A 115343-nucleotide genomic window follows, 5' to 3' on the forward strand; every position below is an offset into this window, starting at 1 on the left:
ATTTTTAATCAGAAATACAAAATAACAATTTTGTGAAAACTAACTACTTAAAATAGCAATAAAAGAATAACTTACCTCATTCCACCAGCAGAACTATACTTTTGTATGGCATCTGTAAAGATTTTTTGGCGTTCTTTCAGACTTTCTAAGCGAGTTTGTTCAGCATCAGAAAATTCTATTTGAATTTGGTCTCCATTTTCATCAACAATTACTTTTCCTTCTTCTTGCATTAGAGATTTTTTAGCCTCCAAACGCTGAATTTCTTGTGTTGTCATGGCATCTAACTGGCGATAAACAGAAAGTAAAACACGCATCTGAATACTGCTTCGCTGAATCATATCACTATAATTAAACTGATTCAGATTGTTCTGATAAACAAAACTAAGGTTTTCCATAGCACGAGTAGAAATATCTTCTGCTAAGGCAATGGCTTTGTCATCAGCTTCTGCCATGTGGTACAACTGCACAAAATATGGTTCATAATAGCTATATGGAACATTCATTACTGGAAGAAGTTCAAAGGCTTTATCAAGCGTTTCTATTGCTTTTTCCTTCTCCCCACGCTCAAAGTATTCTTGTGCCAAACGGAAATATACTTGACGGAACTGCGCTCCAAACTTTTTATATTCGTCGTCGTAATAGCCTTCTGTTTGCATTCCTCTAAATTGGAACATCTCCACAGCTTTTTTCATTTCCTCAAAATTGACTTCTCCTAAATCGCCATTATCTTGTCCTTGAATTGGCATAAGGCGATAAACCATTCCATCCATTTGAAGATAATCTCTCAAATTGAAATTGATAGTATTTGCAGAAGTCTGATTGAAGTAAATCGGACGCTCCCATTTGTTAGTTGCAATTAAATCTAATAATAAAAGGTCATTTTTATAAATGTTGTTTCCTTTAATATCAAACTCCATCACATCGACAATACGGTTTTCTTTTCCTTTAGGAATAAATCCTTTTGACAGTACGTCTTGCTTATTGATAGCTAACGCAAACTTTTTAGAAAGAAGTTTTCCTGTACTACTTCCATCTTGTAACTGTACCATCACACGAGGGTCTTCTTTTTTAAGAAGTTGTATGTAAGTCTCTAAATTGACAGGCTGATTAATATTTTTATCTGGAGAACCATCTCTATTTCCAATATACATCAAGTAATCATTCTTACCTTGAATATAGTCTTCTCTTTCCAAAGAAATCGGAATTGGTGGCGAATCATTTACTTGGCTTGTCATTTGGTCTGCATACCAATCTGTTGCAAAATAACTCAAAACGGCTACTCTAACATCAGTACGGAAGCCTTCTACATCCTGTACGTACCAAAGTGGGAAAGTATCATTGTCTCCACCTGTAAACAAGATAGCATTAGGCTCACAAGCAGCTAACGTGTTTCTGGCTTGGTCAACTGAAAGATAACGCCCAGTACGGTTATGGTTATCCCAACCTTTCACAGCCATAATAGTAGGCACAATAAAGGCAACACCCAAAGCAATTCCAGAAGCAGCTACTCCAGAAATACGTTTTTGTAGGAAGTGTGCTAAAGTCAACATTCCCAAACCTATCCAAACAGAAAAGGCATAGAACGAACCCACATATACATAATCACGTTCACGAGGTTCAACAGGAGGCGAATTGAGATAAAGCACCAAACCTAATCCCATTATGAAGAAAATAAGGAAGGTAATCCACCAACCTTTTTGGTCTTTAGTAGCTTGGAAAATAAAACCTATAATTCCTAAAAGAAGTGGCAACATATAAAAGTTATCTCTTGCTTTGTTAGTAGCTAAATCTTCAGGGAGTTCTTTTCCTAAATCTTCAAACGGAGTAAGCCATCCAGCTTCTTTGTCATCGCTTTGTCTTCCAGCAAAATTCCACATAAAGTACCTAAAATACATGTGTCCAAACTGGTAAGTAAAAAGGAAGTTGAGGTTATCGCCAAAAGTAGGGCGTTCTCCTTGTTGAAGATTTAACCATTGCTGATAAAGCTGTGGGTGATTACTTGATTGGCTATATACACGAGGCAGAAGCATATTACCTTTAGAATCATAAGTAACTTCAAACTTATGGTCATAGACTTCGTATTTTTTTTCTCCTTTACGATATAAAGCTGCTCCAATTTCTTGTCCTGTGCGCTCGGAAGCAAATGTTCTTCCATATACCAAAGGACGGTCGCCATACTGTTCACGCTTTAGATAAGAAACAAATGTCATTACATCTTCTGGGTTGTTCTCGTCAATCGGAGGATTAGCATTCGAACGAATCAATATAAGAGAATACGTACTGTACCCTATCATAATGAATGCAAAAGAAAGTAAGGCTGTATTTAATTCTACATTTCTCTTTTTAATAGAATAAAAAATTCCCCAAACAAGTGCTGCAATAAAAGCAAGACTAAAAAATAAAGCCCCAGAACCAAATGGAAGACCAAATGAATTTACAAATGCAATTTCGAATTTTGCTGCAATACTTGGAAGCCCTGGAATTACGCCATACGTAATCAAAACAACAATTCCTGTTCCTGCTAAGAAAGTCAGAAGCCAACCCAAACGACTTTCTTCTTTGTATTTTTTGAAATAATATACATACGCCAATGCAGGAAGAGCAAGTAAGTTAAGAAGGTGAACTCCGATAGAAAGACCAACCAAATAAGCAATAAAAATCAGCCAACGATTTGAATCTCTCTCATCATCAATGCGTTCCCATTTAAAAATTGCCCATACTACAATCGCAGTAAAAAAAGATGACATTCCATACACCTCTGCTTCAACAGCTGAAAACCAAAATGAATCTGAAAAAGTATAAGCCAATGCACCAACAGCACCACTTCCCAAAATCATAATTTTTTGAGCTAGTGTATAATCATTTTCTTGTGCATCTAAGCCTTTTTGTAAGTCAGCTTCCGATTTGGAATCCATAACTTTTTGCAAAGTAGGGCGCACAATACGACGAGCAAGCATTGTTATTGTCCAAAATAAGAACAAAATAGAAAAACTACTACTGAGAGCAGAAAGCATATTTATCCAATAGCCTACTTGTTCTACATCTCCAAAGGCAAGGAAGGAAAACATACGTCCGACTAAAAGGAAGAAAGGCGCACCTGGAGGGTGAGGAGCCATTAGTTTATAAGAAACAGCTATAAATTCTCCACAATCCCAAAAACTAGCCGTATTTTCAAGTGTGAGGACATAAACTGTAGTAGCAATCAAAAAGATTAGCCAACCTACAATCGTGTTGAGACGATTAAAACCCATATTTTTTTCAGTAAATAGTAATCAATTACCAGTAATCAGTTAAAAAACCAATTCTGATATATCAATCAGTATATTTTTATTAAAAATTTCTTTTCAAGACACGAAAATAGGAAAACTTTAGCAACTACTATATATTCAATAGATTAAATTATAGTAATTTAGAAAAACCAAGAAAAAACTACTGTTTTTTAAGCCTTTTGAAAATGCTTCTCTACAAACTGATTTATCTTCTCACCCAAGACTTTATTTAATCCTTCATAGGATTCGTGTGTCCAACCTGCCACGTGGGGAGTCAAAATCACATTTTGCATAGCATTTATTTCTTCAAATTGCTTTTTTTGTAACTCTGTAAAGGTATGTAGCTTTTCATTTTCTAAAACATCTAACCCTGCTCCTCTAATCTTTCCATTTTTCAAGTATTTTAAAATAGCTTCCATTTTGGCAACACTTCCTCTTGAAGTATTGAAGAAAAAAATAGGGTTAGCAAACCTTTCAAAGAACTGCTCATCAGCAAAATGAAGATTGCCATTTTCTCCACCTATTTCATCATCTAATGGAATATGAATTGAGACGATTTGCGCCTTTTCTTGTAACTCTTCTAAAGAAACTTGTTTTGCAAAGCTGTCTTGCTTTTTATCTCTTTTGTCATACACTAATACCTCACAACCTAAAGCATTTAGTTTTTGAGATAATAATTTTCCGACATTTCCATAGCCTACAATTCCTACTGTTTTTCCACTTAGCTCTATCCCTCTGTTAGCTTCTCTTTTCCACTGAAAGTTACTCAATTCATTTTGGGCTTTCTTAAAATTATTCAATACTGATAACATCATTCCTAGTGTATGTTCAGCAACAGCATTACGATTTCCTTCTGGGGCAGTAAGTAATTGTATTTTTTTTTGAGCAAGTAATTTTTTGTCTATTCCATCTGTTCCAGAACCGACACGAGCTACAAAAAGTAGGTGTTTGGTTTTTTGTATGAATTTTTTATCAATAGCGAAGCGACTTCTTAGGATTAATCCATCAAAATCTTGCATTTGATTTATAATATCATTATCTTTCCAATCATAAGCATAAGTATATTCTATATTTTTATTCAAAAAATGAAATTTGAATGATTCATGCAATTCATCAATAATAATTACTTTTAGTATTTTTTTCATAAATAATTAGACTTTACAGTTAATAATGGTGTTATATTTGGGAATATAAAATTGGACTTTAATCTCAATGATGACAAATGCAACTTTTTAAAAAGTCTTGCCGTTTCTTAAATAAAGAAAGAAAACTTAAAGTTATTTTTAAATAAATTAAATAAAAACTTGATTTTGTTCTACTTTTCAATTCATCAACTATCCCCTTTTAATTTCTATCATTATGAACTCTACACAAGAACAACCTAATAATAATACAAAAAAAGGAAGTATCCGTATTTTTATTGATAAAATAATGGCTAATTATGCTCAAGGAGACGAGCTAGTTTGTAAGGTTATAGAATCTCGTTTGCTCTTGAACGGCATACATCCAACAGAATATAGCAACGATACGCCAGACAATTCTCAAATTTTGCTCAAGCTAAGTCATATTGAAAAAGAATTAGCAAAAGTATTTGCATAGCAACAGTTTAATTTTCTTTTAACTTTCCCACCACTTCGAATTTGTCAAATACATTTTCGTTGTGAGGAGCATCATTTTTTAATTCTTCTGTAAGGTCTTGCCCAGCCCAATGTTCATAATGCTTTCCTTTTTGCCAAAGCCTAGAACTAGAAACATCGTAGATTAGATTATTGTAGGCACACCAAATTTCCTTACGGTCTTGTCCGTTGCGTAGAGCGAGTTGAGATTTTGTATAAAAAGGTAGAGTTTCTTTCTTCATAGCAACAAATTTGAGAAATAATTCTTATTTTGACTAAGAATTAATTTTTTATTAGAAATGGTTACAATCGCTCTTGTTTGGGAAATAGCATTAACAACTTCTTTACTTGCACTGCTTCTGATGCTGCAAGATTGGAGTAAATTTTGGCTTTTCAAAAAATATAAAGAAACATCGGAACGAAAAAAAGACGAACGAGCAGCCGAAAAACTCTTAGATGATTTGCCTACAGGCGTAGTAAGATATAGAGAAAGCAAGATACCACAGAAATAAAAGTAATTAACAAACTTCCTAAAACTTCTCAAAATTTATAGTTCTGCTATTGTACGTAAAATTATTGTACGTATTTTTGAAGTGTGAAAGAACGCATCGTAATCATACCGACCTATAACGAAATCGAAAATATCGAAGCTATTATTCGTGCCGTATTTTCGTTAGAACTTCCGTTTCACGTCCTCATTATTGACGACGGTTCGCCTGACGGAACAGCTTTGAAAGTTAAAGAACTTCAAAAAGAATTTACTAATTCTCTACACCTTGAGGAACGTAAAGGCAAACTGGGCTTAGGCACAGCCTATATTCACGGCTTCAAATGGGCATTGAGAAATGAGTATCAATATGTTTTTGAAATGGATGCCGATTTTTCGCATAATCCAAAGGATTTAGTTAGGCTTTATAATTCTTGTGCGACAGAAAATGAAGAGGGTATCAGAAATGATGTAGCTATTGGTTCTCGTTATGTACAGGGGGTAAATGTTGTGAACTGGCCTATGAGTCGTGTTTTGATGTCGTATTTTGCTAGTATTTATGTTCGGATAGTAACAGGAATGCCTATTCACGATGCAACGGCAGGTTTTAAATGTTATCGTAGGGAAGTTTTAGAAACGATAAATTTGGATTCTATCAAATTTGTAGGCTACGCCTTTCAGATAGAAATGAAATTTACAGCGTGGAAATACGGCTTTCATGTAGGTGAAGTCCCTATTATTTTTACTGACCGAACCAAGGGAACATCTAAGATGTCGTCTGGAATTTTTAAAGAAGCCTTTTTTGGAGTGATTCAGATGAAAATTAATAGTTTTTTTAAGAAGTATAGGAGATAAAAATAGGTTTAGTTTTTAAACCACAGAGTTGAAGAGAACACAGAGAAATACTACAATTCAATGAAATTATTTTAATACTCTTTCTCAAACGCTCCATTTTTCAATACTCTGACTTTTATTTTATTGACTTTAGCTTCATTTGAAAGCAGTTTTATTCTTGAGTTGTAATTGGTATCATCAAAAATGAGATAATTCGTTTTGATAGTTGCCATTTCGGATAACGTGTAAATAGGGTTATTACTTATCCATACGATTTCTATATCATCTAGCTTTGGAACAAATTTGGTTTCTTTATCTAGTCTTTTGTTCCACCAAAGTATGGTCTTATTGTTCCAAGTGATTATTTTTCCTCCAGCCCAATCTCTTATCTGTACAATTTCATTACTTGGGTTTTCTGAATAGACAGAATCCATATTTATAAGCTCGTTTTGGGTTTTTCCATTCGAAAGTAAGTCGCCAGTAAGCCAATAGCTTTGAGCATTTTCGTTATAAAAACTAGCCGAATCTAAAAGTGTAGTGCTTCGCCTGCCGTCTTGCAAACTAAGAGCAAAGCCTTTTCGAATCTGATAAAAAACTAATCGTTTTTGGTTTTCTGCTTCGTGATTCAAATAGAGATTTAGAGCAGAAAAAACAATACACAGAAGTACAGTAGGATAAAAGAAAACTCGTCTTGGCAGAGTGATAAAGCAAAGTAAACCTATCATAATAGCATAAATAAGCATACTTTCAGCAAAACTAAGCCGTATATTTTCTATCACAGAAAGAGGAAGTTTTTCTATCCAAAATATCAGAAAATTTACTCCATAAATGAGAAAAGATAGTGCAATTCCTAAATAAGAACTTATAATAGCAGGAAAAACACTACAACAAACTGTAGCAATAGCTAAACCTAAAATCCCCACAGCAGCAGGAATAACCACAAAACCAGAAAGCCAAAAATAAGTTGGAAACTGATGGAAATAATAGACACAAATAGGAAATGTAGAAATTTGTGCAGCTATTGAAACAGTGAATAATTCCCAAAAATACTTTACAAATTTATTAGGAGGCGTGTAGTATTTAGCCATTCTAGGCTGAATAAGCACAATACCAATAACAGCCAAATAAGAAAGCTGAAAACCCACTTCAAAGAGCATATACGGATTGAAAGTAAGCAAGAGAAAAGCCGAAAAAGCAAGGTTATTATAGACATTCGTTCGCTTGCTAAATGTTGTTGCAATCTGTATAATCCCAAACATCACGGAAGCACGCAGCACTGAAGGCGAAAGTCCTGTCAGGAAAGCATATCCAAACAAAACACTCAAAATTATTCCCAAATAAACATATTTCAATCTTCTGTGATTCTTCAAGAAACGAAATATAAAAGCCATTATCCAACTCAAAATACCGACATGCAAACCAGAAACAGCCAAAACGTGTGTTGCTCCTGCTGACTGATAGGCTTTCTTTACATCATTATCTATTCCATCTCTTATTCCTAAGAAAAGTGCGCTTGCCACGCCATAGCTTTGCTCACCTGGCATAGTTTCCTTCAACACACTATCACAATAGATTCTAAATTCAATGGCTTTCTTACGAAAAATCTTTATAGGATTTTCTAAACTTTGATTTTCAAAATTATTTTCTAAAACCACATCATACGAATTGATAAAATCTTGATGCCAAATATAATGGTATTTTAAGTATTTCTGATAATCGAAAGAAGAGGGATTTTCGGGTGGGTTGGTCTCAATGGGAGAGCCTTTTATCTGTAATTCATCATCAAAGTTATATATTTTATCTGCTCTGTTTATAAAACTGGTATCATTCAAGAACTCATTTTTTTTGAGATATACCAATACTTTTCCTTCAGCAAGTTGCCATGTATTTTCTGTTCTAATTTTTTCTACTTCAAATTCAAACTTATAGGATTTTTCTCGTTCTTGAATTTCTGAAACAATTTTCCCTTGATAGGCTAAAGTGGTTTTAGAATTATTTTTTATATGTAAAGGACGTTCTTTTGGAGAGATATTGGTTACTAAAGTCATTCCAAATCCTATAAAAACACCTAGTAAAGTAAAGAGTTGCAGCCATGAAAAACGTGTTTTCTGATTTCCAGTCAGTAAAAAATGAAGTCCCAAATAGGCTATCGAAAAGGCAGCTAAAAGCCCTAAAGAAAAAGCTAAACTAACTTGTGTTTGTTCACCTATCAAAATACCTATTATGAGAGCCAACACAGGACGTACAAGTGGATACGAATCCCAACGAAAAAGAGACTTATCTCGTGGAGTCATTACATTTTATTTTTTCTCTTGAAAGCTAATTTGTTCCACAAACTTATCGTACTTTTCTTTCTCCTCCCTTGGATAGCGAATTTCGAAAGAGCGAAAACCAGTTTCTGTTTTTTCTGTACGCAGATAATATACTTTTCCATTTTCAAAACCAGAAACGACAAAAAATTTATCATTAATAGGCTTATATTGTACGTCTCTATTTTTTGAAATAAACTGCTGTTCTTCTTCTAAGGTTCGGTTTTGTCCATTGATGCTTCCCCAAACTAAAAGTTCTATTTTTCCTCCGTCGATGTGGAAAATCTGTCCATCTCCACTCTTTGAACTTCCAAAAGGTTCGAAGGCAGCAGGGTAGTCTAAACAGTATTCAAAACGCTCATTACAATACGTATCTTGAGTAGAACAAGAACATATTGTAAGAACAAAGAATAATAAAAAAAGATATGTAAATATATTATTTTTCATCTCTTAAATGTATGGAATATTTTTGATATTTTGAAAATTATTTTTTGGAGTAATTTGTTTGTATTTACTCTCTTTCAATAAAGACGTTGTTTAGCAAAAAATATTTTTCTTGTAAAGTTCATTTTTTCAAAATTGTCAGTAAAATTGCTATTTATATTTCTTGAAAACTCATTCTGATTTTTCGGTTTTGGTTCTTCTCCTCAAAGAACAATGTGTGCGTTTTATTCACCTAATTTTATATAAACTCTTAAACGTATGCGTATTCTATTCATCACTTTTGCTGCTGCATGTATTGCATTTTTCTCTTCTTCTATTTCTCTAAAAGCTCAAGATTGGGGCGATAATGAATCTACAACAGAAGAAACCACTACTGAACTAGAAGTTTCTGTAACTCTTTTTGCTAAAGCTAATTTCGAAGGCAAATCTTTAGAAATTAATGAACTTACCAGTTTTGATAGCCAAACGATACAAGAAGAATTCGGTATGCAACCTATTGCTTCTATTAAAGTAAGTGAAGGCGTAATTGTTCGTGTTTTTATGGCAGACGACTTTGAAGGCGAATCTTTTGACATCACAAGTGATATGAAGGCACTTCCAGCAAAATGGGTAGGCAAAATTCGTTCATTTGAATTAGTGGTTGCTGAGCAAGGTGGTAACGACGAAGGTTGGTAATTCTGATATAAAATAACACTTCATTACGACAAGAAATTGTAAGTAATATAAATTGCAAAAGCCCTCTTCTAACTTTAGAAAAGGGCTTTTTAATTTTAAATTATGCCAATAACGCCCCAGCAATCGTAGCTGTCATCATACAAGCAAGTGTTGCAGCAAGCAGAGCCTTTAATCCTAAACGAGAGAGGTTAGCCTGTTGGTTAGGTGCCATTGCTCCAATGCCTCCTATCTGAATAGCAATAGAACTAAAATTGGAAAATCCACAGAGGGCAAAAGTAGCAATGGTAATAGATTTTGCTGAAATAAGTCCTTTTTCTTGGAGGTCTGCAAGGCTTACATACGCTACAAATTCATTGATAACAGTTTTTTGTCCTAAAAGACTTCCTACTTGCAGTGTGTCGTTCCATTCTACTCCAATTACAAAGGCAGCCAAACGGAAAACTTGTCCTAAAATATACTCCATCGAAAGTTTATTAAAGACACCATCTGTACTTTCTGCAATGATAGCATTTAGCGTTGTCCAATCACCCACTACCTCAAGCATATAATTCAGAAGGGCAATCACTGCAATAAAAGCCAAAAGCATTGCACCAATATTCAATGCAAGTTTTAATCCTTCACCTGCACCAATTGCCAAGGCATCAATCACGTTTGCACCTAGCGTTTCTTTATTTACTTTGAGTTCTGAATCTATAAGTTCTGGTTTTGTTTCTGGGATGAGCATTTTAGCAAATACAATTCCTGCTGGGGCATTCATAATCGATGCACTCAAAAGGCGAGCTGCTACTTCGGCTTGTTTTACTTCGTCTGCTCCTCCTAAAAAGGCAACATAACTTCCCAAAACACTTCCTGCAATGGTTGCCATTCCTCCTGTCATAAGACACATAAGCTCAGAGGTTGTCATTTTAGCAATAAAAGGACGTACTAAAAGAGGTGCTTCTGTTTGCCCTAAGAATATGTTTCCTGCTGCCGAAAGGCTTTCTGCACCTGAAAGTCCCATTGTTTTTGCCATCAGCCAAGCAATTCCATAAGATATTTTTTGAAGAATACCTAAGTAATATAGTCCAGTAGTTACGGCAGAGAAGAAAATTACGGTAGGCAAAACTTGGAATGCGAAGATAAAACCACTTTTTGGAATATCAGCCAAATCCATAAAAAGGAATCTTGCGCCATCGTTAGCAAAACTCAAAAACTTCACAAATCCCTCACTAATTGACTTAAATACAGATGCTACTTGTGGCACTTGCGTAATCAATACTCCAAAAATGACTTGTAACAGAATACCAATACCGACCAGTTTCCAATTTATTGCTTTTCGATTGATAGAAAAGGCATACGCTACACCTAGCAAGACCAACATGCCTAACAATCCTCTCAAATAATCCATAACTCTATAAAAAACTTAAAATGCTATAAAATCAAAACAATTAAATAGCGAAAGTAGAGTAAATTATTCAGAATTAGAAATTTGAATAGGATTAGAAAATAAAAAATTCATAAACTTCTGTTATTTATGAGTTTGAATACACTTATTTAACTCTTGCTAAATTTTACTGTAAAGAAAAATGACAAGCCAAAACTCTAGTTCTGACTTGTCATTCTTTTGATTCCTATTTATCTACGATATACTAAACACTCATTTCCAATTCTTTGTACAAAGGAAAATCTTTCATCCATTCATTTATTTCCTTACGAACCTCTGCAATTACGTTTTCATCATCAGCATTCATCAATACTTTATCAATCAGCTCAACAATGCGCTCCATATCGCTCTCTACCATTCCACGAGTAGTAACGGCAGCCGTACCGACACGCATTCCAGAAGTTACAAACGGCGACTTATCATCAAAAGGCACCATATTTTTATTGATGGTAATATCTGCCAAAACGAGTGTATTTTCAGCCTTTTTACCAGTAATATTTTTATTTCTTAGGTCAATAAGCATTAAATGATTGTCTGTTCCTCCAGAAATAATCTGATAACCTTTTGCTACAAATGCTTTTGCCATAGCTTGTGCATTTTTGGCAACTTGCTGAATATAAGTTTTAAACTCTGGCTTTAGAGCTTCTCCAAAAGCCACTGCCTTAGCTGCAATGACATGCTCTAGTGGACCTCCTTGTGTTCCAGGAAAAACACCTGAATCTAAAAGAGAAGACATCATACGTAACTCACCTTTTGGAGTTTTGATGCCAAACGGATTTTCAAAGTCTTTACCCATCATAATAATTCCACCTCTTGCGCCACGAAGCGTTTTGTGCGTTGTAGAAGTTACGATATGACAATGAGGCAATGGGTTATCTAAAATACCACCAGCAATAAGTCCAGCAGGGTGAGAAATATCAGCTAATAATAAAGCTCCTACACTATCAGCAATCTTACGCAAACGAGCATAATCCCACTCACGAGAGTAGGCAGAAGCACCACAAATAATAAGTTTGGGTTGAACCTCTTTCGCTTTTTCTTCTACTTTGTCCCAATCAATAAGACCAGTTTCTTTTTCTACACCATAAAAATGAGGGTCATAGAGTTTTCCAGAAAAATTGACTGTAGAACCATGTGTAAGGTGTCCTCCATGAGAAAGGTCAAAGCCTAAGATTTTGTCTCCAGCATTCAAAACAGCTAACATAACGGCTGCATTGGCTTGCGCTCCAGAGTGTGGCTGTACATTTGCCCATTCTGCACCAAAGAGTTCTTTCAAACGGTCGATAGCAAGCTGTTCTACTTTATCTACTACTTCACAACCACCATAATAGCGTTTGTTGGGCAGTCCTTCTGCATATTTGTTTGTCAAGACGCTTCCCATCGCTTCCATTACTTGTGGAGAAACAAAGTTTTCAGAAGCAATTAGTTCGATGCCGTGTTCTTGGCGTTGGCGTTCTTGTTCTATTAAATCAAAGATTTGAGTATCTCGTTGCATAATTTCTTATGTTTTTTGAAGTTTGAAGAGCAAAGATTATGTTTCTCAAAAATACGAATATTTTATCTTTATTCGATGTTTAGGATATACAAGTATAATTTTTTACTCTTCTTCTTTCGTCCAAGCCGACGGCATTCCAGAGTTTACCATATTTGAAGTCGCACGACTAATGAGTTGCCCTGTTTGAGCATGATGAATTTCGGCAGAGAAGTTTATCATTGTTTTTCCTTTTCTTACCAACATAGTTTTGGCAATTACTTTATCCCCTACCTTTGCTTGTCCTAAAAAATCAACAGTAAGGTTTACAGACAGATAAATGTGAGGTAGAGCAAGTAAAAAACAAGATGTACCAATAAGGTCATCCATTATAGCAGCATGAATGCCACCATGCAAAATCCCGACAGGGTTTGTCATTTCTTCACGCACTTCATATTCGATTTCTAACTCCCCTTCATTTGCTGAAATAAGTCTCCCATCAAGCCATTGAGAAAAAGGTGGATTCATTGCACCAAGTTTTTTTCCTTCTTGTGCCTTAACCATTGCCAAAATTGGATTCATAGTTTTTTGTATTTAGAATTAAAATAGTTGAGAGTACTGGACATCAATAGATATTGCTGTTCTGTGCGTTACAGAACAGAGAAAAGTGCCATTCGTTGGTATTTTAGTGTAGCGACACCAACAACTTTTTATCTCATGTCCAGTACTCTAAAAATAGTTTTGTTGTTCTTAAAAAATCAGATACAGTAGCGCAAAAGTCAGTATAGAAATGACAATCAAGATATAAAACTGAACTTTTCCACTTTGTAAACTCTTCAAATATTTTCCTGCATAGTTGATTATAAAAACTACGAGATGCGTAACAAAATCAACGATATATTTATCTATCCAAGCTGAAAAATATCCTGCTACAACAATTATTTTTGAAAAACTATCAATCAAACTATCTATTTTTCTATCAAAAACAAATAAAATGGACGCTACTCTTATCCAAATGTTAGCCAACTTGTTTGTTGTAAAAAGTGGTTGTTTTTGTGCTACTATAAGTGCTGTGTTGGTGATAGGTTTCCAAAATAAGAGTATAAAAAATCTATCTTGCTGGTGAAAGTAATTTTTGATTTGAACTAAAGTTTGCACTCGGATTAATTTCTCATTCAACCTCTTAGAAAACCCTAAAAATACCCCTAAAAGGGTAATTAAAGTAGCAAAAACAGGTAGCCATATTTTGATAGTTTGAGGAACTTCTGAAAAAAGTCTTGGAAACCTTGAAAGCCAATAACTTTCGTCTGGGTGAAGTGGGTGGAAAGCAAAAAGAAACCAAAAATTTCCCATAAAAAGTAGTAACAAAGGCAAATACCACGACCATTTTTTTTCTATGGTATCATCTTTATTGTTTTCCTTATCATTAAAAAACAGAAGTTGAAGCTGTCTTCCTCCGTAGAAAGCAGTTAAGAAAGTTGCTAAAAATAAAATTCCTCCTATCAAAAAATTATTTGCTAACGTTTCTTTCAAAATCCATTCTTTCGACAAAAATCCAGAAGTAAGAGGCAAACCAACCAAAGCAGCCAAAGCCATCCCATACATTATAAAAAAGAGAGGAAGTGCTTTATAATTATTTTTTCCCATCTCTGCCATTTCCTTCGTACTATTTTTTTCTATTAGGAAACCTGCTCCTAAAAATAGTGTCGCCTTAAAAAATGCATGAGTAAAAAGGTGCAAAACGGCAGCTTGCCATGCTCCAACACCCACAGCAATCGCCATAAAACCAAGTTGAGAAACTGTAGAAGCAGCTAGCTGTTGCTTCAAATTAGCTGTAAAATAGGCAGCTAAAGCAGAAAAAAGAAGTGAAAAAAGAGCCAACCAAACTAAAATTTGTGAAATGAGCGTTACTTCTTCAAATACAAATTCCGTTCGGACAAGTAGATAAATTCCAGCAGCCACCATCGTAGCAGCGTGCAAAAGTGCAGAGATAGAAGTAGGAGCTTCCATAGCGTCAAAGAGCCACGTAGAAAATGGAAACTGACCTGATTTTACTAAAGCAGCTAGTAAAATTCCTATTGAAATAATGAGTTGTGTATAAAATGGAAGAGTCGTAAAAACTGTTTTAAGTTCTGAAATTGTAAGCGAGTGTTCGAAGAGCAAAGCAATAGTAACTAGAAGTCCTATATCCCCTAAACGATTGAGTAGAAAAGATTTTGTGGAAGCACGAGACGAATTTTCAGTTTTTCCAAAATCTATCAAAAGGTAAGAAGCCAAACCTACCAATTCCCAAAAAACAAAAAACAAAATCAAGTTATCCTGTGCCACTAGGAGTTGCATGGCAAAGACGAAAAGCCCCAATACACCATAGTAAAATCTCTTTTTTTCTTTTATATAAACCAACGAATAAATATGGACGACAAAAACAACAAGGCTAACTAAAAATTGAAAAAATGCTGTAAGCGAATCTATTCTTATCTGAATGTTAATCTGTTTTGAACCTACATTTGCCCACACAAACGAAGTTGAAAGTATTTTTCCTGTAGTAAAAACTTCAAAAAGCTGCATACTTGTCATTCCAAGGGCAAAGAAAGAGCATCCTAACGCTACATATTCTATAATTTTTGTGTAAGTCTGATTTTTACTAGACACAAAAGCTGAACTTACTAAAGTCAGTAAGAAAACAAAAAGTGGAAAAAAGTATATTAAAAAATAGATGAGGTTCATACTGCAAAAGTAATGAAATCTATACTTAAAAATATCAAAACTATGAAAACAAGAATTTTTTGGATTACAAAATATCTAGCCAGTATGCCTAAGCCAAATGCTGATGAACATTTGGAAGAAGATATTATTCATTTTAAAAACCAGAATGTAACTACTTTGGTAAGTTTGCTTACCCAAAATGAAACCTTTGAACTAGAGCTAGAAAAGGAAAAAGAACTTTGTGAGAAGCATTCTATTCATTTTATTTCTTTTCCTTTAAAAGATAGAAGTGTACCGAGTGAAACTCAAACCTCAAAATTGAAAGAACTAGCAAGGGAATTAGCTCAAAAAATTAGTCAGAACCAAAAAGTTATTGTTCATTGTAGAGGAGGCATTGGACGTGCTGGGATGCTTTGTGCTGCCATTTTGATAGAACAAGGAGTTAGAAAAGATAAGGTTATAGAAAAAATAAGTACAGCTAGAGGAGTTTCTATTCCAGACACAGAAGAGCAAAAAAAATGGATAATGGGTTATTAGATAGGATGCCAAAAATCTACACGTTTTAGTTTATTATTAGCAAAGTAGAATATCAGTTGCATGTCTAGTTGTATTCCTTTTGATGTAATCAAAACTACACTACAAGTTGTATATTTTGTATCATCACCATAAATACTAATTTCTGAAGGGTCTTTGCAACTAGATGGAAATAGCCTTTGTATTTGCTCAAAAGTAGTTTGGCTAGTAATCTTATTTTTTCCGTCTAGTGTGATACTCTTAATTTTATCATCAAAGACAATAACTTCAAACTCACAGAAAGATTCTTCTAAATTATCAAAACCTTCATTTCCTTCTTCGTAATACGCAAGATAACTCTCTCCAATATAAATCAATGAATCTGCTGTTGAAGCATCCATTATAGATGGAACAGAAACAATACTGTCTATATCAGCATATAATTTTATCTTATTCATTCCCATTGAAATAGGAATAGAATCATTGATTTGGAGTAATTCAATGTTGGTAAATTGTGCCTTGGTATAAAAACTGATGTTTAAAAAAAGTAGTAATAAATAAAAATTTCTCATTAGATATTTTAATAATTTACTTAACTAAAAACTTTCCTCTCTTTATTACTTCGCTCTCTGTTTGGAGAATCCAATAGTAAATCCCTTGTTCAAGATTTTCATCCAAAACAAAAGGACTTTCAAGGCTATAGTAAGTTTTGACTTCTTCCTTTGAATTGATAAGTTCTAAATAGATTTCTTCTTCGCTTGTTCCTCTCCACTCAAAAGAAATATTCTTGTCATAATTTTCTAAGAAAGTAACAGGAGATATTAAGTTAATAGTGCTACGAGTATTTTGAGCTAATTTATCTTCCAAATTTGGAATAGGTTGGTAGGCTATCAAATTTTCTTTCTCTACAACAGAAGCATTATTTTCTATGTCTTGTTTTTTATCTGTATTTGAGCTTTTTACTAAGACTTCTTTCTCTTTATTTTCAAAAAGAGGAGAATTATCGTTCTTTTCTAGCACATCAGCAGGGTTTATTTCAACCTCTACAAGTGTAGGTGCAGTTACCTCTGCTTGTAAGGCTTTTTCATTTTGTGTATCTATAAGATGAGTAGCTACTACAAAGACACTTGCACCAATAGTAATAGCAAATAAAAAAACAGCAGCCACTTTGTAAATAGAAGGCTGATGGGACTGAGTTATCTTGCGTTCCCAGTCTTTTTGCTTTTCTGTTTTTTCCTCCTTGATTTTTTCAAGTTCTTGGCGAAGTTGATTTCTTCTATAAATACGTTCTTTTTTCATATAATCTACATCATTTTTAGGGTCTAACAATGAAGTAATGTCCTGCTCTTGTTTTTTCTTTAAAAGTTCAATGAGCTTCTTATGCTTATACAACTCTTCTTTCAAAACAGGGTCATTTTCTAGCCTTTTTTTAAATTTTTCTAATTGTTTTGCAGAGAGTTTACCTTTTATATAATTTGAAATAAGTTGTAAACGCTCCAACTCTTGATTGATGTTTCCCATTGTTCATATAAGCAGAGTTTTAAATAGAACTTTATTTGTAGTGATTGGCTGTGATTTATGAATAGTGAATAGCTTATAAAGAAAGTGTTTTTGATATGTAGAGTACTAGACATTAATAGATATTTGCTGTTCTGTTAGGCACAGAACAAGGAAAAAATACCGTTTGTTGGTGTTTTAGCATATTGCTACCAACAACTTTTTATCTCAAGATTAGTATTCTATTTTGCATATTTTTTTATATTTTTTCTATTTCAACTTTATTACAAAATACTTACTTACTTCAAAGAAGCTACTTATTTTCTAAAGATACAAATAATAAAAAAGAATTTAGGTAATTTTTCAGACAAAAAACAATAAAAACCTTATTATATCTTATAAAAACATTTTTTTTCTTTAACTTGATACACTTGACTATAATAGTAGCAATAGTTTTTCCAATCTTATCAAATCTGCATCAAACACTCTAAAATTTCTTCTTCTGTGATAGAAATATCATAGACAGCTTTTCCAATTTCTTCTAGCCCACAAGTCAGAATGAGATTTTGAGCATTTTTCTTATCATGTTTTGCCCATCTTACTATCTCTTGTAGAGTATTTTTTTGCTCAATCGCTTTTCTAAAATCAGTAATTGTATTTTCAAAAATGGAAGAAATATACTCTTTAATATCTTGAAAATCAGTCTGTGAGATAAAATTTTGATTAGGAAATTTGTCTTTACAAAGAAAAGCAGAATAATAACTTTCAGCTATCATGCCTAGAGCAATAGCTTCTCCATGTAAAAATGTAGGCAGTTCACTTTGTTTTTTATTTTCTTCTATAAAATAAGATTCAATAGCGTGTCCAATAGTATGTCCAAAGTTTAAGATTTTTCGTAATCCTTTTTCAGTGGGGTCAGCTTCTGTAACTTTTGCTTTTAATGCAACCGAATGAGCAACAATAGAAGTCCAATTTTGTGTATCAAAGTTACTTTTATTTATTTGAGATAAATTTTGCCACGCTTTTTTATCAGCAATAAGGGTGTGTTTGATGACTTCTGCAAAACCTGAACGAACTTCGTAAGAGGGCAATGTTTTTAAAAATGGAGTATGAATCCAAACTTTAAAAGGAGTTTGAAAAAGTCCGATATGATTTTTCAAGCCATTAAAATCAATTCCTAGTTTTCCTCCCACACTTGCATCTACTTGCGAAAGAAGTGTCGTCGGAATTTGAATAAAATCAATTCCACGTTTATAAGTAGAAGCACAAAAACCTCCCATATCGCCAATTACGCCTCCTCCAAGATTGAGTAAGATACCTTTTCTGTCAAAATGATTTTGAGTAAGTTCTTGCCAAATATGAATACAGGTTTCTAGGGTTTTGTGTGTTTCTCCAGACGGAATTTCTATCAAGGTAGGATTAGGTAAGCTACTTTTAGCTAAACTTTTTTTTAAAATTGGATAACAATCTCGCTTCGTATTTTCATCTACCAAAACAGCAACTTGCCTGTTTTGAAGCAAAGAGGTAATTTTTTCTAAAGGTTCGAATGTGATATAATTAGGCAGCGAAGTAGAAATTTCTGACATTTTTATTTTCTATTCTTGTATAATGAGGTAAACTTAATTTTTAGCATTTTCCAACTCTTCGATACGCTTTTGTAGAGCTTCTTTTTCTGCATTGTGTTTATTAAGCAATTTTTGAAGCATATTTTTTTGTGCTTTTAGAGCATATTCGGAACGCTTTTTTTCTGCATTTCGGCTTTCTTCTATTTTGGTAGTCTGTTCCTTGATTTTGGCTTCATTGTGTTTGAGCTGAGAAATATCTGCCAATACAAGAACATAACGTTCAATCGTACCAGCATTATTGAAAATAGCAACTCCTATTGCTTGTACCCAGATTTCATCTCCCTCACGGTTGAGCATCGTAGTCTCTGCTTTCCAAATTGTTCCTTGTGCCATCGTATTGAAACCTTGTTGGAGTTCGCCTTCTTGGGCAAATATTCCAAAAGCAGAACGTTCTAGGAGTGTAGATTTCGAATAGCCCAATACATCAATAGCAGAATCGTTGATACTTGTAATATTCTTTTTATAGTCTAATTCTAATAAATAAAAACTAGATTCGATAAGCTCGTTTCTATACTGCAATTCTTTCTGTACCCTTCCCATCTCTTCTTGTGTGGCTTGCAACTCTTCCATATTTTGACGCATTTCTTCTTCTTGCGCTCGGAGTTGTTGGGTCATTTGTTCAGATTCTTCTAACAAACGCTGCCCTGTAATATTGCTTTGCAAGATAGAAAGCGTTGCAGCAACAGTTTCGCCAATAGTTTCTAAAAACTCAATCTGATACGGTTCAAATTTTTTAAAGGAGGCAATTTCTATCATTCCATATACTTGCTTATTGAGTAACATCGGTACAATCAAAACAGAACGTGGATTCGCCTTGCCTAGTCCAGAAGTAACGGCTACATATTCTTTTGGGACATCGGTCAGATGCATTGTCTGTCCTTCTTGCCACGCTTGCCCTGTAAGCCCTTCGCCTAGTTGAATTGTTCCTTCCAAAAAACGTTTTTTATCCCACGCATAATATGCCATTAGTTTCAAATACTCGTGCTTTCCATTTAGTTCTTTCAAGAAAAACCCTCCTTGATTAGCTTCTAAATATTTTACTAACGTAGTAATAAGTTCGTCTGTGATTTCTTCAAAAGTTCGATTGCTATTTCGAAGAATATCAGAAACAAGCATTGTTCCTTCGTTTTTCCATCGTCTTTCTTTTGCACTCGCTTCGGTTTCCCTTAGGTTGTTACGCATTTTGAGAAGTGAGTTACCTAAAATATCTTGCTCTGAAAGAGGTATAAATTTAGATTGATACTTTCCTTGTCCTATTTCTTTTGCAAACTCAGAAGTATCTTTTAGCCCAACAATAAGTGTTTGAAGTGCAATTTCCATTTCTCCAATTTCATCTACTCGTTTTAGCTGCTCTTCATCTTTGTATTTTTCAAAACGTGGCAGAATACCTTCACTCAATTTCTTGATGTTTTCCTTCACTACTTTTATCCTTGAAATAATCTTTTGAGCTAACAAAAAGGCAAGAGTAAAACCTAAAATAATGGCAATTATACTTATAAAAATAGTTCGATTTCGCAGTGTAACCGAAGAGTCATTGAGCATGTCTTGGGTTTGCTGACCTGCTACTTTTTTACTTTCTATTAATGCCTCCAAATCTATCTTTATCTGCTCAAAAATACCATTTAGGGTTTGCATCTGCATTTGAAACCTCGTCTCTTGCACTAAAAGATTTTTTTCTACGGCTGTTTTATTATTTAATGAAGAAACAATACGCTGCTCAATGCTATGCATACTGTCCATAGCAATAAAAGTATTGTTCAATATTTCAAAAGCTGTTTCGTCGTCATTTTGCCATCCTTCTGAAAGAGAGATGAGTTTATCCTTTACGGCTGGATAGGTCTTGCTTTGTAGCTTTCGCAAAGAATTTTTGGCAGCATCGTTTTGGCTTTCATTCTGAAAATAGACATAACTCGTAATAAGACGCATAGAGCTATTGGCAAGACTACGAAGTTCCTTTAAGTTTTCTACAGAAGGCTGAACCACTTCTGTATATTCTTCTATTTGAGCAACATTTTGGTTAAGTTGAACAATAAGCATAACTGCCCCCACAATGAAAAGCAGGAGAAGAGCTGAAAACCCTCCAAAGATGCGTTGCCAAATAGTAATACGAAAATTCTTCATTCAGTTGTAGTTTCTGCTTTTTCTTAGAATCAATGACAAAATACGAATTATTTTTTTGAATGGAAAGGAGATATTTTTTATATCCTATGCGACTTTTTTATCAGAAAAACAGAAGTTCATAACAGTTGCACATTTTGATAGATTTTTACTAAGTTGCGATTGAGATAGATGTAATAGTAATTATACAAAACTTATCGTATGTATTCCAATTCCAAAAAGTTTTTTTTCAAGATTAATATTTTGCTTATCATCTGCCTGTTTTGTAGTTGTAAAAGCTCTAAACACGACCCAAATGCTCATAAAGTAGCGAAAGAGTTTGAAACTCAGTATAGCAATGAGCAATATGAGTTTTCTTATACAACTTGGGGTACTTTTGAAACTATGACTAGCTGGGATAGTGTAAAAAAATACATGCCAAAAAAAGATAGGAAGCGTTTTTCCAAGAAAATGTTTTTAACTGGTGCAGACTTTCCTCTAATTAAATTTAGTCCTACAAAACATTATATTTTTGTATATCCAATTACTAAGAAAAATAAGAATCAAGTATTGGAAAGATTAGATACCACAAATAAAGTTTTTGAAAAAATCTACAAACACCCTACAAAAGACTACTTTCATACACTTCTATGCTCACGATAATAGCAGAAAGTTAAAGGATTATGATGCTCAAGTTTTCACTCAAGGTTATCAAAACTCATTTAAGTCTATAAAAGTAGGCAAAGATTACGAAATGGCTACACCAGAAAATCCTTTTGCCCTTGCCAATGAAGCCTTCTCAAAATCTATAGATTCTACAGGAAATTATATTTTACCTCTCATAAAATTAGATTATTATAGCAACAACTACCAAACAGAAAGGGAAAAAGCTAGTTTTACTCAAACATCAGCGACATACCACTCTTTTATTCATCGTTCTGAAAAACTACCTTTATTTTGGAAAGAATGGCGTAATCTAACGTATCTTAAAAAGATAGACAATGATACTTTGCCTTCTTTCTTGGCAGAGAATGAAAAAGCAGTAGATTTTATTATAGAAAAAGCTAGGCAAAATCAAGTAGTGATGTTTAATGAAGCTCATTTTGACCCTCAACATCGTTTATTAGTAACTCATTTGTTAGCAGATTTTTATAAAGAAGAGTTTTGTTTTTTGGCTTTAGAAGGACTTGGAAAACACGATACTACTATAAATGAAAGAGGGTTTGTCATTCAATCTTCTGGTTTTTACACACTAGAACCTGCTATGGCAGATTTGATTCGTCAAGCTCACAAAAGAGGATTTTATATTTTCGGTTATGATGAATACGGAAAAGACAGAGAAAAAAAACAAGCAAAGAATATTTTTGAAAAAACAATAGCTAAAGATAAAGATGCAAAAGTGCTTGTTTTTGCAGGTTTTGGGCATATTAGTGAGAAAAAAGCAAAAACTGAGAAGCAGAGAAACATGATGGCAAAAGAGTTTGAACTTTTATCTGGAATTAACCCTCTGACAATAGACCAAGTGGAGTATATGAATATGTCAGAAAATAATTGGCTTTCGATAGTCGATGCCAGTACTTATAATGGTGGAATTGAAGTTGATATCAAGATCGCTAACTCTTTTTATAAATTTCCTCAAGAGAAAAGAGAGATAAAATATACCTTTTCGGATAGTGTAAAAACAGAACTAGATATTGAAAAGACAACATACAAAGGAAGTCTGAAAGTATATAATTTGGAAGAATGGAAAATTACAAGAAAAGCTGTTCCTTTTCAAGTTATAGCAATCCAAAATGAAAAATCTGTAAACTTATCTCTGAAACCTAATCAAGAGTATTATATAGAAATAGCTGACCCACAAGGCTCAATAATCTTTGAAGAGATTTTGAGGATAGAGTAATAAAGAGAATATTTTGAAATAAAAATGCACAAAACTAATCGCTCTGTGCATTTTGATAAGCTCTGAAATTGATAAAATTAATTTCTACTATAATTTGGAGCTTCACGAGTTATCATTACGTCGTGTGGATGACTTTCTCTCATTCCAGCATTGGTAATCTTGACAAATTGTGCTTTCTGTAAGTCTTCAATAGAAGCTGCACCACAATAGCCCATTCCAGCTTTAAGCCCTCCAACGAGTTGATAAATTACTTCAGCAGCCTTTCCTTTGTAAGCAACTCTACCTGTAATTCCTTCTGGAACGAGTTTCTTAATATCGTCTTCTGTGTCTTGAAAATAACGGTCTTTTGAGCCATCTTCCATTGCTTCAATAGAACCCATTCCACGATAATATTTGAATTTCCTACCTTCATAAATTATCATTTCCCCAGGGGCTTCGTCTGTTCCTGCCAAAAGCGAACCTATCATAATGCTAGATGCTCCTGCTGCAATAGCTTTTACTACATCTCCTGAAAAACGAACACCACCATCTGCAATAATTGGAACTCCTGTTCCTTTCACTGCTTGTGCCGCTTCAAAAACAGCAGAAAGTTGTGGCATTCCTACCCCTGCAATAATACGTGTGGTACAGATACTACCCGGTCCTACACCTACTTTTACTGCATCAGCTCCTGCATCGGCTAGTGCCTTAGCTCCTGCTCCTGTGGCTACATTTCCCACAATCACTTGTAGATTTGGATATGCTGTTTTTACTTTTTTGAGCATTTCGATAACACCTTTTGAGTGTCCGTGTGCTGTATCAATCGTGATAGCATCTACGCCAGACTTTACAAGAGCAGCTACTCTTTCTAGTGTATCGCCTGTAACTCCTACGGCAGCACCTACACGCAAACGTCCTAATTCGTCTTTACAAGCATTGGGTCTGTCGCTATTTTTTAAAATGTCTTTATAAGTGATGAGTCCAACGAGCTTGTAATTATCATCTACGATAAGTAGCTTTTCAATTTTGTTTTCATCTAAAATATCTTCTGCTTGTTCTAAATCTACTCCTTCTTTTGCTGTAATGAGATTTTCAGAAGTCATTATATCTGAAACAGGAAGAGATAAGTCTTTTTGAAAACGCAAATCTCTGTTGGTAAGAATTCCGACAAGTTTTGTATTTTCATCAACTACTGGAATACCACCAATCTTGAACTCTTTCATCAATCTATTTGCATCAGCAAGGGTTTGACTAGGCAGAACAGTTACTGGGTCTATAATCATTCCACTTTCCGAACGTTTTACTTTTCTTACTTGCTCGGCTTGTTTGGTAATACTCATATTTTTATGGATGAAAGCCATTCCACCTTCTTGTGCAATCGCAATCGCCATTTCAGCCTCACTCACTGTATCCATAGCAGCAGAGACAATAGGAACATTGAGTGTTATTTTTTTTGTAAGCCGAGTTTTAGTTTGTGTATTTCTTGGTAGCGTTTCAGAGTAAGCTGGAACAAGCAATACATCGTCATAAGTAAGAGCTTCCATCAGAAATTTAGAAGCATAGGCATCAGATGAATTCTGATTTTGTAGAGTAGGGTGGCTAGTTGTAGCAGCACCGTTTTGGGTGTGTTTCGTTTCAGACATGGCAAATAATGTAATGTTACTATTTGCCATACAAAATTAAGGAATTATTTGGATTTACAAGTACATAGACAGAAAATTCTTTTTTTGTTTTCATTTTGGTAAAATAGCAAAGAAAACCCTTTATTTTGAGTAGCTTGAATAAATAAATTACTTTTTAGTACTTTTGTAGAAGGTTAATATACCTTTCATTAGAGTACTGGACATTCATAGATGTTTGCTGTTCTGTGAGTCACAGAACAGGGAAAAAAACACCGTTCGTTGGTGTTTTAGTGTAGCGACACCAACAACTTTTATATCATGTCCAGTACTCTAACCTTTCATTAATCACTAATCATTAAAAGATTAATCACTAAATAAAATTGCAACTCCCTTCCATCAATCGCCCTTTTTCTAAGAAACGCATAGGCAGTTATCCCTATATAGGAGTGCTGATAAATATTACCTTAGCACTTTTTATTACTGGAATCTTGGGCTTGATTCTGATTTATACCTATCAGTTTTCGGTCAGAACAAAAGAAAATGTAGAAGTAGAGGTCTATTTGCGTAGAGATGTCAATGAAAATCAGCGTTTGAGCATTCAAAAGAAACTCACTGAACTGGAATTTGTCTTGAAAGATAAGGAGGGCAAGCCTCGTATTCGTTTTATGTCTAGCAAAGAAGCTACCGATATGATGCGACAGGAGGCAGGCGTAGAGTTTGAAGAGTTTTTAGTGGGAGAAAATCGTTTGCCAGATGCGTATTACATCAATGTAGAGGAATCATATTACCAAAAAGATAAAATGGCTCTTCTGAAGGCTCAAATTGAAAGTATTGAAGGAGTGTACGAAGTAGATTTCAAAGACAAATACATTGAAGAAATTACAAAAAATCTACAAATGGTTAGTTATATCTTTTTTGCCTTTGCATTAGTTTTTTTTATTGCTGCCGTAATCTTAATTGATAGTGGCGTTCGTTTGGCTCTTTTCTCACAACGTTTTCTCATTCGCAGTATGCAACTGGTTGGGGCTGCTCCATTCTTTATAAAAAAACCCTTTCTTCGTCGTGCTTTATTCCATGGTATAATTGGAAGTATCTGTGCCTATATTTTGGTGCTGATTCTAGCAAAAGGCTTTGCACTTTGGATTCCTGAGCTTAACGCCTTCGATTATATGGGTTCTATAATTGGTCTTGGTATTACACTTCTAGTTTTAGGAATAAGCATAAATACAGTAAGTGCTTATATTGCTGTAAGTAAATACCTTCGTATGCGATTAGATGACTTATATTAAAAATAAAAAGGTTCTGAATCTTAACCTTCAAGAATAGAATTATATAGTTTTTTTCTACTCAAATGAACTAAAAATCATCAGTACGTTGTTGCTATCATCAAATAAGGAACAAACCTTAAACACAAACGTCATGAGATTCAATAGCACAACAAAAAGAACCCACATCACAACCAACTACGAAGGAGCAAAAGCATACAGCATTTCTCCAGCGTTGGAACTATATTCTGCTGTGGTTACTTCTTCACTTAGCAATACATTTTACGAAGCTACAGATGATAGAATAAGCCGTTTGAGAAAACTCATTGCTCAAAACGACCCTCTTTTTGTGGCAAAACTAGCTGTTTATGCTCGTGAGAAAATGTATTTGCGTTCTATCCCTTTGGTTTTGGCAGTAGAACTTGCTAAAGTTCATAAGGGAAATGACTTGGTAAGCCGTTTGGTAAGCCGAATTGTGAAGCGTGCTGATGAGATAACCGAACTCTTGGCATATTACCAAGCTGCAAACAAGAGAAGCGATGTCAAAAAATTAAATCGTCTTTCTAAGCAGTTGCAGAAAGGTTTGGCAATCAGTTTCAATAGGTTTGACGAATACCAATTTGCTAAATACAACAGAGATACAGAAATTAGATTGCGTGATGCACTGTTTTTGGTTCACCCAAAAGCAAAAGACGAAAGTCAGCAAATGCTTTTTAATAAAATTGTAGAAGATACTTTGCAAGTGCCTTATACATGGGAAGTAGAACTCTCAAGATTAGGGCAATCTGAATTCGCCAATGAAATAGACAAGCAAAATGCTCTCAGAGAGAAGTGGCAAGAACTTATCGATAGTGGTAAACTAGGCTACATGGCTCTTTTGAGAAACCTTAGAAATATGCTTCAATCAAATGTGAGTAAAGAACATATCAAAAAAGTAGCTCAAAGGCTTTCTAACCAAAAAGAAGTAGAAAGGTCGAAACAACTTCCTTTCCGTTTCTTGTCAGCATTTAGAGAGTTAGAAAAACAACCTTTTGTGAACGTTCAAATTCTACTTTCTGCACTAGAAGAAGCTGTAAAAATTTCTATTAGAAACTTGAAAGGTTTTGATGAGAACACTTCTGTCTTGATAGCTTGTGACGTTTCAGGTTCTATGCAATTTCCAATCTCGCCAAGAAGCTCTGTTTTGGGCTACGACATTGGGCTTGTTTTGGGAATGCTTTTGCAACACCGTTCAGAGTCTGTAATTAGTGGTCTTTTTGGAGATACTTGGAAAGTTATTAATCTACCAAAAGGAAATATTCTTTCTAATGTGCAAAATTTGCGTAAGCGTGAAGGAGAAGTGGGTTACTCTACAAATGGTTACTTAGTCATCAAAGATATTTTGAAGCGTAAGCAAAAAATAGACAAAGTAATGATTTTTACAGACTGCCAACTTTGGAATAGCAATTACAGTAAAGAAAGCATTTCAGACTACTGGAATCAGTACAAGAAAGAAGTCGCACCAAATGCTAAACTCTACTTGTTTGATTTGCAAGGATACGGCAAAATGCCACTTCAACTTAAAACAAACGATGTTAGCTTAGTGGCTGGTTGGTCGGATAAGGTTTTTGAAGTAATGGAAGCCATCGAAAATGGTCAAGATACTTTGAGCCAAATCCAAGAACTAGAATTTTAGAATAAATACAACTTTGTCAGTCGTTTGCTAAGGCAAACACTGGCAATAGTTGATAAAACATAACTCACTCTTCAGAGTGAGAAAAAATATAATGAGTGCCGTAAAGAAAAGTTACTTCGGTTAGAACGCTTGCCTTATTTCGCAAGAGGACGTGGGTTCAATTCCTACCTTTCCAAAACTGTCATGTTTGGAATGTAGTTCAGTTTCATACTTTTTTTGTCTATTGCCTCATTTTCAAAAAATGCAGCTCATTCTTTAGAGTGAGAGTAAAAATAATGAGTGCCGTAGAAGAGAGTTACTTCTTGGTTGGAACAACTGTTTAGATATACTCAAATAGTCGGGTTCGAGTCCCTTCACCTTAGAATTTTTCTAAGATGTAGTTCATCTACTTTCTTTGCCTGTTGCCTCATTTTCAAAAAATGCAGCTCATTCTTTAGATTGAGAAAATAATATTTCATTTTACCCAGTCTGGAAGACTGGTGTACAAGTAAAAAAGAGTGTCGTAGAAGAGAGTTACTTCGCCTGTAACGCCAGAGGTCGTAGGTTCGAATCCTACCGTTCTACCCATTTTGTAGGATGTGGTCTAGTTGGTCTAAGACGCTGAAAAAAAGTCTCTCCTCGCCTGTAACCTCTTTTTTAAAAGAGAGCAAGAAATAAAATGAGTGTCGTAAAAAAGAGTTCCTTCTTTATAAATCACAAGTAGGCTCGTACACTATTTTCGTCTTAAACGAACAAAGAACGAAATAAACGTACAATCCTCTTTTTGCTTATTACCTCATTTTTACAAAAATATAATAACAAAAAAGTGTCGTAGAATAGACTTACTTCGACTATTAATCGGCGTGTCGTGGGTTCGAATCCCACCTCCCTAGCAAAAAAAATAATCAATCTTGGGGAGTAGCTCAGTCTGGTAGAGCAGCAAACGTGGTCTTTTCGCTTGTTACCTTTTTTGTTATTGTATTATTAAAGTTTAACCGTCAACGAGCTTTAAAGCGTCGTTGAGGAAAAATATAAATGAGTGTCGTAGAAGAGACTTACTTCGATTTGGGTTCGGCAGGTCGCAGGTTCGAATCCTGCCTCTCTACCTATTTAGTATTTTAAAATGTAGAGAGTAGCTCAGTCAGGTTAGAGCAGCAAACGTGGTCTTTTCGCTTGTTACCTCATTTATTTCTATTAAAACAGAAAATAAAAAAGTGTCGTAGAGAAAGGATACTTCTGTACACAGGTTCGAATCCTGTTTCTTTCTAAGCCTTAGAAAGAGTGGCAGAGTGGTTATGCAAGAGCCTTTTAATAAGGTTTGCCTTTTTCGAATATTACCTTTTTTGTTTTTTTGATTGTAAATAAAAGAAGTGTCGTAGAATAGGCTTACTTCGATTACGGCTCGGCAGGTTATGGGTTCGAATCCCATTTTCTTTTTACTAAAAACAGTTTGAAGAAATAGCTCAACTGGATAGAGCAGCAAATGTAGTCTTTTCGCCTGTTACCTTCTTTTTTCAAAAAGTAAAGAGTGTCGTAAAAAAGGGTTACTTCTTATTTCTTACGATTTCACAGGTTCGAATCCTGTCTTTTTCTAAAATTTAGAGAAAGTGGCAGAGTGGCTAAATGCGAGGACTTTCTTCGGAAAGTTTTGTTCCCTTTTTGCTTGTTACCTCTTTTTCAAAATGTAGCTCACTTAGAGTGAGAAGATAAATAAAAAAGAAGTGTCGTAGAGAAAAAATACTTCGTTAAGCGTCTTAAAGTAGCGATATTTTGGGTGACCGAATGTGTGAAGATGAGCCTAGCTCCGTGGCAAAAATCGGAAAATGTACGTAATGGTCTTTTCTGTAAGTCTCTTGTAGATGTCGAATTGCCAGCTCACTGTTTTTCTATTTTGTAGAAAGAAAAGAGCGACGAGTAGTTCAGAGTTTTCTGACTACAAGCATTTTCCTCGCTTGTTACCTTCTTTTTTGTTTTTTTATGCGTTTCAAGATAAGGCGTGCCTTATCTCTACAGAAATTATTATTTTTTAGACATAAATTTCTGACAATCTGCTGTGATTCTTTCTTCAATCCATTGCTTTTGATGAGATGATAGTTCTACCAAAATCGTATCATTGTCTTGATCAAAATCTATCAGAATATCCTTGACAAATTCTTCTCTGATTTCCTCTATTCGCTCTGAATTATCAAAATCTAGTTTTCCAATCTTTGAAATGGCACTTTGTAGCCTGTTTTGAGTAATGTAGTTTCTTAATTCTTCTACCAAAAACTGTAATTCTTCTGTATTGGAGGAAATATTTGGAACAAACGACCATTTTTGCGCTTCATGAAATGCCTTGTTTTCTTCAAATTCTGGATTTTTGATTTTCAAGATAGGGCGATTAGGAAATATTTCTGTATCTAATTCTTGGAGCGGCTTAATTACGATGCCTTCTATCAAATTATTTTTAAAATTTGGCAAATTTAATTGTATTGGAATAGTAGAATTAATACGAATATCAAACTCTAAAGCTTCATTCAGCTTTCCAATAAAAAGATTTTTAGCATATAGTAGTTTGTGTGTTTCAAATAGTCGTATTGCTTTGTCATAATCCAAATAGGTTTTGATGTTTTCAGTTTCAAAGGCAATATCGAAGGCACAAAATTCAATCGTTGGGCTATAATAAATTCCTGTTTGGATAGCTTGCAGACTTTCTACTTTCTCTACTTCAGAATGTGGATATTCTCCACCAAAAAGCTCTCCGTAGATAATATATTTTTCAGCTTCTATCGTTTGCATCAACTCTTCAAAAAAGCTAATAATTTGACTTTCTAGTTTGTTTACAACCAGTTGAAAGCCAAAAAAGTCGTCTTTCCAATCTAAATATTCCTTTCGCTTGCCATAATGAAGCCTTCCATCTTGATAGATAAAAGAAAAATTTGCACCGTGTATTTTTTCTGTTACTATCCACTCTATTTTATCTAATTCTGTGTATTGATACTGATTCAGACCTAGTTTTTTCAAACTGGTAGGTATTTTTTCATAGCTAGAAAACGATGATGCTTCTAAATTTTTCATTATTTAAAAAAATCTATTCAAATACATATAAATTGATAAAAATCAACTTCAAAGAAAGTATAAAAGTTCCAGTAAATTGGCATTAAAAAAGTCTAACTGATTGAAAATCAGTTAGACTTTTTATAGTAAGGCTATGAAGTTGTTTAAGACCTGAAAGTTGGCAAAGTCAATAGAGAAAAAACAAATTATTTATGGTCTGCTCTAGCGAGACTAGCCTAAAGACTAAGGTCAGTACCAACACTTGTATATTCTTAAACAATTTTCATTTTCAGCTTTTAATTAATCACAGTCATACACATAATCTGTATTACTTACAATCGTTCCTGCTTGTGAATAAATAGTAGCTTTACTCGTACGCAAAAGTCCTCTTGCGTCGATAGTGTTTTCTACTTCTCCTAGTAGAGTTCCACTTCCATCTGTTGAAACTGTTTTGATAAGCTGACAGTCTTGATACGTATAAACATCTTTTTGTGTAAGCGCACCACTAGCATCAAAGGTTTCTACCAGCTGTGGGAAACTACCCTCTATACTTAAGAAGTCTGAATAAACTGTATAACCTGTCAATGTTCCTGCTGCATCATAGTTATCTGTACGAGTAAGTCTATTGTTTGCATCATATTCGCTAATAGAATAGCCTGTTAGGTTTCCACTAGCATCATAGCCATTAGCTCTAACTGTTCTGTCATTATTACTATATTCATATTCAACATAATTACTCAAAGTTGCTCCAAACCTGCTTTCATCTTTTATTCTACGTCCTTGTGCATCGTATTGAATATTGGTAACAAAAGTTCCTCCAATAGTACTTGTAGAAATTTGTGAAGGTAGTTTTTTACCATTTACTGTTGTATAAGAATAAGTAACCGTAACATTTCCTCCAGCCGTTGCAGAAGTTGTTCTTTCCACATAACACTCTGGCAAGTTACAAGGATTTCCACCAGTAGAAGCAGCTTCTATGGTTATGCTAGTTGTTGTTTCGCTTGTTCCTGCCGAATTAGAAACTACTAATTTTACTTCTACTACTCCGTCTGTATCAAAAGTAAACTTAGGGTTTTCTTCTGTGGAGTTGAAGCTCGTTCCTGCTGCCGACCATTGAAACGAAGTAGCATTTTGGCTTTCATTGATGAAAGTAACCTCTTCTCCAGCCTTAGGATTTGCTGGTGTGAAGCTAAAGGCTGCTACTGGAGCTGGTGTAGAAGCTGATACTGTTACTGTTTGAGTTGTCTCATCGCTATCACCATCTGCATTTTTAGCCACTAATTTTACCTCAAAACTACCATCTGCATCAAACGTAAAAGTAGGGTTTTCTTCTGTGGAGCTGAAACTCGTTCCTACTGCTGACCACTCGTAAGAAGTAGCATTTTGACTCTCGTTTGTAAAAGTTACTTCCTCTCCTGCTGTTGGGCTACTTGGAGAAAAACTAAACGCTGCTATTGGGTCTGGAGTTGGTTCTGCTGTGATTACGGTAATCGTTTGAGTTGTCTCATTGCTATCTCCGTCTGCATTTTTAGCAACCAATTTTACTTCAAACTCTCCATCTGTATCAAACGTAAATGTAGGATTTTCTTCCGTAGAGCTAAAGCCTGCACGTTCTGACGACCACTCATAAGATGTAGCGTTTTGGCTTTCATTGGTAAAGGTTACTTCCTGCCCAGTCTGTGGGTTAGTAGGGGAAAAGCTAAAGGCTGCTACTGGTGCTGGAGCAGTAACATCGGCAGGAGCAATGCTAATTTCTCTTGTTGTGGTATTGCTTCCTCCTTCACCTGTTGCGACTAAGGTTACCGTAAAGTCACCTTCTTCTGTAAATGTAAAAGTAGGATTCTTTTCTGTTGAACTAAAACTTGTTCCTGCTGCTGACCACTGAAAAGTAGTAGCATCTGTACTGGTATTATTGAAAGTTACAGCTTCATTGACTTTGGGACTTACAGGCGTAAATGTAAAAGAAGCTACTGGCTCTTTTGGTTTTTCTTCATCTTCTTCTTTTTTAGAACAACTAATAAAAATAGAAAGAGCAAGGAAAGAAAATATAATCCCTTTGAGCATAATAAAAAAATGATTGGATTTCATAACGAAAATGATTTGGTAAATTAGAAATTAAAGAGGTAGATAGTTTTCATTGTTCAATATCATAAAAAAGCACATGTCATTTCATACGTAGAAATAAGCTGTTTTGATATAATTTCGTCATTTTTTCCTATAAAATTCTCAAATTCTGTGTATCTTCGATAAAATTTTGATTTTCACTTATTTTTATTCTACTTTTTCTTAGAAAATGACTATTCCTTTTTCTAACCCAATACAATTTGAATGTCCTTCACTTGACGAACTGCCAATGGTTGCAAAAAAAGTTATTGCGGTGGCAAATACCCTCAATAGACGTATTTGGATTTTGGAAGGCGATTTGGGAGCAGGAAAGACTACTTTTACCAAAGCTGTTTGTAAGGAACTAGGAGTAGAAACAACTGTCAGCAGTCCGACATTTGCCCTCATCAATGAATATGAAGGCAAGTATGACAATCAAGAAGAAAAACTAATTTATCATTGCGATTTTTATAGAATAGATAACCCTTCCGAAGTTTTGGAGTTAGGATTAGATGAATATTTTGAAAAAGTAGAAAATCATGGAAATTATTGTTTTATAGAGTGGGCTTCCAAAATAGAGCCTTTTCTACCAGAGGAATATTTACAAATCGATATAGAAATCAACCCAACTACCCATTCACGTACTTTAACCTTGAGTAGCTTATGAGCCAAGATGATGCAATAAAAAAATTAATACAACAGTACGAATATTATCAGCCCCAAGAAATGCTCGCTAAAGTACGTGAGCGCAACCAACAACTCACTATCGGTATTCCAAAAGAAAATAATAAAGATGAGTTTAGGGTAGCTGTTCGTCCAGAAGCTGTTCGGCTATTAGTTGCTAACGGACATCAAGTAGTTATAGAAACGGGTGCAGGCGAAAGGTGTAAATATACCGACCACGAGTATAGTGATGCAGGTGCACAGATAAAGTATTCGGCAGAAGAAGTTTTTCAATCAGAAATTGTCTTGAAAGTTGCTCCTCCCACACTCAAAGAATTGGAGAAAATGCAGAGCAAGAAAACGCTTATCTCTACACTTCATTTAGCCAACGTAACTCCTGAATATCTTCACGCCATCAATCGTAAAAAAATTACGGCAGTTGCTTATGAAATGATTCAAAATAGAGAAGGAGGTTTGCCTGTCGTTCGCTCAATGAGTGAAATTGCAGGTAGTACGGTTATGCTGATTGCAGCAGAGTATTTGAGCAGTGCTAACGAAGGACAAGGAATTATTTTGGGAGGAATTACAGGCGTTGCACCAACAAATGTTGTCGTTTTGGGTTCGGGAACAGTTGGAGAATATGCTGCACGAACAGCTTTAGGCTTAGGAGCAAGCGTAAAAGTATTTGATAGCAGTGTGCCAATGCTTCGTAGAATTAAATATAATCTACTTCAACCCCACCTTTTCACTTCTATTTTTGATTTGGGAACACTCAAAACAGCCTTAGAAGAAGCTGACGTAGTGATAGGAGCAATTCGTCCAGAAAACGGTCGTACGCCTTCTGTCGTTACAGAAGAAATGGTATCACGTATGAAGCCTAACTCTATCATTATTGATGTCAGTATTGATTATGGAGGTTGTATAGAAACATCTGAAACCACTTCACACCATAAACCTATTTATAGAAAGTATGATGTTATTCATTACTGCGTTCCGAATATTCCATCTCGTGTGGCAAGAACAGCAGCTAATGCACTAAGTAATATTTTTGCTCCATTGCTTTTACGTGCTGGCGAACTGGGAAGTATTGAAGAAATGATTTATGCTGATATGGGTTTTGCAAAGGGCGTTTATAGTTATCAAGGAGGCTTGACGAATCAACATCTTAGTAAAAAATTCAATATGCGTTATAAAGATATTAGTCTGATTGCAGCAGCAAAGAAAGGACTTTAATTCAGTTATCAAGACGAAGCTTCGTTTCTATTTCTGTTATTGTAAATTAGAATATTTTTGGGCGAAAATAATTTATTATTAATCACTAGAACATGACAAATCTTATCAAAGCTATAACGGGTCTTTTAATTGTTGTATTGGTGGGTTTGGGTGTGATTTATTTTGTATTAAAACAGGAAAAAAAGGAATTACTAACTCCAAAAGAAACCATTACAGAGACAAATTTTAAAACGGTTTTGGAAGAAGTGGAAGGTTTGGGAAAGCTAGAACTTGTCAAATATAATTTTAAAGATGTTGTAGAACATACACAAAAACACGGTTATAGTTCTGTCTTGGATTCAAAGGTTTTGCTCATCGTCGCAGCCGAAGCTGTGGGTTGTATGGACTTGACACGCATAAAATCGGAAGATATTACAGAAATAGGCGATTCTGTTTATATTCATTTGCCTGCCCCAGAACTTTGTTATTACAAAATAGACCATCAAAAATCTAAAGTATATGATGCCGAATCTTTGCCATTTATGGAAGATGACAACCTTGTAGGAGAAGCCTTTGCAAAAGCTGAAAAACAAATTGAAAAAGCTGCCTTAGAATCTGGAATCCTTGTTCAGACACAAGCGATGGCAAAGACAATGCTCCAACCTCTCTTAGAAAACATCACTAAAAAAACGGTTATCCTAACCTTTGAACCCATTTCTGTATCAGAAGAACAAAACCCAGAAAGTAAAATGAGTATACAACAAAAAAATATCTTGAACAACCCTGTTCAGATACAATCGAAGAGCTTAGAGAAGGAGTAGTTTATCAGTTTTCTAATATACCTATGTTAAACTATGTGGTTTAAAAAATACGTGGAATCTACTATGATTATTTCCTAAATTCATCTAAAAACCCTTCTCTAAAACCCTTATTTCTTTTCAAATAGTCCATCATAAACTCTTTAATTTCTTGTTTTGAAAGCTCATCAAAAATGGCTTCAACTTCTCTTAATAATGAGCTTTGAGGAATTTCTCTCCACATTTTAGAATCACGCAAATAATACAACACAGCTACAACATGTTTGCAAATCCAGCCATCGTAAGGACAAGTACAATTCCAATCTACTACCTCTTCTTCATCTAATTCTACATAAATTTCATAAAAAGTTGTGCCTAATACTGTGGCTGTAAACTCCCCTTTTCCTATGGTTTCTATTTCTTGAATGTAATCTTGTTCGTAGATGTGGAAACCTCTATCTACAAAACGAGTTTCGATATGACTTTCAAAATCGTGTATTTTCATAATCTACTCCGTAATTTCTTTAGTTTCCTCTTCTATTTCCTCATTTTGCTCTTCTTCTAAAAAAGAAATATCTACCCAGTAATGTTCAGGGTTGTCCAAATCTATGTAAATAGGTAGTGTTTCTTTCTCTTCTAATAGTTCGGATGGGTCTTGTGCCAATGGCTCACTTTTGAAAAGCAAAACACTAGAATCTTCGTCTTTTTTCCATTCACACAAAATCACATAAGCAGGCTGGTCTTGCAGTGTAATTTGTGGGTCTTGCACTACGCCTTGCACTATGCCTTCCAAAACGCTTCCATTCTCTAAAAGCCATTTCTTACGGTTGGCTCGTAGCCAAACCAAGCCTCCCCAAATTATCCCTCCTCCGATAAAGGCAATGCCTGTAATGGACAAAAAACTCATCCAAAACCACTCATAGCGCACAATATGTGTGTCATCTGGATTGATAATGTCGTAATAAATTTCTACAACTTCACCCAGTTCATAGCTTGAAAAACGAGACGTTTCGTGCTTGGCGTGTACCATCACTTTTTGGCTATCTAAGGCATAAAAACCAATTACAGGATAAGTTTTTTCTTCTGGAAGAGGTTTTATTTCAATAACTCTACCTAAAGTACGCTCATATTTCGTTTGGCGAATTTGCTCTTTATTCCAACTCTGAACAGCTAACACAAGAAAAACTAACCCTGTCAGAACAAGTGATAAAGCCAAATAAAATGCTGTTCTTTTCATCGATATTTTTTTTCACTTCTATAAAAATGTATATGCAAAATACATAAATTCTGTTCAATTTTTTAGCATTTTGTTCAAGAAAAAACCTAACTCTTTCTCAGAATTAGGTTTTTGCCTCTAAAACACCAACAAGTATAGTTGTGTTTTCTATTTTGTTCTTTTGAAAGCTAAAAATGCCATCCCACAGGAGCTTTTCGAATTTTTGGGGAGAAAGTTGAGATAATAGGGAGCTGTTTTGTTACACTGAAACGTAATAGTTGTATAAAATTTATTTGTACCAGCATCGTAGTTAGAAGCAATCACTTCTCCTGCAAGCTCTTTAAAATTAGCAATAATACCCTTTGCCTCGCCTTCACTGCTCAAAATTCGTAATGTATAAGTATTTCCCTTCGTCATGATGACTGTATAATTTCTAAAATTGTTACAGCCTCTACACGTTCGCTGCACACGATAGCTTTTTGAAAGGCGATACCCATCTTGATTTAGTTTTTGTAATATCTTGACTTGCGCCATAGAATCTAAGTTACATTGTGCAGCAGCATCCGAAGTAGCAAAAAAAGTAAAAGCAAACATGCTACACAGAAAAAGAAATATTTTCATAATGGTTTGTTTATTTAGGATAAGAATTAAATATAAATTTCTAATCAAGAAAGAACTTAACAACTCTTTCTTACAATATTTTAGGCATAAGTCAATTTAGTTCAATTTACTAGCCAAACTCACATAACTGCATCTATTTTTGAAGAGTAAAAGATAAGTAATACGTCTTAAACTGTTGTTGGAGACTAAATATAAACAAATTTTCTTATTCTTAAATTTTCCAAAAACAAACTTTCCTTATAATTCTTCTATAAAGTTTTTGAAGCCTTTGCTCATCTGTGTCTTGACTGTTCCATTGTCATCATAAATCAAAAACACTTCTGCGTTGTCTAGTTTTTCAATCATTTCTAGAGCTTTTTCCCTTCCCAAAACCATACACGCTGTACCCAAGGCATCAGCTGTAATAGCATCATCTGCTAAAGCTGTTGCACTCAAAAGGTTGTGAGAAACAGGATAGCCTGTATTTGGATTTATGGTATGAGGGTATTTTTTTCCATCTCTGATATAAAATTTACGATAATTTCCAGAGGTTACTAAGGATTTGTTGTTGAGCGTAACAATGGCTTGTAGCTTTCTTTCTGTGTTTGGATTATCTTTTGTTTCTTCAATCGGCTTATCAATGCCTATTTTCCAGCCGTTTCCACTTGTTCCTTTTCCATTGGCTCTCACTTCTCCTCCAATCTCTACCATATAATTTTTAATATTTTGCTCTTCCAAAAAAAACGCAATTACATCTACTCCATAGCCCTGTGCAATCGCATTGAAATTGAGTTGAATCTGTGGCTTTGTCTTTTTGAGTATTTTTTCATCAAAGACAATATATTTATCAAAACCTACCAATTCTAATAGAGAATCAATTTTTTCTGTTGGTATTTTTTCTGGCTCTTCTATTTCTCCAAATCCCCATACACGAATCAGAGGCGCAAGCGTTGGGTCAAATGCTCCTTCACTGATTTCAAAAATTTCTCTGCTTCTTTTCAAAACTGGATAAAAAAAGTTGTTTTGAAAAACAATGGCACTATCTATATTTTGCATTCTATTAAAAATAGAAATTTCAGAATTTGGAATGTAGGTCGAAAGACTTTGATTAAATGCTTTGAGTAATGAATCTATTGCCATTTGATAATTTTTCCCACTTTCAGCTTCATATTTTATGGTATAGGTTGTACCCATTGTCTCGCCATAGACTTGGTACATTTTCTTGTCTTCTGTAGTCAGAATATTCCCAACATTTTCTGAACTTCTGCACTTATACACTAAAAACATCAGCACGATAAGCGCACCTCCATAGATTGCATTTCTGAAATAATATTTTTTGTCCATTTTATAATTTTGATTTTGTAATGTTTTATCTTTCTACAAAAGTACAAACTATTGGCAGAGGCTTTTGTATTACAACGAATTTATTATTTTCAAAAAAACATTTGTCCTTTGATTTGTTTTTACTAAAATAGAATTATCCTTTACCTCACTAGAAATTTAATATCACCATGGGAAAAACAGCCGTTATTGCAGGAAGCACTGGACTTATTGGACAAGAGCTTATCAAACACCTTTCAGAAGACAACCGTTACGACAAAATTTTGGCTCTCACACGCAAACCAAAAGCCTCTGACTTACCAAAAGTAGAATATGTAGTCGTAGATTTTGACCACTTATCTATATATAGCAATGAAATTCAAGGCGACGATGCTTTTTGTGCTTTGGGAACAACGATGAAAAAAGCAGGTAGCAAAGAAGCCTTCTATAAAGTGGATTACACCTATATTTGGGAATTTGGAAAAGTAATGGCACAGAATGGAGCAAAATCATTTACCCTTGTTTCTTCAATGGGAGCAGACAAAGATTCATTTTTTTACTATAATGAAGTCAAAGGCAAAATCGAAGAAGCTATTTCTCAATTAGATTTTGAAAAGATAACCATTGCTCGCCCTTCACTTCTCTTGGGAGATAGAAACGAAGACCGTTTGGGAGAGGATATTTCAAAAGTCTTTGTAAAGTTTTTCAGTCCGATTATTCCAGCTAAATACGACGGCATCGAAAGTTCACAGGTAGCCAAAGCAATGATAGTGGCAGCTAATGATGGTAAAAATGAATTAGAAATTATTGAAAATGATGAGTTACAAAAGATGTAATTTTCTATTGTTGTTGGTCTTTCGTTTTGGCTTACCATTACAAAGACCAACAACTCATACGTAAAAGAAAAGGGCGAGTTTTAGTAAATTTGTGGTCATGAAGAGATACGTAATCAGTTTATTATTTATAGTTATTAGCTCCTGTTGTTTTGCTCAAACCAAACTACCAATGTATTGTGGGAAATACACTATCTTAAAAGATAGTGCTTTCGTATATAAACAACTTTACAAATTAGATAAGATTTATGAGCATCATCGTAGTTATATTAGAAAAGATAGTACTCTTGTTGTTGAACGGGGAGGAGACTGCTTTATCAAATTACTTACTAATGCCGAGTTTAAAGAGTATATGCATGTAACAGATAGTGTCATAAACTTATTTAAAGTATATCCACCCATAATACAAGGAGAAATAATTTACTCTGACTTTATAGATTATATCAAAATTTATTTACCCAAATTGGACAGTCTAATGAGTATAAATTATTCAGAGATGTCTAATTGTATTTCTATTTCTAATACTTTGGATAAACAAATTTTCTTAGACAAAAAACAAATTACTCCTCTCATGTATGAGTATAAACATAAATTTGATAGTATTTTTAACTTACAAGCTATTAATCTCATTGGTTATGATATAAACATAGGATATTCATATAGTAAGATTCGCACTTATCAGTTTGATAAAATCGCATTTGATTTTGCTAGAATGTGTAAGAAAATAGGCTACAATTCTAGCAGTAAAAATAATAGTATTACAGAAGAAAATGTACTTGAAGACATATATAATTTCTATAAGAGCTGCCCTATTAAATACAATTTTCTAGTAGAAGAAGAATTATATAAAACATCTGATATAAGACCTAACTCTATGAGACATTCAGTAGTTCCTCTCTTTTTTTTCCTTTCAAGTCCTCATAATCAAGTAATACATGACTGGCCTGATAAAGAAAAATAAAAAGATAATACCATAAGCTCTTTCTTAGCTGCTGAAAAACGAATAAAAAAGTAACTATTTGTTCATATTGCCTCACTCTGACCCTACAAACAGAATTAAATCACCATGCTTTTTGAAACAACACCTTAAACTCTAAATCTACAAAATCACTTCCTTCTCAAACGTTTTTGTATTTACTCTCAAAATTTGATGATTATTGGTATCAGAAATATACAAATAATCTCCAATCAGAAGCACATCATTTGGCTCTGAAAGTCCACTAATGAGGGTTTTTACTCTATTTTTTTCTAAATCCAATACTTTTACTTTCCCATTGTAGGTATCAGCAATATAGACTTTGTTGTTATCGTGAAGAATGCCTACTGGATGTTGTAAGACGGCTTTTTGTGCTGTTCCGTCCGTATCTCCAAAATCAAAAAGTCCAGAACCGACAAGCGTTCTGACTTCCTTTTTCTGTAAGTCTATTTGGCGAATGGCACTAGCTTCCGAATCTGCTACATATAAAAAGTTCTCAGCTTGCGTGAGTCCACTAGGTTGATTGAAGGCTACTTTCTTAAAGTCGTCTCCATCGGTAAGTTGTTCTCTTCCACTTCCTGCAAAACGCTCTACTTGGTTAGTCTGCAAGTTCATTCTCAAAATCTGATGATTTCCTGCACTTGCAATGTACATTGTGTTGGGATATTTTTTATCGATAAGCAAATCCCAAGGCGAGTTTGGATTGACATTTTCTCCCCATTTTTTATCTCCAAAATAATAACTCATCTCGCCTGTTCCTGCAATCGTTTTGACGGTTTTGTTTTCTACATCTGCTTCTTTGATAACGTTATTTTTTGTATCTGCAATGTAGAGTTTTTTACCATTTTCAGAAAGAGCCAGTCCGTGAGGTTCGTAAAACTCTACGTTTTCAAAACTTCCTTCTGTATTTCCTTTTTTACCATTTCCAATAGTCTCTAAAACTTTGCCTTCCAAATTTATTTTTAAAACCCTATTATTTCCACTATCAGCTATCCAAAAGGCAGGTTCTTTATCGTCTTGATTGGCTCTAATGATTTTTGAAGGAAACATCAGTTCTTTTTTCTCTGCTTTGGCAAGTTGAAATTCAAATTTTTCAGAGTTTAGAATATCTTTATGCTTTACTTTTAGAGCCATAATCTGACTTCTAGCATCTTCATAGAATTTTTCCCCTGCACGTTGCCAAACCACTTTTCCCTCTGGAGAAATAAGTGTAAGTGTAGGCCAAGCACGAATACCATAACTTTGCCATACTTTCATATCTGCATCATTAACAACAGGATGATGAACACCAAATTTTAAGGCTGCCTGACGTATGCGCTGAGTAGATTGTTCTGCACTAAATTTTGCTGAATGGACACCAATCACGACAAGTTCGTTTTCAAATTCTTGTTCTAACTTTTCAAGGTCTGGAATGATATGTTGGCAGTTGATACAACCAAATGTCCAAAAATCTAACAAAACTATTTTTCCTTTAAAATCAGCTAGTTTGTATGACTTTTCAGTATTTACCCAACCAAATTTTGTATCAATTTCTGGCGCATTCGTAGGAGGAACAACCATATATTTTGGACTAATTTTGATAATTTTCTTTTCCTTATCAAGCTCACTGGCAGAAGTAGATTTTTCATTGCAAGAGATAAAAAAAAGTAAAATTAAGATAGGGAAAAATAGAGTTTTCATTGTGTTGTTTTTTCAGCGAAATTCGATAGTATAACTATGTTTTGATAAACAAAACCATCTCTGTTCTATACAACCCTATTTTATGAGAAAATGTTGAGGTAAGATACAATAAAAAGAAATTTGGATGGATATTGATACTTCTTTTACTCTTGTTTTAAAAATGCAGCAAACTTTTCAGCTAAGTTCAGTTTATTAGACTTATCTAAAAAAAGGAAATAACCTGGGTTATTACATTCTATAAAATAAAGTCCTTTTTCAGTTTGAATAAAATCAAAACTTCCAAAATCCAAATTAAAAGAAGCAAGATAATCAAAACATAAATGACTAAATTCAAAATTCTTAATGTAAGTAAATTTAATTTTATCTTCGGAGCGTCGCCAATCTAATGTATAATCTCCTTCTATTTTAAACGCATATAGTTGGTCTCCAAAAACAACGACTCTGTACTCAAAAATAAAATCTAGTTTTTCTTGAAAATGATAAATGTGAAAATCAATCTCATCATTTATAATCCATTCATACATTTCTTGAGTAATGGTAGTCGGATATGTAAAATAAGCATTTTCAGTATTTTCCTTTACTATATAATCTGAACCATAAATAGACTTGAAAAGTATTGTTTTATCTTTAGCAAATCTTTCAAAAGACTCTACCGTGTTGGTAATGATTTGCTTAGGTATTTGAAAACCTACTTTTTTTGCTTGTATTTGCTGTTTGGCTTTGTCTGCTGCTTGTCGTGTAAAGTTAGGATTAGACACAATTTTTATAGAAGAATTCTCAGCACAAGCTAACAAGGCATACAGACTAGCAGAATATTCTTGTATCAAAAAAGTCTTTAAATGCTCTTCTACCTCTGAGCTATCCATATTTACATCTCTTGACCACCAAATTGTCTTTATTTCTTCAGAGGATATAGAAATATTTGTATTTTTATTAGTTACTCTAAACTCAAAGTCTTCTAAATCTATATAAATATTATATTCTATGTTTAGAGTATCTGTATTTATTCTGAAACATACTTCTTTTGCAAGGTTATTTTCTATTTCATCTACCTCATAATCAGAAGTATTACTAATAATTAAAATTTTATTTTTTTCCATAAAATATGATGATAAAAAAAACTGTAATAATTGATTACTACAGTTTTTTTTATGTCATTAGCTTCTAGTTTTCAACTCTCTCTCTTGACGTGTTTCAAGAGACTTACGTCTGCTTTCTCTACGTAACCCTCCAGTCACTTGAGTAATTTCCTCTGTTGTCAATGAAGTAACAGATAATGAAAGTTCTGTTAATGACTTTTTTGCTTTTTTCTTATCCATAAGAATAATTTTTTGTTGAGTTAAGATGTACTAAACAATGTGTATAGCTATATTTTCAAATGTATGCTATTTATTTTATTTTCACAAATTATGCATCTAAATATTTTTTGGTTTATAGTATTTTAGTATCTTGAAATCACTTCTATTCTTCCAACTTTACTTATGAAAAGCATTCAAAAATTATTTCTCTTACTGTTTCTATTATGTTGCTTTACTTCTCAAGTTTGTCTTGCACAATTTGAAATCAACGGAACGCCTTTTATTCAAAATTATGATAGAAAAACTTACAAAGATGGAAGTGTTATATGGACAGTTATACAAGACAAACAAGGAAAAATATATGCTGCTACACGAGATAACTTATTACAATATGATGGTGTCAGTTGGAAAAAACTCAAAACGTCTACTGCTGGAGGAGTTAGGGATATAGTTCTTGATGAAAAAGGAAATTTATATATTGCTGATGATTCAGATGTAGGTTATATGAGTGCTGATAAAAATGGAAAACTCACTTACCATTCTCTTTCTACTCTTCTACCAAAAGAACACCAAGATTTAACTTTTATTACTAGAGTAGATTATTTTGAAAACGAAGTTTACTTTGCTAGTGAAGACGTTTATTATAAGTTCAACCCTGCTGATAGTAGTTTTGTAGTAGATAAACAAAAAGGAGAAAACAAACTAAATCTATTTCAATTCGAAAATCGTCTTCTTCTAAACAAGTCAGACAAAGGCTTATTTGAAAAAATAGATGGAGAATGGATGAAAAAGTTAGACACAGGCTATTTGACTTCTGATAATATAAAAGGTTTCTTTCCACACAGAGAAAATCAATTACTTTTATTTGGAGCAGAAACTGGTGCATTCATATATGATGATGAAAAAGATAGCGTCTATCAATTTCAAACACCTGCTAACGACTGGATAGCAAAAAATTATTTATACACAGCTACTTATTTTAAAGACAAAGAGCAAAATTACTACTATGTTTTAGGTTCTTTTGATGATGGTATTTTGATAATAAATGTCAATGGAGAAGTAGTGCAGCACATCAATAAGAAAACAGGTTTGATTTCGAATGACATTGCTAAAGTATATGTAGATAGTCAGAATGCTATTTGGGCAGCCACTTATAAAGGGTTAGCCAAAATTTCTTTTGAGCTTCCCTTCACATTTTTTGACTTCAATCATAATGTTATTACTCGTGTCAATCAAACCTATAAAAATGAAGACAGTACAATTTATATTGCTGCCAACAACGGTTTATTTTTTCTAAAAAACAACAATTTTGAATTGGTCAACGGTTTTCCTCATACTCAATGTTGGGAAATTGTGCCTGTTACCACTTCTAAGTTTGTAGTAGCAAGTGGAAACCGTGGCTTTTTCTATGTTGCAGATAAAAAAGTTATTCAAAATGTAAATGGTGATTGGGCTACTATGGCAATAGGTCGCTCAAAAAAAGATAGTTCTATTTTTTATAATGGAAAATATCAAGGTTTTGAAGTTTTGCGCTATCAACAAAGTCAGGATAGATTTGTACGTTTGGGCGAAGTAAAAGCAATGGAAGAAGTTATTACTCGTAAAGTCATTGAGGACACATTTGGCTTTGTTTGGACACAAAACCCAACAAAAGGTTTTTATCAAATTCATATCACAGATTTTTCCAAAAAAAATATTGAAAATGCTAAAGTAATACTACAAACAAAAGGATTAGAAGAGATAGCAAATTGTAGAATGATAGAAGAGAATGGCAAAATTATTTTTCAATCAGCAGGAAAAGAATACAACTTTAATTATGAAAAACAAATTTTTGAGCCTTATTCAAAAAGTGATTTTATTTTGACTCAAAATCTCTTCATAGATTCTCAAAATAATCACTGGGATTTATCCAACAAAATTATTTATCCAAATGGCAATAAAAACAAATCTGACTCTACTACACTTTTAGCCATTGATGGACAAATTCAAACTATTTTAGAAGACAAAATCAATCAAAAAGTAGTGTATTGGATAGCAACCAGTGAAGGACTTGCACTTTATCAGCCTCAATTAAGTTATGGTAAGCCTTCAGAATTTTCTACTTTCATTAGAGAGATAAAACTTTCAAATTCAGATAGTATTATTTTCTATGGAGAAGGAAATCCAAATGAAATATTGGAAAAAAATAGCAGTTTTAAGTATGAGAATAATTCATTTGTATTTAGCTATGCAGCTCCAGCTTATTATCTTGAAAAAGAAACCCTGTTTCGTTTTAGATTGAAAGGTTATGAAAATGAATGGTCGGAGTGGACAAACCAAACACAAAAAGAATATACTAATTTAGACAAAGGAGATTATGTTTTTGAAGTGCAAGCAAAAAACTTTCTTAATCAAATTAGTACACCAGATTCATTCTCATTTTCCGTCAAACCTCCGTTTTATAAAACTGCTTTTGCTTACTTTGTCTATCTGCTTTTGGCAATTTTAATAGTTTATGGAATTGTGAGAGCCTATACATTGCGTTTGAAGCGTTCGAAGGAAAGATTAGAAGCTATCGTAAAAGAGCGTACACAAGAAGTCGTTCAAAAAAATACAGTGTTAGAAACTCAAAAAGAAGAAATTACTATTCAGTCAGAAAGTTTGAGACAGGTAAATGAGGAATTGAATATTACTGTAGAAATGGTAAATCAACAAAAAAATGAACTGCAAGAGCAAAATAGAAATATAAATTCTAGTATTACATACGCCAAGCGCATACAAGAAGCTATTTTACCCTTTAATAAAAGGATAGAAAATAGCTTGAACAAACAAGGCAAAAATGATTTTTTTGTATTGTACAAGCCTCGTGATGTAGTGAGTGGTGATTTTTACTTTTTTGAAGAAGTAGATAATAAAATTATATTCATTGTAGCTGACTGTACAGGACATGGCGTTCCAGGGGCTTTTATGTCTATGATAGGCACTCAGCTTCTAAATTCTATTGTAAAGGTCAATAATGTAACAGACCCAGCACAAATTTTGGAAGAGCTTCATAACGGTATTTTCGAAGCCTTAAAACAAGATGATTCTAAAAATGTAGATGGAATGGATGCTGTTGTGATTACTCTACATAGGCAAACAGACGATTCATTCTCGCACATAGAATATGCAGGAGCAATGAATCCTTTGTACTTTGTTCAAGAAGACAACAAAGAAGAGCTACAAGTTTTGAAAGCAGACAAACGCAGTATAGGAGGAGAACAAAAACGTAAAAAAATAGTTTTTACAAATCAAATGCTTTCTCTCTATGATGAGAATCAAAACTTTATCCCTACTACATTTTATTTATGTTCTGACGGACTTCAAGACCAATTTGGAGGACAAAAAGGTAGAAAATTAATGTTGAAAGGGCTAAGAAATTTGCTTTTAGAAGCAAGTCAAAAACCTATGAGCAAACAAAAAGATTTCTTAGAAAATAAGTTTGAAGAATGGAAGGGCAGAGAAAGGCAAATTGATGATATTTTGGTATTTGGATTAAGAATAGGATAACTAACTATTTTTCTCATTGAAATTATTGGTATCTAAAAATTCTTTTGGAGTTTGAACAAGCAATGAAGAACTAGAAAAGTCTTGTGGATTTCTAGTTATGATAACAGAAATAATAGTATTGTTTTCTGCACTAAAATTCTGTAAAGCATCTTCAAAATCTTTGAAATTAGAATTTAAGGCATCATCAACATTTTTTCCTGTCATGTCTGTAACTTTTATAAAAGTTGTAATTTGTTTTAAAATAGTTTTTACTCTCTCTTCATCAATTTTATAAGTGCGTTTGAGAATATACAAACTATTAACTAAAGAAAGAGGAGATATGAATAAGTTGATAGTTCCTTCTTCACCTAATTTCAATATTTTTTGTGCATTTTCAAAGAAGTCTTCTCTTTTTCCTATAACATCAATAAGAATGTTAGTATCTATAAATATGTTCATGATTTCTGTTGGTAATTTTCTATGATAGAAGCATCTCTCAACTCCTTGTAATCAGGAAGATTATTATCTTGGATAATACCTGAAATTTCATCAACTATTGACTTTTTTGGTTGTTCAGTATTTTCATTTATTGATTCTATTGAGTTTTGAGAAGGTAGAGGGGTAAACTCTTTATTTGAGTTTTTAGATATATAACCTGATTCAAGTTGCTTTATTTTATCTACTTGCTCTTCTTCTAATTTCTGTTTTACAGCTTCTTTGTATTCTTTAGGCAGATTTTGGACAAATTCTAAGACTTGTTCTAGCGTTAGACTTAATGTTATCGGTCTCATAATAATTTAACTTTTAGATTTGTTTTTCTAAAATAACGATTTAAAAACAATTTAAGGTTCATAAAAAAGGGAAAAGACAAATCTTCTCCCTAAAAGTTTCATTTTTATACCTTGTTATAATGTTTCTGCAATTTCCATCGGATTCATTCTTGAATTATAAAATTGAACTGTTTTTCCATCTTCACTCACTACATATTTACAAAAGTTCCAAGACGGTTCTTCACCTGCTTTTTCAGCCAACCATGTGTAAAGTGGCGCACGGTCGTCTCCAGTAACCGAAATTTTAGAGAACATATCAAAATCGGCATTGAACTTTGTAGAACAAAACTCTTTAATTTCTTTGTTTGAACCTGGTTCTTGTCCTCCGAAGTTATTGGCAGGAAAACCCAAAACAGCCACTTTATCGCTATACTTCTCCTTTACATTTTGTAAATCTTCATACTGAGGAGTAAAACCACATTTTGAAGCTACATTGACAATCATTAGCTTTTTGCCCTTGTATTTAGATAAATCGACATCGTTTCCATCAATATCTTTTACTTTAAATTCATAAACCGTTTCTGCTGAGGTGGGATTAGTAGTTGTCATATCCGATGCGTTTGATGTTTTAGGTGTATTATTGCAGCTTACTAAAAAAAAAATTAGAGAGCTTAAAACAAATAGATTAGAAAATAGAAGTTTCATTTCTGCAAAAATTAAGTGGAATAAATTAATTTGGTTTAGCTGATAAACGTTGGAATAGATTTTAATGTTTATTTATCAATAATAAGATTTAGAAATTATAACACAAAAAGACCATTTTTCGATAAGAAAAATGGTCTTACTTATTGGTATCTCTATACTAAAATACCAACAACAGCATTTAGTAAAATTAATGAGGCAATCGCTCTCTTAAAAGTCCATACGTCCAAGTTCCTGCTATGGCACTAAGAAGTGTAATCGCCACAACTGTTGCTCCTGTTCCAATCTGAGCAAACAAAGGACCAGGGCAAGCACCTGTCATAGCCCAACCTAAGCCAAAGATAAGTCCTCCAAAGATTTGACCTTTGTTGAAAACTTTATCTTTGAAAACAATTTTTTCACCAGAAAGTGTTTTGATATTAAATTTCTTAATAATAAAAACAGAAGTCATTCCTACTAGAATAGCTGTTCCTATTACACCATACATGTGGAAAGACTCTAAACGGAACATCTCCTGTATTCTGAACCAAGAAATTATTTCAGCTTTTACGAACACAATACCAAAGGCGATTCCTACAAAAAGATATTTGAAGTTATGATACCATTTCTCTTTAACTTCACTTTCATTAATACAAATAGAGTCTTTTCTACGATTGGTATCAGAAATAGATGCTTTGAAAGATACTGTTTGATTTTGCATAATATTTTTTATTTTATCAGTCAGAACAACAATCAGACTGGATATATTTTTAATTTTATAGAGAAAGAATAAGTGGTAATATCAAATTTGCCATAATAAAACCTCCTATCATAAAACAACACGTAGCTATAAGGGAGGGCAATTGAAGGTTAGATATTCCCATAATGGCGTGTCCACTCGTACAGCCTCCTGCATAGCGAGTACCAAATCCCACTAAAAAACCACCCACAACAATCAATAGAAATCCTTTGAGTGTAAAGAGACTATCCCAGTTTATAATATCTAAAGGAACGAGATTAGAATAATTTGTAATTCCATAATTGGCTAAATCTTTTTGTAGGTCTGCCGAAACTTGAACATCATTTGGATTAGTCAAAAAGTTGGCTGCCAACACTCCACCCAAAAGGATTCCGACAACAAAAAATAAATTCCAAATTTCCTTTTTCCAATCATACTGAAAAAATGGAATTTTGGCAGGAATACACATAGCACAAACGTGTCTTAATGAAGAGCTAATTCCAAAAGATTTGTTACCAATAATAAGAAGTGTAGGCACTGTTAGTCCTACTAAAATACCTGCTACATACCACGACCACGGTTGGGTTATAAATTCTATCATGATTTGATTCTGTTTTCACTAAGTGTAGTCAATAGACTACTGGGGATAAAAATTTTATTTTTAATTTCTTCCTAATTTTTTATTACAAAAGGTGGGCAATTTACTTTAGAAGCCTTGTTTACAGCCCTAATTTTCTTTACTCATTCTTCCGACAGCACAACTCACATAAGACTTTGCTTTATGCATAAAATCATTTTCTCCTTTTTCTGGATAGCCCAATTTTGAGAGCAAATTCACAAAAGTAGCACGCTCGGCAGATGTTTTGGCTTGAATAGTAATTGTTTCTGTTTCTTTGTCTATTTCTACCTGCTCTACTTCTTGATTTTTGAGTAAGGCTGTTTTAATAGAATTCATACAGCCTCCACATTTTATATTTTCTACTTGTATTTGAATATTCATAGCTGTTTTTTATGAAACCTATAAGGTCTTGGAGACCTTATAGGTTAGTTAGAGGTCTTATTTAGAAAGCGTCTTGCTTTGGCAGACAAAATTTGAAGTTGGAACGTCTGTATTTTTATCTATTTTAGAAAAACCTCCTTCAATTTCAGTGAAGTTTCTATATCCACGAGCTTGCAAAATACTAGCTGCAATCATAGAGCGATACCCACCTGCACAGTGCATAAAGAAATGCTCATCTGGATTGATGTCTCTTACCCAATCGTTGATAAAATCTAAAGGTTTGTTGTACGCTTCCTCTACATGCTGTGCTTCGTATTCGCTTTGCTTACGAACATCTACAACTTTGCTCTTTTCTTTATCAAAACGAGAAGCAAACTCCTCTGGAGAAATTCTATCTACTGTATCTACTTCTTTTCCTTCTGACTTCCAAGCTTCAAAACCTCCTTTGAGATACCCCAAGACGTTATCAAAACCAACACGACTAAGTCTGATAATTACTTCTTCTTCTCTGCCTTCATCTGCAACAAGCAAAATTGGCTGCTTTACATCACGAATCATTGCACCTACCCAAGGAGCAAATCCACCATCAATTCCGATATTGATAGACTGAGGAACAAATCCTTTATGGAACTCATTCGGATTACGAGTGTCTAAAATTAACGCTCCACTTTCTTCAGCAGCTACTTCAAATTCTTTTACACTCAAAGGCTGCTGACCTTTTTCCATGACATCATCAATGCTAGAGTAACCTTGTTTATTCATAGCGACATTCATTCCAAAATAAGCTGGAGGAGGTAAAAGTCCATCAGTAACTTCTTTGATAAACTCTTCTTCTGTCATATCTGCACGAAGGGCATAGTTTGTCTTTTTCTGCTCTCCAATAGTAGAAACAGTTTCTTTACTCATATTTTTACCACAAGCACTTCCTGCCCCGTGTGCAGGATAAACAATAACTTCATCTGGCAAAGTCATTATTTTGTCTCTCAAAGAGTGATATAACGTTGCTGCAAGTTGTTCTTGTGTCATACTAGCAGCTTTTTGAGCTAAATCTGGACGACCTACATCACCAATAAAAAGTGTATCGCCAGAGAAAATAGCGTGTTCTTTTCCATTTTCATCTAAAAGTAAGTAAGTAGTACTTTCCATTGTATGCCCTGGGGTATGAAGAGCTTTGATAGTAATTTTTCCTACCTTAAATTCTTGTCCGTCTTCTGCAATAATGGCTTCAAAACTAGGTTTTGCTGTTGCGCCATAAACGATAGGAGCATTTGCTTTTTTAGATAAATCTAAATGCCCAGAAACAAAATCGGCGTGAAAGTGTGTTTCGAAAACGTATTTTAATGTTACGTCATCTTTTTTAAGTCTTTCCAAATAGGGTTCTACTTCACGCAGTGGGTCAATAATGGCAGCCTCACCTTCAGAAGTGATATAATATGCTCCTTGTGCTAGACAGCCTGTATATATTTGTTCGATGTTCATAATGATATGATATTTAAATTTGAAAAGTGTTGAAAAATTTCTTCTAGGAATCTTTTGTTCCTTTAAGATACTACAAAATTAGTAGTTAGGTTGTTTGTGTACAGCTACTTTTGTTACAGAACAATTTTTTTAAGGGAATTTTAGGTTTTTTGTGGGAATTAAAAAATTACATTTGTTTTTACCCTTTTTATAATTACATTTATATTTCATAAAATATACGTTTTAAATAATATGGATAATTATAACTTAGATACTGGAAAAAAATATATTAAAGATATTTTTGCTCCTGATTGTTTTTATAATGTTCCTGAATACCAAAGACCATATGTTTGGGGGGAGGAACAAATTACAGCACTATTGGAGGATATTTCTAAAGCTCTTGATAGTGATAAAAAGAAGGAATACTTTCTTGGGTGTATGATATGGAATACCAAGATAAAACGAGATGATAATTTAGAGTATGTATGTCAAGATATATTGGATGGACAACAGAGATTCATAACTCTTTATCTTTTACAAGCAGTTATAAGAGACCTCTCTGAAAGTGAATCCCTAAGGAAGAAAGTGTCTGAGAGGATGCGACAAGAAAAAGATGAATTTGATGGCATACCAGAAAGGAACAGAATTGAATTTGAAATAAGAGATGATAGTAATTTTTTAAACGAGTTTGTCATAAGACCAGAAGGAACTTTGAATAAGTGTCGTCTAAGTGAGATAATAGCAGAGAAAGACAGTAGTTCTGTGAAAAATATGGCAAATGCTATTTTGTCGATGAAAAAATGGTGGAATTTTAAACTACAAGAGTTTGAAAGTCCTCAAAAATATATAAATGATTTTTATACTTTTCTATCTACGAAAGTTCTTGCTCTTTATTTAGCTACTCCAAATAATCTTGATGATGCTTATAATCTCTTTACAGTACTTAATAGCAGAGGGTTGCAACTACAAGTAAGTGATATTTTGAGAGCGCAAAACCTTAGAGAAGTCAAAGATCATACGTTGAGAAAAAGGTTAGCAAAGAAGTGGGGAGACTATGAAAACAGCATAGATCTACCTTACAAATCTTTTGATGATTTTTTGTGGGCTTTAGTATTTATAAAAATGAAGTATAGGAGTGATGACAATCAAAGTCTCACAAAAGGATTTAATTTTATGTACTCACGAAATTATTTAGAAAAAGGTGAAGGGACTTTCAATTATGTTGGTAAATACATAGATCATTTAGATAAGATAAGTAATGCTAACTTTCATCAAGTTTCGTATGAAAATTTTTTCTCAAATCTTGTTTTTATACTAAACACCACATTCGGAAATACATATTTTGCTCCTTTGATGCATTATAAAGAATGTTTTGGAGAGTATCGAATAGTCGATTTCTTGATAAAGCTAGATAATATTTGCTCAGCTTCTTGGCTTACTGGAAAAAGAAACTTACAGTCAAGGATTTTTATAATGTTAAGAAGAATGGATGATTTAAAATCTCGTTACTCTGACCCAAAAGCCTGCTGTGATGCATTTTTAGATAATGAAATTTTAGTGTATGACTATCAAGATGAGAAGGCTTCTACACAAATTGATTTACAAGAATTGTTTGATTTACTTGAGTCTGAACGCTGGGGTAGTTTTTCTGGTTCTAAAATCAATAAAACTCGTTATTTGCTTTTAAAAATCGACTTACTCTCTACTAATCTGAACACTAAACTATATTATAATAGAAACACATCTTCCGTTGAACATTTAATTCCTCAAAAAATTAATTACTTAGATTGGAATATCACAGAAGAAGAACATAGAACATGGATACATCGTTTAGGAAATATAGTTTTAGTAGATAGGAAGAAAAATGCCTCTCTAAGTAACAATAAATATCCTATAAAAAAGCAGAAGTACAAAGGGTCTATTGAAAATAGAGCAAATACTAATTATATTTTTATGACATACTCTCATTGGAATCTAAATACATTAAAAGAAAATCACGAGAGAGTAGTTAAAATGTTAAAAAAATATTACTTGGGAAACAGTTTAGAGACATTGAAACAGTTTCAAAAATAAGTCTCTGTTATTTGAAGAAGTTAGTTACTGCCAATAAAGTATAATCTTTCATCAGTATCAAAAAACCAAAGCATGAACAAAAAACTAATCCGTTTTGACTGGGCAATGAAAAAATTGCTTCGTCACAAAGCCAATTTTGGTATTCTAGAAGGCTTTTTATCTGAACTTCTGCGTTTTGATGTTTCGATAGAAAGTATTTTAGAAAGTGAAGGCAATAAACAAGATGAGTACGATAAATACAACCGAGTAGATATTTTGGTAAAGTCTGATAAAAATGAGTTGATGTTAGTAGAAGTCCAAAACGATTCAGAGGTAGATTATTTTCATCGTATGTTATATGGTGTTTCAAAATTGGTAACTGAATACATCAAAGAAGGCGAACCTTACGGAACAATAAAAAAAATATATTCTATCAATATCGTGTATTTTGGTTTAGGGCAAGGAAAAGATTACGTCTATGAGTATAAAGGCGAGTTTGTAGGAATACACGAAAACGATATTTTACTTCCTACTACGATGCAAGTTCAAAATTATGATGTGGCTAAAGTATCAGATATTTTTCCAAAATATTATATTTTGAAAGTCAATAATTTTGACGATGTAGCCAAAAATACGCTTGATGAATGGGTGTATTTTCTTAAAAATAGCGAAGTAAAAGAATCTTTCAAGGCTAAAGGATTAGACAAAGCTAAAGAAAAATTACAGTACGAAGTTCTTACTCAAGAAGAGAAGAAAATGTATGACCGTTTTCAAGAAAATAGGCGTATTGAAAACAGCATAATCTACACAGCCAAACAAGAAGAGCAAAGAAGAATTGCAAGAAGTTTGTTTGAAACGCCTCTCTCTAATCAAGATATCGCCAAACATACAGGCTTAACACTTGAACAAATAGAGCAGTTGCGAAATGAACCATAATAAGCAATCAAAAAACCAACTCCTTCAATAAAATATAACTTCCCATGAGCAGTACAAACCATCCAAAGAGAGGTTTGAGTTTTGCTCCGTCTATATTTTTGGCAAGTCGCATTCCTATAAAAATGCCTATAATTGCCATAGCTGAAAGTCCTAAAAGTAGCGTCCAGTCAGTTTGAATATGGCTTTGTGAAACTAAGAAACCAAATAGTGAATTTAGAGTGATTATAGTAAGCGATGTTCCGATGGCTTCCTTCATTTCCAAACCTAGAAGAAAAACCAAAGCAGGAATAATGATAAATCCACCTCCTGCACCCACTAAGCCTGTTATCATTCCTACAAAAAGTCCTTGGAGTATTATCAAAACATATTCTTTAGTGCTTTGAGAAGTTTGCTTTTTAACCGTTTCTTTAGGCTTATTTTTAGAAGTAATCATTTTATAAGAAGCAAGTATCATCAAGACAGCAAAAAGAGCCATCAAGAAAACACCTTTGGTAAGTGTAAAACTACCTACACTAAAAATTTCTTCTGGAATGGTAGGAATAAGATAATTTCGTGTCAAAAACACCGAAAAAATAGACGGAATACCAAAAAGCAGAGCCGTTTTGAGCTTAACCAAACCTTGCTTGAAATAATTAAAAGCTCCTACACTACTTGTCAGTCCGACAATAAAAAGTGAATATGCCGTTGCTACTACTGGCTCAATGGCAAATAAATACACCAACACAGGAACAGTTAGGATACTTCCTCCTCCTCCAATAAGTCCAAGAGAAAGTCCAATCAAGATAGCAGCCAAATAACCTAAAATTTCCACCATAATTTTTATAGAAAATGAGTTGATACAACCGTCGTTGAGGCTAAAAATACAACTATCAACGAGGATTTAGATATGTTTTTTTCTACAAAAATGAAGATTTTCAAGAGCTTTATCAGCTACTTTTGTTACAGAAGTTTGATTTTGTTTCTCCCTAGTTCTACTGTTCCGTTGTTTTCTAATTGTTTTAAAAGCCTAGAAACAACTACTCTTGCTGTGGCGAGTTCGTTGGCAAGCTGTTCATGAGTGATAGAAATAGTTTTTGAACCTATTAGCTTGGCTTTTTTCTGTAAAAGATGTAAGAGACGTTCATCTACTTTTTTAAAAGCCATAGCATTAACGACATCTAAAAGTTCTTCAAAACGCTTGTGATAAAGTCTAAAAATATAATTTAGCCATTCAGGATATTCTTTTATAAAAAGCATTACCTTATCAATAGGAAGAAAAAGAATTTCGGCATCCTCTTCTATCTCTGCCCTAACTTTACTTTTTTCATTGTGCATTCCTCCTAAAAAGGACATAATACAACTCTCTCCTGCTTTGATGTAATAGAGTAAAATTTCCCTTCCATCCTCTTCTGTTCGAATAACACGAATACTTCCCTTTGACACTATGGGAATGGAACGGATAGAAGATTCTTCTTCTAAAATAGTATCTCCTTTTTCATAGTTTTTGATAATACTGTTGTCATATAGTTTTTGGGTAAGTTCTGGAGAGGTTTCAAATTCAGTTGTTGAATAAGGCATAGAAGTAAATGTGATTAAGTGTGGTGGATAAAAACTTTGCATTTAAAGATAACACATGATATAGTGATAAGTTATTAGATTTGACAGTATAGCTAATAAAGATTATTACAATTTTTTATGGGTCTGATGGTTAGTTATTTAGTAAAAATCAAATTGTGTCTATTTCTATATAGCGATAGGCTTTTCAATAAAACAGTATTCTTCAAAAAATAATTTTGACAGATTAATATTTTGCAAAAACAACAAATAACAAAACAAAACACTAAAAATCAAAAAACAATCAAAATATAAACTTACAAAGGTTTTATATAATTAAAGACTGAAATTACTAATAATTCTTAAAATTTGCACGTTGTTTGTCAATGCCTTGATGTGCTTAATTACTAAATCATATTACTATACTCTAAATTTATTCTATTATGAAATTTTTATTTTCTTCTCTGTGTGCGATGATGCTGATGTTCGTTCTGCAATCTAATGCAGCAGCACAAAAATACTTTACTTACGATGGAGATGTTTTCTCTGTTCAACTCAAAACGAATACTGCCAATACGCAAGTAATGGAAGTGTATTTCTCTAGCAATGGAGAATGGCACAAATTTGATATTATCGATTTTCACAACTTAGAAGATACTGGAGAGGGAGGTTTTCTCTACACTGTAAAAGACGGAAAAGGTGATATCTATGATGTAGATTATTATCGTAATGATGATTATATTATCGTTTATGCGAGCGACCACTCTACACAATGGAGACTTCATCGTAGATAAACTACAACTAACAAAAAATATTACAAAAATACCTATCAGACTTCTGATAGGTATTTTTTTATACGTTTCTTTCTTGCCACTTCCACGCTGAAGACATCATTTCCTCAATGCCATATTTTGGAATCCAACCCAAAACAGTTTTTGCTTTCTGATTGTCTGCATAAATTTCTACAACATCTCCTTCTCTGCGTTCTCCCAGTTCATAATTTAGTTTCTGATGACTAACTTTTTCAAAGGCTTTTATAGCTTCCAAGACGGTTACTCCATTGCCTGTTCCTAAGTTAAAAATTTCTATTTGTTCAGCTGTTTCTTTATTTTTAACTAAATAATCAATTGCCAAACGGTGTGCCTCTGCAATATCTGAAACGTGAATATAATCCCGAATACAAGAGCCATCACGAGTATCGTAATCGCTTCCATGAACATGCATTTTGTCTCGCTTTCCTGCTGCCGTAAGTGTTATGATTGGAACAAGTGAAGTGGGTGGATTTTTAGGGTCTTCTCCAATTTGTGCCGAAACATGAGCTCCTACTGGATTGAAATAACGAAGCAAAACAAATTTTTGATGTTCAGATGTTTTGGCAAAATCAATTATCATTCGCTCACCTACTTGCTTGGTATAAGCATACGGAGATTCTGCTACACCAAAAGGCGTATTTTCAGAAACAGGAAGTTCTTTTGCATTCCCATACACAGAGCAAGAAGAAGAAAAAATAAAGTTTTTCACCTTATATTCTTTACTCAATTTCAAAATATTGAGAAGTGAGTTGAGGTTGTTTTGGTAATAAAAAACTGGGTCAGCTACCGAATCTGGAACAGACTTTAAAGCAGCAAAATGAATAATTCCTATCAGTTCTGAATCCTTACTTTCAGTTTCAAAAATCTTTTTTGTCTTTTCATAATCACACAAATCTGTATCATAATTTTTGACTTCTCTACCTGTTAGTTTCTTAATATTTTCAACCACAGATGCAGAAGAGTTGAGGTAACTATCAATAGAAACAACTACATAATCTTCGTCATAGCCATTTTTTCTAGTGTAGTTTTCTAGACATTCCACAACAGTATGCGAACCAATGTAGCCACACCCTCCAGTAATAATTATTTTTTTTTGCATAGTTTTTTAAGCTAGATAGCTAATTATTTTTTGTAAAGATAATTTTTTTGATTGAAAATTCATTTTTGCAACTCTGTTGCATTTAACTTAAAAATACTTATATTTGCAACATTGTTGCATTTAAAAAAATAATTTCAAATTTATCAGCTTATCAAACCTTTACTAAATTCTAAAAAAGCAGACTATCTTGGTATTTTGGCAAGCCTTGCCTGTGCCTTACATTGCGCCCTAACGCCTTTTTTGCTTGTTTCCTCAACGTGGCTTGCACTAGGTAATGAGCAGCCTATTTGGTACTGGTCTGTTATAGATATTATCTTCTTAGTTCTCTCTTTTTTTGCTATCAGACACGCTACCTTTCACAGCCAAAAGCAATGGGCTAAGTACGCTTTTTGGATGGTATGGGGAATTCTGATGATTTCTATCGTCCAAGAAAAGTTTGAGTTAGAATTATGGGGCGAACTACCGATGTATTTTTCCACAGTCTTTTTAGTGGTTTTGCACAGTTATAATTTATGGCACAGAAAAAATACTTGTCAAGAGTGCTAATTTTTAATCAAAAAATATATGAAAACAGTAGATAAAAAACTTCCAGTAACAGTACTAAGTGGCTTCTTAGGAGCAGGAAAAACAACACTTCTCAATCATGTTTTGAACAACAAAGAAGGCTTAAAAGTAGCTGTAATTGTCAATGATATGAGTGAGGTTAATGTAGATGCGAGGCTTGTCAAAGACCAAAACACACTTAGCCGAACAGAAGAAAAATTAGTAGAGATGTCAAACGGTTGTATCTGCTGTACGCTTCGTGAAGACTTAATGGTAGAAGTAGAACGCCTAGCAAAAGAAGACCGTTTTGATTATTTGCTCATCGAAAGTACAGGAATTAGTGAGCCGATTCCAGTAGCACAGACATTTACGTTTAAAGACGAGGAAAATAACATCGACTTGAGTCGTTTTTCTCGCTTAGATACAATGGTAACCGTTGTAGATGCCTATAATTTTTGGAAAGACTTCGGCAGCAAAGACACCGTTTATAGCCAAGAACTCAACGACGACCAACAAGACCAGCGCACTATCGTAAATCTTCTTACTGAGCAAGTAGAATTTGCAGACGTGATTTTACTTAACAAAACTGATTTAGTAAGTAAAGAAGAAGCAGGTTCTTTAAAGCAAATCCTTCAAAAGCTCAATTCACAGGCTAAAATTATCGAAACAAGTTTTGGAAAGATAGACCTCAAGAATATTTTGAATACAGGTTCTTTTGATTTTGAAAAAGCCTCACAGTCGGCAGGTTGGATAGCCGAACTCCAAAACAAGCACACTCCAGAGACGGAAGAATATGGTATTTCTTCCTTTGTTTTTAGAAGTCAAAAACCTTTTCATCCAAAGCGTTTTTGGGAATATATTGCAGGACAATTCCACTCTACTATCGTTCGCAGCAAAGGACTTTTTTGGTTGGCTTCTCGTCCAGATAGTGCCATTAATTGGTCACAAGCAGGAGGAAGCCTAAGAGCCGAACCAGCAGGTGTTTGGTGGGCAAGCATGCCTTACGAGCAGCGTATTATGTACCCTTCTTTTGTAGAATATAGAGAAGAAATTGAAAGCCGTTGGACAAAGCAGTTTGGAGATAGGCAAAACGAAATCGTTTGGATAGGACAAGATATGGATAAAGAGCTTATCCAAAAAGAGCTAGAAAATTGCCTTTGTACAGATAGAGAAATCAAGGCAATGGAAAACGGATTTTTGTTTGAAGACCCATTTCCAAAGTGGCAGTAAAAGTATCCAAACCCTAAGGGTCTTCAAGCCCCTTAGGGTTTTTATAAAAACATCTAAACTTATGATTACCTTAGAAAATACTAGCGTCCTAAAATCAACTACCCCTTCCGTTTTTAAAGAAATTGAAAAGTATAGTGCCGTAATTTGGCAACATGAGCCTTCTGTTTTTGTAAAAGAAGAAGTTAATCAGTTATTGAATCAAGAGAGTTTTTCAAAAATTGATGTCAAAGGAGATGCTCAAAGCGTACTGATTTATCTTGCACAACATTTACCTTTTTCTCATTTGAGAGAACACATTGAGTTACTTGTTGAGAATTTTGTAAATCAGATAAAAAATAAAAAACTACGTCTTATTCTTTCAATAGTAAATAATGATATGTGCCGAAAGTTTCATACTGACATCATTGATTATCGTTTAGTTTGTACGTATTTTGGAGAAGCAACAATGTTCATCTTGCCAGAAAATGAGAAATTATTAGACACTCCAAAGGAAAAAATTGAACAACTTGAAATCGGTGATGCCATGCTTTTCAAAGGTGCTTTATCGTCTTCAAAAGAAATTCCTGCACTTCTACATAAATCTCCTGCTATTTCTAAAAAAGAAACGAAAAGATTATTTTTAAGGCTAGACACTCTCAATTTTGGATTAGATATTTAAAAAAACAACTTTAAACTTTATGAAAAATAAAAACAATTTTGATGTAATTATTGTAGGAGGAAGCTATGCAGGACTCTCGGCAGCTATGGCTTTAGGACGTGCCTTAAGAAAGGTTCTGATTATCGATAGTGGACTTCCTTGCAATCGTTACACGCCACATTCGCATAATTTCATTACACAAGATGGAGAAAAACCACATAAAATTGCCGAAAAAGCCCTTGACCAAGTTTTAAAATATGATACAGTCACAATAAAAAAAGTCCTTGCTACTACTGGAAAGAAAACTAAAAATGGCTTTGTCATAGAAACAGAAAAAGGAGAAGATTTTGAAGCTAAAAAACTCATTTTTGCCACAGGAGTAAAAGATATTCTGCCAAAATTAGAGGGTTTTGAAGAGTGTTGGGGAAATACGATTATTCATTGCCCATACTGCCACGGTTACGAAGTCAAAAATGAAAAAACGGGTATTTTAGCTAACGGAGAAATAGCTTTTCACTATGCTCGTCTTATCCGAAACTGGACAAAAGACCTTACCATTTTTACCAATGGAAAACCCTCTTTTTCAGAAGAACAACATACAAAATTAGTTAGGCACAACATTTCTGTAATTGAAAAAGAAGTTACCTCCTTCAACCACAAAAACGGACAGTTGGAACAAATCATTTTTAAAGATAATTCTATGACTGAAATCAAAGCTATCTATACAAGTCCTCCTTTTGAGCAACATTGTAAAATCCCCGAAACTCTAGGTTGTGAACTAACTGAACAAGGACACTTAAAAGTAAATGAATTTTGTCAAACGAATATACCTAATATTTTTGCTTGTGGTGATGCTACTACACCTTTTCGTTCGGTAGCTTTTGCTGTTTCGGCTGGAAATATTGCTGGTGCAATGCTCAATCATCAACTTGTGGAAAAAGAATTTGAATTATAAAACTATCAAGATACTTTTTGTTGGTAAAACAGAGGCAATTTGTCAAGCAATTTAGTAATACCAAACTTAGCCTATCAAAATTTAAAAAGACATATTTAGATATTATTCAACTTCACAATAAAATATGGTCTGTCTTTTAGACAGTAAAATAAGTTATATTCTTCAGTTATGAATAACAAAATACATATTAATGATAATTTCGGATGGTTTATTGGAAACTTTGAAAATAATCAATCTCATAAACATTATGCTATTCAATTATGTATTCCTTTAGAAAATAAAATTTCTATAAAAACAAATACACAAGTTATTGAAACAGACCTACCTATCTTGATTCAATCTAATATAAATCATCAAGTTATTTCTAATGCTAAATTTTTCCTACTTCTCCTAAACCCAGCTTCTACCCTAGGTCATTTTTGGAAAAATTTATTCAGTGAAGACATAAAACAAATTAACTCTCCTGCTACTACCGAACTAAAAAGAGCTTTAGTGTCCAAGTCTTTCTCATCAGAAAAAATTAATTCTATTATAAACAAGTACGATTGTTTTTGTGATTATGCCATTCATAAAGAAGATAAAAGAATAAATATGTCATTAGCTTTTTTGAGTAAAAATTCTGCCCAAGTAGTTTCTCTTGAAGAAATAGCCGATTATTGTGCCTTGTCAAAGAGTCGTTTTCTTCATTTGTTTAAAGAGCAAACAGGCATTACATTTCGACGAGCACAATTATGGCTTAAAGTAAGGCAAGCCATATTACTTTTTGGGAAAAAGCCTTTGACAGAAATAGCCCATGAAGTTGGCTTTTCAGATAGTGGACACTTGAGCCGAACGGTCAAAGAAAATTTTGGGTTTAGCCCTCGTGATTTTATAAAACTTAGCCAGTTTATTCAAGTTTGAGGCTTTAAATAATCAGAACTTTGTTTCATTATTCAACCTAAAATTTATTTGAAAATGGAACTACAGCTAGAAAAATCATTAGAGTTTAAAGGTTACCTCAAAAGTACTCCTATTTTAGACTTCGGTAATACGAGTATTCAGTTACTCATAAAAAATAGAGGATGGAACAAAATGGCAGACTCTGATAAAATAGAAAAAATATACAATTATGTTAGAGATGAAATTAAATTTGGCTACAATACTGACGATAACATACCAGCATCTCAAGTTATTAGTGATGGTTACGGACAATGCAACACAAAAGCAAATCTTTTTATGGCTCTGTTAAGGGCAGTAAATATTCCTAACCGAATGCACGGTTTTACTATTTATAAAGCATTGCAAAAAGGAGCAGTAACAGGAGTTTGGTACAAACTTGCTCCGAAAAACATTTTACACAGTTGGGTGGAAGTTTTTTTTGACGGAAAGTGGTATAATTTAGAAGGACTAATTCTTGACAAACCCTATTTGGAAGCATTACAAAATAAATTTTCTGATTGCAAAACTACCTTTTGTGGATATGGAGCTTACACAGATAATTTTGCACAGCCACAAATAGAATGGAAAAAAAACCATACTTACATCCAAGAAAAGGGAATCAATCAAGATTTTGGCTTATTTGACACACCAGACGAGTTTTATAGCAAACATCAACAGAAATTAAGTCTTCTTAAAAAGTTTGTTTACCAAAACTACGTGCGACACTTGATGAATAAAAATGTAGAAAAAATAAGAATGGGTAAAGGATAAAATATTAGAGTACTAGACATGAAATAAAAAGTTGTTGGCGTCGCTACACTAAAAACACCAACGAACAGCACTTTTTTCACTGTTCTGTGGCTCACAGAATAGCAAATATCTATGGATGTCCAGTACTCTAATAAAATATATTTTTTCACTTAAAAATACTCAAAAAATAATTTTGCTTTTTCTCTACAATAGCATCTTTAAGAGAAGGTTCTTTTTCTTTATAGAGGTAATATTCTTCGTCTTCAAAAAAATCATTAATAAATGTTTTTCCGACTTGTTTGTAGGTGTTCCAAGCTCTATCAATTTTAAGATGATGATTAGAAATTGACCACGATTGAAATTCAGAATTACTAAAAAAATGAATCATATCTTTTCCTAACTCTATATTTTCTGATTTACTAATAAGTCTTAACGATACGTGTTGCCATTTTTGAGAAAAATTCATCCACCAAAGGTAATCGTAGAGAGTATGAATAGGAACTGGCGACTTTGAAATCTGTGGAGCAAGAAAATCTATCATTTTTTGAGTATATTTTTCTGTGCCTAATTTTCGCCCAATCATAAAGGGAAGTATCTCTGAATAAGGCTTAAAAGCATCTTCTGACAAAACATAATACTTTGCTTTATCACTACCAAAAAGCTGGTCGCCGTGTTCACCAGTAATGAAAATTTTTGTTTTATTTTCTAAAAGTGGATATAGTGGAGGCTCATAAAGTGTGTAGTTGATATTCTTTTGAATAATTTCTTTAAAAAAATTGGGAAACTCTTCGATAGATTCTTTTGATAATAAAACTTCAATACTTTCTAATTTACTCTCTTCTTGTGCGACCTTGATAAGAGCTACCAACGCCACCGTAGAATCAATTCCTCCAGACCACAATACACAAATTTTTTTGTCTGTTTCTTGAGCAATTTTTAATAGATGTTTTGCTCGTAAAATGGCTATTTCTTCAAAACGAAGTTCTGTTTTTTTAAGCTCTGAAAGAGGGTCTAACACTTCAAATTGCAACCTTCCAATGTCTAAAGTCTGTGTACGGTCTATGAGTGTACAGCCAAAAAAACGACACGCAGCCAAATACTCCTTTTTACATATTGTGTAGTAAAATGGATTTCTTAGCAGTTTTGAGAGAGGCAGGAAAGTAAGTGGTGCTTTCATATTCTTTACAAACGAGAAAAAGTAGCAGGGCTCATTTTTCTAATTTTCTCTTTATAGTCTTCTAGTAGTTTTTTCAAGTTTTCAGAATTATTTTCCACGATATTATTACCACTTTCTTTGGTGCTAATAGCTGCAAAACCTGTACTGATTCCTATTCCAGTTAGTATGATTTTATCAGAAAACTCTAGCTTTATGAGTGGAAATTTCTTGGAGGAAAACCAGCTTGTTGGTGTAGCATAAATTTCCCAAGTGTTGTCATTTCTTTTTTGTTTGAACTTTACTCTATATTCTTTATCCACCGTTTCAGAACCCGTTTCATAATGATAAGTATGCTTACGAATCAGAAGATTGTGTCCTGTTTTATTACACATCTGATTAAATGACTTTACAAACTCTTTAATAATATTTTTATATTCTGTATGTACCATTATACATAGGATGATTTTGTTCAGATTGAGGAATAGAAGAAAAAATGTGCAGAGGAACAACAACTAAAGGCTCTCCAAAAGGCGTTTCAAAATGATGAGGACACATGGGTTCTAATATACAAATTTTTCCTTTGTGTAGCTCTTCATTATGTGCGTTTCCATCTAAACCTACAATACTTTTTCCCCTTCCACTCAAAACAAGCACTACTCGTGCCGTAGAATGTATGTGATGCGCTTGTTCACTACTGTCTGCTGGCATATAAAGATATTGTAAAGTAGGGTCGCCTTGCCGAATAGGGGGAAAAAGTTGTTTGGTAGAACAGCCATTGATGTAGGGCAAAACGGTAACTCCCTCAAGAGAAATACTAGCTTCTGGAGGCATATAACCACGAATGAGTGTCGCACAATGCAATGAATTTACCTTACACTTTCCTTTTTTTAAGTGGGCAAAACTGAGATTATCGTCAAAATAATAAAGACAATCTCCTTCTTCTACTTCTATCTTGTGCTTTCCAATAAAAACTTTAAAAAAATAAAGCTGCTGGGAAGGGCTTTGATAAATTTGAGGAGAAGATGTATTGAAATAATAAACACCAGTAGGCATAATTGAATAAGAAATTTAAAATGAACAATGCCAAATAATCCTAAACGGCGACTTGATACCTCGTTTACGGTTATAACAAAAAAAGCTCATAAACTGATTTATGAGCTTTTTTTATTAAAAATCTAAAAGGACAAATTATGCGTTTACGTTCATATTATCAAACGTATCCATTACTTCTTTTACGTGCTGACGAGAAGTCTCTAAAAGAGCCTTTTCATCATCATTTAGGTCAAGTTCAATGATTTTTTCGACACCGTTTTTACCTAAAATAACAGGAACGCCCAAGTAACAATCTTTGATGCCGTACTCACCTTCTAATTTCACACAAACAGGGAATACTCTACGCTGATTCTTAACAATAGCCTCTACCATTTGAGCAGCAGCAGCACCTGGAGCATACCAAGCTGAAGTACCCATAAGTTTTACGAGTTCTCCACCACCTTTTTTAGTGCGCTCTACGATAGCATCTAGCTTATCTGCATCAATCATTTCAGTAACTGGAATACCAGCAACTGTTGTATAACGAGGAAGTGGAACCATTGTATCTCCGTGTCCACCCATCAAGATAGCTTGAATTTCTTTTGGAGAAACATCTAAAGCCTCTGCCAAAAATGCACGGTAACGAGCTGTATCTAATATACCAGCCATTCCCATCACTTGACGACGGTCTTTTTTAGATTCTAGGTGTGCTGCATACGTCATTACGTCCAAAGGATTTGAAACAATAATGATAATAGCATTTGGAGAGTGTTCAATTACTTTTGAAGTAACTTCGTTTACGATTTTTGCATTGGTTGCAATCAAATCATCACGAGTCATACCTGGTTTACGAGGCAAACCAGAAGTAATAACTACTACGTCTGAGTCTTTTGTACGAGCATAATCGCCTGTTACACCTACCGTACGAGTATCATAAACATTGATAGGAGCTTTTTGCCAAATATCTAAGGCTTTTCCTTCTGCGAAACCTTCCTTGATGTCTACCAAAACTACTTCTTGGCATATTTCACGAGTTGCCAATACGTCTGCACACGTTGCGCCTACATTTCCTGCGCCTACTACGGTTACTTTTGTCATTTCTTCAGTTAATTTTTTTATAAAAAATAATTTATTAGTTGTTAGAGTAAGACACCAACAACGGCAAAAAGAATGAATATACATTTGAATAAGAAGACAATAGATGGCTTCCTACTTATGTTTCAAAGTTACAAAACTTTATAGATTTTTTGGAACTTTATAAAAATAAAGAAGTGTTCGTTTTATTTAAAACTTCAAAAATATAAGAATGCTTCAAAAATTGCCTGTCGTTTTTGATATGGAAACCAACGACCCAGACGACTATATCACATTACTTTTTTTATTAGGACATCCAAGAATAGAACTAAAAGCCGTAACTATTACTCCTGGTTCGGTATATCAAGTAGGCTTGGTAGAACGCACTTTACAACTATTTGGCAAAGATATTCCAATAGGTGCGTATTATCTTGAACACCCTAAAAACTGTGTTTCGGAGTGGCATCAAAAAGTCTATGGAAAGATTGAACCCTCTGATAATGCAGAAAGAGGTTGTGAGATTCTACTTCAAAATTGTGATGAAGAAACGACGCTTATTACTGGTGCGCCATTGAAAAACCTTGGTCTAGCATTAGAATTTGAAGACTTTAAACTGGGAAGACTTGTAGCTCAAGGAGGTTTTGCTGGCGAAGGTGTCGTACCTCTTCCAGACCAACTCCCAAAATTTAGAGGAAAAAAAACTTGTCCTACTTTCAACCTCAATGGAGATATTCCTTCTGCTTTGAAAACCCTTGAAACTTCAAAAATAAAGGAGCGTTATTTTGTTTCTAAAAATGTTTGTCATGGTGTTATCTATGACAGACAAATGAATCAAATATTAGAAGAGATTTTAAATTCCTCTCATAACAAATCATTGTCTTTGAAGCTAATTCATAAAGGAATGAGCCACTATTTACAAAAGAAAAAAGATGGCAAAAAGCTACATGACCCACTAGCTGCTTGCTGTGCGATAGAAAAAAGCATAGGAAACTGGTCGGAGGTAGAGCTTTTTATGGAGAGAGGAGAGTGGGGCGCAAGACTACAACAAAATACAAATACTTATATTATTACGTCTTACGACCATCAACAATTTTTAAGGGTATTTTTTGAACATTAAAACAATCTATAAAGTGCATATCATAATCCAACAAGAAACAGAACAAGACCATACAACTGTTTTTAAACTCATTGAAGAAGCCTTCAAGAAAGAAAAGTATAGCGATAAAAAAGAACAATTTTTGGTAGAAAGACTGCGAAAATCAGAGGCATTTATTCCAGACCTTTCATTATTAGCTAAATATCAAGATGAAATTATTGGTTATATTTTGCTTACCAAAATCAAAATAAGAAATGAGGAACAAACGTTCGAATCTCTTGCATTAGCTCCTGTTTGTGTAGCACCAAAGTTTCAAGGAAAAAGAATTGGAGAGAAATTGATACAAAAAGCCCACAGTATAGCAAAAGAATTAGGTTATGAATCTGTTGTTTTATTAGGACATCAAGATTATTATCCAAGATTTGGCTATAAACCAGCACATACGTTTAGAATAAAGCTGCCCTTTGACGTACCTAAAGAGAATGTAATGGCTATTGAATTGAAAGAAAATGCTTTACAAAACGTAAGTGGAATAGTAGAATATCCAAAAGCATTTGGAATCTGAACCAAGAGTTCATTTTCGTTTTCACAAAAAATAACACTCTTTCAAGAAATAAATTCGGATATTGCAAAGGTTAGTTTACTCTATCATTTTTATTTTTCTACCGTCGTTGAGACAAGGATTTTCAAAAATACAGAATCATGCAATTCAAAAAAATATTTCCTTTTGTTTTTATATTCTTTACTTATTTCTCTCAAAAAAGTACTGCTCAAGCTCCTCTTCCTGCTGCAAAACAAAACCAGCCGATTGTTTTGAAAAATGCAACCCTTCATATTGGTGATGGAGAAACCATTATTCAGAATGGAGCAATACGTTTTGAAAATGGAAAGATAACAGCCATAGGCGATGTTTCTGAAGAAGGTGCAAAGGTAGTTGATGTAGCAGGCAAACATATTTACCCTTCACTCATTTTACCTAATACAACATTGGGGCTGAAAGAAATTGACGCTGTGCGTCCTTCGGTAGATATGGCAGAAGTGGGAGATATGAACCCCAATATCAGAGCAATTAGTGCCTACAATGCAGAATCTGATGTTACTACAACGGTTAGAACCAATGGTGTTCTGATTGCACAAGCAACTCCTCGTGGGCAAATGGTAGCAGGGCTTTCTTCTATAGTGCAGTTAGATGCTTGGAACTGGGAAGATGCTTCTATCAAAATGGATGAGGGTTTACATATTTATTTGCCAGAATATATGCAACAAGGAGGCTGGTGGGCTGCTCCTGCCGAGCCAAAGAAAGCCCAAGAAGATGAGCGAAATGCTAAAATAGACAAAATAAAATCTCTTTTGAGTGAGGCAAAGGCTTATAATCAAATTGAAAATCCAGCTACAAAAAACTTAAAATTAGCCTCTATAAAAGGACTTTTTGACGGAACAATGAACCTTTATTTGCATGCACAGTGGGCAAAAGACATCATTGAAGGCGTTTCGTTTGCCAAAGAAATGGGAGTTGAGAAAGTTGTAGTGGTGGGTGGTTATGATGCGTGGCAAGTAGCAGAGTTTTTAAAGAAAAACAAAGTTCCTGTAATTGTAGAGCGTACACTGGAACTCCCTAAACGTACAGATGATGATGTAGATGCACCTTTCAAATTACCTTATTTGTTACAGAAAGCTGGTGTAGAATATTGCCTCAACTATGCTGGAGATATGGAAACGATGGGAGCAAGAAATCTTCCTTTTTCGGCTGGAATGGCAGTAGCATTTGGTCTTACAAAAGAACAAGCCTTAGCAGCCATTACAAGTAAAGCAGCTTCTATTTTGGGGATTAATGAACGTGTCGGAACATTAGAAATAGGAAAAGATGCAACTATTGTAGTTTCGGAAGGCGATATTTTAGATATGATGACCAATAAAGTAACACATGCTTTTATTGAGGGCAGAGAAATTGACCTCAACAATAAGCAAAAAGTTCTCTATCAAAAATATAAAACTCGTATTGAGAATAAGAAAGGAGAATAAACAATCATTTGTTAGATATGGAAAAGGCAGTTTTTAATAACTGTCTTTTTTTATATCTCAAAATCTCAATTTAAAGTGTTGTTTGGCTTGTTCTTTTCTTAAAAAAACTAATCCTAACTGAAACAAATCTATTGAAACAGTTACTTTTGGATGCTCAATAATTTCTTTCCAAGCCTGCTCCATTTCTCTTGACCAATGAATATCATCTAAAACAATAACTGTTTCATTATGCGATTTTTCTAAAATCTGATGAAAGTAATTTATAGTGGGTTGATAACGGTGGTTGGCATCTAAAAACACAAAATCTAATACGCCAAGAGATGAAAGTGTTTGTGGAAGAGTTTTATCAATATTTCCTACAATAATTTCAATATGGTCTTGTTCCAACTCTTCAAAATTCTCATTGGCTTTTTCAGCTATCTGTGGGCAGCCTTCAAAGGTAATAATTTGAGACGTTGAATTATCAGAAGCAAGAGCAATAAAGAGAGTGGAAAGCCCTAACGAAGTTCCAAGTTCTAAAATAGCTTTAGGTTTAAAATATTCTACTAATCTAAAGAGAAGCTCTGCTTTTTTCTTACTAATAGCTGACCGATGAGCGATTTCTGAAACAGTACGGCTATTTTTTCCCTTGCTCTTAACCTTTGAACCTGCTCCATAATCTGTAATTTCTAGTTTTGTACGGTCAGAGGAAAGTTCTTGGCGTAGCTTTTCCAACTCTTCAAAAGCATAGTATTCTTCCGAACCTTGTATAATCAAGGTATATAATTGATAAACAAAAGGCGAATGAACATTATGCTGATTGCCAGCTTTTAAATAGAAATAAATATACTTGAGAATATATGAGAGCATATCTTATACCTTTCAGAAACGAACAGAGGGAAATTTAATAGATTAGGACTTTCGCAAAGTTGTTTTCTAACAAAATATTGTTTCGTTTCTTCATAGCGTTGGGTTTTCAAACCCAACGCTATGAAGAAAATACGATTTCAAACAAATAAAACTTGGCTGGTTTTTGCTTTTGCAAAAGTCATAATAGATAAGAAAAAACCCCAATAAGGTGAATTTACTGGAGTTCGCTTTTAATTAATACTGAACAATAAATTTAATAGCAATCTAAGAAAGGTTTCCCAAAAATCTATATAGAGATAAGCTAAAATTTATTTTTTAACTGTAATTACATAGTACGTTAATTTGCCTATACCCATGTTAGTTTACGTGAAGATTTACGGGAATATTTCCTCTAGTGGCTTTAGAATATGGACATACTTGGTGGGCTGCTTCAACGAGTTCTCTTACTTTTTCTATTTCCACATCTGAGATATGAACAAAAATATCTACAGATAGACTAAAACCTTCGCCTTCTTTGCCAATAGTGGCGTGTACAGTTACTTCTGGAGGCGAGGCTAACTTTATTTTTTTACTGGCTGCAACTGCTCCTATTGCTCCACCAAAACAAGCTGCGTAGCCTGCTGCAAATAATTGTTCTGGATTGGTGTGTTTGCCTGTTTCATCTCCTCCCATTCCTTTAGGCAAGCGCACGTCTAGGTCTATCACTCCATCAGAAGATTTTACGTGTCCACTTCTGCCACTCACTCCCATTACTTTGGCTGTATAGAGTGGCGTAAAATTTGTCTTTTTTTCCATAAATGTCAAATACTAAAATTGAAAATAATAGGTACAATGCTAAATTTCCAACAGAAGCCATATAAGTTGCTACTTTGTGAATGCAAATTGCATAAAAAATTAAACAAAAACAAGTCTAATTTTTATTTTAAATAGCATAAATTTCGTGCCTTACTGTTACTTTTGGCATTCATTTGGAATTAGATATATAGGGATAATTTATTAGAATAATATTTGGAGAAATTTACTATTTCAACACAAACAACAAGATGTAACAGAAAATTAATACAAAAAAAATGGCATTTATCTTGAAAAGACAAATTAAAATAGTCTATAAATTGTTTAATTAATCAAAAACATAGATATTTGTGATTTGTAAAATTTAGAGCTTTTTAATTTAAGTTGTTAAATTTTTCTAAAAAAAACAAATCCCCCTTTCAACATATACATACAAATACAAGTGATGTGGCTTTCCCTAACCAACACCACTTTTATACAAAAAATATCATTTATTTATTATGGGATAGTATTTATTCAAATAAATAAGACACTAAACCAAAAACATAAAATTATGAAGAAGATACAATTCAATTTCAAAACAGTTTTACTTTTACTTGCTCTATTTGTCTTTGTAGTGCCTACTTCTTTTGCACAAGATGGTAATGAGCCTAACTGGCCAAAAGGTAAAGATAAAGGCATTGCAAAAGAAAAATATGCTCTTTTGATAGACAATGTAAACAATGAACAGTATGAGCAAGCTATTGAGCCACTACAATGGATTTTGGAAAATGCTCCAAACTTACACGCCGATGTTTATGTAAAAGCTGTTAAGTTATACGAAGGATTAGCAAAAAAAGCTAAAGACGACGGACGTGATAGCGAAGTAAAGGTAAATCAAGATAAGATTGCTGATATGTACAAGCTACGTATCGAAAACGGATTAGCAAAAGATATGAACGATATTTATCGTCGTTTTGGTCGTGATGCATATTTCTACTGGAAAGACGATGAATCTAAAATAGATACACTGTATGCTCACTACAAAAAAACGTATGAGATGGACAAAGAAAACTTCCCTCGTGCACAAGTCATCTACTATGCTGATGCAACAGGAAAAATTTATGAGAAAGAAGGAATGACTTTAGAAGATATGACTTCTATCTATGAAGAATTGAAAGGTTATGTAGCCGAACGTATTGCTAAAGAAGAAACACAAGAAGAAAAAGATAAGTGGAAAGAATATGTACAAGACAAAATTGGAGAATTAGAGCTTGTTTATTTCCCTAAAGACTGTAACCGTATTTCAGAAATGTTTGCTGAAAAATTAAAAGCAAATCCTACAGACACACTTCTAATCAACAGAGTTGTAAAACTTATGGCTGATAATGGTTGTACGAAAGAGCCTTTATTCTTAGAAGCTATGCAGGCTTTCTACAAACTTACTCCTACAAATGCAATTGCAAATACAATCGGACAGCTTCACATGCAAAACGGAGACACAGATGAAGCATTGGTTTGGATTGAAAAATCATTGGTAGGCGCAGAGGCAGAAGAGAAAGCAAAAGCTGCAAATACAGTTCTTACACTTTCTAAAGTAGCTTATAAAGATGGAAAATATTCAAAAGCTCGTTCTTTGGCTTATAAAGCTGCTGAAATGGGCGATGCAGGTGTTGCTGCTGAGTCATATACGTTTATTGGCGATTTGTATATGAGTACGTATAAGCAATGTATGCAAGGAGATGACATCGTTCAGAAACGTGCTGTTTTCTTAGCTGCTTACGATATGTATGCAAAAGGTGGAAACGCTTCAAAAATGGCTTCTGCGAAAGCACAGTTTCCTACAAAAGAAGATGTATTCTCTAATGACAAATACAAGGTAGGAGACTCTATTTCAGTAGGCTGTTGGATAGGTGTAACTACAACTATCCGTACAAGAGACTAAAATATTTTTCTTAGCGAAAGACAAAACTCCTTATTTCTGCACAGAAATAAGGAGTTTTTTTTATGCCTATAAAATGGCTATCTTCATCAAAAATACGTTTTAAAGATTTTAAATTAACGCTGTGAAATAATGAAACTATCTGTTTACGTTTTAGCATTTATTTACTTGATAGCTATTTTAGGCTATTCTTATATCAGCTTTCCTGTTTTGAACTATGGATTTTCAGAACTTCCTGTTATTCTAATGTTTTTTAGCATTCCATTTTTTGGTGTTTATTTTGGTCAAACATCCATAAAATCTAAAGAAAAGCCTATTTTCAAAGTTATCATGGGAATTGGAGCAGTAGCAGGTTTTTATGCTATTGTTTGGGCAGGAATTGTTTCGTGGTCGCTTTTTAGAGCCGATGATTATAGAAACTTGATTGGAGATTTGAAAGTAGGAGAAAGTTTTGCCAGTGAAGTAGCACCAGTTTCTACTGAAAATATTCGTATTGTAGATGAACAAGTTGCACAACGTTTGGGCGATAAAGTGATGGGAGAAAAACCATCTTTGGGTAGCCAAACATATTTGGGAGAATTTCATATTCAGAAAGTAAATGACAAACTCTACTGGGTCGCTCCCTTATTACACTCTGGTTTTTTAAAATGGCTTACCAATAAAGAAGGAACTCCAGGGTATGTGATGGTTTCAGCCACCAACGAGCGTGATGTAAAACTGGTTCAAGAAGTAGGAGGAAAGCAAATCAACTTAAAATACCAAACAGCAGCTTTTGGCTTTGATAATCTGCACCGACATGTTTATTTCAATGGCTACATGACAAAAGGCTTAACAGATTTCACCTTTGAAATAGACGACGAAGGGAATCCGTTTTGGGTACTGACACAGTATGCAAAAAAAATTGGTTTCTTTGGACTTGATGCTACTGGTGTTGTTGTGGTAAATGCTCAAACTGGAGAAATTCAAAACTATTCTATCGAAGAAGCTCCCACTTGGATAGACCGTATTCAGCCAGAAGATTTCATAGAAACTCAACTAGACGATTGGGGAGAGTTCGTACACGGATATTTCAATTTTTCTAATAAAGACAAACTCACTACCACACCAGGAATGTCGCTAGTTTATGGAGAGGATAATCGTTCTTATTGGTACACAGGCTTAACTTCCGTAGGAGCAGATGAGGGAACAGTAGGTTTTGTTTTGGTGGACACACGCACCAAAGAAGCCAAGTGGTATCGCCAAACAGGAGCAACAGAAAGAGCGGCACAGCATTCGGCAGAAGGAAAAGTACAGGAAAAAGGGTATTATAGTTCGTTTCCAATCACTTATAATATTAATGGTGTTCCAACCTACGTAATCTCACTAAAAGATAAATCTGGACTAATCAAAATGATGGCATTGGTTTCTGTTCAAGATTATACGATTGTAGGAGCAGCAGACAACCTTCAAGAGGCACTGCGTGAGTATAAAAGCTCACTCAATAGTGTCGGTAATTCTATTCGTCCAACAAGTGAGAGCCAACTAAACGAAATAAAAGGGCGTGTTTTGCGTGTAGCAAAAGATGTAAACGGAGGTACAACATTTTATTATTTACTCTTAAAAAATAAACCAAACAAACTTTTTGTAGCTTCATCGTCTGTTTCCCAAGAACTTCCTATCACACAAGCAGGCGATTCAGTAACAGTATTTTATGATGAAGCTATGCAGTCTGTGGTAGATATTATGTCATTCGATAATTTGGAAATTGGATTGGAAAAAGATAAGACAAAATAGAACATCCAAAACCTCGCTGACAACTGTATTTTGCCCCTCAACAACGGTTCTTTTTATCTAAAACTTCCCCCAAACACAAAAACCCCTAAATATCTTGAAGATATTTAGGGGTTTTTCTTTAACCATAAAAAATCAGTCATAAGTAAAACACAAAGCCTTTAACTGATTACTGTAGTACTGGTTACTGATAACTGAATAAATTGGTACGATTTTGTTATTTAGAGTAGTTATAAATAACCGTTTTATCTTATCTAAACTCATTTTTTAGAGTTTAAGATAAAAACACTTTCAAAATTCCTATCTCACTAATCAATTTATGCAAGCTATGAAAAAGTTATTTTATCTTCTTATTCCTCTATTTTTCTTGTCTTATTTTTCTACTAGCAAAACTAAGGCACAAGACCTTCCTCACCCTGATAGCGTAGAGATGCTCATTACCAGTATGGCAATGCAAATTGAAGCCACACAAGGACTAAATGATATGTATAACTTCGATTTTAGAAGTGCAGAAAGTCAGTTTCAATGGATGAAAAGACGCTATCCAGAACATCCTCTGGGCTATTTTTTGATGGGACTAAGTAATTTTTGGAAAATGATGCCTAACGAAGACGTTACTACCTATGATGCTACGTTCAATAAATATATGGACAGTACGATTATGTACGCTGAAAAAATATTTGATAAAGCTGAAAAGAAGTCTCCCAAACAAATAGAAGCTGCTTTTTTCTTGTCGGCTGCTTATGCTTTTAAAGGACGTTTAGAATCCAATAGAAGAAACTGGACATCTGCTACCATAGCTGGAAAACGAGCTTTAAACTACTTAGAAGATGCTAGAGGATATGGCGACCTTAGCCCAGAACTTCTCTTCGGAGATGGATTATATAATTATTATGTAGAATGGATTCCAGAAAACTATGGCGAGTTAAAGCCTATCTTATGGTTTTTCAAAGATGGAGACAAAGCAAAAGGTATAAAACAGCTTGAAGAAGTAACAGCAGAAGGATTTTACACCAAAACAGAAGCTCAAAATTTCTTGGTTCGTATATACAATGAAGAGAGCAAAACAGACCCAATGTATAGAGAAAAAGCCTTGAACTTAGCTGCTTATTTGCATCAGAGCTATCCACAAAATGCTTATTTTCATCGCCAATATTTAAAACTTTTATACTTGACAGGTGATGGGACTAAAACCATTGAAGAATCTAAAAAGGCGTTAGACCTCATCGAAAAAGGAGCTTTTGGTTATGAGGCAACCATCGGACGTTATGCAGCCTTTTTCTTAGGCTCGCACCACTTTAGAGCGTTGAGAAAATATGATGAAGCAAAAAAATACTTGAAACAAGCCGTAGAATTTGGAGAAAGTGTAGATGCGCAAGAAGCAGGTTATTATCTCTACTCACTAGCTTATTTAGGTCAGATTGCACACATTGAAAAGGATTATATGGCTGCCAAAGGCTATTATGAAAAAATAAAAGACCACGCTGACCGAAAACATCCTACCAAAAAAGAAGCAAAAAAATATCTTAGAGAAAATAGAAAGCTATTCAAATAGAGATTATTCAAAACTTCATTTAAAATTAGATAGAAATAGCAAGTAAAAAAACCTATTGTTTTTTCAGTAAAAACAATAGGTTTTAAGTTTTTCAAGAAACCGTCGTTAAGGATTTTTTATTCCCCCATTTCTTCCATTTTGAACATGTATTCTTTGGGGTCTAGCTTAAATGTACCTTTGTTGAAATCAGCAATAAATTTGGCAATAACATCATCTGTTACTTCACTAACTTTCAAACAAACATCTAAACCAACACCATACTGTACAGATTCGTCAAAATCTATGTACTCACTTACTGTTACTTCTTGGTTTTCCTCAATTTCAGCTACTTTTTCATCAAAAAGCTCCATAGCTTCAGAGTCTTCGTCATCCATTTCGGCTTCCAAGTCAAAATCTGGGAAAGTATCTTCTACACGTTCTTCTGCAAGTGCAAAAACAGCCATTTCATACTCTACACGGAGTGCAAATAAACAGGCATCAAACACAACAGCGTTGCCTTGATACTCTCCAATAAAATAAAAACAAACTGATTCGGAAGTGCGTTCTACATCTTCATTAATGACAAAATCACGTCCTTCTTTGAGAGCTTTGTCTCTGATAGTTTTGATAGCTTTCGCTGAATATCCTTCGTTTTGCATAGTCTTTAGGTTAAATTACGAATGAAAAATTATGAGTAACGATTAAAATCCATTTTTTTAAAAATGATTCGAAATTTGTTTTCCAAACGGAAATCGTCTTAGGTTTGTTGTGAAAAATAAAATTTTATTTTCTTAGTTGGCTCAAATTTTAAAATTTATTTTTCCACATCATCGACTCTACTGGCTTTTCGCTTCTATCATTGTATTTGGCAGAACTCTTTTTATTGTAAGGACGCTCAATCTGCCCATCTACTTTGAAATAGATAAGTTGCCCAATCGGCATTCCTGCATAGACACGAACAGGCTGCGTAACCGAAATTTCTAATGTCCAAGCATTACAAAAACCTACATCGCCTTTTCCTGCTGTGGCATGAATATCAATTCCAAGTCTTCCCACACTAGATTTTCCTTCCAAAAATGGAACATGCGCTAGTGTTTCGGTGTATTCTTGTGTTACACCTAAATAAAGCGTGTTGGGTTGCAAAACAAAGCCTTCTTCTGGAATTTCGAAATTCTTAATTTTGTTGTGCGCTCTAGCGTCTAAAATTTCATCTTCATAAGTAGCCAAAAACTTACCCAAATGAACATCGTAAGAGTTTGTTCCTAGACATTCTCTATCGAAAGGCTCTACCAAGATAGTTCCCTTTTCTATTTCTGCTAATATTTCTTTATCTGATAAAATCATATTCTTAGTGATTAATTATTAATGATTAGTGATTAATTAAATTTCAAATACTTAAGGATTTATCATTAATAATTATTTCAAGTTGGTTGTCTTCTATCATTTCTGTTTTTATAGGTGAGATAGAAATTTTTGGAGCTTCAAAGCCTTCTTCAAAAAAGACATTTGGAGCTGTAAAACGACGAATTTCGTCATAAAAACCATTTTCTATCAAGGAATGTAAAATTTTACTTCCTCCCTCTATAAAAACAGAATGAATATTTTTTTTGTGTAAATCTTCAAAGAGAGATTGCCAAAAGTTAGTTTTTTCTAACTCAATTAAATCAGTCTGTAAAAATTTATTCACAAAAGTAGTCTTTTTTGGGTTATCAAACTTGTCCTTCTCCGAATAGATGTAAAAAAATGTCTGTACCGAATCATCAAAGACAGAAAAGCTAGAGTTAAGCTGCTCAAAGCCACTTCCTGCCAAAATAATGCGTGTCGGATTTTTACCTGTCCACTCTCTGACATTTAGTTGTGGGTTATCCTGCAAAACAGTATTTTTTCCTACCAAAATCCCATCTTCTTCACTACGCCATTTATGCACCAATTTCCTAGAAACGGCATTGCTAATCCATTTGGAAGTACCATCTTTTCTAGCAATAAACCCATCTTGGGTTTGCGCCCATTTCAAAATAATGTACGGACGTTTTTTGAGAAATGCTGTCAGAAAACGTCTGTTTTGGTACTTTGCTTGCTCTTCACACACTCCCACGACAACTTCAATTCCTGCATCTTGTAGTTTTTGTACTCCTCTGCCTGCATCATTTTGAGCTACTAACGGATTGGGGTCTAGTGTAGCCACAACGACTTTCTTTACGTTTTCTCTGATAAGCGCATCGGCACAGGGAGGTGTTTTTCCAAAATGGCTACACGGCTCTAACGTAACATACACAGTAGCTTCTTTGAGAAGATGTTTGTCTTCTTTTGTGATGCTTCTAAGAGCATTTACTTCTGCGTGTGCTTCTCCGTATTTTTGATGGTAGCCTTCTCCAATGATTCGGTCTTGTGCTACAATCACACAACCCACTAATGGATTCGGACTTACAGAACCTTTGCCTTTTTCAGCAAGCTGTAAGGCTCTTTGCATGTAGATTTGGTCTTTCATTTTTTTGTATTTGGTTTCTTTTACAAAACTAGATTTTTATCTACAAAACAAAAATCTATTGAAATGACTTTAATTTAGAAATATTCATTTACCTAATTCTCTCACTCTAAAGAGTGAGCTACATCATTATGCAAACACTTTATTTCATCACAGGCACAAGTAGTGGCATTGGTAATGCACTAACTCATCATGTTTTAGAAACTGAAACCTCAGTTTTAGTAGAAGGTATTTCTCGTACACAAACCATTCATCACGGAAACTATACTCATCATAACTTCGATTTATCGGATATTGAAAATGTAGTCGGCTTTTTTGGAAAACTAAATTTAGAAAAAAGAATCAAGAGTAAAATTGATAAAGTAGTTTTGATAAATAACGCTGGTACATTGGGAGAGATTGGTTACGTGGGAAAAATTCCCAGTAAGTCTATTATCCAAACGATGAACTTGAATACGATTACTCCTTTTGTTTTGATGAACGAATTTCTACATACATTTGATAAAGAAACTTTTGGAGATATAGAAAAAGTAATCATTAATATCTCTTCTGGGGCATCGAAGCGTCCGATTGATGGCTGGGCTTCTTACTGTGCTTCCAAAGCTGGACTAAATCTTTTTTCAGAGGTAGTAGAAGAAGAGGAAAAAATCTTAAATCAGAATACTAAAATTTTTAATGTTTCTGTGGGAGTGGTAGATACAAATATGCAGGGAGAAATTAGAAACTCAACACAGGAAAATTTTTCTAGTATAGAGCATTTCAAAAAATTGAAAGAAAACAATGAGCTTGCTTCGCCTCAATTTATAGCAGAGAAGATTTATTCTATCATTCAATCACCACAAAACTACGATGATATTTGGCAGAAGTTGCAGTAGTTTTTTATAAAACAAAAATATTCTACGCAACGTATTTTAATGAAATAATTCAACTCAAAAACAGATTTAAGATGAAAAAGCACCACAATAAAAAAGGAGATAATAAAGTAGAGAAAGATTCTACTCAAGAAAAAACACATCTCAAAGAAGCAGAAAAAAACCTTCAAGAGCTTTCAGAAGAAGAGCAAGAAGAGTTAAGAGCAGAAGCAAGAGAACGTTATAATCGTTTGTTGGGATGTGGGGGATGATTTTTTAATATAGATATTTCATCTCGGTAAATAATTTTTTATAGGTTTCTTTGTCAAATTCAAATGAGCCTATATTTTTATATGGTTCAAAATTAGGTTCTTCATATTCGTTTTCATAAGCAAAATCACTCCAAATTACAGAAGTATTTATTTCTTCAACCTTCACAGTAATGGCTCCACACATAATATCTAAACATTCTGCACAACCATAGAGCATTACTCTACCATTTTCTAGTTCTGAGCATTTTTCTAAAAGTAGCTCACTAATTTTCTCTATCTCATAATTTCCATGCTTGTGTGTAGAAAGCACTCCTATCATACCATCTTCTTTTGCTCCAAGTATTTTAGATAGAGGTTTTCTATCAATCATAAAATCAAAATAAAATTTCTGACTTTGCATTGCACCTTCTAATTCTTCAAGTGTAGTTTGTGTTTTATAAGATAAGGTATTTTTCATTGCAATTATATTTTATCAAAATCAGCCTATTTAGCAATACTTTTTTATTAATTATTGCCAAAGGCAAACCGTTTGCCCTCCACTTTTACTGATTACTGAAAACTGATTTTAATATCCCCCTTGAAATTTACGAACGCCCCATTCAAAACTTGCTAGTCCGATAATCAAGAGCATAATCCACCACAGATGAATAACATCTGAAAGCTGTTCGTTTCTAAAAACAGTTGGTGTAGGCACTTGATTTTCTAAAGAATCTTGCAAAACTTCAAGATTTGAAAGTGTATAGAAATTACCTTTGTTTTGGTTGGCTAGTCGTCTCATAACACCAAAATCTGCTGTGGCATTTAGGCTCTCTAGTTTTATTTCTTGAACAGTAAATTGTCCTACCGAAACTTCTGTTTTTCCATCAAGTTGAGTAGTTGCACGGAAAGAATATGCTCCCTCTGGAAGTGCAGAAGCCGAATATCTAAACGGAGAAGAATTATTAGTAAAGGTATAAGTACGTGTCTTGCCTTCCTCATCTTTAATTTCCAAACGAATATTTTGACTTAAAAGTGGCTCGTAAATCGAATTATAGACTTCTACATCAAAACTAACATTATCCGAAGTAGAAAATTGTGAAGCTGTAGGCGAAACTCTAAAACGTCTTTTATCTTCTTTGGTAGAAAGATATTGAATTATTTTACTCAAGAGAGCATCATAGCCTTCTTGATTTTTATTTTCTGCATATTCGCCCAATCGCCATTGCCACGTATTTTCAGCAAGCCAAACTCCTGCTTTTCTTCCATTGTTTTCGCTCATCACGACGAGAGGCTTTTTTGTTTGAATATTTCCAACACGTTGATAAAGCATAATCTCGGCTTGTGGAGAAATATCGTAATCTGCAAAAGGAACAGAAGCTGGAGGGTAATCTGCAAAACGGCTTCTCTGCTCATCTGTCAGATAAAACTTTGAAAAATTAGAGTTCCAAACTGGAATGACTTTGTCAGACTGGTTTCCCAAAGGACGAATTTTTACGCCTGTATTCAATGAATTGAACAAATTATAATCACTTTGCGCTCCAATAATAAAAAGTTCGGCAGAAGTACGTTTTCTAAGTCCTTCTAAAATAGGCATTGGTCTAACTATTTTATCTGGAAATTGATGATAAATAATTAGGTCATACTTATCTTCTAAGTCAGCAGGGCGTAGATAAGGTAAATAAACATCAAATTTATAATTTTCGTTTTTTTCTATGGCTGCACGAAACGCCTTTATGTCTGGATGAGGGGCAGCAGCTACCAAAAGGATTTTTTCTTTGCTATCAATAATATCAATATAGGCGTGAGAAGTATTGTTTTGTGTGGTAAACTCTCCTTCTTGTGGCACAACCGTAACCACATAGTGCTGAATTCCTTTTGAAGTTGCTTTTACCAAAAATTCTATGCTTTTAAGGTCATTTTGATTAGAAGAAAACTTCACTTTTTGAGTGGAAATATTTCTGCCATTTTGTGATAGAATGACTGTTACTTCTCTTGCTTCAAAACCTGTATGCGTAACTTCGGCTACTATCGGAAACTGATTTCCCAAATATGCCATCTTGTTATGAAACAGACTTTTAAGAACAATATCTTTTTTTGGAACAGTATCACCTACTCCAATAGTTTGAAGAGAAAAAGAATATGGAGAAATATCGGGTGCAAGCCCTTGATTGTAAGCACCATCTGAAAGCAAAACTACATTAGAAAGATTGCGATTTTCAAATTCGCTTTGTATGCTTTTTAGTAGTTCACTAATCGGAGAAGAAGAAAAATTAAAGTTGAGATTATCGATTGTATTGCTTGTATTTTCTCTTAGGCTATCATTTTTTAGTTCAGATAATGTTCTATATTCTATATCAAATCCTTTTTCTTCAAGATTTTGAGCTGTTGTTTGAATAGAATTTAAGACATTATTCAATTTTGTAGAATCTTCTTGTAAAGCAATAGAGCTAGAATTATCAATTGCAAAAACAACTGTCGGATTTTCATAGCGAGTAACAAACTGCTGTATCAAAATTCCGATAAGCAAAATAGCAAGTACCGAAACCCATAAAAAGCGAATCGCAGCCAGCACTTTTTGCCACGTTTTTCCCCACGGAGAACTTCTTTTATGATACAACAAAGCAGTATAGCCTGCTCCCAAGAGCAATGCTACAATTATCCAAGCACTAGAATATTCGGTTAGAAACATTGAGGCAATTACGAATTATTAATTAAAAATTACGAATTGGAAATAATCAACTAACTGGTAACTGATTACTGGTAACTGTTTACTGATAACTGATTCGAAAAATAAGTAATTCTATTTCCATTAAGAAACAAAATACAAAACCTTATGAATTTTTGAGGTTCATAAGGTTTTGTTGGAATGCGTGTATCTAAGTTATTCTGATATTAATCCCAAAATTTCTTCCAAATATTTTGAGAGGTTTCTAAAAACTTTTCTGTTGCACGAAGCTGTTCTGTACCACTTTCTGTAAGTTCAGACAAAATAGGAACTGAACGCAAAAACTCGCTTCTTTTTACAGTCTCGTCAATGGCTTTTGCCCATTGCATCATAGTAGAATCTTCATCTTTTGCTTCTGGAACTAAGTTACTAACGTGTTTTGAAGCAACATTTTCTTTTTTTGTCTTTACTTCAACTGTCGTATCTATTTTTTTTGGGTTTTCTTTTTCTTGCTCTTTTATCTTCTCTTTTTTTGCTGATATTTCTACCTCTACAATTTGATGTGGGTCTTGACTAACAAACTCTTCTTTTGTGTAAGTAGGTTCTTTTTTGGTTTCTGATGATTTTTCCTGTTCTTTCAAAAAAGCATCTAAATCTGCAAGTGTGCTATTTTTCGCCATAATAATTAAAAATAAGTGAAGGTTTGGATTGATTTATTTTTATAGATAAATGCTTGATTGTGTGTTAGTTACAGTGTGTTTATTTCAACAAAGATACGATATTTTCTGCAATTTCTTGATATTCTCCAGTAGAGTTTAATGTAGAAAATTCTGCCATTTTATTTTTATTGACAACAAAAGTAGGAATAATAGCTACTTCTAAATTAGAAAGTGCATTTTCTACTGTTTTGGGATTGGTTCGGTTATGGATTCGGTTGGGCAGAATAGCAATTTTGAGTTTTTTATTAATTTCTTTTGCAGGTTTTAAGTCTTGAATAGTTTGGTAGGCTACCAATAAATCATTTTGAGAAAGACTTGTCGGTACAACAACCAAATCTGATGCTAAACATAGCTTTCGGATAGCTTCATCAGTTGTTTTGCCAGCACTATCTACCAAAATGTAGTCATATTTTTTACTCTTTTTGAGTTTGTTAAGCTCATCGGTAATTACTTCATCTGTTGAGCCAAGAATAGGGAAAGGAGCATCTTTTTCAGTTTTCTTACCCTTGAAAAGCTCCATTTTGCGTAATGTTGTGAGTGTGTAATTGGTATCTGTTTCAATAACTACAACACGTTTTTTTTGGCTAGAAAGTGTTGTAGCAAGGTGCATAACGTTGGTTGTTTTGCCTGTTCCACCTTTTCGGCTAATAAAAGAAATTACCATGATAGAAATATAAGTTTTGGAAGAATGAATAAACAAAAATAAGAATTAGTTGATAAATCATTTGTTCTGAGATAATACTAAACAAAATATCCTCAAAAATAAGTATATTGTTTTTTAAAGATTGTTCTTTCTAGCTTTAAGAAAAAATATATGTCAGCAACTATTTCTTCCTACAAACTAATAGATAATTTAAGGATTGAGGAAACTGATTTTGAAGTTTCTAATAAAAAGTTTTTGGTCTTGTGTGGCAAGAAGCAATTTTACTGTGGTTTTTTGATAAAAGAAGTATTACAAGCAATAGACAACTATTCATCTGTAGAAAAGATTCACTTTCACATTACACAGTTTCCTGCTTACCAAAAACTTACTCCTCAAGATGTTGAAAAAATCATTGAGACAAAAATAAAACCTCTAGGAGTTTTGGATAGTGATGATGATATAAAACAAAAAATCAGTTACGATACAGACTCTATCAAGACTCAAAAAACATTGCTTAACGAAGAAAAAACCTATTTTCTAGCTTCTATTTTTAAGTATTTCTATAAAAGATGGGCTGTTGTGGTGTTGATATTGATGGGAGTTTTTGCTCACCTTTTTTATTTCTCTTCTCATTCTCTTATGGAAGAAAAATCCAAAGTTTGGATAGAAGCATCAGCAATAGAATATATTTTGATTTATTTTTTAGTCATTGTTATTTTCATTTTTCACGAAATCGGACACGCTTCGGCAGCTCTACATTTTGGTATCCGAACGCCTAGGGTGGGTTATGGATTTTATCTTGTCTATCCTGTTTTTTTTACAGAAATAAGTGAAGCGTGGAAGCTACAACCTAAAAAAAGGATGATTATAAACTTTGGTGGTATCTATTTTCAGTGGATTGCAGGAAGTATTTTTATTTTTTTAGACCATATAAGCCTGTTTTCTTTAAAAATTTGGTCAGGTATTGTGGTTATAAATTTTGTTCGATTGCTTTATTCCTTTGTTCCTTTTATGAAAGCTGATGGCTATTGGATTTTTAGTGATGGTTTTGGTCTGACAAATCTACGTAAAAAATCTAATCAGTTTTTGGCTGCCATTTTTAAATCATTTTCTTTTACAAAAGCAAAGGAAATTACAGAAACAAAGCGACAACACTACGCCCTCACTTTTTTCTCTTTTGGAACAATTCTTTTTTTTAGTTTTTGGTTTACCGTTTTAGGACTTCTAATTTTGAAACTTACACCAATGTTGCCAACTGTTGTTGTTTCTTTCTACGAAAAATTCCGAACATCAACAGATATTTCTCAATATTTGAAAGTGTCTTTACAATCTGTTTTGCTTTGCATCACACTCTTGGGAGTATCCATTTTTATTATCAGAATGGTCGGACTAATACGCTTTGCTGTTCATTTTCTACTTAAAAAAGACAATAAAAATCAGATATAAATAAAAAAGACAAGGCAAGCCTTGTCTCTACAAATTATTTACAATATAGTTTTGCTTATTCAAACTCATCAAAATCGTTATCTGCTCCCTGCTCTCTAGTACCTCTTTTCCCTTTTCGCTCCTTCATTTTAGCTTTTTTCTCTTCTTTTTTTGCTTGATAAGCTGCGTATTGGTCTGTTGTTAAGATTCCTTTTACAGTAGAATCAAATTCTGTGCTGATGGCTTTCATTTGAGTTCGCTTCTCCTCGCTTCTTTCTTGTCCTTTTAGTGCATCAGTTGCCGTAATTCGCTTCTCAAGAGCTGTCTTGACTTGTGCTGTTTGTGTATCGTTTAGATTAAACTCTGTTTTCCATTTTTGAGAACGTTTTTCAGCTTTCTCTGTTGGCGTTGCGTCGTTATTACGTTTACCTCCTCGCTGGGCAAATGTAGTTGTTGTTCCTACAAGGAAAAAGATGAATGATAGAACAGCAATTTTGCTTGCTAGGTTGAAAATACTTTTCTGAGATTTCATAAATATTGAAGTTTAGAGTAGTGAAATTTGTATATCCCGACTTTTATTAGGTCGTTTCGTAGGGTTAGATACCAACCCAACCCTAAGGTTTAATTCAACTAAAAAAAAATCAATATTTAATTTCGTTTTCGACGAAAAAAACCTATCTCTAAAAGAGATAGGTTTTTGTATGCACTTATGAAAAACTATTACCGTCCGTTATAACGAACAGAGTTTTTTAAAAATTGTTTAACGAACAACAAAAAAAAGACTTTTTTTTTGAGTAAAGATTAATCAAAACTAAACTTTAGACTTTTTCGTCTTGCTCTAAATTGAACAAATCATTCAACACATCGACCAAAGTTTCTGCTTCTCCACGCTTACAAGCTGCCTTGAGTTGAATAACGGGAAGTTTAATTATTTTCTGCATCATACCTTTCGTAATTGCCTCTACTTTCTTTTTCTCTTTATCGCTTAAGTTTTTCAAATGACGATTTATCTCCTCTTTACGAATTTGCTCTAATGCGCTTTTTAACTTATGAATCGTTGGAGAAACTACCATTTCTTTACTCCACTCTTCAAATCCTAGTATTGCTTCATCTATTATTGCCTGCACTTGTGGGATGGCTGCTTTTCTACGTTCAATAACTTCTGCTGTACGGTTCTGAATTTGGTCAATATTGTAAACAGAAACAAAAGGAATTTGCTCTACTTCTGGTTCAACACTTCTAGGAACAGATAAATCAATCAGATATTTAAAGCGAACATCTTGCTGTGCCTGCTCCACCAATTTTTTTGTTAGAATAGGTTCTTTTGCAGCTACCGAACAAATAATTACGTCTGCTTTTTTTACTTCTTCTTGAAGATTTTCTATTCTTGCCACTTCAAAACCTTGTTCGCTGGCAAACTCTTGTGCCTTTTCAAAAGTACGATTCATTACCGTAACGGAATGATAATCTTCTTTATCTAAATTTCGGACTACATCACCACCTATTTCACCTACTCCAACCACCAAAACTTTTGGCTGCAATACAGTTTGAGCAAGTTCTTCCGTCATTTCGGCTGCTGCATAAGAAACTGAAGCTGCGCCATCTCTAAAACTGGTTTCTTGTGCTACTCTTTTATTGGTAAAAAAAACAGTGTGCAACAAGCGATGTAAGAATGGACTAGCCAAATTCAAATCTGCACTATATTGATAGGCTTTCTTTACTTGATTACTAATTTGAATATCTCCAATAACTTGCGACTCTAACCCCATTGCCACAGAAAAAAGATGTTTTACTGCTTCCTTATGGTCTTCAATAGCTTTGAAATAAGGAAAATAACTCTCAGCATCTGAAAGCCCTTTTTGAGTAACGAGTAAAGCAATCAGTTTTTGAGCAAATGATTTTGAAGATGAAAAAGGGCATTCTTTAGGAATGTCCATATTTACAGATAGAGTATTATTTTCTGATGAAGTATAATAGATTTCGGTTCTGTTACAAGTAGAAAGTACGAAAAGCTCACTAAGTGCAAACATTTCAGAAGCTCTTTGTAGGAAGCTATTACACTCTGATTCCGACAAAGAAAGTTTTTCACGTATTTCTACTGGTGCAGTGGTATAATTTATGGTTAAAGCCTTGAAAATGAATTGCATAGCGTAAGTATAATTTTTATAATATGTGCAAAATTACTACGCAAAAAACTATTAGTAAAATCATTTGTTGGTTTTGCTACTTATTTAGAATTAGTATAAATAATTAAACAAATAAGTCTTTAAAAATAATTTCCTTTAGATATAAAACAATTACAATGTACTGAAAAACAGTAGCGTTATTAGTTTATAACATTCCAAAACCGTTTTTGGTCAGTAGATTGTTAATTTTTCTATATTTGTACATAGAAATCCAATACTTATTTTATCCAAATTATTACTAATTATCATTTTATACTTAAAAACCACTTCATGATGCAGTTAAACAAAACTACTTATCTTTTACTCATTGCCTTATTATGTGCTTTTCCTCTTGTAAGTTTTGGGCAGAGCAATTCTCAAAATGTAAAGAAAGAGGAAAAAACACCTGTAAAGATTGCCAAGTATTTTTATAAAAAACTAGATGGCAACCTTGGAGAACAGCGCATAGAATTTGACTTGATGCGCTTTGGCTCTACCTTAGAAGGACACTTCTATTTTTTAGATAAAGAAGAAAAAGGAACTATTAGAGGAACAATTTCTGAAACAGGGCGTATCTCATTAGAAGAAATTGAAGGAATTACGGAAGAGGGCGAAGCCAATATTGTTGGCTTTTTTGATGGAAAGTTTATGTCTCCAACAGAAATTGCTGGAACTTGGCATTCCTTCGACGGCGAAGAATACAATACCTTTACTGTAAAAGAAAATTATCCAGAAAAATCATCTAGCTTTTGGGTAGTTCATGAGGGCAGAAGTTATAGTGGCACAGCTACTGTAGATTTGGTTTATGTGGTAATGGGAGAAGAAAAACATAAAGCTACAGCAGAAAAGATTAACGAATATATCAATAGCCATATTTTGAATTACGAACATCCAAAGAGTGATAAAAAGCAGTTTGGCGACCACAGCGAATTTTTAGATGACTTTGTAAGCCGTTACAAAAAAGCAAGCGAACAAGCACAAAAAGACGGAATGCCTTTACCAATGTGGGACAATCATCATCAAATTATTTTAGATTATAACAACCACAATATCATAGTTTTAGAATTTGTAGAAAGCGTTTTTGAAGGAGGTGCACATGCCAGTGAGAGAATAAATTTTGTAAACTTTGATTTGGGCACAGGTGAAATTGTTAAGTTAGAAGAACTTTTTGAAAAAGATTTTATGCCTAAACTCACAAAAGTCGCAGAAGAGATTTTTCGTAGCAATTATGGCTTCAAAGACATCAAAGATTTTTCTAAAGAAGGTATCAATTTTAAAGGCAATACATTTACATTAAATAAAAACTATGCGCTTAGCAAGGGAGGGATTACATTCCGTTTCAATGAAGAAGAAATTGCAGCACACTCTATGGGAGCTTTTGAAATTTTTATTCCTTATTCAAAAGTCAAAGACTTAATTAAAAAAGATAGTCCATTACAAGAAATTGTAGAAAGTCATTATTAGAAACTAATTTAGATTTTTTAGTTGCAGATTTATAGAACTAAGTACAAAAAATAAAAGGTAGATTTTAAGAATTTTATATTCTGAAATCTACCTTTCTAAATTTTTGCTAAAGGCAAGCCTTTTGACCTACTTCTTATTTAGCATACGCCTGTGTGCGATACATCAGCCTTGGGTAGTTTCCATAACCTCCCAAACTACGGTGCATTGTAGAAGTGTTGTCCCACATCAAAAGGTCGTTCGGACTCCACTTGTGAGCATACACATACTGTCCTTGTTCCACTTCTGCCATTAATTCTTTCAAAAGTTTTTGTCCTTCTTCTCTACTCATTCCTTCTATGTCAGAAGCCGTACAGCCAAAATAAACTCCTGTTTTCTTTGTTTCTGGATGCAGATAAGCAATATTGTGATACGCATCTGGTGGAAGTTCAGATTCTTTTGCGCCTTCAAAATCTGGAATATTTTTCGGAGACACCCACACACGAAGGTCTTTTATCTTGTCTTTTAGCTCTTGGCTAAGTCCGTCGTAAGCAAGTCGTATATCAGCAAAACCTGTTTCTCCTCCCTGTGGTGGCACTTTTTCAGCATACAAACAGCTAAAGACATAATTTTTTGGAGCTTGCCAAAAATCGCCATCGCTGTGCCAATATTCTGCCCCTGAATAGTTTTGTAAAAGCTCTCCATTAGGTAAAATATTCGAAATACGTGTAACTTCTGGATATTCTTTGTGGAAGTTATTAAAACGAAGTCCGTCTGGAAGCTCTACAGGCTCACCAAAACGTTTTGTCCAAGCGACTAGCTCATCTAAAGTGAGATGTTGGTCTTTGATGAGAATAACTCCATTTTCTGGAACAGCCTTTCTAATTTCATTAAACTCTTCATCACTAAGATTCTTTACATCTATGCCTTCAAAAACTTTGCAGGGAAGCGTATAATTAGGAAAAGCCTCCGAACCCTTTACAGTCGGTCTTTCTTTATTGGATTTTAAATTTGTTTCCATTCTAGATTTAATTTGATTTGAAAATAGTATAGCAAAGTACGAAAATGTGATGAGAGTGAGAAAAAGTACATTAAAATAAAAAGCGTTATTCAAAATTTATTCTATACATATTTGGAAAATCCTTACTATAAGTGATTTCAAGTGTGTCTCCAACTTTATATTTTTTGTTTTTTTCATTGTGAAAATAAGTAACAAACTCTTCTCCATTTGCAGCGTAGCTACACTTTATTAGCCATGCGTTTTTATCTTCTACTTCTGTTTTCCTAGCGATAACAATACATTTATCCACTTTTCCATATAATGATAACTCTTTTTCTTCTCGGTAATCATGAAGAATAGCAGGTAACATCAAAGAAATACCTATTGAAAAAATAGCATAACCTAAAGCTTCTCCATTCGTTGATCCAAATGATTTTGTTGTTCCAAATACCAGCCAAAAAGTAATAGTAACTACAGGCAGTAGTAAAGCCAAATCATTTCGATTAGCTGGATAAGCTATTTCTTTAGGTATAAAAAGTAGGCAGATTAAATAGATTATTAAAACACTAAGCCAAAGCACACTTAAAGTATTTCTTGTTCTACTTTGCTTTTTTAACTTGCTTTTTTTATCTCTAGTAGTTTTTTTTTCTGTCTTTATTTTTTTGGTAGTTTTATGAATTTCCATTCTAATTTCATTTAGTTTTTTATCTACACAATATACGAGCATTCAGTTATCAAGAAAAATCTTGCTCAATCAATGTGAACTATTATACTATACGAATAAAATCTATATGAGATTAAAACTCTGTCATTATACAAACTCACAAATAGCCTAACTGTCTGATTTTTAGAAATATAATTTTGAGTTTTTCTATCTAGTCTGCCGTTTTGTCATTATTTTTTCTAAAATCCCAAGTTTTTGAGGTTGGTATATCTATTGTAAAATATCTGTCAAACACAAAAAAAAGAAAGCATCTTTGAAGCAGATTTTATAAAATTCTTCTAAACTCTTTCTAAAAACTTGTGTTTCAATTAAATAGGAAAATCACTCCATTTTTCAAATATATACTTAAATCACTAATTAGAAATTGATTTTGATTGTATTTATACATCAAAATACAGACTTAACAAAACAATAGATATGGGAAAAATTATTGGTATTGACTTAGGAACAACCAACTCGTGTGTCGCTGTAATGGAAGGCAACGAGCCAGTAGTAATCACAAATAGCGAAGGAAAGCGTACTACTCCTTCAATCGTAGCATTCTTAGATAATGGTGAGCGTAAAGTAGGTGACCCTGCAAAACGTCAAGCTATTACAAACCCAGAAAAAACGATTGCTTCTATCAAGCGTTTTATGGGAGATAGCTTCAGTGAGACAGAAAAAGAAATGAAGTATGTAGCCTACAAAGTGGTAAAAGGAGCAAACAACACACCTCGTGTAAAGATAGACGACCGTGAGTACACACCACAAGAAATTTCAGCGATGATTCTTCAAAAAATGAAGGCAACAGCAGAAGATTATTTAGGCACGACGGTTTCAGAAGCAGTAATTACAGTTCCTGCTTACTTCAACGATGCACAGCGTCAGGCAACAAAAGAAGCAGGAGAGATTGCAGGTTTGAAAGTTCGTCGTATTATCAACGAACCAACAGCAGCAGCACTAGCTTACGGCTTAGACAAGAAAGACAAAGATATGAAAGTTGCTGTCTTTGACTTGGGTGGTGGTACATTTGATATTTCTATCCTTGAATTAGGAGACGGCGTTTTTGAAGTAAAATCAACTAACGGAGACACTCACCTCGGAGGTGATGACTTTGACCAAGTAATCATTGGATGGTTAGCAGACCAATTCCAAAGCGATTACAACGTAGATTTGCGTAAAGACCCAATGGCATTGCAACGTTTGAAAGAAGCAGCAGAAAGAGCAAAGATTGAGCTTTCTAGTTCTACTCAAACAGAAATCAACTTGCCTTATATCATGCCGATTGATGGTGTACCAAAACACTTGGTTACAACACTTTCAAGAGCTAAATTTGAGCAACTTACAGATGATTTAGTAAAAAGAACATTAGAGCCTTGTAAAGAAGCATTGAAAGATGCTGGTATTTCGGCTTCTGAAATTGATGATGTAATCTTGGTAGGTGGTTCTACTCGCATTCCTAAGATTCAAGAAGAAGTAGAGAAATTCTTTGGTAAAAAGCCATCTAAAGGCGTAAACCCTGATGAAGTTGTTGCAACTGGTGCAGCTATTCAAGGTGGTGTTTTGACAGGAGAAGTAAAAGACGTTCTTCTTTTAGACGTAACTCCTCTTTCTCTAGGAATTGAGACAATGGGTGGCGTAATGACAAAACTTATTGAGTCTAACACTACTATTCCTACTCGCAAATCACAAGTGTTCTCTACAGCAGCAGACAATCAGCCGTCTGTAGAAATCCATGTATTGCAAGGAGAGCGTGCAATGGCGAAAGACAACAAAACGATTGGTCGTTTCCACCTAGATGGTATTCCACCAGCACCTCGTGGTATTCCACAAGTAGAAGTTACTTTTGATATTGATGCAAACGGTATCTTAAACGTATCTGCGAAAGATATGGCTTCTGGAAAAGAGCAAAAAATCCGTATTGAGGCTTCTTCTGGTCTTACAGATGCAGAAATCGAAAAGATGCGTCAAGAAGCAGAGGCAAATGCTGCTGCTGACCAAGAAGCAAAAGAAAACATCGATACTATAAATAAAGCTGATGCAATGGTTTTCCAAACGGAGAAACAACTTAAAGAGTATGGCGATAAGCTCTCTGAAGCAAACAAAACAGCTATCGAAGCAGCATTGAAAGACCTACGTACTTCTCACGCAGAGAAAGATGTAGCTAAAATTAAAACTGCTTTAGAAACGTTGGAAGGAGCTTGGAGTGCAGCCTCTCAAGAAATGTATGCAAATGCTGGAGGAAATCCTCAAGACCCAATGGGTGGAGCAGCAGGTCAGCAAACTGACGCTTCTCAAGAGCCATCTAGCGCCAATGCAGAAGACGTAACAGACGTAGATTACGAAGAAGTAGATTCTGATAAGAAATAATCTAACTTCAATTATATAAAAATCAACTCCTCTAAAGTTCTTTTGAATTTTGGAGGAGTTTTTTTTCAGCTTGATTTAAAGTCTCCAAAAAGCTCAAAATCTCACTTTCTGTATTAAAACTATGTAAACAAATCCGTAGGCGTTCGTCTCCTTTCCTAACTGTTGGCGATTTTATAGCACGCACTTCAAACCCTTCTTTTTGTAATTGTAGAGCTGCCTTTTGACAGTTTTCATTTCCTGCTATGGGAATAATCTGAATTGGCGTTATTGAACCACTTTCACTTTGAAATACAAATAATTTTATATTTTCATTTAGTTTTTCAACTAATTCCTTTTGATGAATTTTTAGAAAACCCATTGCCTTTTTTACTGAAACTAATTGAAAAAGTGGTGGCGCAGTAGTGTAAATAAAGGGTAAAGAAAAATTGATAAGATAATTTATAAGAGTTTCACTTCCTAAAATAGCTGCTCCTTGCACTCCAAATGCTTTTCCAAACGTATGTATTCGTGCAAAAATTTGTTTTTCTAAGCCTAACTCTGTTACAAGTCCATTTCCATTTTCTCCAAAAATGCCTGTGCTATGAGCTTCATCAACTACTAAATTTGCATCGTATTTTTCACAAACTTCGACTAATTTTTGAAGAGGAGCAATATCTCCATCCATTGAATAAATAGATTCCACAACTACCAAAATATTCTGATGTTCATTACTATTTTTTACTCTGATAATTTTCTTTTCTAAATCTCCTACATCATTGTGCTTGAATGAAAAATGTTTGGCTGGACTGAGTCTGTATCCTTCTTTTAAGGATGCGTGAACCAAACTGTCATACAAAATAATATCATTTCGTGTCAAGATAGAAGATAAAAGTGCAACATTTGCATGATAACCAGAACCAAAGAAAAGAGCCTTTTCAGCCTTAAAAAAATGAGCTAGTTCTGCTTCTAATTCCTCAAAGTATTCATTGTGTCCAGATAAAAGACGAGAACCTGTTGAGCCAATACGACAAGTATTGAAGCGATGAGCTTGTATTTTATACTCCTCTAAAATTTGCTGTTGTAATTCTTCATTACGAGCCAAACCCAAATAATCATTTGAAAAAAAATCAATGTTATTTGGGTTTGATGAGGCTAAAAAACGCAAATTATTTTCTTCTTTACGCTTATTTATCTGATTTTGAAGGTGTTGCTCTAAAATATTTTTCAAATTTTGTGTTTATGAAAAAATAAAATTCGTAATTAGCTTCGCTGACTTTCAGTTCTATAATTAATATTTCACTCCTAAACTGCTGTACACGAAAGATAGCAACCACGCAGGGCCAATCAAAAGGAATTTCAAATCATCTATAAAAGAAGGCTTTTCTCCTTCAATTTTATGTCCGATAAATTGTCCTATCCAAGCTACCACAAAAATAGTTGTAGCAATAGCCCAAAGTGGTACAGAAAGATTTGTATCAATCCAATGGCAAATGCTAAGATAAACAATAGCTATTGTAATCATTCCTAAAAAAATAGGAAAGGAGAGCCGTAAATAAAAAATAGAACAGGCAATACAAAAAATGGTAGCGAAATTGGCAAAATTGCCCATAAAAGGGAATAAATTAGTCAAAAACCCATGTGGGATACTCCAAAGCAATCCTAAAACGCTAAAGAAAATAGTAGGAACGCAAATCCAATGAATAATTTTATTTGTCTTATTCTGATGGCTTTCTCCGTATTTATCAAGCCATTGTTGCATTGTCATCATAGCTGTATTGTATTTTGTGTGTGTGATAATGGTTTATCTAAATATAATGAAAACTCAAGTCAAACGAAAAATTAACAAATAGAAAAACCCTAGTATTTTCTTAGGATAGAGATAAATACTAGGGTTTTATAAAAAAAAGAAAGTTCTATTTCTCCAAAGCTACTACTCCCGGAAGCTCTTTTCCTTCCAAATATTCTAATAATGCACCACCACCTGTTGAAACATAAGATACTTTATCTCCTGCATTCATTTGGTTGATGGCTGCTGCCGAGTCTCCACCACCAATGAGAGAATATGCTCCATTTTGAGTAGCTTCCACTACCACTTCTCCAATTTTTTGAGTTCCTTTAGCAAAATTTGACATCTCAAAAACTCCCATTGGTCCGTTCCACATAATGGTTTTGGCATTTTTCAAGACATTGGAAAATTCTTCTTGAGCTTCTTTTCCAATATCCAAGCCCATAAAACCATCTGGAATTTCTTTGTTATTTACTTCTTTTGTCGTGGCATTGTTATCAAATTTATCTGCTGCAATAGAATCTTTAGGCAAATGAATTTTGACATTTTTTGCTTCTGCCTTTTTCAACAGTTCACTAGCAAGGCTGAGTTTATCTTCCTCTACCAAAGAGCTTCCAATATTTCCTCCTTCTGCCTTGAAGAAAGTATAAGCCATTCCTCCTCCAATAATGAGAGAATCTACTTTGTCTAATAGTTTTTCAATAACCATTATTTTATCAGAAATTTTTGCTCCTCCCATAATAGCAACAAACGGACGCTCTGGGTTTCCTAATACTTTTTGAGCATTCTCCAACTCTTTTTGCATTACATAACCACAAACACGATTTTCTTTATCAAAAAAATCGGCTACTGTTGCCGTAGAGGCGTGTTTTCTATGTGCTGTTCCGAAAGCATCATTCACATATACATCTCCCAAACGAGCTAGTTTTTTAGCAAAATCTGTGTGATTTTCTTGGTTTGTTTTAGTTTCTGCCTTGTAAAAACGCACATTCTCTAGTAAAAGAACTTCTCCTTTTTCTAGCTCTTTAGATGCTTCTACTGCCTCATTGCTGCCAGCATCTTCTACAAATTTTACTTCTGTATTGAGATGTTCTTTTAAATAGCCTACAATATGTCTAAGAGAAAATTTATTTTCTCCTTTGCCTTCTTGCTCATATTCTCCTTCATTCTTTGGTCTGCCTAAGTGCGACATCAAAACGATTTTTCCTCCATCACTAAGAATTTTTTTAAGTGTTGGTAAAGCTGCCTTCAAACGTGTATCGTCCGTTATTTCAAAACTGCCATTATTTTCCTTTAAAGGAACATTAAAATCTACACGAACCAAAGCCGTTTTGTCTGCAAAAGAATAGTTATCTAAATAGAGCATAAATTAAAAGAAATAAAGATTGTGTTGAATACTGTTTTTAATGAAAGCCAAAATTACAAAATAAAATGGGCTATTTAATGGTTTCAAACTTCTATTTGCAACAGATATAAAACACATTGCGTCTTACCTCAAAACTTTATTATCACACTTAAATTTATCTTGTAAAATATGAGACAATTATCTTTTTTATTGCTTGTTTTATTTACCTTCTCTTTATTTTTAAGCTCTTGTAAAAAAGAAGATGAACTCTCTAATAGAGATAAACTTATTGGAAAATGGAAATATATAACTATTACTTCTACCCAATATAAAAATAATAATTTCGTGGAAACTCAAACAGTAAATTTTATAGAAGCAACAAGAGAATATAAATCTAATGGAATTTATGATGATTTTTTTCCAACCTCTAGTCTGCCTGATTTAGCAGAGGATGGAACTTGGAAACTGACAGATAATGATACAAAGTTGCTTATAGGTACAAAAGGAAATCCTTTTGTAGATACTTTATATATAAAACATCTTACTGATAAAGAAATACGTGTTCTTTCTATAAATGAATATACTGAAGATGGAAATAAATATAGGTTTGAACAAGAACTATATTTAAAAAAATAAATCTAACAAAAAACCATTTCAAACATTGGTATTTGAAATGGTTTTTTTAATGAAATCAAAATGAACTTTGATTAAAATTGCTCTAAGTTAGAGAAAAAGAAGTTTCCTTCAATTTGTGCATTCTCGTCAGAGTCTGAACCGTGAACAGCATTTGCTTCGATAGACTCACCATATTTTGCACGAACTGTTCCTTCTGCTGCTTCTTTTGGGTTAGTAGCTCCAATAAGAGTACGGAAATCTGCAACAGCATTATCTTTTTCTAAGATAGCAGCCAAGATATTTCCAGAAGACATGTACTCACAAAGGTCATTGTAGAAAGGACGCTCTTTGTGTACAGCATAAAACTGTCCTGCACGCTCTTTTGAAAGACGAGTAACTTTTGCAGCTACCAAACGGAAGCCAGCCTCTTCAATCATTGCCAAAATATTGCCTGTGTTGTTTGCGCCAAAAGCGTCAGGCTTAATCATTGTGAAAGTGCGATTAGTTGCCATAATAATGTTGTTTTTTCGGTTTTATATGAGAAATATTTTTTGTGATTAAAAATCAATGGCGCAAAATTACAGCTTTTTATTTAGAAAGTCAGCATTAGAATAGGAATTTCTAAAATACAGTATATTAAAGTTGGATTTACAATCCTAAATCTGATATGAAGATTGTAAGTCTAAAGAACGACTAATAAAAATATCTACTCCTTCTATTTAAAAATCAAATATCATTGTGTTAGGATTTATTTCAAGTTGATATTTTTGAGCATCTCCAAAGGTTTTGAAATCCATTTTATTTCCTAATTCTATTTCTTTGTAGGCTTGGTACATTTGATGTGCTGCCATTTCAAAGGGCATTCTCCCCACTCCTGTACAAAAACCTGTTATTGAAACATACTCTATCTTGGGATGATTTCTTGCTGCAATAAGTGTTGATTTCATTGCCAAATAGGCATTTACAGACGTAGCAATATTAAAACTCATCGGAACACGCATCGTAGGGCTAGAAATAAGATAAGGAATAAACTCATCTCCAGTTTCCAAAATCAACGATTTTCCAACTAAGAGTTCGCCTTCGGGTAGTTCTTTTATTTTCTTTTGTAATTCAAACTGTAAACTCCATCCTAAGCGTAACGAAATTGCATTATCTACTCCTCCATCCATAAAACCAAATGAATTAGCAGGACTAACAATCGCATCTACGTGTACGGTTGTGATGTCACCCTTGAGAATGGTTATGTTTTCTACATCTGAAAAATATTTGTTCCATGCCGAAATCATTTGAGAGTTTTGGTCTATGAAAAGATAGTGCATACAAATTATGAGTTAAGATTTACAAATCATTGAGTTTGAACGTTAGAGATGAAAAAGTAGTTCAGTATTAAATAGAATCATATTTAACAAGAGCAAAAATTATGGAACGACAATCAATGACTTTGAATATTCGATACGATTTACCAAATGGGGTTTGGGAAAATACTATTCCTAAAATTTATGAATCTATGGAAGGATGGGTAGGTTTTGTCAAGAGTGATGAAAATGATAGTATTCCTTATTGGTTTAATACTGATGAACAACAAAAGCACATTTGGGCTTCTGTAGAACCTAGTGGACTTTTATTTGAGGGACGAATGACAGATGCAGAATGGAAAGAATGGAAGTTGAAAATCAAGAAAATAGCTACACAAAAATTAGGTTTTAAAGTAGGAGAAATTGAGCTAGGAGAAGTAGATTAGAAGAATAAGGTAGGTACAATCTTCAACTTTCTCTTAAAGTTTTTGCTACAATTTGATTTTATTCAGATAAATCTTTTTCTTTGCATTCAGTTTATTCATTACACAACCAAATAAGACAAAAACATCATGGCAGATATTTCAGAACGTGTACAAAACATTATCGTTGAGAAGTTAGCAGTTGAGCCTTCAGAAGTTACTCCAGAGGCAAGTTTCACAAACGATTTAGGAGCAGATTCTCTTGATACAGTAGAACTTATCATGGAATTTGAAAAAGAATTTAATGTTTCTATTCCAGATGACCAAGCAGAGCATATCTCTACTGTTGGACAGGCTATCAAATATTTGGAAGAGCATTCAGCAAAAGCATAAGCAATTTACTTGTTTTAGGTATGCTCTGAGATTCTTAATCTAATAAAGACATACCGAAACTGCTTTTTTAAAAGATTTTTTAGAGTCAATAAAAATATTTTTTATCCGACTTTTAAAATTTTGCAGACCTACTGAGTAAATTTGCCTTACTCGGTAGGTTTGTTTTTTTACAAATGCTTATCTTTGAAGTTAATTATCTTATACCAAACTTATGAGGCTTTTGGAAGTCTTAAAAGTTTAATATTTACCACACATTCTACCCCAACTATATATTATGCAACTGAAACGAGTCGTAATTACAGGATTAGGAGCTATCACACCACTAGGAAACGATGTCAAGACATTTTGGGACGCACTAGAGGCTGGAACAAGTGGCTGCGATATGATTACTCATTTCGACACTACCCACTTCAAAACCAAATTTGCTTGTGAGGTCAAAGACTTTGACATTACCAAATACATGGATAGAAAAGAAGCTCGCCGTTTAGACTTGTTTGCTCAGTTTGGGATGGCAGCAGCTACACAAGCTATGGAGAACTCTGGCTTAGAGGTAGGAAAAAATGTAGATGCTGACCGTGCTGGTGTAATTTGGGGGTCTGGAATTGGTGGAATACATACCTTCCAAGAAGAAGTAACAGGATATAGTAAAGGCACTGGCGTTCCTCGCTTCAATCCTTTCTTTATTCCTAAAATGATTGTAGATATTGTTTCAGGACATATTTCTATCAAATATGGTTTGAGAGGACCAAATTTTGTAACTGTTTCTGCTTGTGCTTCTTCTACTAATGCTATAATAGATTCTTTCAACTATATCCGTTTAGGAAAAGCAGATGTAATTGTATCTGGAGGAAGTGAAGCTGCCATCATAGAAGCTGGTGTAGGTGGTTTTAATGCTATGAAAGCTCTTTCTGAAAGAAATGATTCTCCAAAAACAGCCTCAAGACCATTTGACAAGACTCGTGATGGTTTTGTAATGGGAGAGGGTGGAGTTTCACTCGTTTTGGAAGAACTAGAACACGCAAAAGCTAGAGGAGCAAAAATTTATGGAGAAATTATTGGTGGTGGAATGTCGGCAGATGCACACCACATGACAGCTCCCCACCCAGAAGGATTAGGCGCAGCCAATGTAATGAAAAATGCTCTTTCAGATGCTGAAATAGACCCTTCAGAAATAGATTACGTAAATGTTCATGGAACTTCGACACCTCTTGGCGACCCACAAGAATTAAAGGCTATAACAACTGTTTTTGGAGACCATGCCTACAATATGAATATTAGTTCTACTAAATCTATGACAGGACACTTATTAGGAGCAGCAGGAGCAATAGAAGCACTAGCTTGTATAATGGCACTAGAAAGACAAGTTGTTCCTCCTACTATCAACTTCGAAACACCTGACGAAGAAATAGACCAAAAGCTAAATCTTACCCTCAACAAAGCTCAAAAAAGAGAAATCAACGTGGTTTTGAGTAATACATTTGGCTTTGGAGGGCATAATGCCTCAATTATAATGCGTCGTTATACAAATGAATAATAAGATATAATAAACCTGTAAGACACCTTTACCCTTTGTTTTACAGGTTTCTACTATTGAAATATGAGTTGGATTGGTAAGATAGCTACAAAAGTTAGCAAATTTACACTTAATGAATCAGATAAAAGGCTCTATAATGCCATTACACGCATTATAGGAACATCGCCTACCAATCTTGCTATTTACAAACTTGCCATGCAACATACCTCTGTTGCAAAGGAAAATAAAGATGGCTTCAAAGAAAGTAACGAACGCTTAGAGTATTTAGGAGATGCTGTATTAGGAAGTATTGTTGCTCATTTTTTATTTAAGCGTTACCCTTATAAAAATGAAGGTTTTTTGACGGATATTCGCTCTAGGATAGTCAGTAGAGCATCATTAGGAGAGCTTTCCAAAAAATTAGGATTAGATGAGCTTGTAGAAGTAGATACCAAACGTAGAAATGCTTTTTCTCACAAATCACTGTATGGAGATGCGATTGAGGCATTTATTGGAGCTGTTTATTTAGACAAAGGTTTTCATTTTTGTCAAAAATTTATTGTAAACAGAATCTTACTGACTCATCTTGATTTGCAAACCATTATTGAGACAGATAAAAACTACAAATCCAAACTCATAGAATGGGCGCAAAAAGAAAATAGGAACGTACAGTTTTCTATTTCAAAAGACAAATCTGACAACAACAATCGTCAGTTTGTAGCGCAAGTTTTATTAGACGAAAATCCTATATCTACTGGAAATGGCTACACAAAAAAGAATGCACAACAAGATGCAGCTAGAAGAGCTTGTGAAGAGTTAAGTATTGAGTAATATCTGTAATTTTTTCCTATCAGCTTTTAAAAACCAAATTAGAAATAATCTCGTTATAATAAAACGTTCTGTTAAAACAGATATTTTTCATAAAAACCAATATAGCTAATAGATGCAAGAACAAAAAGTTGATATGTTTATTACGGCAAATAAGAAATTCCTAGCTCAAGACCAAATTTTTCAAATACGGGAACGTCTGTTGGAAATGGACGATTCTCAGTGGGGCATTGTTCAAAGTGTTCAATTTCAAGACCCTGTGATAGTCTTGGTTGTGGCTTTATTTGGAGGAGGTTTGCTTGGTATAGACCGTTTTATGATAGGGGATATAATTTTAGGAGCATTTAAATTACTAACTTGTGGAGGTTTTATAGTTGGAGCTTTCATAGACATTTTATTGATTATGAGTGCAACAAGGAAAAAAAACACAGCTAAACTTCAACAGATAATATATTAGTGCCAACCTCAAAATACAAGTTATACAGTTTTTTACTTGCTTCTTGTACTATTGGATACTTTTGGATTTTTTATACATTTAGTCTGCAAAAACAACAAATTAGTAGCTTTACGCCTTGTCTAATAAAGAATATAAGTCACTTACCCTGTCCTTCTTGTGGTTCTACACGAGCTATTCTTTTCTTACTTAAAGGAAAATTTATAGAATCTTTATATACTAATCCTTTAGGATTATTGATAATGATTGTGCTAATTATATCTCCTTTATGGATTATCATAGACATAGTATATAAGAAAAACTCTTTGCTTCGTACATTTTGTTGGATTGAAAGTCAAGTAATAAAAAAAAACATTGCCCTTTTTTTAATATTACTTGTTTTATTAAACTGGATTTGGTCTGTTTCCAAAAATTTGTAAAAGCAATTTCAAGTTTTGTTCATATTAAATAAAAAACTATTAAGTTATTCTGAATAGAGTAGATGTCAAGAAATAGAAGTTGTTTCAAAATAGAGAAAAAGCAAATTAAGAATTGTAAAATCATATTAGCTTTGCTCGCTTTTAGGTCTTAAACAACTTTATAATATAGTATCACATCATCAATCTTCAAATAATTTTGCAACTCCTAATTTTACCCACTCTTCGCCTAAAAAATCAAATTATTTCCTTACATAAACCGATTGTAATGGGAATTTTAAATGCTACCCCAGATTCTTTCTATGAAGGAAGTCGAACTACTACAGATAGAGACGTTTTGCAAAAAGCATCACAAATGCTAGAAGAAGGAGCTACAATTTTGGATATTGGAGGCTACTCTACTCGCCCAGATGCCGATACTATTTCTATCGAAGAAGAGATAAACAGAGTTGTTCCAACTATTGAATCTATCAAAAAAGAATTTCCAAAATCGGTTATTTCTATCGATACATTTCGTTCGGAAGTAGCAAGAGCAGCTGTAGAAGCAGGAGCAGACCTAATAAATGATGTTTCAGGAGGAAATTTGGATAAAAAAATGTTTGAGACAGTAGCTACATTGAAAGTGCCTTATATTTTGATGCACATGCGAGGGACTCCTCAAACGATGAAAACACTCACAAACTATGAGAATATCATTGCAGACATAATGACCTATTTTCAAGAAAGAATTATAAAATTAAAATCTTTAGGAGTAAATGATATTATTCTTGATTTAGGCTTCGGATTTGCCAAGACCATAGAGCAAAATTATTTTTTACTTAAAAACCTCTCTGTATTTGAGAATTTAGATTTACCTATTTTGGTAGGAATTTCAAGAAAATCTATGATTTACAAACGTCTTGATATTCCAGTTTCGGAAGCACTTAATGGAACTACTATTTTGAATACGATTGCGCTACAAAACGGAGCAAAAATATTGCGTGTTCACGACGTAAAAGAGGCTATGCAAACCATCAAAATTTTGAGTTATTTAGGTAAAGAAAAAGATTAGCAAAAAATTTGTACTTTAGTTTACTTTTCAAACTATTTTGCAACTACCTTTCCTAAAAAAGAAAAATGAATCAGTATTACCTCAAAAAGAAAAAGGCTATTTTTTTTATCTGTCTATCATTTCTATTTGTTGTGAGTAGTAGCTTTTTTTCTGTCAAAAAAGTAAACAAAAAACCTCTTTTTGTAGTGGTAGTAGATGCAGGACATGGAGGTTATGATGTGGGAAATGAGTGTTCCGATTTGAAAAAATTTAATCAAGAAAAAGATATTGTTTTGCCAGTTGCCTTAGAACTAGGAGGCTATTTAGAGAACCTATTGGAAAATGTAAAAGTCATTTATACAAGAAAAGACGATACATTTGTAAGTTTGGAAAAACGCACTGAAATTGCCAATGAAGCTAGTGCAGACTTGTTTGTCAGTATTCACGCCAATCACAACCCCAATAAGAATATTCACGGCTGTCAAGTCCATATTCATAATCATGATATAAAGTTTAGTAAAATATTTGCAAAAAAACTGATGAGCCAGCTTTCAGAACGTGCCAAAAGAAAAGTTCTGAAACTTCAAACGACAAATAGCCGAGGACATAATTTATTTGTACTGCAAAACACAAAAATGCCAGCTGTTTTGGTTGAGATAGGTTTTATGAGTAATCCAAGAGAAGAAGTATATCTCAATAGCGAATACGGACAGGCTATTTTGGCTTCTGCTATTTTTCGTGCTGTCAGAGAATATCGTGAAGTGGTGCAGTAAATAGTATTTAAAATTCAGATAGAAATTATGAAAAAAAATATTTTGATATTTTCATTTGTGCTTCTCCTAGCAATTAATTTCAAAACTCTTGGATATGATAAAATATTAGTAGGAGAGGGTGTGTTTTATGATTCAACAGCTTTAGTGTACAATTTTTCTCAGAGTGGGACAAACTGGTGGGATAAAATAGGAAAGAAAAATATTTATCAAGTTCAAATTGGTGATACATTGTGTTCTATTGATAAAGAAAATCACTTAAGTATGTGGCAAGTAAATGAGAAAACATCAAAAATCTTAGAACTGCCAAAAAGTATTAGTGGAATGGTTACTGAACTTTATGAAAGTAAACTAAGGTGTAACTTAATAAAGAGAGTTTGGATAGGTAATAATCTAAAAATACCTCACGGAAACCTAGTATTTCGGTTCAACAATGGATTTCAAAAAAATGTAAATACATCAAAAGAAAGTATTTTTAGCAGTTTAGAGATACTGCTTTTATCTAATAGTCAGAAACCAACAGAACATATCAATTTCCAAACACAAGAAGGATATGATTATAACGTTTGCTCTGATAATTATTACTCTGTTGTGAAATCTATATTCAAGTTAGGAAATAGAACATTTGCTCTAATCAATGAATATTCTGATAAAGAGTGTCCAGAATATAGCACTTACTGGATTATAGAAATCATAGGTACAAAGTATAGAAAAATATGGCATTATGGAGCTTGCTAAATATTTAGTTTACACAAAAAGTGCAATCAAACCTACCACCAAGCAATAGATAGCAAAATAAATCAGTTTGCGTTTTTTTACTAACTCTACCATCCAATAACAAGCAATTAGTCCCACAATAAAGGCTGTAATAAATCCAATAGATAGAAAGGAAACATCTAAAGAAACTACCGAGCTTTGCTCTAAAAAGTCTTTAACTTCTAAAAGTGTTGCACCAAAAATAGGAGCAAGAACCATTAGGAATGAAAAACGAGCAGCTTCCCCACGAGGCACACCTATTAAAAGAGCTGTCGCAATCGTTGCTCCCGAACGAGAAATACCAGGTAAAACAGCTATGGCTTGCGCTAATCCGATAATAAAGGCTTGTAAATATGAAATATTTTGATTCAAGGCTGCTGTCTGACTTTGGACTTCTTTTGGAGTAGGTTCATCATCTAAGATGGTTTTCTGTCCACTTGTAGAAAGCAAATTTTCTTGCTTAAAACGAGTAATCAGCAACAAAACACCTGTAATGAGTAACATTCCACCTACAAACGGAATATTTCCTTCAAAAAAAGATTCTACCCATTTTTTAAAAAATATACCAACTATGCCCACTGGAATCATAGAAATTACAACTTTTAAAGCAAACTCCCATTCATCGTTCCACTTAAATTTGAGCATTCCTTTCAAAATAAAACCAATTTCTTTTCTAAAAACAACCACTGTGCTGAGTGCAGTTGCAGCATGTAAAATAATAGAAAAAAGAAGGTCGTCAGAAGGTTTAATTTGTAATAGAGCTTTTCCAAGCTCTAAATGTCCACTACTACTGACAGGTAAAAACTCTGTTAATCCTTGTAAAATCCCCAAAATAAGTGCTTCCAACCATTCCATAATGCCTTTTTGTATAATTTTTATAAGTTCTTGATTTGCCTTTGAAGGCACAAAATTAAAAGAGTTTGACGACAAGAGACAACTTTTTCCTAAAAAAAACTAAATCATTTGAGAAATAGACTATTCTATCATCTTTAACGCCTTTTTTTACGTAAATTTTGAATAAGTTTGAGCCTAGTTCAGAACTACTTATTATTTTTCATTATACCCTTCTTTTATATGAAACATTTACACACACTTGTCATTGTTCCTATTATTATTGCACTTTTTTTATTAGTTATTCAACAGTCATGCGCTCAAGTAGAAATGCCTGTGCCTAGTCCAGCAGCTTCTGTATCACAAGTAATTGGTGTTACCAAAATTTCAGTAGATTACTCTGCTCCTGCTGTTCGTGAACGTGAGGTTTGGGGAAAACTTCTTCCTTATGGTGAGATGTGGCGTACTGGAGCAAACTCTCCAACAAAAGTTACTTTCAGTACTGATGTTATGGTAGAAGGAAAGAAAGTAGAAGCTGGTTCTTATACACTTATTACTATTCCAACTGAAAACAAATGGACAGTTATTTTAAATAAAGATTCTAAAGGAAATGGTGTTTTTTCTTATTTGGAAGACGACGATGTTATTCGTGTAGAAGTTACTCCTAAAAAAGCTGAAATGCTTGAATATTTGTCTTTCAGCATTCAACCACAATCAGATTCGGAAGCTCATCTAATAATGCACTGGGAAAAATTACAACTTCCTATCAAAGTTACAACAGATACAAAGGCAAATGCAGTAGCTTCTATAAAAGCAGGAATGGGCATTTATGGCAGAGCTTGGTATGATTATGCGTCTGCTGCTGAGTATTATGTACAAAACGATTTAGATGTTGAGAAAGCTCACGAATGGGCAACTATGTCTCTAAAAATTCGTGATGACCACTTTTTCAATCAGTGGGTAATGGCACAAGTAGAAGCAAAAAAAGGAAACCACAAGAAAGCTGTTGAATTAGCAAAAAAAGCTCAAGAAATGGGTGCTAAAAATGGAGGAGGTTTTTATGCTGCTCGTAAGGCAAGTATAGAAACAAGCATTGCAGAATGGAGTAAGAAATAAAACATCTATTTTCGAAGATTATCAAAAAAGCTATTTCTTAAGAAAAGAAATAGCTTTTTTAGTGAAATACTTTTTTCATAGAACTTGATTTGACTTTTTTTCGTACATTAGACTAACACTAAATCAACTTTAATTCAACTACCCATGATGGAAATGATAATTGTCTTTGGTAGTACATTTGGAATAGCTACTACTGCTATTGTAACAAATTATTACTATAAGGTAAAAAAACTAGAGGTAGCTCGCCGTTTGAGCCAAGAAGAGCAACGAAAAATAGATATGATAATGCAAGAAAATGAAGAACTGCGTCAGCGTTTGGAAAATGTAGAAGTTATCGTCTCTAGTGCAGATTTGGATATTCTCACAGCAGGTGCTTCTATGGAAGATATTACTCGTATAAAAAATACTGTAACACAAGTAAAGGAAAGTAAGCGTTTTAAATTACGCTAATAGATTCTCAAAAAAACACAAACTATGAGCAATAAAAAAGCACCATAATAAATTATGGTGCTTTTTTATTGTTAGTCAATATCTTGTCATATTTAATGAGCAGCATGGTTATGGTCTTCTTCGTCTGAACCACCTCCCAACGATTGTCCTTCTTGAGAAGAAAGTTCAACTAATTGTTGATATTCTGTTGGAGAAAGGTCGTTGAAGAAATAATTAATTGGATTGACAGGTGTTCCGTTATGACGAACTTCATAATGTAAGTGAGGAGCTACTGAAAGTCCTGTACTTCCTACTTTTCCAATTAGTTGTCCACGCTTAATTTTTTGTCCTTTCTTACAGTCAAAGGCTGAAAGGTGAGCATATCTTGTAACATAGCCATAGCCGTGGTCAATTTCTACTAATCTTCCGTATCCACTAGACCAATCTGCTTTTATTACTACGCCGTCTCCTGTTGCGTGTACGGGTGTTCCTGTTCTTGCTGTCAAATCACAACCTGCATGCATTTTACGCACTTTATAAATAGGGTGAGTACGCATTCCAAATCCAGAAGCAAAACGATTGAGGTCTTTTCCAGAAAGAGGTTGAATAGCTGGGATAGAAGCAATCATGTCATTCTTACTTTGAGCAAGGTTCATGAGCTTATCATATTCCTTTGTTTGGATATACATTTGTCTTTTTATGTTATCCAGTTTTTCGTGTGTACTGACAATGAGTGTTTCATTTGCCAAATCTTGGTCTAAAAGACTTTTATACTTTTCAGAACCACCTGTACCTCCTTTTCTCATCTCCATTGGCATTGGTTCTATTTCAAACATCGAACGGTAGAGCTTATTATCTCTTTGTTGGAGGATTTCCAACATATCTGTTGCTTGACTAATTTCTTTATTCAGAACTTGATATTTTGTTACGAGTTCTTGTTTTTCTTCTCTTAGCTGAACCACTTCCTTTGAAGGGAACATTTTAGTGTAAAATGTCGCAAAACCGATAGCTAATACTGATGAAACTACTAAGAGTCCTAAAATATTAAAAGCAATATCTGTTTTTGAGGCTTTTACTTTTTCGTAACGACACGTTTCAGTATCGTAATAATATTTAACTTTTGCCATATAATTAGTGTTTGTTGCTAATTTCTGTCAGACAAATAAACAATTAGATAATATAATTTTGGTTCAAAACCTACTATTATAATTCAACTACTTGTGTATTGGAAGATAGTTATGAATATGTAAAAACAAAGATTCATTAAGTTATGATGGTTTATAAAAGGATATATATAGCCGATTGCTCATATATAATTACTCTTAAAACAATTTTTAATTAGTGTCTAACTAAAGATTAGTAATGCAAAGAAGCAAAAAAATGAGAAAAGTTCCAAAAAACATAAAACTTTTTTCGATGAATCATCGTAACAACCTATTTTTTACTAAAAATAACGTGATTTATGGACTGAAATTATATTTTATTGTGTTTTGTTTATAATTTTATAAAAAAGTCTATTTAATTTTTAGCAAGCTCATAAATACCCCATCTATCACCTTTTTCATTTGTTGTATATTTAAGGTCTCTAAAGTATCTGTTGGCTCGTGATAGTTAGGATTTCGGAAGAATGATGTATCTGTAATCATAAAGGCACTAAATCCAAACTTCCAATAATTCAAATGGTCTGAATAATCTATTCCAGCAATAAAAACAGGTGCTGCTAATTTCTTTGCTTTTATCGTTTGAGAAGCCTTAAATTGTCTGTAAAACTTTCTACTAAACTTGCCAGCACCAAACTTCTTTATAAAGGCAATATAGTTTCCTCTACTTCCATAAAAGAGAGATAATAAACCAACAGGATAAGATTGGGATTTCTTTTCTAGTTTAAAATAGCCTATCATTTCTAAAGAAATCATGCCATATACATCAATATTTTGAGATGCTAAAGAGCTTGCATGTACATAACTTCCCATATTTTCTGTTCTAAAATAGGGAGGTTCTTCTAAGGAATAGGCTACCAAGTCTATTCTGTATTTGAGTTTTTTATCTTTCAAAAGTCTAGCGAGTTCTAAGAGTCCAACTACTCCACTAGCATTGTCATCTGCACCTTCTTGATTGCCACAAACATCATAGTGCGCTCCAACAATAATTCTTGTCTGATTTTCTGTCCCAAATGAAGCAATTACATTTTTGTAAGTATCTGTACCTACAAGATATTTTTGAAAGCTACTACTATCTGCATACTTTGAAAACACTTTCTTTATATAGTTAGCTGTTTCATTGAGTTGCTCTATATTTTCTTGATTGCGAAATTCCTTCGTTTTGGTAATAGCCTTTAAATGTTCTTTTATGATGAGCGTATCAGACTCAAAGTTCGCCAAACAGTAATTTGACAGTAATAAAAGACATAACACTAACAACCTCTTAAACATTTTTATCATATCATTAAAAGTGAAGAGAGAAAATTATGTACACACAAGGACAATAAAAACTATAGAAGGTTGCATAAAATTAACCAAGATGGTAATGTCTTGAAATAATACTAAAACAAAAATTGGACTACACCTAAAAATATGTCGGTACTGCCCTGTTGGGCTGACCTAGGTAGGAAATAAGGTTAGTTTCGTAGAGCAGACCAAAAGTATTGGGGTAAAGTAGTTTTTATTTTGGTATAACTTTTATTGTCAATAATTTACCAAAAAGTCAAATTGTGCTTATTTGTCTGTAGTATTGAAGCACATAATATCATAGAGAAATGAGCTTTATTCAACTAAACAGAATAAAATTTAGTGATATGCAAAAAACGCATTTGCCAGTTGAGGGCAAATGCGTTTTTTTTGACTTTGAACAAATATTCTTTCAAAATATCAGTCTTTTTTCACAATACCAGCAGATAGTGTTGCTTCACAAACTAACTTTCCAGCTACATACGCTTGTCCTTTCATTTTGGCAATACCTCTACGAATTGGAGCAACAAGTTCACACTTAAAAACGATTGTATCACCTGGTAAAACCTTCTGACGGAATCGGCAATTATCAATTCCTATAAAGTAAGACCAATAATTATTGGGATCTGGAACAGTATTCATTACCAAAATCCCTCCTGTTTGTGCCATTGCTTCTACTTGTAACACTCCTGGCATTACTGGATTTTCTGGAAAATGTCCTTGGAAGAATGGCTCATTCATTGTTACATTTTTCACACCTACCACTGAAGTCTCATCCAAATAGATAACCTTGTCGATAAGTAAGAAGGGATAACGATGAGGAAGTACTTTCGAAATCTGATTTATATCCAAAACAGGTGGCATTTTTGGGTCGTATTTTGGAATCTGAACACCAGATGCTTTTTGGATTCTTTTCTTAATGCGTTTTGCAAAGGCAACATTAGCAGCGTGCCCTGGGCGTGCAGCTAAAATTTGTGCTTTCAATGGACGACCTACCAATGCCAAATCACCCACCAAATCTAAAAGTTTGTGCCTTGCAGGTTCATTTTTGTAACGAAGTTCCACATTATTTAGAGTTCCTTCTTTTTTGACTTCTATCTTGTCTTTATTAAACATTTTGGCAAGGCGAGCCATTTCTTCATCTGACAAAACTCTATCTACAATCACGATAGCATTATCAAAGTCTCCTCCTTGAATAAGATTATTGTTGTAGAGAGTTTCTAACTCATGCAAAAAGCAAAATGTACGACAACTCGCAATTTCTTTCTCAAACTCTGAAATATCATTTAAGGCTGCATACTGGCTTCCCAACACAGGAGAGTTGTAATCTACCATCACAGTTAAGCGATAATTATCTAATGGAAGAGCTGCAATTTCTATATTTTTATCTGCATCTGTATAATGAATACTCGTATCTATTTCAAAGAAATTACGAGGCACATTTTGCTCTTCCAAGCCAGCTTCTTTTAGTCTATTGACAAAATCTAAAGAGCTACCATCCATAATTGGAGGTTCAGGGCCATCTAACTCTATCAATACATTGTCTATCTCTAAGCCAACTAATGCAGCCAATGTATGCTCTACTGTGTTTACTCTTGCCTCTCCTTTTTCAATAGTTGTCCCTCTTGAAACATCTACTACAAAATCTACATCTGCATCTACAACAGGTCTGCCTTCTATATCAATTCTACAAAATTTTATTCCATGATTTGGTTTGGCAGGCAGAAAAGTCATAGTTGACTTTACTCCTGTGTGCAGTCCAACTCCAGAAATAGTAACAGATTTTTTTATGGTATGTTGATTGGTTTTCATATTTTGAATAGATACAGATTTATTAAGGAGAAGTTATTGAATGAATGACAACCCTAAGAAAAACAGTATGATAAATTTTATATAATAATTTACAAAGGTAAAAACTTCTTTTGAATAATATGCATTCAGACAAATTTCAAATTATGAAAATAGCTTTCAGATTTTTTTTTATTTAGGTCTTTGATTCTCTAACCAATTTTGATATTGCTCTTCAATAGCTTCATAGAAGAGGTCGCCTTGTAAATTGTATCCTGTTTGGGAAAGGTGGATTCTATCGTATTGCCCTAAGCCAGCTTTTTGCCATTCAGTAATTGATTTGAAACCTCCCATTATCTGATAAAAATTCCAAAACGCTATTTTCTTTTCTCTCATAAGTTCCTGCAAACGTTTTTCAGCTTTTTGAGTATTGTAGTTGGCGTATTTTTTATAACGATAGGTATCATTTGGAGAAGTAAGCAATATGGATACCTCTGAATTTATATTTCTAATCTGAGAAATTATTTTGGAAAGATTACCCTTATAGGCTACATCATCAAATTTAGCAGGATAAGCATCATTTGTACCTAGTGAAATAACTACTAAATCAGGTTTAATGCTTCTAAGTTGAGTTTCAAAATCTTCACAGCGCAAATAATGTCTAGTTTCAGCTCCGTTGATTCCAACAGCGTGATACAAAACTCCGTCTTCATTGCTTTCAAAAGAAATACCTTGTAAAATGAAATGAGTCTGTATATCATCAGTTTTGTCTAAACCTATACTAACAGAGGTTTGAGGTACATTAAAAATAACCTCCAAATAGCCATCTGGATGCATTTTTTGAGATTTTATCTCATTTGTAGGAGCAATAATTACGGCTTCGAAAAGCTCTTCATTCAAGATAGGGTAATAAATTTTTACTTTATCTATTTTTGTTGGTTTGCGTTCATTATACTCTATGGGTTCAATGGTAATGGTCGATGTTGGGCTGGTCGTTTCGACAGTAATTCCAGAAATTCCCCACTGAGATTGATGTTTGCTACTCACCATTTTTTGGCTTGTCCAAGTACCTGTATAACGAGTTTTATAGTCGAAGGGATTATTTGTTTTGGCAGCAGAATAAGGAAAGACAAAACCACGCCCAGCATCTCCAAAACGCTTATCTTCTTGAAATAACTGTCTTACTTTTCCTGTAAAAAAATCGGCTTGAACATGAGAATCTCCTATATGTAGAATCTTGACTTGCGTAGATTTTTCTTGTTTTTCTTTCTGATTCTGCAACTTATACAAAGCCTCAAAGAAATAGTCTAATGAGGTGCTATCTTCCATTTGTATTCGGTTTGCTCCATAGTTTACCACTTCAAAATAAGGGCGTTCTTTGTAAAGCATGAAGCGAATAGAATCCTCTAACTTTTTTGTTTTTTCTTGTAAATCATCTTGACAGAAAGCAAGGGTAGGAATAGAAATTAGAATTATCAAAAACCATGTTATTCTCTGCTTTATTTTCATCATAAAATTGGCTGACTACTTTTTATAAGATAGATATATTATATCTAAGTTTGTTTCAAATACGTCTCCAAAAGGAAATATTATTTTATTTTTTATTTTCTAATGCTTCTACTTGTTTCTGACACGTTTCTAGTTTTTGCATTAGCTCTTTCTTTTCTTCTTCTATTGTTTCTATGGCTTCGTTCATTGTCTCCATACTTATTGCCATCATTTCTTCTTGGGCATTCATTTGCTCTATATATTGTTGTTGTTCTTGATGTGCCTCTTCTAACTGCTTCTCTCTTTTTTCTATTTCTTCCTGTACACTCTGCATTTTTTCCATAGCTTGCTGCATTATTTCCTCTTGCATGCGCATCTGTTCAACAGCTTCTGCTTGTTCGGCTAAAGATTCTTCTAATTGTATGGCTTGTAACTTTTGTTCTGTAATATCTGTGGCAATATGAATGACACGTTCCAAATTTTTATAATTATCCATCACAGGATAATATGTTCCCCTTACCCAAAATGAAGATTTATCTTTTGCTTGTCGCTCAAACTCTCCCTCTACTGGTATTCCTTGTGTTAGATTTTCCCAAAGTTGCATATATCTATTAGAAGTCTCATAACCATCTTTGAGTAGGATAGTATGAGGCTGGTCTTTGATTTCCTCTTGAGAATACTGTGATATTTTTAAATACAATGTATTGATTTGAGTAATAATTCCCCTTGGGTTTAACTCTATCATAGCAGCAGCTTGATTGATAGCATTGAGCTGATTTTCCAACTCCTTACTCTTGCGCTCTACCATCTCTTGAGTAGCTTGAAGCTCTTCTACATTCTGACGCATTTCTTCTTCTTGCGCTCGCATCTGTTCTGTCATTTCTTGTGATTCTCTCAAAAGCAGTTTTGTTCGCTGATTGGTTCGAACAGAAGACAATGTAGAAGCAAAATTTTCTACAATTTTTTCTACAAACTCTACACGATATGCCTCTGGAGGATTGAAAAATGCAAGTTCGATAACACCATATAGTTTCTGATTGTATTTCAAAGGAGCAAGCAAAATAGAAGATGGATTTGTATTTCCCAACCCAGAGGTAATATGAACATAATCTTCTGGCACATACGATAAGAAAAGAGTTTCTCCTTCTTGCCATGCTTGTCCTGTTAGTCCTTCTCCTTTGCGTACTTTTTTCTCTAAATATTTAGGCTTATCCCACGCATAAGCAGCAGCCAAATACATAAATTCGCCTTCATTATCTGGTGTATCAGAGATAATAAACACACCTCCTTGATTTGCCTCTGTATATTTTACTAATCGTTGAATAATAGCAGCAGCAAATTCTTCTGTATCTTTATAATTTGCCCTCAATATATCTCCAAACTGTGCAATTCCTTCGGTTATCCACGCTCTTCTACGGTCTTCTTCAGCTACTTTTGCTAAACTATTTCGCATATCTAAAAGTGCATTTCCTAGAATATCATTTTCTCCAAGAACATCAAAAGCACTATCATATTTTCCACTTCCTATCTTACGAGCAAATTCGGAAGTATTTCTTAAACTTCTAATAAGCTCTTGCAGTGAGCGTGTCATTTGTCCAATCTCGTGTTTTCCTATTCTAATTCCAAAATTGGTACTTGGGATAGAACCTTTTGCAAGTTCTCCTAACACTTGATTGAGCTTCTGAATAGGTTTTGAGACAATTCCAAAAGAGACAATACTTGCTATTATTCCGATGGCAATTGTGAATACTCCTAAAATGAGAATAATTGCGTACAACGAACTCAATGAACTTTCTACTAATGCTCCATCAACTTGTTTTTCTTGGAGTTTGCTTGCCTCTAATGCCTCTAAGTTTTTGATAAGTGTATTACTATTTGGGATAATCATTTCATTGACTAACCGAATTGCCTTTTCCCTTTTGTTGCCGTCATTATAATCTTCCGAACGATTGAGCGTATTCATTACCTCCTTTTCTGTTTGAATAATATCATCAAAGGCAATGATAATAGAATCTACACGATAGACATTTTCTTTATTTTGCCAGTCTCTTTTAAGTTTGCTAATTCGGTCTTTTACTTCTGGGAACTGTTCGTTATGTAGTAAGTTTAAATCTTCTTTGTCATCTATATTATCAGGAAGATGAATCCAGTTGGTAATGTACATTTTCGAACGAGTAACCAATAAAAGCAAATCATTGATAGCCTCAACTGATGGAGTAATCACAGAAAAAGAATGACGAAGCATACTTTGACTATGTGTAAGCCTCTCCAAACTTAGTAAGCAACTAATCAAAGCTACAATAATAATAATAGAATTACCAGCCAACACACGCCGACCAATCGTATTGAGTTTCCACATTTTGATAATGATAAATGATAAGCGATAAATGATAAATTATCTTCTATCACTAATTAATTGGAAATATAATCAAAAAGCTGGGCAATCAAAAGAATTTTATATAGATTCTAAATAGCTTTATCTAAAAAGGAGGTTTCATCAAAAACGACAAAACCCTTTCAGAAAATTCTGAAAGGGTTTTGTTTGAATGAAATTTATTTTTATCAAATCGGATTAGAATGTATAACGAACACCGATTTGCATTTGCCAACGAGAGCTATTAACTCCTGAATCATCGATATTGAAAATATCTTGAGGCTCTGATACTGTCTCATAAGCTCCACTAGAATTAATACTTCCGAAAGTAAAGTTTGGAACAAACTCTCCATTAGAAGAATCTACTCTATCAAGACTTAGAAGTTGGAATGGTCTGCTCATATAATATCTGCGTCCCCAGTCTTTATTTATCAAGTTTGTAAAATTGAAAATATCGAGAGAGAATTGAAGATTGTGCTTTGTTCCGTTAGAAGTTTTGATGTAAAACTCTTGCAACAAACGTAAATCTAATGTATTTACAAATGGAAGACGAGAACCGTTACGC

At 33.8% G+C, this 115343-nt stretch carries 109 protein-coding genes and 2 tRNA genes (1 of these 111 running past the window's edge); 49 read left to right on the forward strand and 62 right to left on the reverse strand.

Annotation, left to right across the window (positions count from 1 at the left end):
* Positions 1-71: 71 nt before the first annotated feature.
* Together QZ659_RS00005 and QZ659_RS00010 are read right to left on the reverse strand one after the other, a co-directional pair.
* Positions 72-3251: a protein O-mannosyl-transferase family gene (locus QZ659_RS00005; RefSeq protein WP_291719959.1), complete on the reverse strand. Its 3180-nt coding sequence runs from the start codon at positions 3249-3251 to the stop codon at positions 72-74.
* 188 nt (positions 3252-3439) lie between these two features.
* Positions 3440-4414 carry an NAD(P)-dependent oxidoreductase gene (locus QZ659_RS00010; RefSeq protein WP_291719962.1) on the reverse strand — a complete coding sequence of 325 codons (975 nt, stop codon included), beginning with the start codon at positions 4412-4414 and terminating at the stop codon, positions 3440-3442.
* Between the two features lie 214 nt (positions 4415-4628).
* Here QZ659_RS00010 and QZ659_RS00015 point away from each other — a divergent pair, with 214 nt between their 5' ends.
* Positions 4629-4868 carry a hypothetical protein gene (locus QZ659_RS00015; protein WP_291719965.1) on the forward strand — a complete coding sequence of 80 codons (240 nt, stop codon included), beginning with the start codon at positions 4629-4631 and terminating at the stop codon, positions 4866-4868.
* A 7-nt stretch (positions 4869-4875) separates the two neighbouring features.
* Here the strand turns inward: QZ659_RS00015 and QZ659_RS00020 are convergent, their stop codons facing one another.
* A complete protein-coding gene (locus QZ659_RS00020; RefSeq protein ID WP_291719967.1) occupies positions 4876-5127 on the reverse strand; it encodes a cytochrome b5 domain-containing protein in 252 nt (83 codons plus the stop codon).
* A gap of 57 nt (positions 5128-5184) precedes the next feature.
* Here QZ659_RS00020 and QZ659_RS00025 point away from each other — a divergent pair, with 57 nt between their 5' ends.
* Together QZ659_RS00025 and QZ659_RS00030 are read left to right on the forward strand one after the other, a co-directional pair.
* Complete coding sequence (locus QZ659_RS00025) at positions 5185-5397, forward strand: hypothetical protein (RefSeq protein ID WP_291719970.1); 213 nt, start codon at positions 5185-5187, stop codon at positions 5395-5397.
* An 83-nt stretch (positions 5398-5480) separates the two neighbouring features.
* Complete coding sequence (locus QZ659_RS00030) at positions 5481-6227, forward strand: polyprenol monophosphomannose synthase (RefSeq protein ID WP_291719973.1); 747 nt, start codon at positions 5481-5483, stop codon at positions 6225-6227.
* A gap of 71 nt (positions 6228-6298) precedes the next feature.
* Here the strand turns inward: QZ659_RS00030 and QZ659_RS00035 are convergent, their stop codons facing one another.
* Entirely contained in the window at positions 6299-8500 is a 2202-nt protein-coding gene (locus QZ659_RS00035) for a ComEC/Rec2 family competence protein (RefSeq protein ID WP_291719976.1), read from the reverse strand.
* Positions 8501-8506: 6 nt separating this feature from the next.
* On the reverse strand, positions 8507-8962 hold the full coding sequence (locus QZ659_RS00040; RefSeq protein WP_291719979.1) for a hypothetical protein: 456 nt from the start codon (positions 8960-8962) through the stop codon (positions 8507-8509).
* 255 nt (positions 8963-9217) lie between these two features.
* On the opposite strand from QZ659_RS00040, the gene QZ659_RS00045 reads away from it, so the two are divergent.
* Positions 9218-9634 carry a hypothetical protein gene (locus QZ659_RS00045; RefSeq protein WP_291719981.1) on the forward strand — a complete coding sequence of 139 codons (417 nt, stop codon included), beginning with the start codon at positions 9218-9220 and terminating at the stop codon, positions 9632-9634.
* 100 nt (positions 9635-9734) lie between these two features.
* Here QZ659_RS00045 and QZ659_RS00050 read toward each other — a convergent pair whose 3' ends face one another.
* From QZ659_RS00050 to QZ659_RS00065, 4 genes are all read right to left on the reverse strand, one after another.
* On the reverse strand, positions 9735-11021 hold the full coding sequence (locus QZ659_RS00050; RefSeq protein WP_291719984.1) for a NupC/NupG family nucleoside CNT transporter: 1287 nt from the start codon (positions 11019-11021) through the stop codon (positions 9735-9737).
* Between the two features lie 241 nt (positions 11022-11262).
* A complete protein-coding gene (gene glyA / locus QZ659_RS00055; RefSeq protein ID WP_291719988.1) occupies positions 11263-12552 on the reverse strand; it encodes a serine hydroxymethyltransferase in 1290 nt (429 codons plus the stop codon).
* Between the two features lie 102 nt (positions 12553-12654).
* Positions 12655-13110 carry a PaaI family thioesterase gene (locus QZ659_RS00060; protein ID WP_291719990.1) on the reverse strand — a complete coding sequence of 152 codons (456 nt, stop codon included), beginning with the start codon at positions 13108-13110 and terminating at the stop codon, positions 12655-12657.
* 168 nt (positions 13111-13278) lie between these two features.
* Positions 13279-15255 (reverse strand): NADH-quinone oxidoreductase subunit L, encoded by a 1977-nt coding sequence (locus QZ659_RS00065; RefSeq protein ID WP_291719993.1) that lies wholly within the window; start codon positions 15253-15255, stop codon positions 13279-13281.
* Positions 15256-15297: 42 nt separating this feature from the next.
* On the opposite strand from QZ659_RS00065, the gene QZ659_RS00070 reads away from it, so the two are divergent.
* Positions 15298-15771, forward strand: coding sequence for a dual specificity protein phosphatase family protein (locus QZ659_RS00070; RefSeq protein WP_291719996.1), 474 nt, complete (start codon positions 15298-15300; stop codon positions 15769-15771).
* On the opposite strand, the gene QZ659_RS00075 is transcribed toward QZ659_RS00070, so the two are convergent.
* From QZ659_RS00075 to QZ659_RS00090, 4 genes are all read right to left on the reverse strand, one after another.
* Entirely contained in the window at positions 15768-16319 is a 552-nt protein-coding gene (locus tag QZ659_RS00075) for a hypothetical protein (RefSeq protein ID WP_291719999.1), read from the reverse strand. The two genes, QZ659_RS00070 and QZ659_RS00075, sit on opposite strands and share 4 nt — an antisense overlap.
* 16 nt (positions 16320-16335) lie before the next feature.
* Complete coding sequence (locus QZ659_RS00080) at positions 16336-17268, reverse strand: hypothetical protein (protein ID WP_291720003.1); 933 nt, start codon at positions 17266-17268, stop codon at positions 16336-16338.
* A 443-nt stretch (positions 17269-17711) separates the two neighbouring features.
* Positions 17712-18830 (reverse strand): 3-dehydroquinate synthase, encoded by a 1119-nt coding sequence (aroB, locus tag QZ659_RS00085; RefSeq protein ID WP_291720005.1) that lies wholly within the window; start codon positions 18828-18830, stop codon positions 17712-17714.
* A gap of 33 nt (positions 18831-18863) precedes the next feature.
* Positions 18864-20990 (reverse strand): GAF domain-containing protein, encoded by a 2127-nt coding sequence (locus QZ659_RS00090; protein WP_291720008.1) that lies wholly within the window; start codon positions 20988-20990, stop codon positions 18864-18866.
* Between the two features lie 198 nt (positions 20991-21188).
* Between QZ659_RS00090 and QZ659_RS00095 the strand changes: the two genes are divergently transcribed.
* On the forward strand, positions 21189-21629 hold the full coding sequence (locus QZ659_RS00095) for a hypothetical protein (protein ID WP_291720011.1): 441 nt from the start codon (positions 21189-21191) through the stop codon (positions 21627-21629).
* Positions 21568-22866, forward strand: a complete 1299-nt coding sequence (locus tag QZ659_RS00100) for a hypothetical protein (protein WP_291720014.1) — start codon at positions 21568-21570, stop codon at positions 22864-22866. Before QZ659_RS00095 ends, QZ659_RS00100 begins: the two co-directional genes overlap by 62 nt.
* Positions 22867-22943: 77 nt before the next feature.
* Here the strand turns inward: QZ659_RS00100 and guaB are convergent, their stop codons facing one another.
* Positions 22944-24389, reverse strand: a complete 1446-nt coding sequence (gene guaB / locus QZ659_RS00105; RefSeq protein ID WP_291720328.1) for an IMP dehydrogenase — start codon at positions 24387-24389, stop codon at positions 22944-22946.
* Between the two features lie 458 nt (positions 24390-24847).
* Between guaB and QZ659_RS00110 the strand changes: the two genes are divergently transcribed.
* The 4 genes from QZ659_RS00110 to QZ659_RS00125 all read left to right on the forward strand — a co-directional run bounded on the left by QZ659_RS00110 (position 24848) and on the right by QZ659_RS00125 (position 28979).
* Positions 24848-25756 (forward strand): cell division protein FtsX, encoded by a 909-nt coding sequence (locus QZ659_RS00110; protein WP_291720017.1) that lies wholly within the window; start codon positions 24848-24850, stop codon positions 25754-25756.
* 130 nt (positions 25757-25886) lie between these two features.
* Positions 25887-27407, forward strand: a complete 1521-nt coding sequence (locus tag QZ659_RS00115) for a TROVE domain-containing protein (RefSeq protein ID WP_291720020.1) — start codon at positions 25887-25889, stop codon at positions 27405-27407.
* Positions 27408-28513: 1106 nt separating this feature from the next.
* A tRNA-OTHER gene (locus QZ659_RS00120) sits at positions 28514-28653 on the forward strand.
* Between the two features lie 185 nt (positions 28654-28838).
* Positions 28839-28979, forward strand: a tRNA-OTHER gene (locus QZ659_RS00125).
* 426 nt (positions 28980-29405) lie between these two features.
* On the opposite strand, the gene QZ659_RS00130 is transcribed toward QZ659_RS00125, so the two are convergent.
* Together QZ659_RS00130 and QZ659_RS00135 are read right to left on the reverse strand one after the other, a co-directional pair.
* Entirely contained in the window at positions 29406-30443 is a 1038-nt protein-coding gene (locus QZ659_RS00130) for an RNA ligase family protein (RefSeq protein ID WP_291720023.1), read from the reverse strand.
* A gap of 279 nt (positions 30444-30722) precedes the next feature.
* The gene (locus tag QZ659_RS00135) at positions 30723-32510 is read right to left on the reverse strand and encodes a PKD domain-containing protein (protein WP_291720025.1); all 1788 of its coding nucleotides are present in this window, start codon (positions 32508-32510) and stop codon (positions 30723-30725) included.
* Positions 32511-32715: 205 nt separating this feature from the next.
* On the opposite strand from QZ659_RS00135, the gene tsaE reads away from it, so the two are divergent.
* The 3 genes from tsaE to QZ659_RS00150 all read left to right on the forward strand — a co-directional run bounded on the left by tsaE (position 32716) and on the right by QZ659_RS00150 (position 35221).
* The gene (gene tsaE, locus QZ659_RS00140) at positions 32716-33192 is read left to right on the forward strand and encodes a tRNA (adenosine(37)-N6)-threonylcarbamoyltransferase complex ATPase subunit type 1 TsaE (protein WP_291720028.1); all 477 of its coding nucleotides are present in this window, start codon (positions 32716-32718) and stop codon (positions 33190-33192) included.
* Entirely contained in the window at positions 33189-34421 is a 1233-nt protein-coding gene (locus QZ659_RS00145; RefSeq protein ID WP_291720031.1) for an alanine dehydrogenase, read from the forward strand. The genes tsaE and QZ659_RS00145 overlap by 4 nt, the downstream gene beginning before the upstream one ends.
* 92 nt (positions 34422-34513) lie before the next feature.
* Positions 34514-35221, forward strand: a complete 708-nt coding sequence (locus QZ659_RS00150; RefSeq protein WP_291720033.1) for a DUF4230 domain-containing protein — start codon at positions 34514-34516, stop codon at positions 35219-35221.
* Between the two features lie 67 nt (positions 35222-35288).
* Here QZ659_RS00150 and QZ659_RS00155 read toward each other — a convergent pair whose 3' ends face one another.
* The 4 genes from QZ659_RS00155 to QZ659_RS00170 all read right to left on the reverse strand — a co-directional run bounded on the left by QZ659_RS00155 (position 35289) and on the right by QZ659_RS00170 (position 38357).
* Complete coding sequence (locus QZ659_RS00155) at positions 35289-35702, reverse strand: SWIM zinc finger family protein (RefSeq protein WP_291720035.1); 414 nt, start codon at positions 35700-35702, stop codon at positions 35289-35291.
* 3 nt (positions 35703-35705) lie between these two features.
* A complete protein-coding gene (locus tag QZ659_RS00160) occupies positions 35706-36434 on the reverse strand; it encodes a DUF3592 domain-containing protein (protein WP_291720037.1) in 729 nt (242 codons plus the stop codon).
* 147 nt (positions 36435-36581) lie between these two features.
* Entirely contained in the window at positions 36582-37034 is a 453-nt protein-coding gene (locus QZ659_RS00165; protein ID WP_291720039.1) for a hypothetical protein, read from the reverse strand.
* A gap of 237 nt (positions 37035-37271) precedes the next feature.
* On the reverse strand, positions 37272-38357 hold the full coding sequence (locus QZ659_RS00170; protein WP_291720042.1) for an FAD:protein FMN transferase: 1086 nt from the start codon (positions 38355-38357) through the stop codon (positions 37272-37274).
* 167 nt (positions 38358-38524) lie between these two features.
* Between QZ659_RS00170 and QZ659_RS00175 the strand changes: the two genes are divergently transcribed.
* Both QZ659_RS00175 and QZ659_RS00180 read left to right on the forward strand, forming a co-directional pair.
* Complete coding sequence (locus QZ659_RS00175) at positions 38525-39169, forward strand: oxidoreductase (protein ID WP_291720046.1); 645 nt, start codon at positions 38525-38527, stop codon at positions 39167-39169.
* Between the two features lie 97 nt (positions 39170-39266).
* On the forward strand, positions 39267-40127 hold the full coding sequence (locus QZ659_RS00180; RefSeq protein ID WP_291720049.1) for a hypothetical protein: 861 nt from the start codon (positions 39267-39269) through the stop codon (positions 40125-40127).
* Positions 40128-40265: 138 nt separating this feature from the next.
* Here the strand turns inward: QZ659_RS00180 and QZ659_RS00185 are convergent, their stop codons facing one another.
* The 3 genes from QZ659_RS00185 to QZ659_RS00195 all read right to left on the reverse strand — a co-directional run bounded on the left by QZ659_RS00185 (position 40266) and on the right by QZ659_RS00195 (position 43141).
* Entirely contained in the window at positions 40266-41822 is a 1557-nt protein-coding gene (locus tag QZ659_RS00185; RefSeq protein WP_291720053.1) for a thioredoxin-like domain-containing protein, read from the reverse strand.
* A gap of 143 nt (positions 41823-41965) precedes the next feature.
* Positions 41966-42922 carry an ATP-grasp domain-containing protein gene (locus QZ659_RS00190; protein WP_291720056.1) on the reverse strand — a complete coding sequence of 319 codons (957 nt, stop codon included), beginning with the start codon at positions 42920-42922 and terminating at the stop codon, positions 41966-41968.
* A 57-nt stretch (positions 42923-42979) separates the two neighbouring features.
* The gene (locus tag QZ659_RS00195) at positions 42980-43141 is read right to left on the reverse strand and encodes a hypothetical protein (protein ID WP_291720059.1); all 162 of its coding nucleotides are present in this window, start codon (positions 43139-43141) and stop codon (positions 42980-42982) included.
* 162 nt (positions 43142-43303) lie between these two features.
* On the opposite strand from QZ659_RS00195, the gene QZ659_RS00200 reads away from it, so the two are divergent.
* Positions 43304-46648 carry a SpoIIE family protein phosphatase gene (locus QZ659_RS00200; protein ID WP_291720061.1) on the forward strand — a complete coding sequence of 1115 codons (3345 nt, stop codon included), beginning with the start codon at positions 43304-43306 and terminating at the stop codon, positions 46646-46648.
* Here QZ659_RS00200 and QZ659_RS00205 read toward each other — a convergent pair whose 3' ends face one another.
* The 7 genes from QZ659_RS00205 to QZ659_RS00235 form a co-directional block, all read right to left on the reverse strand.
* Positions 46649-47086 (reverse strand): type II toxin-antitoxin system VapC family toxin, encoded by a 438-nt coding sequence (locus tag QZ659_RS00205; RefSeq protein ID WP_291720064.1) that lies wholly within the window; start codon positions 47084-47086, stop codon positions 46649-46651.
* Positions 47083-47418: a hypothetical protein gene (locus tag QZ659_RS00210; RefSeq protein ID WP_291720067.1), complete on the reverse strand. Its 336-nt coding sequence runs from the start codon at positions 47416-47418 to the stop codon at positions 47083-47085. The genes QZ659_RS00205 and QZ659_RS00210 overlap by 4 nt, the downstream gene beginning before the upstream one ends.
* A gap of 114 nt (positions 47419-47532) precedes the next feature.
* Positions 47533-48006 carry a glutathione peroxidase gene (locus QZ659_RS00215; protein WP_366935834.1) on the reverse strand — a complete coding sequence of 158 codons (474 nt, stop codon included), beginning with the start codon at positions 48004-48006 and terminating at the stop codon, positions 47533-47535.
* Positions 48007-48289: 283 nt separating this feature from the next.
* Positions 48290-48799 carry a DUF6691 family protein gene (locus tag QZ659_RS00220; RefSeq protein ID WP_291720073.1) on the reverse strand — a complete coding sequence of 170 codons (510 nt, stop codon included), beginning with the start codon at positions 48797-48799 and terminating at the stop codon, positions 48290-48292.
* Between the two features lie 55 nt (positions 48800-48854).
* Complete coding sequence (locus QZ659_RS00225; protein WP_291720076.1) at positions 48855-49418, reverse strand: YeeE/YedE family protein; 564 nt, start codon at positions 49416-49418, stop codon at positions 48855-48857.
* A gap of 126 nt (positions 49419-49544) precedes the next feature.
* Entirely contained in the window at positions 49545-49817 is a 273-nt protein-coding gene (locus tag QZ659_RS00230; RefSeq protein ID WP_291720078.1) for a heavy-metal-associated domain-containing protein, read from the reverse strand.
* A 57-nt stretch (positions 49818-49874) separates the two neighbouring features.
* Positions 49875-51296 (reverse strand): MBL fold metallo-hydrolase, encoded by a 1422-nt coding sequence (locus QZ659_RS00235; RefSeq protein ID WP_291720081.1) that lies wholly within the window; start codon positions 51294-51296, stop codon positions 49875-49877.
* Positions 51297-51527: 231 nt separating this feature from the next.
* Between QZ659_RS00235 and QZ659_RS00240 the strand changes: the two genes are divergently transcribed.
* Both QZ659_RS00240 and QZ659_RS00245 read left to right on the forward strand, forming a co-directional pair.
* Complete coding sequence (locus QZ659_RS00240; RefSeq protein WP_291720084.1) at positions 51528-53348, forward strand: DUF262 domain-containing protein; 1821 nt, start codon at positions 51528-51530, stop codon at positions 53346-53348.
* 72 nt (positions 53349-53420) lie between these two features.
* Positions 53421-54263, forward strand: coding sequence for an Rpn family recombination-promoting nuclease/putative transposase (locus QZ659_RS00245; RefSeq protein WP_291720088.1), 843 nt, complete (start codon positions 53421-53423; stop codon positions 54261-54263).
* A gap of 7 nt (positions 54264-54270) precedes the next feature.
* Here QZ659_RS00245 and QZ659_RS00250 read toward each other — a convergent pair whose 3' ends face one another.
* Together QZ659_RS00250 and QZ659_RS00255 are read right to left on the reverse strand one after the other, a co-directional pair.
* A complete protein-coding gene (locus QZ659_RS00250) occupies positions 54271-55077 on the reverse strand; it encodes a sulfite exporter TauE/SafE family protein (RefSeq protein ID WP_291720091.1) in 807 nt (268 codons plus the stop codon).
* 125 nt (positions 55078-55202) lie between these two features.
* On the reverse strand, positions 55203-55820 hold the full coding sequence (locus QZ659_RS00255; protein ID WP_291720093.1) for a Crp/Fnr family transcriptional regulator: 618 nt from the start codon (positions 55818-55820) through the stop codon (positions 55203-55205).
* A gap of 419 nt (positions 55821-56239) precedes the next feature.
* Here QZ659_RS00255 and QZ659_RS00260 point away from each other — a divergent pair, with 419 nt between their 5' ends.
* Positions 56240-56590, forward strand: a complete 351-nt coding sequence (locus QZ659_RS00260) for a hypothetical protein (RefSeq protein WP_291720096.1) — start codon at positions 56240-56242, stop codon at positions 56588-56590.
* A gap of 58 nt (positions 56591-56648) precedes the next feature.
* On the opposite strand, the gene galE is transcribed toward QZ659_RS00260, so the two are convergent.
* Entirely contained in the window at positions 56649-57707 is a 1059-nt protein-coding gene (gene galE, locus QZ659_RS00265; protein ID WP_291720099.1) for a UDP-glucose 4-epimerase GalE, read from the reverse strand.
* 192 nt (positions 57708-57899) lie between these two features.
* Between galE and QZ659_RS00270 the strand changes: the two genes are divergently transcribed.
* The 6 genes from QZ659_RS00270 (at position 57900) to QZ659_RS00295 (ending at position 62761) form a co-directional block, all read left to right on the forward strand.
* The gene (locus QZ659_RS00270; RefSeq protein WP_291720331.1) at positions 57900-58253 is read left to right on the forward strand and encodes a MerC domain-containing protein; all 354 of its coding nucleotides are present in this window, start codon (positions 57900-57902) and stop codon (positions 58251-58253) included.
* 18 nt (positions 58254-58271) lie between these two features.
* A complete protein-coding gene (locus QZ659_RS00275; RefSeq protein WP_291720101.1) occupies positions 58272-59480 on the forward strand; it encodes a GTP-binding protein in 1209 nt (402 codons plus the stop codon).
* A 61-nt stretch (positions 59481-59541) separates the two neighbouring features.
* Positions 59542-60138 carry a DUF1826 domain-containing protein gene (locus tag QZ659_RS00280; RefSeq protein ID WP_291720103.1) on the forward strand — a complete coding sequence of 199 codons (597 nt, stop codon included), beginning with the start codon at positions 59542-59544 and terminating at the stop codon, positions 60136-60138.
* Positions 60139-60157: 19 nt separating this feature from the next.
* Complete coding sequence (locus tag QZ659_RS00285; RefSeq protein WP_291720105.1) at positions 60158-61072, forward strand: NAD(P)/FAD-dependent oxidoreductase; 915 nt, start codon at positions 60158-60160, stop codon at positions 61070-61072.
* Between the two features lie 168 nt (positions 61073-61240).
* Positions 61241-61972 carry a helix-turn-helix domain-containing protein gene (locus QZ659_RS00290; RefSeq protein ID WP_291720108.1) on the forward strand — a complete coding sequence of 244 codons (732 nt, stop codon included), beginning with the start codon at positions 61241-61243 and terminating at the stop codon, positions 61970-61972.
* A gap of 54 nt (positions 61973-62026) precedes the next feature.
* Positions 62027-62761, forward strand: coding sequence for a transglutaminase-like domain-containing protein (locus QZ659_RS00295; protein ID WP_291720110.1), 735 nt, complete (start codon positions 62027-62029; stop codon positions 62759-62761).
* Positions 62762-62906: 145 nt separating this feature from the next.
* On the opposite strand, the gene QZ659_RS00300 is transcribed toward QZ659_RS00295, so the two are convergent.
* From QZ659_RS00300 to mdh, 4 genes are all read right to left on the reverse strand, one after another.
* Complete coding sequence (locus QZ659_RS00300) at positions 62907-63917, reverse strand: hypothetical protein (protein WP_291720113.1); 1011 nt, start codon at positions 63915-63917, stop codon at positions 62907-62909.
* Positions 63918-63922: 5 nt separating this feature from the next.
* Positions 63923-64345 carry a hypothetical protein gene (locus QZ659_RS00305; RefSeq protein WP_291720116.1) on the reverse strand — a complete coding sequence of 141 codons (423 nt, stop codon included), beginning with the start codon at positions 64343-64345 and terminating at the stop codon, positions 63923-63925.
* Positions 64326-64949 (reverse strand): cupin domain-containing protein, encoded by a 624-nt coding sequence (locus QZ659_RS00310; protein WP_291720119.1) that lies wholly within the window; start codon positions 64947-64949, stop codon positions 64326-64328. Before QZ659_RS00310 ends, QZ659_RS00305 begins: the two co-directional genes overlap by 20 nt.
* Positions 64950-65084: 135 nt before the next feature.
* Positions 65085-66026, reverse strand: a complete 942-nt coding sequence (gene mdh, locus QZ659_RS00315) for a malate dehydrogenase (protein WP_291720122.1) — start codon at positions 66024-66026, stop codon at positions 65085-65087.
* A gap of 208 nt (positions 66027-66234) precedes the next feature.
* Here mdh and QZ659_RS00320 point away from each other — a divergent pair, with 208 nt between their 5' ends.
* The 3 genes from QZ659_RS00320 to QZ659_RS00330 all read left to right on the forward strand — a co-directional run bounded on the left by QZ659_RS00320 (position 66235) and on the right by QZ659_RS00330 (position 69120).
* Positions 66235-67119 carry a nucleoside hydrolase gene (locus QZ659_RS00320; protein WP_291720125.1) on the forward strand — a complete coding sequence of 295 codons (885 nt, stop codon included), beginning with the start codon at positions 66235-66237 and terminating at the stop codon, positions 67117-67119.
* Between the two features lie 13 nt (positions 67120-67132).
* Positions 67133-67663: a GNAT family N-acetyltransferase gene (locus QZ659_RS00325; protein ID WP_291720128.1), complete on the forward strand. Its 531-nt coding sequence runs from the start codon at positions 67133-67135 to the stop codon at positions 67661-67663.
* A 137-nt stretch (positions 67664-67800) separates the two neighbouring features.
* Positions 67801-69120, forward strand: a complete 1320-nt coding sequence (locus QZ659_RS00330; protein WP_291720131.1) for an amidohydrolase family protein — start codon at positions 67801-67803, stop codon at positions 69118-69120.
* Between the two features lie 57 nt (positions 69121-69177).
* On the opposite strand, the gene QZ659_RS00335 is transcribed toward QZ659_RS00330, so the two are convergent.
* Together QZ659_RS00335 and QZ659_RS00340 are read right to left on the reverse strand one after the other, a co-directional pair.
* Positions 69178-69969: an O-methyltransferase gene (locus QZ659_RS00335; RefSeq protein ID WP_291720133.1), complete on the reverse strand. Its 792-nt coding sequence runs from the start codon at positions 69967-69969 to the stop codon at positions 69178-69180.
* 357 nt (positions 69970-70326) lie between these two features.
* Positions 70327-70764: an organic hydroperoxide resistance protein gene (locus QZ659_RS00340; RefSeq protein WP_291720136.1), complete on the reverse strand. Its 438-nt coding sequence runs from the start codon at positions 70762-70764 to the stop codon at positions 70327-70329.
* A gap of 550 nt (positions 70765-71314) precedes the next feature.
* Here QZ659_RS00340 and QZ659_RS00345 point away from each other — a divergent pair.
* From QZ659_RS00345 to QZ659_RS00355, 3 genes are all read left to right on the forward strand, one after another.
* Complete coding sequence (locus QZ659_RS00345) at positions 71315-72685, forward strand: hypothetical protein (RefSeq protein ID WP_291720139.1); 1371 nt, start codon at positions 71315-71317, stop codon at positions 72683-72685.
* A 129-nt stretch (positions 72686-72814) separates the two neighbouring features.
* Positions 72815-74455, forward strand: coding sequence for a hypothetical protein (locus QZ659_RS00350; RefSeq protein ID WP_291720141.1), 1641 nt, complete (start codon positions 72815-72817; stop codon positions 74453-74455).
* 325 nt (positions 74456-74780) lie between these two features.
* Positions 74781-76007, forward strand: coding sequence for a tetratricopeptide repeat protein (locus QZ659_RS00355; RefSeq protein WP_291720144.1), 1227 nt, complete (start codon positions 74781-74783; stop codon positions 76005-76007).
* 116 nt (positions 76008-76123) lie between these two features.
* On the opposite strand, the gene QZ659_RS00360 is transcribed toward QZ659_RS00355, so the two are convergent.
* The 3 genes from QZ659_RS00360 to ribD all read right to left on the reverse strand — a co-directional run bounded on the left by QZ659_RS00360 (position 76124) and on the right by ribD (position 78474).
* On the reverse strand, positions 76124-76645 hold the full coding sequence (locus tag QZ659_RS00360; RefSeq protein ID WP_291720147.1) for a hypothetical protein: 522 nt from the start codon (positions 76643-76645) through the stop codon (positions 76124-76126).
* A gap of 148 nt (positions 76646-76793) precedes the next feature.
* Positions 76794-77330, reverse strand: coding sequence for a dCTP deaminase (dcd, locus tag QZ659_RS00365; RefSeq protein WP_291720150.1), 537 nt, complete (start codon positions 77328-77330; stop codon positions 76794-76796).
* Between the two features lie 43 nt (positions 77331-77373).
* Positions 77374-78474 carry a bifunctional diaminohydroxyphosphoribosylaminopyrimidine deaminase/5-amino-6-(5-phosphoribosylamino)uracil reductase RibD gene (gene ribD, locus QZ659_RS00370; RefSeq protein ID WP_291720153.1) on the reverse strand — a complete coding sequence of 367 codons (1101 nt, stop codon included), beginning with the start codon at positions 78472-78474 and terminating at the stop codon, positions 77374-77376.
* A gap of 128 nt (positions 78475-78602) precedes the next feature.
* Between ribD and QZ659_RS00375 the strand changes: the two genes are divergently transcribed.
* Positions 78603-79346: an SDR family NAD(P)-dependent oxidoreductase gene (locus tag QZ659_RS00375; protein ID WP_291720156.1), complete on the forward strand. Its 744-nt coding sequence runs from the start codon at positions 78603-78605 to the stop codon at positions 79344-79346.
* A 71-nt stretch (positions 79347-79417) separates the two neighbouring features.
* Entirely contained in the window at positions 79418-79594 is a 177-nt protein-coding gene (locus tag QZ659_RS00380) for a hypothetical protein (RefSeq protein WP_291720158.1), read from the forward strand.
* 4 nt (positions 79595-79598) lie between these two features.
* Here QZ659_RS00380 and QZ659_RS00385 read toward each other — a convergent pair whose 3' ends face one another.
* From QZ659_RS00385 to QZ659_RS00400, 4 genes are all read right to left on the reverse strand, one after another.
* Positions 79599-80051, reverse strand: coding sequence for a hypothetical protein (locus QZ659_RS00385; protein WP_291720161.1), 453 nt, complete (start codon positions 80049-80051; stop codon positions 79599-79601).
* Positions 80052-80159: 108 nt separating this feature from the next.
* Complete coding sequence (locus tag QZ659_RS00390) at positions 80160-82262, reverse strand: VWA domain-containing protein (RefSeq protein WP_291720164.1); 2103 nt, start codon at positions 82260-82262, stop codon at positions 80160-80162.
* A gap of 203 nt (positions 82263-82465) precedes the next feature.
* Complete coding sequence (locus QZ659_RS00395; RefSeq protein WP_291720167.1) at positions 82466-82918, reverse strand: hypothetical protein; 453 nt, start codon at positions 82916-82918, stop codon at positions 82466-82468.
* Positions 82919-82997: 79 nt separating this feature from the next.
* Positions 82998-83621, reverse strand: a complete 624-nt coding sequence (locus QZ659_RS00400) for a ParA family protein (RefSeq protein ID WP_291720170.1) — start codon at positions 83619-83621, stop codon at positions 82998-83000.
* 150 nt (positions 83622-83771) lie between these two features.
* Here QZ659_RS00400 and QZ659_RS00405 point away from each other — a divergent pair, with 150 nt between their 5' ends.
* Positions 83772-85046 (forward strand): hypothetical protein, encoded by a 1275-nt coding sequence (locus QZ659_RS00405; RefSeq protein WP_291720173.1) that lies wholly within the window; start codon positions 83772-83774, stop codon positions 85044-85046.
* A 55-nt stretch (positions 85047-85101) separates the two neighbouring features.
* Here the strand turns inward: QZ659_RS00405 and QZ659_RS00410 are convergent, their stop codons facing one another.
* Both QZ659_RS00410 and hemA read right to left on the reverse strand, forming a co-directional pair.
* Positions 85102-85557: a hypothetical protein gene (locus tag QZ659_RS00410; protein ID WP_291720176.1), complete on the reverse strand. Its 456-nt coding sequence runs from the start codon at positions 85555-85557 to the stop codon at positions 85102-85104.
* Positions 85558-85843: 286 nt separating this feature from the next.
* The gene (gene hemA, locus QZ659_RS00415) at positions 85844-87172 is read right to left on the reverse strand and encodes a glutamyl-tRNA reductase (protein WP_291720179.1); all 1329 of its coding nucleotides are present in this window, start codon (positions 87170-87172) and stop codon (positions 85844-85846) included.
* A 309-nt stretch (positions 87173-87481) separates the two neighbouring features.
* Between hemA and QZ659_RS00420 the strand changes: the two genes are divergently transcribed.
* Positions 87482-88654 carry an RsiV family protein gene (locus QZ659_RS00420; RefSeq protein ID WP_291720180.1) on the forward strand — a complete coding sequence of 391 codons (1173 nt, stop codon included), beginning with the start codon at positions 87482-87484 and terminating at the stop codon, positions 88652-88654.
* Positions 88655-88787: 133 nt separating this feature from the next.
* Here the strand turns inward: QZ659_RS00420 and QZ659_RS00425 are convergent, their stop codons facing one another.
* Both QZ659_RS00425 and QZ659_RS00430 read right to left on the reverse strand, forming a co-directional pair.
* Positions 88788-89651, reverse strand: coding sequence for a TauD/TfdA dioxygenase family protein (locus QZ659_RS00425; protein ID WP_291720181.1), 864 nt, complete (start codon positions 89649-89651; stop codon positions 88788-88790).
* 85 nt (positions 89652-89736) lie between these two features.
* Entirely contained in the window at positions 89737-90315 is a 579-nt protein-coding gene (locus QZ659_RS00430; RefSeq protein WP_291720193.1) for a hypothetical protein, read from the reverse strand.
* A 456-nt stretch (positions 90316-90771) separates the two neighbouring features.
* On the opposite strand from QZ659_RS00430, the gene dnaK reads away from it, so the two are divergent.
* On the forward strand, positions 90772-92703 hold the full coding sequence (gene dnaK, locus QZ659_RS00435; RefSeq protein WP_291720194.1) for a molecular chaperone DnaK: 1932 nt from the start codon (positions 90772-90774) through the stop codon (positions 92701-92703).
* A gap of 31 nt (positions 92704-92734) precedes the next feature.
* Here the strand turns inward: dnaK and QZ659_RS00440 are convergent, their stop codons facing one another.
* The 3 genes from QZ659_RS00440 to QZ659_RS00450 form a co-directional block, all read right to left on the reverse strand.
* On the reverse strand, positions 92735-93910 hold the full coding sequence (locus QZ659_RS00440) for an aminotransferase class I/II-fold pyridoxal phosphate-dependent enzyme (RefSeq protein WP_291720199.1): 1176 nt from the start codon (positions 93908-93910) through the stop codon (positions 92735-92737).
* A gap of 60 nt (positions 93911-93970) precedes the next feature.
* A complete protein-coding gene (locus QZ659_RS00445) occupies positions 93971-94441 on the reverse strand; it encodes a DUF962 domain-containing protein (protein ID WP_366935835.1) in 471 nt (156 codons plus the stop codon).
* A 154-nt stretch (positions 94442-94595) separates the two neighbouring features.
* Positions 94596-95834 (reverse strand): phosphoglycerate kinase, encoded by a 1239-nt coding sequence (locus QZ659_RS00450; protein WP_291720201.1) that lies wholly within the window; start codon positions 95832-95834, stop codon positions 94596-94598.
* 168 nt (positions 95835-96002) lie between these two features.
* Here QZ659_RS00450 and QZ659_RS00455 point away from each other — a divergent pair, with 168 nt between their 5' ends.
* Positions 96003-96449: a hypothetical protein gene (locus QZ659_RS00455; protein WP_291720203.1), complete on the forward strand. Its 447-nt coding sequence runs from the start codon at positions 96003-96005 to the stop codon at positions 96447-96449.
* Between the two features lie 71 nt (positions 96450-96520).
* Here the strand turns inward: QZ659_RS00455 and QZ659_RS00460 are convergent, their stop codons facing one another.
* The gene (locus QZ659_RS00460; RefSeq protein WP_291720204.1) at positions 96521-96940 is read right to left on the reverse strand and encodes a nucleoside-diphosphate kinase; all 420 of its coding nucleotides are present in this window, start codon (positions 96938-96940) and stop codon (positions 96521-96523) included.
* A 207-nt stretch (positions 96941-97147) separates the two neighbouring features.
* A complete protein-coding gene (locus tag QZ659_RS00465; RefSeq protein WP_291720205.1) occupies positions 97148-97747 on the reverse strand; it encodes a macro domain-containing protein in 600 nt (199 codons plus the stop codon).
* Positions 97748-97848: 101 nt separating this feature from the next.
* Here QZ659_RS00465 and QZ659_RS00470 point away from each other — a divergent pair, with 101 nt between their 5' ends.
* The 9 genes from QZ659_RS00470 to QZ659_RS00510 all read left to right on the forward strand — a co-directional run bounded on the left by QZ659_RS00470 (position 97849) and on the right by QZ659_RS00510 (position 104287).
* Positions 97849-98169 carry a hypothetical protein gene (locus QZ659_RS00470; RefSeq protein ID WP_291720211.1) on the forward strand — a complete coding sequence of 107 codons (321 nt, stop codon included), beginning with the start codon at positions 97849-97851 and terminating at the stop codon, positions 98167-98169.
* A 126-nt stretch (positions 98170-98295) separates the two neighbouring features.
* Positions 98296-98538: an acyl carrier protein gene (locus QZ659_RS00475; RefSeq protein ID WP_291720212.1), complete on the forward strand. Its 243-nt coding sequence runs from the start codon at positions 98296-98298 to the stop codon at positions 98536-98538.
* Positions 98539-98812: 274 nt separating this feature from the next.
* Entirely contained in the window at positions 98813-100072 is a 1260-nt protein-coding gene (fabF, locus tag QZ659_RS00480; RefSeq protein WP_291720213.1) for a beta-ketoacyl-ACP synthase II, read from the forward strand.
* Between the two features lie 63 nt (positions 100073-100135).
* Positions 100136-100882: a ribonuclease III gene (rnc, locus tag QZ659_RS00485; protein ID WP_291720214.1), complete on the forward strand. Its 747-nt coding sequence runs from the start codon at positions 100136-100138 to the stop codon at positions 100880-100882.
* Between the two features lie 112 nt (positions 100883-100994).
* A complete protein-coding gene (locus QZ659_RS00490; protein ID WP_291720215.1) occupies positions 100995-101336 on the forward strand; it encodes a TM2 domain-containing protein in 342 nt (113 codons plus the stop codon).
* Positions 101336-101752, forward strand: coding sequence for a DUF2752 domain-containing protein (locus tag QZ659_RS20510; protein ID WP_366935836.1), 417 nt, complete (start codon positions 101336-101338; stop codon positions 101750-101752). Before QZ659_RS00490 ends, QZ659_RS20510 begins: the two co-directional genes overlap by 1 nt.
* Positions 101753-102017: 265 nt before the next feature.
* Positions 102018-102800 (forward strand): dihydropteroate synthase, encoded by a 783-nt coding sequence (folP, locus tag QZ659_RS00500; RefSeq protein ID WP_291720337.1) that lies wholly within the window; start codon positions 102018-102020, stop codon positions 102798-102800.
* 65 nt (positions 102801-102865) lie between these two features.
* Positions 102866-103552: an N-acetylmuramoyl-L-alanine amidase family protein gene (locus QZ659_RS00505; protein WP_291720221.1), complete on the forward strand. Its 687-nt coding sequence runs from the start codon at positions 102866-102868 to the stop codon at positions 103550-103552.
* A gap of 27 nt (positions 103553-103579) precedes the next feature.
* Positions 103580-104287 (forward strand): hypothetical protein, encoded by a 708-nt coding sequence (locus QZ659_RS00510; RefSeq protein WP_291720225.1) that lies wholly within the window; start codon positions 103580-103582, stop codon positions 104285-104287.
* Between the two features lie 9 nt (positions 104288-104296).
* On the opposite strand, the gene QZ659_RS00515 is transcribed toward QZ659_RS00510, so the two are convergent.
* Positions 104297-105160 carry an undecaprenyl-diphosphate phosphatase gene (locus QZ659_RS00515; RefSeq protein ID WP_291720361.1) on the reverse strand — a complete coding sequence of 288 codons (864 nt, stop codon included), beginning with the start codon at positions 105158-105160 and terminating at the stop codon, positions 104297-104299.
* A gap of 219 nt (positions 105161-105379) precedes the next feature.
* On the opposite strand from QZ659_RS00515, the gene QZ659_RS00520 reads away from it, so the two are divergent.
* Both QZ659_RS00520 and QZ659_RS00525 read left to right on the forward strand, forming a co-directional pair.
* Positions 105380-106252 (forward strand): DUF2911 domain-containing protein, encoded by an 873-nt coding sequence (locus QZ659_RS00520; RefSeq protein ID WP_291720228.1) that lies wholly within the window; start codon positions 105380-105382, stop codon positions 106250-106252.
* A 153-nt stretch (positions 106253-106405) separates the two neighbouring features.
* Complete coding sequence (locus QZ659_RS00525; RefSeq protein ID WP_291720232.1) at positions 106406-106702, forward strand: hypothetical protein; 297 nt, start codon at positions 106406-106408, stop codon at positions 106700-106702.
* A 92-nt stretch (positions 106703-106794) separates the two neighbouring features.
* On the opposite strand, the gene QZ659_RS00530 is transcribed toward QZ659_RS00525, so the two are convergent.
* From QZ659_RS00530 to QZ659_RS00555, 6 genes are all read right to left on the reverse strand, one after another.
* Positions 106795-107808 (reverse strand): M23 family metallopeptidase, encoded by a 1014-nt coding sequence (locus tag QZ659_RS00530; protein ID WP_291720234.1) that lies wholly within the window; start codon positions 107806-107808, stop codon positions 106795-106797.
* 387 nt (positions 107809-108195) lie between these two features.
* Positions 108196-109062: a M28 family peptidase gene (locus QZ659_RS00535; RefSeq protein WP_291720237.1), complete on the reverse strand. Its 867-nt coding sequence runs from the start codon at positions 109060-109062 to the stop codon at positions 108196-108198.
* A gap of 486 nt (positions 109063-109548) precedes the next feature.
* Positions 109549-110940, reverse strand: coding sequence for a bifunctional UDP-3-O-[3-hydroxymyristoyl] N-acetylglucosamine deacetylase/3-hydroxyacyl-ACP dehydratase (locus QZ659_RS00540; protein ID WP_291720240.1), 1392 nt, complete (start codon positions 110938-110940; stop codon positions 109549-109551).
* A 168-nt stretch (positions 110941-111108) separates the two neighbouring features.
* Complete coding sequence (locus tag QZ659_RS00545) at positions 111109-112428, reverse strand: GDSL-type esterase/lipase family protein (RefSeq protein ID WP_291720243.1); 1320 nt, start codon at positions 112426-112428, stop codon at positions 111109-111111.
* Positions 112429-112510: 82 nt separating this feature from the next.
* Positions 112511-114763, reverse strand: a complete 2253-nt coding sequence (locus QZ659_RS00550) for a GAF domain-containing protein (protein WP_291720246.1) — start codon at positions 114761-114763, stop codon at positions 112511-112513.
* Between the two features lie 213 nt (positions 114764-114976).
* On the reverse strand, positions 114977-115343 hold the 3' end of the coding sequence (locus QZ659_RS00555; protein WP_291720248.1) for a TonB-dependent receptor. It continues 2900 nt past the right edge of the window; 367 of the gene's 3267 nt are visible here — the last part of the coding sequence; its start codon lies off the right edge, out of view; the stop codon is at positions 114977-114979.

Source organism: Bernardetia sp. (genome assembly GCF_020630935.1).
In the GTDB taxonomy this organism is placed as follows: domain Bacteria; phylum Bacteroidota; class Bacteroidia; order Cytophagales; family Bernardetiaceae; genus Bernardetia.

Bases quoted from the DNA above. Each gene is read 5' to 3' on its own strand.
- QZ659_RS00210 (WP_291720067.1), bottom strand. From the start codon at position 47,418: ATGAGACCGATAACATTAAGTCTAACGCTAGAACAAGTCTTAGAATTT.
- dcd (WP_291720150.1), bottom strand. From the start codon at position 77,330: ATGATTTTATCAGATAAAGAAATATTAGCAGAAATAGAAAAGGGAACT.
- QZ659_RS00300 (WP_291720113.1), bottom strand. From the start codon at position 63,917: ATGAAAGCACCACTTACTTTCCTGCCTCTCTCAAAACTGCTAAGAAAT.
- QZ659_RS00490 (WP_291720215.1), top strand. From the start codon at position 100,995: ATGCAAGAACAAAAAGTTGATATGTTTATTACGGCAAATAAGAAATTC.
- fabF (WP_291720213.1), top strand. From the start codon at position 98,813: ATGCAACTGAAACGAGTCGTAATTACAGGATTAGGAGCTATCACACCA.
- QZ659_RS00205 (WP_291720064.1), bottom strand. From the start codon at position 47,086: ATGAACATATTTATAGATACTAACATTCTTATTGATGTTATAGGAAAA.
- QZ659_RS00335 (WP_291720133.1), bottom strand. From the start codon at position 69,969: ATGCTCTCATATATTCTCAAGTATATTTATTTCTATTTAAAAGCTGGC.
- QZ659_RS00260 (WP_291720096.1), top strand. From the start codon at position 56,240: ATGAAATTTTTATTTTCTTCTCTGTGTGCGATGATGCTGATGTTCGTT.
- QZ659_RS00035 (WP_291719976.1), bottom strand. From the start codon at position 8,500: ATGACTCCACGAGATAAGTCTCTTTTTCGTTGGGATTCGTATCCACTT.
- QZ659_RS00465 (WP_291720205.1), bottom strand. From the start codon at position 97,747: ATGCACTATCTTTTCATAGACCAAAACTCTCAAATGATTTCGGCATGG.
- QZ659_RS00245 (WP_291720088.1), top strand. From the start codon at position 53,421: ATGAACAAAAAACTAATCCGTTTTGACTGGGCAATGAAAAAATTGCTT.
- QZ659_RS00505 (WP_291720221.1), top strand. From the start codon at position 102,866: ATGAATCAGTATTACCTCAAAAAGAAAAAGGCTATTTTTTTTATCTGT.
- QZ659_RS00005 (WP_291719959.1), bottom strand. From the start codon at position 3,251: ATGGGTTTTAATCGTCTCAACACGATTGTAGGTTGGCTAATCTTTTTG.
- QZ659_RS00240 (WP_291720084.1), top strand. From the start codon at position 51,528: ATGGATAATTATAACTTAGATACTGGAAAAAAATATATTAAAGATATT.
- QZ659_RS00430 (WP_291720193.1), bottom strand. From the start codon at position 90,315: ATGGAAATTCATAAAACTACCAAAAAAATAAAGACAGAAAAAAAAACT.
- QZ659_RS00010 (WP_291719962.1), bottom strand. From the start codon at position 4,414: ATGAAAAAAATACTAAAAGTAATTATTATTGATGAATTGCATGAATCA.
- QZ659_RS00420 (WP_291720180.1), top strand. From the start codon at position 87,482: ATGATGCAGTTAAACAAAACTACTTATCTTTTACTCATTGCCTTATTA.
- QZ659_RS00320 (WP_291720125.1), top strand. From the start codon at position 66,235: ATGCTTCAAAAATTGCCTGTCGTTTTTGATATGGAAACCAACGACCCA.
- QZ659_RS00545 (WP_291720243.1), bottom strand. From the start codon at position 112,428: ATGATGAAAATAAAGCAGAGAATAACATGGTTTTTGATAATTCTAATT.
- glyA (WP_291719988.1), bottom strand. From the start codon at position 12,552: ATGCAACGAGATACTCAAATCTTTGATTTAATAGAACAAGAACGCCAA.
- QZ659_RS00160 (WP_291720037.1), bottom strand. From the start codon at position 36,434: ATGAAAAGAACAGCATTTTATTTGGCTTTATCACTTGTTCTGACAGGG.
- QZ659_RS00180 (WP_291720049.1), top strand. From the start codon at position 39,267: ATGAAGAGATACGTAATCAGTTTATTATTTATAGTTATTAGCTCCTGT.
- QZ659_RS00290 (WP_291720108.1), top strand. From the start codon at position 61,241: ATGAATAACAAAATACATATTAATGATAATTTCGGATGGTTTATTGGA.
- QZ659_RS00130 (WP_291720023.1), bottom strand. From the start codon at position 30,443: ATGAAAAATTTAGAAGCATCATCGTTTTCTAGCTATGAAAAAATACCT.
- QZ659_RS00280 (WP_291720103.1), top strand. From the start codon at position 59,542: ATGATTACCTTAGAAAATACTAGCGTCCTAAAATCAACTACCCCTTCC.
- QZ659_RS00385 (WP_291720161.1), bottom strand. From the start codon at position 80,051: ATGAAAAATACCTTATCTTATAAAACACAAACTACACTTGAAGAATTA.
- QZ659_RS00540 (WP_291720240.1), bottom strand. From the start codon at position 110,940: ATGAAAACCAATCAACATACCATAAAAAAATCTGTTACTATTTCTGGA.
- galE (WP_291720099.1), bottom strand. From the start codon at position 57,707: ATGCAAAAAAAAATAATTATTACTGGAGGGTGTGGCTACATTGGTTCG.
- QZ659_RS00075 (WP_291719999.1), bottom strand. From the start codon at position 16,319: ATGAGAAATTTTTATTTATTACTACTTTTTTTAAACATCAGTTTTTAT.
- folP (WP_291720337.1), top strand. From the start codon at position 102,018: ATGGGAATTTTAAATGCTACCCCAGATTCTTTCTATGAAGGAAGTCGA.
- QZ659_RS00310 (WP_291720119.1), bottom strand. From the start codon at position 64,949: ATGCCTACTGGTGTTTATTATTTCAATACATCTTCTCCTCAAATTTAT.
- QZ659_RS00045 (WP_291719981.1), top strand. From the start codon at position 9,218: ATGCGTATTCTATTCATCACTTTTGCTGCTGCATGTATTGCATTTTTC.
- QZ659_RS00220 (WP_291720073.1), bottom strand. From the start codon at position 48,799: ATGCAAAATCAAACAGTATCTTTCAAAGCATCTATTTCTGATACCAAT.
- QZ659_RS00380 (WP_291720158.1), top strand. From the start codon at position 79,418: ATGAAAAAGCACCACAATAAAAAAGGAGATAATAAAGTAGAGAAAGAT.
- QZ659_RS00405 (WP_291720173.1), top strand. From the start codon at position 83,772: ATGTCAGCAACTATTTCTTCCTACAAACTAATAGATAATTTAAGGATT.
- QZ659_RS00425 (WP_291720181.1), bottom strand. From the start codon at position 89,651: ATGGAAACAAATTTAAAATCCAATAAAGAAAGACCGACTGTAAAGGGT.
- QZ659_RS00095 (WP_291720011.1), top strand. From the start codon at position 21,189: ATGTATTCCAATTCCAAAAAGTTTTTTTTCAAGATTAATATTTTGCTT.
- QZ659_RS00520 (WP_291720228.1), top strand. From the start codon at position 105,380: ATGAAACATTTACACACACTTGTCATTGTTCCTATTATTATTGCACTT.
- QZ659_RS00455 (WP_291720203.1), top strand. From the start codon at position 96,003: ATGAGACAATTATCTTTTTTATTGCTTGTTTTATTTACCTTCTCTTTA.
- rnc (WP_291720214.1), top strand. From the start codon at position 100,136: ATGAGTTGGATTGGTAAGATAGCTACAAAAGTTAGCAAATTTACACTT.
- QZ659_RS00345 (WP_291720139.1), top strand. From the start codon at position 71,315: ATGAAGAAGATACAATTCAATTTCAAAACAGTTTTACTTTTACTTGCT.
- ribD (WP_291720153.1), bottom strand. From the start codon at position 78,474: ATGAAAGACCAAATCTACATGCAAAGAGCCTTACAGCTTGCTGAAAAA.
- QZ659_RS00115 (WP_291720020.1), top strand. From the start codon at position 25,887: ATGAGATTCAATAGCACAACAAAAAGAACCCACATCACAACCAACTAC.
- QZ659_RS00525 (WP_291720232.1), top strand. From the start codon at position 106,406: ATGATAATTGTCTTTGGTAGTACATTTGGAATAGCTACTACTGCTATT.
- QZ659_RS00040 (WP_291719979.1), bottom strand. From the start codon at position 8,962: ATGAAAAATAATATATTTACATATCTTTTTTTATTATTCTTTGTTCTT.
- QZ659_RS00135 (WP_291720025.1), bottom strand. From the start codon at position 32,510: ATGAAATCCAATCATTTTTTTATTATGCTCAAAGGGATTATATTTTCT.
- QZ659_RS00050 (WP_291719984.1), bottom strand. From the start codon at position 11,021: ATGGATTATTTGAGAGGATTGTTAGGCATGTTGGTCTTGCTAGGTGTA.
- QZ659_RS00150 (WP_291720033.1), top strand. From the start codon at position 34,514: ATGACAAATCTTATCAAAGCTATAACGGGTCTTTTAATTGTTGTATTG.
- QZ659_RS00155 (WP_291720035.1), bottom strand. From the start codon at position 35,702: ATGAAAATACACGATTTTGAAAGTCATATCGAAACTCGTTTTGTAGAT.
- QZ659_RS00020 (WP_291719967.1), bottom strand. From the start codon at position 5,127: ATGAAGAAAGAAACTCTACCTTTTTATACAAAATCTCAACTCGCTCTA.
- QZ659_RS00305 (WP_291720116.1), bottom strand. From the start codon at position 64,345: ATGGTACATACAGAATATAAAAATATTATTAAAGAGTTTGTAAAGTCA.
- QZ659_RS00285 (WP_291720105.1), top strand. From the start codon at position 60,158: ATGAAAAATAAAAACAATTTTGATGTAATTATTGTAGGAGGAAGCTAT.
- QZ659_RS00235 (WP_291720081.1), bottom strand. From the start codon at position 51,296: ATGAACATCGAACAAATATATACAGGCTGTCTAGCACAAGGAGCATAT.
- QZ659_RS00170 (WP_291720042.1), bottom strand. From the start codon at position 38,357: ATGGACAAAAAATATTATTTCAGAAATGCAATCTATGGAGGTGCGCTT.
- QZ659_RS00225 (WP_291720076.1), bottom strand. From the start codon at position 49,418: ATGATAGAATTTATAACCCAACCGTGGTCGTGGTATGTAGCAGGTATT.
- QZ659_RS00475 (WP_291720212.1), top strand. From the start codon at position 98,296: ATGGCAGATATTTCAGAACGTGTACAAAACATTATCGTTGAGAAGTTA.
- QZ659_RS00530 (WP_291720234.1), bottom strand. From the start codon at position 107,808: ATGGCAAAAGTTAAATATTATTACGATACTGAAACGTGTCGTTACGAA.
- QZ659_RS00230 (WP_291720078.1), bottom strand. From the start codon at position 49,817: ATGAATATTCAAATACAAGTAGAAAATATAAAATGTGGAGGCTGTATG.
- QZ659_RS00025 (WP_291719970.1), top strand. From the start codon at position 5,185: ATGGTTACAATCGCTCTTGTTTGGGAAATAGCATTAACAACTTCTTTA.
- QZ659_RS00015 (WP_291719965.1), top strand. From the start codon at position 4,629: ATGAACTCTACACAAGAACAACCTAATAATAATACAAAAAAAGGAAGT.
- QZ659_RS00515 (WP_291720361.1), bottom strand. From the start codon at position 105,160: ATGGAATGGTTGGAAGCACTTATTTTGGGGATTTTACAAGGATTAACA.
- tsaE (WP_291720028.1), top strand. From the start codon at position 32,716: ATGACTATTCCTTTTTCTAACCCAATACAATTTGAATGTCCTTCACTT.
- QZ659_RS00060 (WP_291719990.1), bottom strand. From the start codon at position 13,110: ATGAATCCAATTTTGGCAATGGTTAAGGCACAAGAAGGAAAAAAACTT.
- QZ659_RS00355 (WP_291720144.1), top strand. From the start codon at position 74,781: ATGAAAAAGTTATTTTATCTTCTTATTCCTCTATTTTTCTTGTCTTAT.
- QZ659_RS00195 (WP_291720059.1), bottom strand. From the start codon at position 43,141: ATGGATAAGAAAAAAGCAAAAAAGTCATTAACAGAACTTTCATTATCT.
- guaB (WP_291720328.1), bottom strand. From the start codon at position 24,389: ATGGAAGCTCTTACTTATGACGATGTATTGCTTGTTCCAGCTTACTCT.
- QZ659_RS00065 (WP_291719993.1), bottom strand. From the start codon at position 15,255: ATGAACCTCATCTATTTTTTAATATACTTTTTTCCACTTTTTGTTTTC.
- QZ659_RS00255 (WP_291720093.1), bottom strand. From the start codon at position 55,820: ATGCCTTATTCAACAACTGAATTTGAAACCTCTCCAGAACTTACCCAA.
- QZ659_RS00410 (WP_291720176.1), bottom strand. From the start codon at position 85,557: ATGAAATCTCAGAAAAGTATTTTCAACCTAGCAAGCAAAATTGCTGTT.
- QZ659_RS00510 (WP_291720225.1), top strand. From the start codon at position 103,580: ATGAAAAAAAATATTTTGATATTTTCATTTGTGCTTCTCCTAGCAATT.
- QZ659_RS00250 (WP_291720091.1), bottom strand. From the start codon at position 55,077: ATGGTGGAAATTTTAGGTTATTTGGCTGCTATCTTGATTGGACTTTCT.
- QZ659_RS00400 (WP_291720170.1), bottom strand. From the start codon at position 83,621: ATGGTAATTTCTTTTATTAGCCGAAAAGGTGGAACAGGCAAAACAACC.
- QZ659_RS00165 (WP_291720039.1), bottom strand. From the start codon at position 37,034: ATGAAAATATTTCTTTTTCTGTGTAGCATGTTTGCTTTTACTTTTTTT.
- QZ659_RS00340 (WP_291720136.1), bottom strand. From the start codon at position 70,764: ATGGAAAAAAAGACAAATTTTACGCCACTCTATACAGCCAAAGTAATG.
- QZ659_RS00200 (WP_291720061.1), top strand. From the start codon at position 43,304: ATGAAAAGCATTCAAAAATTATTTCTCTTACTGTTTCTATTATGTTGC.
- QZ659_RS00215 (WP_366935834.1), bottom strand. From the start codon at position 48,006: ATGACAACTACTAATCCCACCTCAGCAGAAACGGTTTATGAATTTAAA.
- QZ659_RS00295 (WP_291720110.1), top strand. From the start codon at position 62,027: ATGGAACTACAGCTAGAAAAATCATTAGAGTTTAAAGGTTACCTCAAA.
- QZ659_RS00185 (WP_291720053.1), bottom strand. From the start codon at position 41,822: ATGAAAACTCTATTTTTCCCTATCTTAATTTTACTTTTTTTTATCTCT.
- mdh (WP_291720122.1), bottom strand. From the start codon at position 66,026: ATGACAAAAGTAACCGTAGTAGGCGCAGGAAATGTAGGCGCAACGTGT.
- QZ659_RS00070 (WP_291719996.1), top strand. From the start codon at position 15,298: ATGAAAACAAGAATTTTTTGGATTACAAAATATCTAGCCAGTATGCCT.
- QZ659_RS00275 (WP_291720101.1), top strand. From the start codon at position 58,272: ATGAAAACAGTAGATAAAAAACTTCCAGTAACAGTACTAAGTGGCTTC.
- QZ659_RS00145 (WP_291720031.1), top strand. From the start codon at position 33,189: ATGAGCCAAGATGATGCAATAAAAAAATTAATACAACAGTACGAATAT.
- QZ659_RS00090 (WP_291720008.1), bottom strand. From the start codon at position 20,990: ATGAAGAATTTTCGTATTACTATTTGGCAACGCATCTTTGGAGGGTTT.
- QZ659_RS00360 (WP_291720147.1), bottom strand. From the start codon at position 76,645: ATGCAAAACGAAGGATATTCAGCGAAAGCTATCAAAACTATCAGAGAC.
- QZ659_RS00175 (WP_291720046.1), top strand. From the start codon at position 38,525: ATGGGAAAAACAGCCGTTATTGCAGGAAGCACTGGACTTATTGGACAA.
- QZ659_RS00450 (WP_291720201.1), bottom strand. From the start codon at position 95,834: ATGCTCTATTTAGATAACTATTCTTTTGCAGACAAAACGGCTTTGGTT.
- dnaK (WP_291720194.1), top strand. From the start codon at position 90,772: ATGGGAAAAATTATTGGTATTGACTTAGGAACAACCAACTCGTGTGTC.
- QZ659_RS00395 (WP_291720167.1), bottom strand. From the start codon at position 82,918: ATGGCGAAAAATAGCACACTTGCAGATTTAGATGCTTTTTTGAAAGAA.
- QZ659_RS00080 (WP_291720003.1), bottom strand. From the start codon at position 17,268: ATGGGAAACATCAATCAAGAGTTGGAGCGTTTACAACTTATTTCAAAT.
- QZ659_RS00330 (WP_291720131.1), top strand. From the start codon at position 67,801: ATGCAATTCAAAAAAATATTTCCTTTTGTTTTTATATTCTTTACTTAT.
- QZ659_RS00550 (WP_291720246.1), bottom strand. From the start codon at position 114,763: ATGTGGAAACTCAATACGATTGGTCGGCGTGTGTTGGCTGGTAATTCT.
- hemA (WP_291720179.1), bottom strand. From the start codon at position 87,172: ATGCAATTCATTTTCAAGGCTTTAACCATAAATTATACCACTGCACCA.
- QZ659_RS00390 (WP_291720164.1), bottom strand. From the start codon at position 82,262: ATGTTTCTAACCGAATATTCTAGTGCTTGGATAATTGTAGCATTGCTC.
- aroB (WP_291720005.1), bottom strand. From the start codon at position 18,830: ATGTCAGAAATTTCTACTTCGCTGCCTAATTATATCACATTCGAACCT.
- QZ659_RS00460 (WP_291720204.1), bottom strand. From the start codon at position 96,940: ATGGCAACTAATCGCACTTTCACAATGATTAAGCCTGACGCTTTTGGC.
- QZ659_RS00445 (WP_366935835.1), bottom strand. From the start codon at position 94,441: ATGCAACAATGGCTTGATAAATACGGAGAAAGCCATCAGAATAAGACA.
- QZ659_RS00375 (WP_291720156.1), top strand. From the start codon at position 78,603: ATGCAAACACTTTATTTCATCACAGGCACAAGTAGTGGCATTGGTAAT.
- QZ659_RS00470 (WP_291720211.1), top strand. From the start codon at position 97,849: ATGGAACGACAATCAATGACTTTGAATATTCGATACGATTTACCAAAT.
- QZ659_RS00190 (WP_291720056.1), bottom strand. From the start codon at position 42,922: ATGGAAAAAAATAAAATTTTAATTATTAGTAATACTTCTGATTATGAG.
- QZ659_RS00350 (WP_291720141.1), top strand. From the start codon at position 72,815: ATGAAACTATCTGTTTACGTTTTAGCATTTATTTACTTGATAGCTATT.